Origin of the sequence: Streptomyces sp. NPDC047014 (genome assembly GCF_040644195.1) — a bacterium.
GTDB lineage: Bacteria > Actinomycetota > Actinomycetes > Streptomycetales > Streptomycetaceae > Streptomyces.
In genome coordinates this window covers 1-105,717 of sequence record NZ_JBEYVX010000018.1, presented here as the reverse complement: position 1 = coordinate 105,717, position 105,717 = coordinate 1, and the positions used below count along the sequence as shown (strand labels likewise).

Here is a 105,717-nt window from a genome sequence, read left to right as displayed (position 1 = left end):
GCCTTTCAGCGCCGATGGTACTGCAGGGGGGACCCTGTGGGAGAGTAGGACGCCGCCGAACAATCATTGTGGGAAAGCCCCGCACCAGCCCTTTCCGGGTTCGGTGCGGGGCTTTTCTGCGTTCCGGGCATGCGTGCGGTCTCCTGTAGGGTCAGGGGGCATCGAACGACCATTTCTACCGTCACAGTGGAGGCCCCCGGGTGGAGGTCCAGGAGACTCGGGTTCAGACTGACCGAATTTTCACCATTCCGAACGTCCTGAGCATGGCTCGCCTGGCCGGCGTGCCCCTGTTCCTGTGGCTGATCCTCGCCGAGTACGACGGGTGGGCCCTGGCCGTCCTCATGCTCAGCGGGATCAGCGACTACCTCGACGGGAAGCTCGCGCGGCGCTGGAATCAGATCAGCAAGCTCGGCCGCCTGCTGGATCCCGCCGCGGACCGCCTCTACATCCTGTCGACGCTCTTCGGTCTGACCTATCGCGAGGTGCTGCCGCTGTGGCTCACCGGCGCCCTGCTCGCGCGTGAGCTGATGTTGCTGGTCATGGTGTGGATCCTGCGCCGCCACGGATATCCGCCGCCGCAGGTCAACTTCCTGGGCAAGGCCGCGACCTTCAACCTGATGTACGCCTTCCCATTGCTCCTGCTCAGTGACGGAAGCGGCTGGTTGGCCTGGTTGGCGTCCGTTTTCGGATGGGCGTTCGCAGGATGGGGTACAACCCTCTATTGGTGGGCAGGAACCCTATACGTGGTTCAAGTCCGCCGTCTGGTGAAGGCTGACACCACAGCCGATTGAGCCCGTCGGCGCGCATGACGCGGAGGAGTCGCGAAGTCATCGCTCCGGGACGGGTGAGGGTCGGTAGGACTGTCATCTCTCAAGGAGGACTCTTCCGACATGAAGGCCGTCGTGATGGCCGGTGGCGAAGGTACCCGTCTTCGTCCCATGACCTCGAGCATGCCCAAGCCGCTCCTGCCGGTGGCCAACCGGCCGATCATGGAGCACGTGCTGAGGCTGCTCAAGCGACACGGGCTCAGCGAGACCGTGGTCACCGTGCAGTTCCTGGCGTCACTCGTCAAGAACTACTTCGGGGATGGCGAGGAGCTCGGGATGGAGCTCACCTACGCCAACGAGGAAAAGCCACTCGGGACCGCCGGCAGCGTGAAGAATGCCGAAGACGCCTTGAAGGATGACGCCTTCGTCGTCATTTCCGGGGATGCGCTGACCGACTTCGACCTGACCGACCTCATCCGCTTCCACAAGGAGAAGGGCGCACTGGTCACGGTGTGCCTGACCCGGGTGCCGAACCCGCTCGAATTCGGCATCACCATCGTCGACGAGGAAGGCAAGGTCGAGCGCTTCCTGGAGAAGCCGACCTGGGGCCAGGTGTTCTCGGACACCGTCAACACCGGCATCTACGTGATGGAGCCCGAGGTCTTCGACTACGTCGAGCCGGACGTCTCCGTCGACTGGTCGAGCGATGTCTTCCCGCAGCTCATGAAGGAAGGCCGGCCGATCTACGGCTATGTGGCCGAGGGCTACTGGGAGGACGTCGGCACCCACGAGAGCTACGTCAAGGCGCAGGCCGACGTCCTCGAAGGCAAGGTCGAGGTCGAGATGGACGGCTTCGAGATCTCGCCCGGGGTCTGGGTCGCCGAAGGAGCGGAGGTCAGCCCGGACGCCGTGCTGCGCGGACCGCTCTACATCGGGGACTACGCCAAGGTCGAGGCCGGCGTGGAGATCCGCGAGCACACGGTCGTCGGCTCGAACGTCGTCGTCAAGAGCGGGGCCTTCCTGCACAAGGCCGTCGTGCACGACAACGTCTATCTCGGCCCCCACAGCAATCTCCGGGGCTGTGTCGTCGGCAAGAACACCGACATCATGCGGGCGGCCCGGATCGAGGACGGCGCCGTCATCGGTGACGAGTGCCTGGTGGGCGAGGAGTCGATCGTCCAGGGGAACGTGCGCGTCTACCCCTTCAAGACCATCGAGGCCGGCGCCTTCGTCAACACCTCCGTCATCTGGGAGTCCCGCGGGCAGGCGCATCTGTTCGGTGCGCGCGGTGTCTCCGGGATCCTGAACGTGGAGATCACGCCCGAGCTGGTGGTCCGGCTGGCCGGTGCCTACGCCACCACCCTCAAGAAGGGCGCCATCGTCACCACGGCCCGCGACCACTCCCGCGGCGCCCGCGCCCTGAAACGGGCCGTGATCTCCGCGCTCCAGGCCAGCGCGATCAACGTACGCGACCTGGAGAACGTACCGCTGCCCGTGGCGCGCCAGCAGACCGCGCGCGGCAGTGCCGGCGGGATCGTCCTGCGGACCTCGCCGGGGGTGCCCGACTCGGTGGACATCATGTTCCTCGACGAGCGGGGCGCGGACCTCTCGCTCCAGCAGCAGCGCAAACTCGACCGGGTCTACGCGCGCCAGGAGTACCGGCGGGCCTTCCCGGGCGAGATCGGTGACCTCCAGTTCCCGGGCAGCGTCTTCGACGCGTACACCGGCTCGCTGCTGCGCAGAGTGGACACCACGGGCATCGCCGACGCCGGTCTCAAGGTCGTCGTGGACGCCACCAACGGCAGCGCCGGCCTGGTCATGCCCAGCCTCCTGGGCCGCCTCGGCGTGGATGCCCTGACGATCAACCCCGGGCTGGACGAGTCCCGGCCGACGGAGACCGCGGAGTCCCGGCGGGCCGGGCTGGTCAGGCTGGGCGAGATCGTCGCCTCGGCGCGGGCCGCCTTCGGTGTCCGCTTCGACCCGGTGGGCGAGCGGATCTCCCTGGTCGACGAGCGCGGCCGGATCATCGAGGACGACCGGGCGCTGCTCGTGATGCTCGACCTGGTGGCGGCGGAGAAGCGCAGCGGGAAGGTCGCCCTGCCGGTGACCACCACGCGCGTCGCCGAGCAGGTGGCGGCCTACCACGGCACGCAGGTGGAGTGGACGACGACCTCGCCGGACGACCTGACCCGCGTGGGCCGGGCCGAGAACACCATCTTCGGCGGCGACGGCCGGGGCGGCTTCATCGTCCCGGAGTTCAGCAGCGTCTTCGACGGTTCGGCGGCGTTCGTGCAGCTCCTCGGGCTGGTGGCGCGGACGCAGCTCACCCTGAGCCAGATCGACGCCCGGATCCCCCGGGCGCATGTGCTCAAGCGGGACGTGCCGACGCCGTGGGCCGTGAAGGGGCTCGTCATGCGGCAGGTGGTGGAAGCGGCCGGGGACCGGCAGGTGGACACCACCGACGGCGTGCGGGTGGTCGAGGCGGACGGGCGCTGGGCGCTGGTCCTGCCCGACCCCGCCGAGGCCGTCACGCACCTGTGGGCGGAGGGCCCGGACGACGCCTCCGCGCAGGCGCTGCTCGACGAGTGGGCGGCCGTGGTGGACAGCTCCGGGCGCTGACCGCCGCGCGCGGAGCCGCATAGCGGAGAAGTCCGGTGGGCCGGGTGGCGACAGAGCCGCCCGGCCCACCGGACGGACGCATTGGGTGCGGACGGTGCCGACATGCGACGATGTGCGGCATGTCGCAGCCGCCCCACCATCGGACTCCGGCCCCTCCTGTGCCGGCGCGCCCGGACGCCTCCATGTCGCTGCTGACGCATGTGATGGACCACAGCCTCGACGAGGGGTACGCGCAGGCCGCGGCCCGGCGCGAGGCGGACGGGACGGCGGGTCTGCCCCGCACCCTCAAGGCCAAGCTGGGGCTCGCGGCCGGGCTGGTCCTGGCCGCCATGGTCGTCACGCTCGGGGCCGCCGAGGCGCGCGTGGCCGCGCCGACGCTGGCCAAGGAGCGTCAGGAACTGATCGACCGGGTGGAGCGCGCCGACGACCGGGCGCACGCCCTCGAAGGTGATATCGACCGCCTGCGCACCGATGTCGCCGCACGTCAGCGGGCCGCCCTCAAGCAGCACGGCGGGGGCGAGGGGGAGCTGGTGTCCCTGCTGTCCGGCGCCACCGAGGTCCGCGGGCCCGGGGTGAAGCTGGTGGTGGACGACGCGAAGGGCTCCTCCGCGGCGGGCGGCGGTCCGCGGGAGAGCGCCGGTTTCTCGGACACCGGCCGGCTCCGCGACCGGGACATGCAGAAGATCGTCAACGGGTTGTGGCAGGCGGGCGCCGAGGCGGTGTCGATCAACGGCCAGCGGCTGACGGAGCTCTCGGCGATCCGGGCCGCGGGTGACGCGATACTGGTCGACAACAGGCCGCTGGTGCCGCCGTACGAGGTGCTGGCGGTCGGGGACAAAAAACGGCTCGGGCCGGCCTTCCAGGACTCCGCGGACGGCCAGTACCTGCACGTGCTGCAGGAGAGCTACGGGATCAGGTACACGCTGACCCCCCAGGACGAGGTGCGGGTGCCGGCCGCCTCCAGCCTGACCGTACGGACAGCCACACCGGCAGAGCAGCAGAAGGGTGCATCGTGATCGCGGTACTGGGCCTCTTGGCCGGAGTGGTGGCCGGACTTCTGGTCCGGCCCGAGGTACCGGCCGTGATGGAGCCTTATCTGCCCATTGCCGTCGTGGCGGCGCTGGACGCGGTCTTCGGCGGTCTGCGCGCCATGCTGGACGGGATCTTCGACGACAAGGTCTTCGTGGTGTCGTTCCTGTCGAACGTGGTGGTCGCCGCGCTGATCGTCTTCCTCGGCGACAAGCTGGGCGTCGGCTCGCAGCTGTCCACCGGTGTCGTGGTCGTCCTCGGCATCCGGATCTTCTCCAACGCGGCGGCCATCCGCCGCCATGTGTTCCGGGCGTGACGCCGATGAGTGCGAACCACACCCCGCCCGAGGAACCGAACGTGCCGGAACAGCCTCTTGAAGAGGGAAAGGCACAGGTCGGACCGGCTTCCCAGGAGACCGGCCGACAGCGGCTCGCCGCCGGGCTGTGGCCGCCGCGGGTGAGCCGGGCCCAACTGATCGTGGCGCTGCTGCTGTTCGTCCTGGGGCTGGGGCTGGCCATCCAGGTCCGCTCGAACAGCGAGTCCAGCGCGCTGCGCGGGGCCCGCCAGGAGGACCTCGTACGGATCCTCGACGAGCTCGACGGGCGGACCAAGCGTCTGGAGGAGGAGAAGCAGCAGCTGGACGCTCAGCGCAGGGAGCTGGAGAGCAGTTCCAACCAGGCCGAGGAGGCCCGTCGGCAGACCGTGGAGAAGGAGCGTCAACTGGGCATCCTGGCCGGTACCGTGGCAGCGCAGGGGCCGGGCATCACGCTCAGGATCACCGATCCCACTGGCCAGGTGCAGTCCGACCAGCTGCTGGACACCCTCCAGGAGCTGCGGGCGGCCGGGGCGGAGGCGATCCAGATCAACGGTGTGCGGATCGTGGCCGGCTCGTACTTCTCCGACGAGAACGGCGGGATCGCGATCGACGGTAAGAAGATCACACAGCCGTACGAGTTCAAGGTGATCGGCAAGCCGCAGGATCTGGAACCGGCTCTGAACATCCCCGGCGGTGTCGTCCAGACACTGGAGAAGGAGCAGGCCACCGTCGCCGTCACACGGTCGGCGAAGATCGTTGTGGATGCCTTGCGGGCTGCGAAGCAGCCTGACTACGCTCGGTCGTCACCGGGATGAAGCGGAGTGGAGGGTGGAGGGCCTCACGCGGGCTGATGCCTGCGGGGGGTCGGCGCACCGAAGTCGCGGTGCGTGGTGGAAACTGTCTGGTGGTTACGGACGTTGTGAGAATGTCCGGGTCGGCAGGTGTCTGCATTCGGAGTTCGTCCTGCCCCACGGGCGGGTCTGTTTCGGTCAAGGGGAATCGCCCGTGAAGTTGTTTGAGAAGCTGTTCGGCAAGAAGAAGAACGAGGAGAGCGGCCCGGCGAGGCATCGTGCGGGCGCCGATGCGGAAGGCCAGGGCGACCGCCCGCTGTTCCGTGACGAGGTCTCCGGCGCGGGCGAGGTTCCGGGTGCCCCCGGCGCGTCGGCTGTTGACCCTGCCGGTACCGGACGCATAGGTTTCGGTGACTCATCAACCTCAAGTGCGGGTGGAGGGTTTGCCCCCGACCCGTATGCCACCAACGCCTCCGCGGGGCAGCCGCGGCGCGAGGAGCCGTCCATGTCGGCCGAGCAGGTTTGCAGCAGGTGTGGCCACCGCAGCGATGCGGCCAGCCGTTTCTGCTCCAACTGCGGGGCGCCGCTGCGGCCGGGTCTGACGCCGGAGCGTGCCTCGGAGACCACGTCCACCATCTCGATCTCGGGCCTTGAGGCGTACGAGGCCGAGGTGTCCGGGCAGTCGCATGTGTCGTCCTCGCTGTCCCCCGAGGCCCAGGCCGCGGTGGAAGCGCTTCCCCCCGGTTCCGCCCTGCTCATCGTGCGGCGCGGTCCGAACTCCGGGAGCCGCTTCCTGCTGGACGGAGAGCTGACCACGGCAGGCCGGCACCCGCAGAGCGACATCTTCCTGGACGACGTCACCGTGTCCCGGCGCCATGTCGACTTCCGCCGGGGACCGGACGGCGGCTTCACCGTCGCCGACGTCGGCAGCCTGAACGGCACGTACGTCAACCGCGAGCCCATCGACTCCGTCGCCCTGCAGAACGGCGACGAGGTGCAGATCGGCAAGTACCGGCTGGTCTTCTACGCGAGCCTGCGAGGCGTCTGACCTCCACGGGAAGGTCCCATGCTGCGCAATCCGACAGGCGGCGCCGGGAACGGCACCGCCCGCTCGGCGGAGCGGCTGGTGAGCATCGGAACGGTGCTCACCACGCTGCGCGACGAGTTCCCCGATGTCACGATCTCGAAGATCCGGTTCCTGGAGGCGGAGGGGCTGGTCGAGCCCCGGCGCACACCTTCCGGATACCGCAAGTTCAGCACCGAGGACGTGGAGCGCCTGGCGCGCGTCCTGCGCCTCCAGCGTGATCACTACCTGCCGTTGAAGGTCATCCGGGAGCAGCTGGACGCGCTCGACCGCGGTGAGCAGATCCGTATCCCGTCGCCCACGGCGCAGGGGGACGCGGCCGGTCCCGGTGACACGGTCCCGGAAACGCCCCCCGCGGCCCGTGCGGGCCGCGCGGAGCTGCTGGCGGCCGTCGGGGTGGACGAGCCCCAGTTGGCCGAGTGGGAGTCGTACGGGCTGCTGGCCGAGGCACCCGGGGGCGGATTCGACGCCGACGCGGTCGCGGTGGCCGGGCTCGTCGCCGACCTGGGCCGCTTCGGCCTGGAGCCGCGCCATCTGCGGGCCATGAAGGCGGCCGCGGAGCGCGAGGCGGGCCTGGTGGAGCAGCTGGTGGCACCGCTGCGCAGGCACCGCAATCCACAGACCCGGGCGCATGCCGAGGCGACGATGAAGGAGCTCGCGGGGCTCTCCGTACGGCTGCACGAGGCGCTGGTGCAGGCCGCTCTCGGCGTCCGGTTGCGGTGACGGCGCTGGTCGGCGTCCGGCCGGAGTCGGGCCCCGACTACCCAAACCTGCCGGGCAGGTCCTAGGGTTGCTGTGTGAACGAGCTCGACGTTGTGGGTGTCCGGGTGGAAATGCCCTCCAACCAACCGATCGTGCTCCTGCGTGAAGTGGGAGGCGACCGGTACCTCCCCATCTGGATCGGTCCGGGGGAGGCGACGGCCATTGCCTTCGCGCAGCAGGGCATGGCCCCTGCCCGGCCGCTGACGCACGACCTGTTCAAGGACGTGCTGGAGGCGGTCGGTGAAGAGCTCACCGAGGTCCGCATCACGGATCTGCGGGAGGGCGTCTTCTACGCGGAGCTCGTCTTCGCCAGCGGGGTCGAGGTGAGTGCGCGTCCTTCCGACGCCATAGCCCTCGCGCTGCGGACGGGGACGCCGATCTACGGCAGTGACGGCGTGCTGGACGACGCCGGAATCGCCATTCCGGACGAGCAGGAGGACGAGGTGGAGAAGTTCCGCGAGTTCCTCGACCAGATCTCGCCGGAGGACTTCGGCACCGGGCCGCAATAGGCGCCGGCCGACGCCGTTTCCGGCTCGCCTCAAGCCCATTCGAGTAGCCTTTCCCCGTAAGAGGACACGGGAAACCACTCTCAGGGTGATTATCACTCGGCGTGCCGAGTGTGGCGATCGTTGACGCACCCCGGGTGACTGCCTACCTTCGAGGTGGGCAGGTCAAGGACGGAGGGTCGGCGTGAGGATCACGGGCGACGGTACGACCGGGGGCACCCCCGTACGGAGTGACGCTGGGCCGTACCCGCTGCGCGGCACGGCGGCCGGATCGCCGCGACGCCAGCCGGAGACGACACCGGCCGGGCTCGTGGGCGGGGAGCCCGCGCCCGAGCAGGTCGGCTACCGCGGTCCCACCGCGTGCGCGGCGGCGGGCATCACCTACCGGCAGCTGGACTACTGGGCGCGCACCGGGCTGGTGGAGCCCAGCGTGCGGGCCGCCTACGGATCGGGCACGCAGCGGCTCTACAGCTTCCGCGACGTGGTCGTCCTCAAGATCGTCAAGCGGTTCCTGGACACCGGTGTGGCCCTCCAGAACATCCGGACGGCCGTACAGCACCTCCAGGACCGCGGATTCTCCGACCTGGAGCGGATGACGCTCATGAGCGACGGCGCCTCCGTCTACGAGTGCACCTCCTCGGACCAGGTCGTGAGCCTGCTCCAGGGCGGGCAGGGCGTCTTCGGCATCGCCGTGGGCGTCGTGTGGCGGGACGTGGAGAACGCCCTGTCGCAGCTGCACGGGGAGCGGGTGGACACCGGCGAGACCCTGGTCGGGCACAACCCCACCGACGAGCTCGCCGCCCGCCGCAACCGCGCCGGCTGAACCGCTCCCGTCGATGTCAGTGGCGTAGGCCAGCATTGGTGCCGTGAGAGCCGCGCCGACCATCCTGCACCTGGACATGGACGCCTTCTACGCCTCCGTCGAGCAGGCGTCGAAGCCGAGCCTGCGCGGGAAGGCCGTGATCGTCGGCGGGCTCGGGCCGCGCGGGGTCGTCGCCACTGCCTCGTACGAGGCGCGGCGCTTCGGGGTGCACTCCGCGATGCCGACGGCCCAGGCCCGGCGGCTCTGCCCGAACGGCGCCTACCTGATCCCGCGCTTCACCCTGTACCGGCAGGTCAGCGAGGTGGTGATGGCCCTGCTGCGGGAGCTGTCGCCGCTGGTGGAGCCGCTCAGCCTGGACGAGGCGTTCGTGGACCTGGAGGCCGGCGGGACCGCCTTCGACTCGGCGTCCGCGCGGGCGACGGGCGAGAGGCTGCGGGCGGACATCCGGGCCGCCACGGGGCTCAGCGGCTCCGTGGGGCTCGCGGGGTCGAAGATGCTGGCCAAGGTGGCCTCCGAGGAGGCCAAGCCGGCCGGGCTGCTGCTGATCGAGCCGGGCACCGAGCGGGAGCTGCTGGCGCCCATGCCCGTGCGCACCCTGCCGGGCGTCGGCCCGGCCACCGGTGAGCACCTGCGCCGGGCCGGGATCACCACGGTGGGCGAGCTGGCCGAGGCGGGGGAGGACGAGCTGGTCCGCATGGTCGGGCGCGCGCACGGCACGGGCCTGTACCGGATGGCGCTCGGGCTGGACGACCGGCCGGTGGTGGCCGAGCGGGACGCGAAGTCGGTGTCGGTCGAGGACACCTTCGACGTGGACCTGCACGACCGGGTCCGGATCCGCGGCGAGGTGCAGCGCCTGGCCGACCGGTGCGTCCAGCGGCTACGGGGCTCCGGGCACTCGGGGCGCACGATCGTGCTCAAGGTGCGGCGCTACGACTTCTCCACGCTGACGCGCTCCGAGACGCTGCGCGGGCCCACGGACGACCCGGGGGTGGTCCGGGAGGCGGCGGCCCGGCTGCTGGAGGCGGTGGACACCACGGGCGGGGTGCGCCTGCTGGGGGTCGGGGTGAGCGGCCTGGCCGACTACACCCAGGAGGACCTGTTCGCGCAGTCCCTGGCCGCCGAGCGGGATGCGGAGCCCGGCCCCGGGGCGGAGGCGGAGACCGAGGCGGGCACCGCCGGGCCCGAGGACGGCGCGGCGGCCCCCTCCGGCGCGGGCGATCCGCCCGCCGGACCGCTCGCCGGACCGCAGGAGGCCCCCGCCGAGCGCCGCTGGCCGGCCGGGAGCGATGTCCACCACGCGCTGTACGGCGCGGGCTGGGTGCAGGGCAGCGGGGTCGGGCGGGTGACCGTGCGCTTCGAGCAGCCCGGATCACCGCCCGGACGGGTCCGGACCTTCCGGGTGGACGACCCGGAGCTGGAACCGGCCGATCCGCTGCCGCTGCCGGGGGAGGGAGCCCCGTAGAAGGGCAGGAGCAGGTGCGGGAAGAGGGGCGCCGGCCTCAGCCCTCGTCGCCCGCCAGGTGCCCGAAGTCGCGGTGGAACTCGGACGGGAGGGTCGTGTCCAGGCCGTAGTGGTGGTAGAGCTGGAGCTCCTGCTCGGGGGAGAGGTGGCGGCCCACGCCGAAATCGGGGGCGTCCCTGATGAGGGAGCGTTCGAAGGGCACGCGCAGGGTGTCGTTCACCAGCTCGCTCGGCTCCAGCGGGACGAAGGCGTCGCGGCTGAACAGGCCCGTGCGGACGGCCGCCCATTCCGGGACGCCGGTGGCGTCGTCGAGGTAGACCTCGTCGACGGTGCCGATCTTGGCGCCGTTGCGGTCGAACGCCTTGCGGCCGATCAGGCTGCGCGGATCGATGTCGGTCTGCACGGTCCCTCCACGTGGTCGCAACTGCTCCGTATCACTACAGAAGTGCATAACTGTGAGGGAGGCCACTCGGGGAGCCCCCGGAACCTCGCTGGTAGGCTGGGTAGCGGCTGTCGACCCTGTGCGGGAGAGTCCTCCGAGTGAGCGTGACGGAGGCGCCGAAGGAGCAAATCCTCCCCGGAATCTCTCAGGCATACGTACCGCACGGACGAGGCCACTCTGGAAAGCAGGGGCGGTACCGGGCGCGCAGTGCCGGTCCCACCTCTCACCGACGGTGAAAGCCGGATCACCACGGGAGACCCCCGTGAGTCCGGTGAAACTCTCAGGTTGAGATGACAGAGGGGGAGGCCGTCCGGGTGCCCGCGCCGTGGTGCCCCTCGTAGGTCATACGACCAGGAGGCCCTCCGTCATGACCGCCAACCGCATTCCGCTCTCCCAGCTGGAGCGAGGCATCCCCTTCGAACAGCGCCACATCGGCCCGGATGCCGAGGCGCAGGCGAAGATGCTCGCCCATGTGGGCTACGGCTCCCTGGACGAGCTGACCGCCGCCGCGGTCCCGGATGTGATCAAGACCGCCGACGCGCTCGACCTGCCCGAGGCGCGCACCGAGGCCGAGGTGCTGGCCGAGCTCCGTTCGCTCGCCGACCGCAACCAGGTCCTCACCTCCATGATCGGCCTCGGCTACTACGGGACCTTCACGCCGCCAGTGATCCTGCGCAACGTGATGGAGAACCCGGCCTGGTACACGGCGTACACGCCCTACCAGCCGGAGATCTCCCAGGGCCGCCTGGAGGCGCTGCTCAACTTCCAGACCGTCGTCGCGGAGCTCACCGGCCTGCCGACCTCGGGCGCCTCGCTGCTCGACGAGGGCACCGCGGCCGCCGAGGCCATGACGCTGGCCCGCCGCGTGGGCAAGGCCAAGGGCAATGTCTTCCTGGTCGACGCCGACGCCCTGCCGCAGACCGTCGCGGTCATCGAGACCCGCGCCGAGCCGATCGGCATCGAGGTCGTCGTCGCGGACCTGTCCGGGGGCATCCCCGCCGAGATCGCCGAGCGCGGCGTCTACGGCGTGCTGATCCAGTACCCGGGTGCCTCCGGCGCCGTCCGTGACATCAAGCCGGTCATCGACCAGGCGCACGGGCTCGGTGCCATCGTCACCGTCTCCGCCGACCTGCTCGCCCTGACCCTGCTGACCTCCCCGGGCGCCCTCGGCGCGGACATCGCGGTGGGCACCACCCAGCGCTTCGGTGTCCCGATGGGCTTCGGCGGACCGCACGCCGGCTACATGGCCGTCCAGGACAAGCACGCCCGCTCCCTGCCGGGCCGCCTCGTCGGCGTCTCCGTGGACGCGGACGGCAACAAGGCGTACCGCCTGGCGCTCCAGACCCGCGAGCAGCACATCCGCCGCGAAAAGGCCACCAGCAACATCTGCACCGCGCAGGTCCTGCTGGCCGTCATGGCGGGCATGTACGCCGTCTACCACGGCCCGGACGGCCTGCGTACGATCGCCGGCCGCACCCACCGCTACGCCACGCTCCTCGCGGCCGGTCTGCGGGACGGCGGGGTCGAGACCGTGCACGGCGCCTACTTCGACACGATCACGGTCCGCGTCCCGGGCCGCGCGGCCGAGGTCGTCGCCGCCGCCCGCGAGGGCGGGGTCAACCTGCACCGGGTCGACGCCGACCTGATCTCCATCAGCTGCGACGAGACCACCCTGCGCGCCGACATCGAGGCCGTCTGGGCCGCCTTCGGCGTCACCGCCGACATCGAGGCGCTGGACGCCTCCGCGGCGGACACCCTGCCCGAGGGCCTGCTGCGCGCGGACGACTACCTGACCCACCCGGTCTTCCACCAGCACCGCTCCGAGACCGCCATGCTGCGCTACCTGCGCAAGCTGTCGGACAAGGACTACGCGCTGGACCGCGGCATGATCCCGCTGGGCTCCTGCACCATGAAGCTCAACGCGACCACCGAGATGGAGCCGGTGACCTGGCCCGAGTTCGGCCAGCTGCACCCCTTCGCCCCGGTGGAGCAGGCCGAGGGCTACCTCACGCTCATCCACGAGCTGGAGGAACGTCTCTGCGAGGTCACCGGCTACGACAAGGTCTCCCTCCAGCCGAACGCCGGCTCCCAGGGTGAGCTCGCCGGTCTGCTGGCCGTGCGCGCCTACCACCGCGCGAACGGCGACGAGCAGCGCACCATCTGCCTCATCCCGTCCTCCGCGCACGGCACCAACGCCGCCAGCGCCGTGATGGCCGGTATGAAGGTCGTCGTCGTCAAGACCGCCGACGACGGCGAGGTGGACGCGGCCGACCTGCGCGCCAAGATCGAGCAGTACCGCGACCAGCTCGCCGTGCTGATGATCACCTACCCGTCCACGCACGGTGTGTTCGAGGAGCACGTCGCCGACATCTGCGCCCAGGTGCACGAGGCGGGCGGCCAGGTCTACGTCGACGGCGCCAACCTGAACGCCCTGGTGGGCCTGGCCAAGCCGGGTCACTTCGGCGGCGACGTCTCGCACCTGAACCTGCACAAGACCTTCTGCATCCCGCACGGCGGCGGCGGTCCGGGCGTCGGCCCGGTCGGTGTCCGCGCGCACCTGGCCCCCTACCTGCCGAACCACCCGCTCCAGCCCACCGCGGGCCCGGAGACCGGTGTCGGCCCGATCTCGGCCGCTCCGTGGGGCTCGGCGGGCATCCTGCCGATCTCCTGGTCGTACGTGCGCCTCATGGGCGGCGAGGGCCTCAAGCGGGCCACCCAGGTCGCGGTGCTCGGCGCCAACTACATCGCCAAGCGCCTGGAGCCGCACTACCCGGTGCTTTACACCGGTCCGGGCAACCTGGTCGCGCACGAGTGCATCATCGACCTGCGCCCGCTGTCGAAGGCCACGGGCGTGACCGTGGACGACATCGCCAAGCGCCTGATCGACTACGGCTTCCACGCCCCGACGATGTCCTTCCCGGTCGCCGGCACGCTCATGATCGAGCCGACGGAGTCCGAGGACCTCGCCGAGATCGACCGCTTCTGCGACGCGATGATCGCCATCCGCGCCGAGATCGAGCGGGTCGCGGGCGGCGAGTGGCCGGCCGGGGACAACCCGCTGGCCAACGCCCCGCACACGGCGTCCGCGCTGGGCGGCGAGTGGAACCACGCGTACACGCGCGACGAGGCGGTCTTCCCGGGCGGGGTCGCCCCCGCCGAGAAGTACTGGCCGCCGGTGCGCCGTATCGACGGTGCCTTCGGCGACCGCAACCTGGTCTGCTCCTGCCCGCCGCTGGACGAGTACGACGCCTGATCCGTCCCGGGTGACGTGAGCTGACAGCGGCGAAGGGGCCGGTCCCGGGAGGAGATCCCGGGACCGGCCCCTTCGCGCTGCCCCGCCTAGGCCGCCGCGAGCGGCCGGTGCGGGGCGATGATCTGGCCGTCCGGCAGCAGCTCACCGGTGTCCTCGAAGAGCAGGACGCCGTTGCACAGCAGGCTCCAGCCCTGTTCCGGGTGGTTGGCCACAGGGCGCGCGGCCTCCCTGTCGGCGGATTCGGCTGACGGGCAGGAAGGCTGGTGCTGGCACATGGATGCGTTCTTTCGCTGCGACGTGGTCTGTGTGCTACGGCTCGATACGTGAGTCATCGCCGTCCCCCTGGGTCATCCCCGCAGACGCGGGGAGCTTGTCCTCAGTGTTCCCCCACGACAGCCGCTTCGCAGGGATTTCCCCGCAGCTGTCCTCACGGATTGATGACGCATCACTCGTGCGGGCGGTTCAGGCCAACTCCCCTGTCATTTCGGATGGTTCGCCGGTGGTCCGGCCGGGCTAGGCCGGATGGGTCAATCGGGTCAGGCGGCGGGCGCGGCCAGCGTGGGCGGGGCCGGCGCGGTCGCGGGAGTCAGCCGGTGGGTGAGGACGGGAAGCAGCTCGGAGACCGGATGCGGCCGGTAGGCGGCGATGCCGGGAGGCGCCGGCGCCAGCGGCACCAACAGGTCCTCCCCGGCGGGCAGTCCGGAGGCGGCCGCGGCGCCGACCGCCCCGTGCAGCCACAGGGTGAGCATGTAGAGCTCCGGTACGGACAGCAGGCGCGGCTGATGGGCCGTGCCGAGGGATTCCGCCTGACGCAGGGCGCGTTCGGTGGCGGCGACGTAGGGTCCTTCGAAGAAGTGGGAGAAGGCCCAGCCGTCGGGAGTCAGCCGGGTGTCGGCGGCCGCGACGTACCGGTCCCCGCTGCGGATCAGGAAGCGCCAGCCGACCAGCCGGGTGCGGGGCGGGCGGCCGACGGCCGCGAGGTCGGAGATGTTCAGGCGGTCGAGGACGTGCACCGGGAGGGGGAGCTCGGCGGTCAGCGGCCCCTGGATGGCGCGCAGGGCCGGGGTGTGTGCCTCGTTGACGGCGGTGGGGGAACCGAGTGCCGCGAGGACGCTGCGCAGGGCGGGTGCGGGAGCCGGGTGGACATGCAGCGGCATGGTGGGTCGCCTCTCACTTGGGAGACCGGTGGAACGGGCGGGGGAAGGTGCGGACGGAGCTGTCGCATTCTGGGGCCAGAGGGGGGCCGAGGGGCAATGGCCGCGCGTCAACTCTCTGCCTCGTTTGCGGAGTTTATACGACATGTGTTCACGCAGTGTTTCGGCTAGCTGTCCCGGCTATTGCCGACAAGGTGCTTACCGGACCCGCTGACATGGCATTCATGCCGGATGGACGCGGACGTGCCACGCTGACCTCGGAGGTTACCGGAAGGGGGCTCGGCTGGAAAGCGCCGGTTATCGGAAACGCGCACATTCCATGCGGAATTTGCGCGGGGCGCCTTGCCAGGTGAATGTGCCGAAGCGCCCTTCGGCCAAACCGGCGCGCGCTCCTCGCCAGGCACGCCCCCGCCGCGTTATGGATCATGCTGCCGGGGCATCATCGACCGTGACGTGCGCCCGGGTCGCCGGGACTGGCCAGCTCCAGGAGGGACACTTCGATGGGGGAGAAGATCGTGGCAGGCGGATTCGACCTGTCCGATCGGCAGCGGTATCGAAGGAAGCTCCACGAGTGCCTGGAGGGGCTGGAGCGACTTCTGGCGGAGAAGAGGTTCGATCGCCCGAAGAACATGATGGGGCTGGAGATCGAATTGAATCTCGCGGGTACCGACGGAATGCCGCGCATGGTGAATGCGCAGGTGCTGGAGCGGATAGCGAGCACCGATTTCCAGACCGAACTCGGAATGTTCAACCTGGAGGTGAACGTCCTGCCCCACCGGCTCGGCGGCCGGGTATTCGACCAGCTCGCCGAGGAACTGAGCGCGGGGCTGGGATATGCCCACCGGCAGGCCGCGGAGATCGAGGCGGGCGTGGTGATGATCGGCATCCTGCCCACCCTCGCCCGCGGTGATCTCGTCGCCGGGAACCTCTCGGCGGTCGACCGCTACTCGCTGCTGAACGAGCAGATCCTGATGATGCGCGGGGAGGACTTCACCCTCGACATCGACGGCGTGGAGCGGCTGATCTGGACCTCCGGGTCGATCGTGCCGGAGGCCGCCTGCACCTCCGTACAGCTGCACCTCCAGGTGACGCCCGCGCGGTTCTCGGCGGTGTGGAACGCGGCGCAGGCGGTGACGGCGGCGCAGATAGCCGTCGGCGCCAACTCGCCCTTCCTCTTCGGGCGCGAACTGTGGCGGGAGTCGCGGCCGCCGCTGTTCACGCAGGCCACCGACACCCGCCCGCCCGAGCTCCAGGCGCAAGGGGTGCGGCCGCGCACCTGGTTCGGGGAGCGGTGGGTGGACTCGGCGTACGAGCTGTTCGCGGAGAACGTGCGCTACTTCCCCTCCCTGCTGCCGATCTGCGACGAGGAGGAGCCGCTGCGGGTGCTGGCCGAGGGCGGGGTCCCCTCCTTGCAGGAGCTGGTCCTGCACAACGGCACCGTCTACCGCTGGAACCGGCCCGTCTACGGGGTCGCGGACGGGGTGCCGCACCTGCGGGTGGAGAACCGGGTGCTGCCGGCGGGGCCCACCGTCACCGATGTCGTCGCCAACGCCGCCTTCTACTACGGGCTGGTGCGCACCCTCGCGGACGAGCCGCGCCCGGTGTGGACCCGGCTGCCCTTCGCCGAGGCGGAGGCGAACTTCGACGCCGCCTGCCGGTACGGGATCGACGCGCGGCTGCGGTGGCCGCGCCGGGGCCGGGCGGGCGGACTGGTCAGCGTGCCTGCCGTACGGCTGGTCCTGGACGAGCTGCTGCCGATGGCGGCGGCGGGGCTGGACGCCTGGGGCATCGAGCCCGCCGACCGCGACCACTACCTCGGCATCATCGAGGAGCGCTGCCGACGGCGGGTCAACGGGGCGACCTGGCAGGTGGACACCTACCACCGGGCGCTCGCGGCCGGACTGGAGCGGGAGGAGGCGCTGGCGGCCACCACCCGGCGCTACAGCGAGCTGATGCACCGGGGCGAGCCCGTGCACACCTGGCCCGTGGGGCTCACGGAGGAGGCGGGCGCCGCGCTGCCCGTGGCGCGCTGAGCCCGGGGGGAGGCCGCCGCCCGGCCTCCCTCGGTGATCGCCCGCCCGGCCGAGGAGGCAGTATGGGGTGGTCGCAACGGGATGGCAGGACGGGAGTCGGGCGTGCGGGCGGATCCGGAGCCGGTGTTCATGGAGCTGGACGAGAACGGGCGGCGGGGCCTGCTGCGCACGGAGACGCTGCTCGTCCTCGCGCTCTCGCTGGGCGCGAGCGGTGTGTCGGCGCTGATCAGCTTCATTGGCTCGCTCACCAAGCCGGGCGGCCTCAAGGACCAGGCCGCCACGCTCAACGGCTCCTACGCGCCCGGCCGGCCCTGGCTGGACCTGGCCTGGCAGCTGTTCGGGATCGCGAGCGCGCTGGTTCCCGTACTGCTGGTGGCGCACCTGCTGACCCGGGAGGGGGCGCCGGGGCTGCGGGTCCTGGGCTTCGACCGGACGCGGCCGCTCCAGGACCTGGGGCGGGGGGTGCTCGTCGCGGCGGGCATCGGGAGCGCCGGGCTGGCCTTCTACCTGGGGTCGCGGGCCGCCGGGTTCAACCTCACGGTGGTGCCGGAGGCGCTGCCGGACGTGTGGTGGAAGTTCCCCGTCCTGATCCTCTCGGCGATCCAGAACTCCGTGGTGGAGGAGGTCATCGTCCTGGCCTATCTGCTGCGCAGGCTCGGCCAGCTCGGCTGGTCGCCCATGGCGGCGCTGGCCGCCAGCGCCGTACTGCGCGGCTCCTACCACCTCTACCAGGGCATCGGCGGGTTCATCGGCAACATGGTGATGGGCGTGGTCTTCGTACTGGCCTACCGCCGCTGGGGGCGGGTCGGACCGCTCGTCGTCGCCCACGCGCTGCTCGACATCGTGGCCTTCGGCGGGTACGCGCTGCTCGCGGGCAAGGTGGACTGGCTGCCCACGCCCTGACGCGCCGCGGCCCGGGCACCCGATCGGCCGCGCAGGGCGGGGCCGCGGGGCCGGGGCGGTGCGAGTCTGGAGGGGAGTGAGGAGGCGCGCCCGGTGGCTGTTCTGGACTCCCTGACGTCGTTCGCGCCCTTCTTCGTGCCCGTCATCAGCGGCCTGGTGGGCGGGGCCAGCCTCCTCATCCGGGACCGCCGCGAGGCGCGCAGCGCCGACCACCACTACCGCAGGCGGCTGGAGAAGGCCCAGCTGGAGATCCAGTTCCTCAGCGGCTGGATCCAGGCCAAGCAGCTCGCCCCGACCGACGCCCCGGCCCCGGATCCCGAGCCGGGGCGCTGGCTGGACGAGTGCTACGCCTCGGTGCGCCGCGCCAAGGCGGAATCGGGGGACCACCGCCGGACGGCGCCCGTCAGCCTGCGGCGGCTGCTCCTGCTGGGGGAGCTGAGCGGTCCGGCGCGGAGCGCGCGGGTGGCGTACTGGATCGCGCTCGCCCTCTTCAACCTGGCGCTCGCCTGGTGGGTGAACGCGGTGGTGGTCGGCGTACCCGGCTTCCTGCACGACGAGAACGCCTCCGAGGCCGAGGAGGCCGGCTCCTACCTGGGCGTGGCGGTCCTCCTCTTCGTGGTCTCGGCCGTCCTGTGGGTCTGGACGGTGCACCTGGGGGCCGCCGAGCCGGAGCAGGTCCACCGCAAGCGGATCGACTCGCGGGCGTGGGAGGAGACCGAGCGCCGCAGGCGGGAGGCGGCGGCGCTCAGGCGGCCCCGGGCGGGGAGGTCAGCAGCTCGCCGTCCAGGACGGTGACGGCCCGGCCGGTCAGCAGGGTGCGCTCACCCGCGAGGGTGACCCGTACCAGCCCCTGACGGGCGCCGCCCTGGAGGCCGGTCAGCTCGGTGCGGCCCAGGCGCTGCGCCCAGAAGGGGGCGAGCGCGGTGTGCGCGCTGCCGGTGACGGGGTCCTCGTCGATGCCGAAGGCGGGGAAGAAGCCGCGGGAGACGAAGTCGTAGCCGCGGGAGGGGTCCTCGGCGGCGGCGGTGACGATCACGCCCCGCTTGGCGAAGGCGCGCAGGGCGCCGTGGTCGGGCTCCAGCTCCCGGACGGTCCGCTCGTCGGGCAGCTCGACCACGAGGTCCCCGATGTGCGCGGAGGTGTCGTGCACGGAGAGGATCGGCACCCCGCCGAGCGCGTGGTCGACGGAGCCCGGGGCGGGGACCGGGATCAGCGAGGACGTCGGGAAGTCCAGGGTGATCGTGCCGTCGGCGGCGGTCTCGGCGGTGAGCACCCCGCAGCGCGCGGAGAAGCGGATCAGGCCGGTGGCGAGCCCGGCGGTGGCCAGGACGTGCGCGGTGGCCAGCGTGGCGTGGCCGCACAGGTCGACCTCGCCGGCCGGGGTGAACCAGCGCAGCGCCCAGTCGGCGTCGCCGCCGGGCGGGAGGGGGTGGGCGAAGGCGGTCTCGGAGAGGTTCATCTCGGCCGCGACCTGCTGGAGCCAGGAGTCCGCCGGGAAGCCGCTGTCGAGGAGCAGGACTCCGGCGGGGTTCCCGTGGAAGGGGCGGTCGGTGAAGGCGTCGACGGTTCGGATACGCATGCCCCGACGGTAGGGCGGTTCCTTGATCGTCGACAAAGGCCAATCCGGGCCGACTGGCCTGGACCGAAGGTGTTCGGTAAAAAAGTTTCCGATATATCGTTGACGCATCGCGATCGCTCATCGATAGTGGAGGCATCGGACAACCGATACCTCACTCACGAGAGACCGAAAGACGAAAGGAGCGCAGTCATGCGTTCACACGGACACCACGGACACGGACACCAGGGGCAGCACGTTCACGGCCACGGACCCGAGCACGGCCGGGGCCACGGGCACTGCGGGCCCGATCGTCGGGAGGAGTTCCGCGGCCTGCGCGCCGCCTTCGGCCCCTTCGGGCCGCCCTTCGGCCCGGGCCCCTTCGGCGGCCGGGGCGGGCGCGGCGGACCGCGCGGCCGGGCGCGGCGCGGCGATGTGCGCGCCTCGATCCTGGCGCTGCTGGCCGACCGCCCGATGCACGGCTACGAGATGATCCAGGAGATCGGCGAGCGCAGCGGCGGGGCCTGGAAGCCCAGCCCCGGCTCGGTCTACCCGACCCTGAGCCTGCTGGAGGACGAGGGCCTGATCAGCAGCGAGAGCGAGGGCGGCAAGAAGCTGTTCACGCTCACCGACTCCGGGCGCACCGAGGCCGAGTCGGGCCCGGAGGCCCCCTGGGCCGAGGCCGGGCGCGGGGTCGACTTCGAGGCGATGCACGAGATCCGGCAGGCCGCGACCGGCCTGATGGAGGCGTTCGGGCAGGTCTTCAAGACCGGCTCGCCCGAGCAGCGCGAGAAGGCGCTCGGCGTCATCAACGACGCGCGCAAGAAGCTCTACCTGATCCTGGCCGACGAGCACTGAACGCGGCCGCGGCCGCCGGTCCGCTCCTGCGGGCCGGCGTACGAGGGCGGCGTACGGGGGCGGCGTACGGGGGCGGCGTACGGGGGCGGCGTACGGGGGCGGCGCGCCCCGCGGTACTTACGCCGCGGGGCGTGCCGCCTTTCGCGTACGGGGGAGAGGGGCGTGCAGGGACGGGTGCCTACGGGCCCCGGGCGGCCGGGGTCAGGAGACCAGGCCGGCCAGCTTGCGCAGCGACTCGTTCAGGGCGGCCGTGGCCGAGTCCTTGAGCTTGCCCGCCATGAGGGAGACGGCCGCCCCGGTGAACTCGCCGTCGATGCGGACAGTGGTGGCCCCGCCCTCCGGGATCAGGGTGTAGCGGGTGAGGACGGCCACGCCCATCGGGCCCTTGCCGGTGATGGCGAACAGCCGCTCGGCCTCCAGCTCCGAAACGGTCCAGACCACCTCGGCGGGGAAGCCCATCATCTTCATGTTCTCGGCGAAGGTGGACCCGACCGCGAGGTCCCGCGGGCCGCCCTGGGGGAAGTTGGTGTGGGTCATGCTCCACTGCCCGTAGGCGTCCCAGTCCGTCAGCTGGGACCAGAGCTGCGCGGCGGACGCCTCGATGCGTGACTCCGCGGTGACTTCGGCCATGCGACCGCCCCTTCTCGTCGGGTTCGTGCGGCGGAAGGTAGCCCCGGCGGCGGAAACATTCAATACTGACGACCTGTCAGAAACAGGCGCGGTCCCGGGTGCGATATCAGGTCTGTCTCAACAGGTGTCACGGGAGTGACGGTCCTGACCGGCGCTGTCATGATGACCTGATGCAAGCGTCAGGGAGACATGCCGGCCTGAGCCTCGCGCTCGTCTCGGCATTCGCGTTCGGTGGTTCCGGAGTGGCGGCGAAGCCGCTGATCGAGGCGGGTCTGGACCCCCTCCACATGGTCTGGCTCAGGGTGGCCGGGGCGGCGCTGGTGCTGTCCCCGCTGGCCTGGCGCCACCGCGGCCTGCTGCTGCGCCGGCCCGCCCTGCTCGCGGGCTTCGGCCTGGTCGCCGTCGCGGGGGTGCAGGCGTTCTACTTCGCCTCCCTGTCCCGGATCCCGGTCGGCGTGGCCCTGCTGCTGGAGTACCTGGGCCCCGCCCTGCTGCTCGGCTACATCCGCTTCGTGCAGCGCAAGCCCGTCACGCGCGGCGCCGCCGCGGGCGCGGCCGTGGCCGTCGTCGGGCTGGCCTGCGTGGTCGAGATCTGGGCCGGGCTGCGCCTGGACCCGCTCGGCGTGCTCTTCGGTCTCGCCGCGGCCTGCTGCCAGGCGTGCTACTTCGTCTTCGCCGACCAGGGGGCCGACGGCGAGGACGCGCCCGACCCCCTCGGGGTGATCGCGTACGGGATGCTCATCGGCGCGCTCGTCATGACCGTGATCGCCCGCCCCTGGGAGATGGACTGGGGGGTGCTCGCCGGGGACGCCTCCCTGGGCGGCACCCCGGTGCCCGCGCCGGTGCTGCTCGGCTGGGTGGTGCTGATCGCGACCGTCTTCGCGTACGTCACGGGCGTGGTCTCCGTACGCCGCCTCTCGCCGCAGATCGCGGGCGTGGTCGCCTTCCTGGAGGCGGTCGTGGCGACCGTACTGGCCTGGATCCTGCTCGGCGAGCACCTGTCGACCTGGCAGATCGCCGGAGGCACCCTCGTCCTCGTCGGCGCCTTCATCGCCCAGTCCTCCCGCCCCTCCCTCCCGGCGCCGGTGGAACTGCCCGTCCTGGATCGCGAAACGACGAGGGCCTAGGATGCCGACCATGCGTACGAACGTGCTTCCGCCTCCCGCTGCGTAGCGCGGGCGGCCCTCCGTAGCGAAGACCCGGCCCGGGGAGTTCCCGGGCGGGTCGGTGCTGCCCGCGAAGAGATGACGGTCCTCTCATCCTTCACGCATGCGCGGAGATCTCACGTGTCGAACCATTCGCCCGCCGCAGGGCGCAGTCTGCTGTACCTCGTCATCGCCGGAGCCGCCTGGGGCACCGCCGGGGCGGCCGCCTCCCTCCTCTTCCTCGCCAGTGACCTCGGGCCGCTCGCCCTGTCCTTCTGGCGGTGCGCGGGCGGGCTCGCCGTACTCCTGGCCGTGCTCGCGCTGCGCGGCTCGCGGCCCGGCCGCCGGGCCGTGCGGCCCGCTCCGTCCGCCCGGCCCTCGGTGGGCTCGCTGATCGTGACGGGCCTGCTGTTCACCGTCTTCCAGGCCGCCTACTTCGCCGCCGTGCGCGAGACCGGCCTCGCGGTCGGCACCGTGGTCACCCTCGGCGCCGGGCCCGTGCTCATCGCGCTCGGCGCGCGCCGCTGGATGGCCGAGCGCCTCGGCCGGGGCGGTACGGCCGCCGTCGCCGGGGCGCTCGCCGGCCTGGCCGTGCTGGTGCTCGGCGGGGGCGGGGCCGAGGTGCGCCCGCTCGGCGTCGGCTGGGCGCTGCTGTCCGCCGCCGGGTACGCGGGGATGACCCTGCGGGCCCGGTGGCTCGGGCAGCGCGGGGCGGGCGGGGATCCGCTCGTCACCACCGCCTGGTCGGTGGCCGTCGGAGCCGTCTGCCTGCTGCCGCTCGCCGCGCTGGAGGGGCTGTGGCCGCACACCGCCGATCCGGTGCGGGTGCTGTGGCTGCTGGTGTACGTGGCCACCGTGCCGACGGCCCTGGCCTACGCGCTCTACTTCACCGGGGCGGCGGCCGTGCGGGCCGCGACCGTGTCCGTGATCATGCTGATCGAGCCGGTGAGCGCGGCGGTGATCGCCGTACTGGTCCTCGGGGAGCGGCTGACGGGCGCCGTGGTGCTGGGGACCGTACTGCTGCTGGCGGCGGTGGGCGCGCTCATCGCGGCGGAGTCCCGGCGGCCGCGGGCGCGGCGGGCCGCGGCCGACGCCTCCGAGGGGCCGGGCACCGTACGGAGGGGTGCTCAGAGCGCGGCGAGGTAGTCCGGGACGGCGGTGCCGGGGGCCAGGGCGGCGTCCGGTACGGGGGCTCCGTACGCCGTGGTGACCGGGACCACGCCCGCCCAGTGGGGCAGGGCCAGGTCCTCGGCGTCGTCGTTGACCGGGCCGGTGCGGAGCTTCGCCGACACCTCCTCCAGGTCCACGCGGATCACGGCGGTGGCGGCGAGCTCCCGCTCGTTGGCCGGGCGTACGTCGGCGGAGCGGCCGGGGGCGACGGCGTCGACCATGGCGTCCAGGGCCGTCCGGCGCTCCTCGGGGTCGGTGACCTGGTGGGCGGTGCCGTGCACGACCACCGAGCGGTAATTCAGCGAGTGGTGGAAGGCGGACCGGGCCAGGACCAGGCCGTCGACGTGGGTCACGGTCACGCACACCGGCAGGCCCGGGTCGGTGCGGCGGGCGGCGAGCAGGGGGCGGGAGCCGGTGGAGCCGTGCATGTACAGGGCCTCGCCGACCCGGGCGTAGAGCGTGGGGAGGACCACGGGGGCACCGTCGCGGACGAAGCCGAGGTGGCAGATGTAGGCGCTGTCGAGTATCGCGTGCACGGTTTCGTGGTCGTAGCGGGCGCGCTCGCGGGAGCGGGTGGGGACGGTGCGGGGGGTGGGGTCGTAGGCGGCGTCGTGCTGCTGGGGCTGGGTCGTGGTCATGGTGGCGGACTCCATTGCACTAGTGCATACTTGTGATTGTGCTAGGAGAGTATCGAATCACAGGGCGGCGCGCAGCGGATATCGCGGCCAGCGTGGAAGCGGGCATCGCGGGCGGCGGGCTGCCGCCCGGATCGGCGCTGCCGCCCATGCGGGAGCTGGCGGGCGAGCTCGGGGTGAACCCCAACACCGTGGCCGCCGCCTACCGCACCCTGCGCGAGCGCGGGGTCATCGAGACGGACGGGCGGCGCGGCAGCCGGGTGCGCTCGCGCCCCGCCAGCGCACCCCGGGACGCGCTGCGGACGGCGGTGCCGCCCGGCGTACGGGACATCGCCAAGGGCAATCCGGACGCGGTGCTGCTGCCCGCGCTGGGCCCGGCCCTGGCGGGCGCGGCCCGGCGGTACGCCGAGGCGCCGACCCTCTACGGGGAGGACCCCGTCGCCCCGGAGCTGGCGCGGCTCGCGCGCGCCGGACTCGACGCCGACGGGGTGCCGCCCGGCCCGCTGGCGGTGACCTCGGGCGCCCTGGACGCGATCGAACGGGTCCTGGTCGCCCACCTGCGCCCCGGCGACGCCGTGGCCGTGGAGGACCCGGGCTGGGGCGGGGCGCTCGACCTCGTCCCCGCGCTCGGGATGCGGCTGCTGCCGGTGGCCGTGGACGAGGACGGGCCGCGCCCGGAGGAGGTGGCCCGCGCGCTGGAGTCCGGCGCGCGGGCACTGCTGGTCACCTCCCGCGCGCAGAACCCCACGGGCGCGGCGGTCGGCGCCGGGCGCGCGGCGGAACTGCGGGCGCTGCTGGCCCGGCACCCCGGGGTCCTCACGATCGACGACGACCACGGCCACGGGATCGTGGACCTGCCGCTGCATCCGCTGGGCGGGGTGACCCGGCACTGGGCGCTGATCCGCTCCACGGCGAAGGCGTACGGGCCCGACCTGCGGCTCGCGGTGCTGACGGGCGACGAGGTCACCCTCGACCGGGTGCGGGGACGCCAGCGGCTGGGCCCGGGGTGGGTCAGCCGGCTGCTCCAGCACACGGTGGTGGAGCTGTGGGCCTCGGGGGCGGTGGACCCGGTGGCGGTGTCCCGCGCCTACGCGGAGCGGCGCGACGGGCTCGTCGCGGAGCTGCGGGCCCGGGGTGTGACGGCGTACGGGCGCAGCGGGCTCAACGTGTGGGTGCCGGTGGCCGACGAGACGGTGGCGGTGACGAAGCTGCTGGCCGCGGGCTGGGCTGTGGCCGCGGGGGCCGTCTTCCGCGTCGCGTCGGGGCCGGGGGTGCGGCTGACGGTGTCCGGGCTGGACCCGGCGGAGCTGCCCGCCCTGGCCGACGCCGTGGCGGCGGCGGTCCGGCCGGGGGTGGCGGGGGTGCGGTACGACTGAGGGCGCGGGGCGGTTCTCAGTCGTGGCGGGCGGGCGGGCGAGCGGTCGGCCGGGGCGGGTCCTCGGCCGGGGCGGGTGCTCGGGGGGCGCGGGTCCTCAGGGCGCGGCGCGGGTGCTCAGTCGGTGCGGGCCGGCTTGCGGGCGCCCGGGCGGGTCTGGGTGAGGGCCGCGCCGGCCAGGACGATCGCGGCGCCGACCGGGGTGTTCCAGTGCAGCTGCTCGCCGAGGACCAGTACGCCCGCCGTGGTCGCGATGACGGGGATGAAGTAGGTGACCATCTGCGCGGTGGTCGGGCCGACCTCCGTCACCAGCCCGTACTGCATCTGGAGCGCCATCCCGGTGCCGAGCGCGCCCAGCGCGACCACCGACAGGGTCGGCCAGAGCGGGAAGCCGGCCGGGGCGCTGGTGAACAGGGCGCTGACCAGGGCGAGCTGGAGGGTGGAGACCATCAGCTGGGCGCCCGTCAGGGCCACCGGCGAGCCGGGGACGCCGGCCAGGGTGCGGCGTACGTAGATCCAGCCCACGGGATAGCAGAGCGAGGCCAGCAGGGCGAGCGCGGTGCCCTTGGCGTCGACCCCGGAGAAGCCGTGCCAGGCGCCGAGCACGGTGAGCACCCCGAGGAAGCCCAGGCCCAGCCCCGCGAAGCGGCGGCGCGTCGGGCGGTCCTCGGAGAGCGCGATCATCGACAGCGCCATGCCCCACAGCGGCGAGGTGGCGTTGCAGATCCCGGCCAGACTGGACGGAATGCTCAGCTCCGCGTACGCGAAGAGGGAGAAGGGGGCGGTGTTCAGCAGCAGCGCCGCCACCGTGAGGTGCCCCCAGGTGCGCAGCCCGCGCGGCAGCGGCTCGCGGCGCACCGCCAGCACGGCGAGGAGGGCGAGCGCGCCGAACAGGACCCGGCCGAGGGCGACTTGGAAGGGCGCGTACGCCTCCGTACCGACCTTGATCAGCAGGAAGCTGAAGCCCCAGACGACCGAGAGCACGGCGAAGCGGACCCGCCAGTCGAGCAGACCGCGGCGACGGCGGGGGGCGGGGGAGGTGGGGGAGGTGGGGGAGGTCGGGTCGGTGGTCGGGGAGGCCGGATCGGTGGTCGGGGCGGGGGTGGAGAGGGCCTGCCGCCGGGGGGCTGTGGGTGCGCTCATGGCCCTTACTGTGCTCGTATCAACTTCGTAGGACAAGCGAATGTTTCTCCGAGTGACGGCGTAGCATCGCTTACATGTTGAACCTGGAGCGCCTGCGCACCCTGGACGCCCTCGCCCGCCACGGCTCGGTCAGCGGCGCGGCCGACGGGCTGCATGTCACCACCTCGGCCGTGTCCCAGCAGATGGCCAAGCTGGAGCGCGAGGTCGGCCAGCCGCTGTTGGCCCGCAACGGCCGGGGCGTGCGGCTCACCGACGCCGGCCGGCTGCTCGCCGATCATGCCGCGCGGATCATCTCCCAGGTGGAGCTGGCGCAGGCCGATGTGGAGGCCCAGCGCGGATGCGCCGTGGGGGAGCTCCGCGTCGGCGCCTTCCCCACGGCCATGCGAGGGCTGCTGCCGCAGACCCTGTCCGCGCTGCGCACCGGCCATCCGGAGCTACGGGTCCGGGTGCGCGAGCAGGAGCCCGAGGAGAGCATGGCGGCGGTGGTGCGCGGGGACCTCGACCTGGCGCTCGCGATCGACTGGCACAACAAGCGCATGCCGGTGCCCGCGGAGCTGACCCGTACCCACCTGCTGGACGACTCCGTCGACATCGCCGTCCCGGTCGGGCACCCGCTGGAGGGCCGGGACCGGATCTCCCTGGCCGACTTCGCCGACGACGACTGGATCTCCTGGAACGAGGGCCAGTTCTGCCACGAATGGCTGGTGTTCAGCCTGCGCGGCGCGGGCGTCGAGCCGCGCATCACGCACATCGCGGAGGAGCACCACACCCAGCTGTCCTTCGTGGAGGCCGGACTCGGGGTGTGCGTGGCCCCCCGCCTGGGCCGCGGCCCGGTCCCGGCGGGGGTGCGGCTGCTGCCGGTCTGCGACTCCGTACGCCGCCACGTGTACGCGGTCTGGCGCGCGGACGCCGACCGCCGGCCGTCGATCCGGGCGGCGGTGGAGACGCTGCGGGGGGTGGCGGCGGGTCTGGGGTAGGGGGTGTGGGTGAGGCTGGCCCGTTGAGCCGTTGGCCCAACGGCTCAATGTGCTTCTGGCGCACCGATTTTGCGGAAGTCCCAGGAGACGATCGAGTCCGGTGTGAGCCGGATCCACGCGTGCCGGCCGTCGTGGGGCATCTCGTCGATCCCGAAGTTCTTGATGGGGAAGATCCGCTCCGGCTCGGCCAGTTCGGGGCAGGCTTCGCCCGTGCGTGGGGCCTCGCCCACGAAGACGGCGCTCCCGGAGAGCTCGACCCCGCGGAGCTCGTCGTAGGACTCGCCCGCGTCCACGACCACGGAGATCCGCGGGTCCGCGCGCAGGTCGGACCAGCGGCGGCTGCGCGTGATCGAGTACAGCCACAGCGAGCGGCCGTCCCAGGCGAACCACAGCGCGCCCACGTGCGGGCGGCCGTCCGGGGAGACGGTCGCCACCCGGCACGTCCGCTGCTCCCGCAGGAAGGCGTCCACCTCCGCCGGGCTCATCATGATCCGCCGGCCCCGCCGCTGACCCTCGTCCATCGCTCCCGCACCCCTTCACATCTGACTGTGTGTCAGGAAGCATGAGGGCTCTTACGCCGCCACGCCAGGGGGAGCCATGGCCGATCTCGATCCCGCCACGACCGCGCTGCTCACCGTCGAGTGCCAGAACGGGGTCGTGGGGGAGGAGAGCGCGCTGCCCGAACTGGCCAAGGAGGCACGGGACTCCGGGATGCTGGGGCGGGTGGCCGCGCTGGTCGAGGCGGCGCGCGGGGCCGGCGTACAGGTGCTGCACGCGGTGGCGGAACGGCGTCCCGACGGCCTCGGCGCCAACCGCAACGCCCGGCTGTTCCAGGCCGCGGAGCGGCTGCCCGTACGGCAGCTGACCGGCAGCAGGGCGGTGGAGGTCGCCGCACCGCTCACCGTGGCCGCGCAGGACCTCGTCCTACGCCGCCTGCACGGCCTCTCGCCGATGGCGGGCACCGACCTGGACCCCCTGCTGCGCAACCTCGGCATCCGCACCCTGGTCGTCACCGGGGTCTCGTCCAACATCGCGATCCCGAACACGGTCTTCGACGCGGTGAACCTCGGCTACGACGTGGTGGTCCCGTCGGACGCCATCGCGGGCGTCCCGGCCTCGTGCACGGCGGAGGTGATCCGCAACTCCCTCGCCCTGGTGGCCACGATCACCACGACGAGCGCGCTGCTCGAACGGTGGGGTGGTGCGGGGGAGGGGTGAGCGGCGGGCGGCGGGCGGCGGCGCTTTCGCGCGACAGGGGTCAGTCCAGCGGCAGGGCCTGGTGCGCGGCGACGATGGCGTCGATCCGCGCGGCCAGGTCGAAGTCCGCCGCGGTGAGCCGGTTGCCCGCGTCGTGCGTGGTGAGGGTGGCCCGCAGGTGGTCGATCCTCAGGTCGAGGTCGGCGTGATGCTGAATCCGCCGGGACCGGTCGGCGATCGTCACGATGGCGGCCACGGCCGCGTGGTAGCGGATCGCGTAGGTGCGGGTGATCCGGTCGCCGATCCGTTCCCACCCCGGCAACGCCGCCAGATGTCCGGCGATCTCCTCGTGCGTCAACGGCCTCGGCGCACCCATGTCAGCTCCCCTCGTTCACGGGCCCAGGACCTTGGCGAGGCCCCGGCCAACGGGTGCATCGTGCCACGGGCGCATGGCCCGCTCCAGTGCAGCGAGTTCGCGCAGCATCCGCACCGACCGGGTCTCGCCCGCGACGGCCGCCGCCTCGCGGGCGGTCCCGACGGCGTACGACTACCCAGGCCGGCGCGCCCCCTACTGCCGATTGCCCGTGCGCGCGTTGCGGAAGTGAGCAGGGGTCGCCGAGGCCGAACGCGGCGGGCGTCCCCGGAACAACCCGCTCGCGCAGGGAACAGACGGCGGCACGCCGTTTCGCAGCGCCAATGAGTGGAACACCCCCGCTCGCGCGGGGAACACAGGCGGCGATGGCCGGCCAGGACGACGTACGGCGGAACACCCCCGCTCGCGCGGGGAACACAGACGCCCTACTGACGGCATGCCGTTCTGCCGCGGAACACCCCCGCTCGCGCGGGGAACACGCCGCGGCGCTCCCTCGCGGAGGTCTTCTTGGCGGAACACCCCCGCTCGCGCGGGGAACACTCTTCCTGAGCTGCGCGTTCAGGGTGGCTTGGTGAGTTCTTTACTATCGCGCACCCCATGCGGCATGGGCCCATCCTGGCAGATGGGCTGACGCCCGCGCGCCGGAAAGTCAGCGCGACCCCGTGGGCCTCCTCCACCGCGCCGATCCCGCAGCGGATGACCAGGACCAAGCGCCGACACGAGGCACCAAGCCGGTGCCGGTGCCGGTGCCGGTGCCCAAGCCGTGGGTCGAGGTGATGCTGCAGCCGTTGTCAGTGGTGTGTGGTGGACTTCGCGCTGACCGGGTCTTGTGGAGGTGGCGCTGTGGTGATCGATGCACGGTTAGGTGGCAAGTCCAAGGGGCTGGTCGACCCGTACGCGGTGATCGGGCATCTGGTCGACACCGCCGAGGTCTGCGGGGCCGTCTGGGACGGGGGCCTGAGCCCGGTTCAGCGGGAACGCATCGCCGTAGCCCTTGGGCTGGGCGTGGAGGATGCGCGCAAGACGGTCATGTTCTGGGCCGGGCTGCATGATCTGGGCAAGATCATTCCCCAGTTCCAGGACATGCTGTTCAAGGAGCGGCCGCAGCACAGCACCTTCCTCTCGGAGCCGGAGTACGCCCATGACCGTAGGCGTGACAGCCAGATGTCCCGGGTGCGGCACGAGTACGCCACGCACGCCGCGCTGCCGTCGCTCCTCATCGCTCTTGGGTATCCACGGGCCGGCCGCCCCGCCGGACTGCTTCTGACCCAGATCGCCCAGGTGCTCGGCGGGCACCACGGCCGTTATCCGCGCGACAACGAGCCAGGTCATCTTCGTGATCCGGTCGAGTGCCTGCCCGAGCTCGGGTCCGGAGAGTGGGCGCGGCAGCGTGAAGAGCATGTGCGCGCCCTGTACGAGGTGCTGGGGCGGCCCCCGGTTCCGCAGGGTCGTGCGCTCCCGGTGCCGCTGGCGGTCGTACTCGCCGGCATGGTCATCGTCTCGGACTGGATCGCCAGCCAGGAACATGTCGTCGTCGGACAGCAGCGGGCCGCACGCTCGGGCGCGGGGCTGGGCACCCCGGCAGGGCTCGCAGCACACGCGTCACGGATGGAACGTCTGGCGCCGCGCCTGCTGGAGGACGCGGGAGTGGGACGGGTCGCGTTCAAGGGGGGCGGGTTCCATGATCTGTTCCCCCACATCAAGCGTCCACGTCCGCTGCAGTTGAGCGTGGAGGAGGGCCTGACCGGGGCCCGACTGGCAGGGCCGGGGATTCTCCTCGTCACCGCTCCCACCGGTGAGGGCAAGACCGAGACCGCCCTCTACGCGGCCACCCTGATGGGCAGGGCCAGCGGCGCCGAGGGCATCTTCTTCGCCCTCCCGACCCAGGCCACAGCCAATCAGATGTACGGCCGGCTGGCCGGATTCGCACGGGCGAACCTGCTGCACTCCTCCCAACTGACCCTGCTCCACGGAGCCGCCGACCTCTACGCGCCCTACGCCGAGACGACGGCGCCTGCCTCGAAAGACCTGGACGAGGCGGACCCGCAGATCCTGTCCGACCACGAACCGGGAGCCGGCGACGGCGCTCGGGTGTCGGTCGAAGCGGGGCGGTGGATGCGTGACCGAGGCCGCGGCATTCTCGCCCCTCTGGCCGTCGGCACGATCGATCAGGCGCTGATGGGAGTCCTTCCCCTCAAGCGGAATGCGCTGCGGCATTTCGGGCTCGCCGGCAAGACGGTGATCGTGGACGAGGCGCATGCGTACGATGCCTACACCCACGCCCTGATGCTGCGTCTTCTGCAGTGGCTGGGGGCCATGAGGGTGCCCGTCGTCCTGCTGTCGGCGACTCTGACCGGCGACATCGCCCAGGGGATGGTCCGCGCCTATCTCGGCGGAGCCGCCCCCTCCAGCGGTCTGCCCGAGGTGCCGGCTCCCGCCTATCCCGGATGGATCTACGCCTCGGCCGACGGCGGACCGGTGATCGAGCCCGCGGAACCGCCGGCCAGCGAGCAGGAGCGAGACCTCCACGTCGCGGTCCACCGCGTCCGCCACACCTACGATCCGGCCGTCGCGGACGGTCGGCTGGCCGTCCTGCTGCAGACTCTGGACAGCACGGTGGCCCACGGCGGATGTGCGGCCGTCATCTGTACGACGGTGGCTGAGGCCCAGCAGACCTACGAGGCGCTGCGCGTCCACTACCGGGCCTGCTACGGCGACGACTGTCGCGAAGGGGACGGGGCCGCGCCGGAGGACCAGACAGGCGGCGATGCCGGGGCAGGCCCCCGCTTGCGTCTGCTGCACGCGCGGTTTCCGGCGGGCCGACGGGCGGAGCTCACGGCCGAGGCGGAGTCGTGGTTCGGGCGCACGGACACACCGGGGGTGCGGCGCCCGGCGGGCGCCCGCGGGGCGGTGATCGTGGCCACGCAGGTCATCGAGCAGTCCCTGGATCTCGATTTCGACATCGTCGTATCCGATCTGGCGCCCCTCGCCCTGCTCCTGCAGCGGGCAGGCCGCATCTGGCGTCACCTGGCGCCTGCCCCGCCCCGCCCCGCATGGGCCGAAAAGGCACAGCTCGTCGTACTGGCCCCCGTCGACAAGAAGGACGCTCGCCTGGCCGTGCCACCCCGGTCGTGGGGAGAGGTGTACACCCCGTCTCTCCTGCAGCGGACCCTGGAACTCCTCACCGACCTCGGAGGGGCACCCATCGCGGTGCCGAAGGACGTCCAGCGCCTCGTCGACGCCGTCTACGCGCCCGAGTTCCCCTCGACTGCCCCCGAGAAGCTCATGGAACGCGACTTCGAACGGCTCGCATCGGACATGGCGAGCTCCGGCCTGGCCGAGATGGTCGCCATTCCGCCGCCTCGCAGTGTCACGTCGCTTCACCGGCTCACCACCAGCGACGCGGACGAGGACCTGGTCCGGACCCGCCTGGGAATCGATTCGGTCCAGGTGCTGCCTGTCTACGAGGACGACAGCGGCCGGTGGCTCGACAAGGAACGCACCACGCCGCTACCCGTCCGCGGCAGCGGGCCGGGAGGGCGCTTCACCCGCCGGGAGGTACGCGACCTGCTCGCCCTTGTGGGGCCCGTGGCGTACGGGCCATGGCGGACAGCCTGCGGGGTGGACCACCAGCCGCCGAAGTCCTGGAACGACGAGTCCCGTCTGGCTCGCGTCGTCCTCCTGCCGCATCGCGTGCACGGTGACGGCGAGGTGGAGGGAGCGGTCATCGGCGACGTCCGCATCACCTACGACCGGGCGCTGGGACTGGTCACCGAGCGAACGGAATGAGGGAGAGACACCACCGCTGCTCACCATCTTTTGGATTCGCTCACGCGAGGTACCGGAGCGAGCTACCTTCAGAACACCAACGTTGGTTGCCACAAACGGTGTTGACCCGGCAGTCAGCCGGTTCAACACCCGCGTGACCCCCGCCTGCGCGGGGAAGGTGACGGCCGTACGGCCCCACCGCTGCTGCCCATTGGTGCACCTCCGCTGTCGCGGAGAAGGTCCGCAGTCAGTGCAGCCCTCTCAGGGTAGATCCCAGTAGCCGCTGTTCCTACTCCCGGGTACACCCCTTTCCCATCGAGGTTCCACGTCCCATGTCTGATACCCCGGTCGCGCCTGACGACCGCTACCCGCTCGACCGGATGCCCTGGGTCCCCGTCATGACCGAGGCGGGCACCACCCTGCGAGTAGGACTGAGAGAGCTGTTCCTGAGCGCGCATGAGTTCAGCGGTCTGGCAGTGGCGTCGCCTCCGGCGGCATCCGGGCTGCTGCGGGTGCTGTGCGCCATCACCGCCCGGCTGACGGCGCTCGATCGGATGGACGAGGGACCCGAGGTCTGGCTGGACACCCGGTACGAACTCTTAGAGGCCGGCGGCGGCTTCGAGCCGGGCCGCGTCAGGGAATACTTCGACGGGTGCGCGGACGGTCTGCGGCTCTACGACGAGGAACGGCCCTTCCTCCAGGACGCCCGTCTCGACCGTCAGTGCACGTCCACCTCGGGTATCAACAAGCTGGTCCTCGGGCGCCCTTCGGGCAACAACCAGGTCTTCTTCGGTCATTTCAGCGACGACGTGCCCGTGCCGCTGCCCTCCGAGGAGGCGGTGTTGCACCTCCTCGCGCAGCTCTACTACGGGGCTTCGGGGCAGTGCACTCCGCGTACGGTCGACGGGCAGAAGTTCGGCAACACCATGGCCGGCCCACTGCGGCGGGTGCTGTCCTTCCACCCACTGGGCCGTAACCTCCACGAGACCTTGCTGCTGGGCATCCCGCATCCGGCCGAGTGGCCTTCCGCCGATCACGACCGGGTCGATCTCTGCCCGTGGGAGGAGGCCCGGCCGCTGCCCGCTCTGGAGCCTCCGGAACCCCCGGCCGGCCTGATGGAGATGCTGACCGACCGCCACCAGCATGCCGTGCTGCTCCGGCCGACGGCGGACGGGAAGCACGCGGTGGACGCCGTCATCACGTGGGCGCTCCGCAAGAACAGGCCGGATCTGGCCGACCCGTACGTGATCTGGGACGAGAGCAAGGACGGCACCCTGTACGCACGCCGGGCGGACGCTGAGCGTGCGCTGTGGCGGGACCTGGACGGGCTGGTCCTCCAGGACCGGGGAGGGAAGAACCGCAGGCCGCTCATCTTCGAGGGGCTGACGGGCGCACAACTGCCCGAGGACGTGTTCAGTCACCTGCGGGTGGTCGCCCACGGATTCGATCAGGACGGGCAGACGCGGGACCGCAGCCATTTCACCGCCGTGACGCCGCCGTTGTGTGCCCTGCTCGCCTCGTCGGGGGAGTCCTCTGACAGGGAGCTGGCCCGCGGCGTCAAGGAGGGCCGTCAGGCAGCCGAGCACGCCGCATGGCGGCTGGACAAGGCCCTGCGCGCCACGTGGCGGGCGTACACCATGCCGTTCGGTGACGACAGATCGGCAGGGCGGGGGAAGAAGGAACGCGGTGGCGGACCGTGGCTCGAACGGGCATCGGCCGCCTACTGGTCAGCGGCCGAGGAGCGATTCTGGACGCTGCTCGACACGGAGGACTTCTCCCGTTCCCTGGCGGCCTTCGGCGGTATCGCCCTGAGTGTCTTCGACGACCTGACAGCCGCCATCGCATCCGAGCCTCGTGGCGCGAGAGCCCGGGAGAGCTCCCGTGGCCTGGTACGCAGCCTGCTCGGAACCCCTCGGCCCTGACCCCTGCCGCTCCGCGCCCTTGACGCCGTTCCTCCGCCACGCTGAGAAGGACCGATGACCCTGACAACCGGCGAACCCGACGCCCCGCACACCGGTGGCGAAGCACCTTCCGTGCCCCGCAACGACAAACTCGCGGGCTATGACGCTTTCACCGAACGCGTACGGGAGATGTGTGCTCACCCCGGGACGCAACAGGCCCTACGCGTGGGGCTCGGCCGCACCCTGGACGAGATGCCCGGCCGCACCCACGCGGCGCTGCTGCGCCACGGAATCATCCCCGACCGTACGAGCGGCTTGGACAAGCGGGCGTACTACGCAGTGGCCGCCTTGATCGCTTCCCGGCCGCGTGCCGAACGACGCGCGGACGCCGTCGCACGTCAAGAAGCGGCAGAAAAACTGGAGCCGGACGAGCACGTCCCGGACGCGGGCGATGCCTCGGCTGCAGCAGCCGAGTCCGGGGCCAGGGCCGGGCAGCAGAAGAGCTCATGGGGCAGCAGCTTCGGGGAGAGCCTGGCCGCCCTCGCGGCTCGCCGCGGCCGCACGGCCACCGCGGCCGACAGCACCGCGGCAGCCCCGTCCCGCCAACCGGACAAGATCAGTGGCGTGGAACAGCGGCTTCACCTGCTGGTACGCCAGGACATCGACGGCGTCCACCGCATGCTTCCCCCGCTCGTACGCCAGCTTGGATCCGCCGGCCTTCCCGTGGACTACGGCCGCCTCCTCCACGACCTCGCGCGCTGGCCGTACCGGCGCGACGACGTGGTCCTGCGCTGGCTGGAGGACTACTACCGCACGCTGCGCCGTGCGGAACGGTCCGCCTGAAAGCCCCTCCGCACCTGCCCATCCCATCGAGCGCCCGCTCCAGCGAAACCGTCCCAGGGAACGGGCGCCAGACACCAGGAACCGAGACATGACGACCTCACGCACCCCTGAGCCCCCGTTCTCCGGCCCGCGCTACATCGACGTCCACATCCTTCAGACGCTGCCGTTCAGCAATGTCAATCGCGACGATCTGGGCTCACCCAAGGTCGTGACCTTCGGCGGTACCACGCGTACCCGGGTCTCCAGCCAGGCGTGGAAGCGACCCACCCGCCACGCGGTCGAAGCCCGGATCGGGCAGAAGGCACGCCGCACCCGTCGAGTTCCTCTGCAGGTCGCCAAGATCCTTACCGAGGAGCGGGAATGGCCGGAGGACCTGGCGGAGCTCGCCGGCGTGCAGGTGGTCAAGTCCACCGAATCCAAACTCGACTTGGACGACAACGACACCACCGCGTCTTTGCTGTTCCTCCCCGACGAGGCGGCCGGCCGGCTCGCCGACATCGCCGAGAAGCACCGCGACGCCCTGGAGAAGGCCCTCGGTACCAAGGCCGCAGCCAAGCCCCAGCTCCCGAAGGACGAGATCCACGAGATCCTCCGCTCCCGGAACGGATCCATTGCCCTCTTCGGCCGGATGCTCGCCGAGATTCCCGGCGCCGGCGTCGACGGCGCCGTACAGGTGGCTCACGCCTTCACCACCCACGCCACCTCCGTCCAGGCGGACTTCTTCACCGCCGTGGACGACGTCGACCACTGGGCCTCGGATGCCGGTAGCGCCCATATGAACACCGGCGAGTACAGCTCCGGCGTCTTCTACCGCTATGCCACCGTCGATCTGCAGGACCTGACCCGCAATACGGGGGCACCGGCGATCACCGAGGAACTGGCCGGGGCATTTCTCACCGAATTCATCCAGAGCATGCCCGGGGCGAAGAAGAACTCCACCGCCCCGCACAGCATCCCCGACCTCGTCCACATCGCGGTCCGCTCGGACCGGCCCGTCTCCCTGGCCGCCGCCTTCGAACGGCCCGTGCAGGCCACCCGCCACGGCTGGGCGGAACCCTCCCGCGCCGCCCTCGACGACTACGCGGCGAAGGCCCGCCTCCTCCTGGGGGAAGCCGGCCTCACGCACAGTGCGTACGCCGGGGTGGACGACACCTCCCGCGAGGCCCTGGGCGTCCGCGTCCCCTCCTACGCGGATCTTGTCTCCGGCGCGCTGACCGCGGCATTCGCCGACACCGGAAGCGCGCAGGCGTGACCGGCTTCCTGTTCCAGGCCGGCGGACCGCTGCAGTCCTGGGGTGAACACAGCGCGTTCACCGACCGGGACACCGTCGCCCACCCCACCCGCTCCGGCCTGATCGGCATGATCGCCGCGGCCCTGGGCATTCCGCGCAGTGAGGCCCTGAGCCCGGCGGACGGCCCGCCGACGCTCTTCGGCAGTCTCGGCCATCTTCGGTTCACCGTCCGGCACGACCGCCCCGGTACCCGGCTGCGGGACTTCCACACGGTCGGTGGGGGTCTGCCCGCCCATCGCGCCGTGCCCACCGCCAAGGGAGGCAGGCGCGGCGCGGGCCAGGCCACCATCGTCTCCCACCGGCACTACCTGTCCGACGCCGTCTTCACCATCGCCGTCACAGCCCCCCACGCGCCGGACGCCGGCGAACTGACCGACCGGTGCGCGGCCGCACTCGCCGCGCCGCACTGGCCTCCCTACCTGGGACGCAGATCCTGCCCGCCCGGCGCCGTATTCCTCCTCGGGGCCCAGCGCGAGGACCCTGTGGACGAGCTGTACGCGGGTGTCCCGCTCGCCCGGCCCCGTACCTCCGGCAGCAGCGTCCAGGTGCGGTTCACATCGGACACCCCCTTCACCGGCACGGCCGACGACCGTCGGGTCACGGGCCCCCCTTCCTCCAGGGAGGCGGTCACCTTGCTGAACGACGATCCCGTCAGCCTGGCCCCCCACGACCGCGTCTACCGGGCACGCCCGTCCTACAGCACGAGCCGTACCCTTCCCGCCGACCTGTGCGGCGGTTACGGCCCCGACTACCTCGACGCACTCCTCACCTACCTCCAGCCACCCACCACGCCCCAGGACGAGCCTCGATGACCACCCGTACGTCCGCCGCCGTCCCCGGCAGCAGGACCAGCGCAGGAACCCCTCCGGCAGCCGAAGCCGGGGCCCCCGACACCACTACCGCATGGCTGACGCGGCTGCGCCTCAACCCCCTCAGCAAAGCGGTGCAGCACGATCTCAGGGACGCCGCCGCTCTGCACCGGCGGGTCATGACCCTGGTCCCCGACGGCCTGGGGGACAGCCCCCGTGCCCGCAGCGGTCTGCTCTTCCGTCTGGACCACGACGGAGCCGGAACACCGGTCCTTCTCGTCCAGAGCCGCACTGTTCCGAACGCCCAGCGTCTTCCCGCCGCGTACGCGCAAGTCCAGACCCGGGACATGTCGCCGCTGCTCGGCGCCCTCCGGCCTGGCCTGGCCGTCCATTACCGGCTGCTCGGCAATGCCATCAAACGCTGCGGCCCCCACAGCACCGAAGGCCGCTGGAAGCAGGCCCTCGCGCTGTACGGGCCCGACGCGGAACAGTGGTGGGCCACCCGGGCCCACCAGTCCGGCCTCACCCTCCACAGTCTCCAGGCCGACCGGCCCGACACCCCGAGCGCACGGCACGGCTCCGCCCGGACACCCCGCAGGGACAAGGTGGTCATCCACCACAACGGCACCCGCTTCGAAGGCACCGCCACCATCCACGATGCCGAAGCCCTGCGCCACGCCCTCCTCCACGGCATCGGCCGAGCCAAGTCCTACGGATGCGGACTCCTCAGCCTCGCCCCCGCCCACCTCGACGCCTGAACGCCACCACGCCGATGAACACTTCCGTTCCCAGCCGTGACACCCCGGCCCGCCGGCGTATCGCCGCGCCCACCCTCGCGATGCTGCCCCGCATCGCCGACTCCCTGTCGTTCCTGTACGCCGACATCGTCCGCATCGTCCAGGACGACACCGGCGTGAGCGCGGAGACGACCACCGAGGACGGCCACCTCACCCGCGTCTACCTCCCCACCGCCGCGCTCAGCTGTGTCCTTCTCGGGCCCGGAACCTCCATCACCCAACCCGCACTGGCCACCTTCGCCCGCCACGGCACCACCGTCGTATGCAGCGGATCCGGAGGGGTCCGCTGCTACTCCACCACCACATCCGACGCCCTGACCACCCGCTGGCTCGAAGCCCAGGTGCACCAGTGGAGCGACCCGGAACGACGACTCGCCGTCGCCCAGCGCATGTACCACAAGCGATTCAACATAGCCGTCCCACCGACGACACCCCTCAACACCCTGCGCGGACTCGAAGGCCAGCGCGTCAAAGCGCTCTACAAACTCCTCGCCCAGCAGCACCGCGTCGGACGCTTCCGCCGCGCCTACGATCCGGCGGCGTGGGACGAGCAGGACCCCGTCAACCTGGCCCTCTCCTCCGCCAACACCTGCCTGTACGGCATCGTCCACGCGGCCATCGTCGCCCTCGGCTGCTCACCCGCCCTCGGCTTCGTACACCAAGGCAAACAACATGCCCTCGTCTACGACATCGCCGACCTGTACAAGGCGGAACTCACCATCCCGCTGGCCTTCTCCCTCCACGACGCTGCCCACCCCGAGGCCATGGCGCGGCGCAGCTTCCGGGAAGGGCTCCGCCTCTACAAACTTCTGCCGCGCATCGTCAACGACATCCAGTCGCTCCTCTCACCGGACGACACCCCGGGCTCTACATCGGCAGCCTGTCGGGCCGGGTCCGTGATGAGCTCTGGCGTACCGTCAGCGACTCCATCGGAGCGGGCGCGGCGGTGCTCGCCTACCCGGACGCCACCGAACAGGGCTATACCCTCCTCACGGCAGGCGAACGACGGCGTATCCCGGTCGACTTCGACGGCCTCACCCTTGTCGCCCTCCGTCCCGAGGAGGCGCTGATGTGAGGCGGGTGATCACTCGTGGTTACTATGCTCATTTCGCGGCTGGGATGATTGGTGGCTTGGGAAAGTGATGGAAGAGGTCGTAGCGACCCGTTATGTCACGCCCCTGCGTGAGGGCGGTTCGCTTCCCGGGATTGTCGAGGGTGATGATCTCGGGACCTATGTCATGAAGTTCACCGGCGCCGGGCAAGGGCGGAAGACCCTCGTCGCCGAGGTGATCTGCGGGCGGCTCGCGCAGCGGCTGGGGTTGCGGGTGCCGGAGCTGGTGCGGATGCAGCTCGATCCCGTCATCGGGCTCGGGGAGCCCGATCAGGAGGTGCAGGAGCTGCTCAAGGCCAGTGGCGGGCTCAACCTCGGGATGGACTACCTGCCCGGTTCGCTCGGCTTCGACCCGCTCGCGTACCGGGTGGATCCCGTCGAGGCGGGGCGGGTGGTGTGGTTCGACGCGCTCATCAACAACGTCGACCGCTCCTGGCGCAACCCGAACATGCTGGTCTGGCACGGGGACCTCTGGCTCATCGACCACGGCGCCACCATGATCTGGCACCACAACTGGCCGACGGCGCAGGCCGCGGCGGCCAAGCCGTACAACGCCTCCGACCATGTGCTGGCCCCGGCGGGCCCGGACATCGCCGCCGCGGCGGCCGCGCTCGCGCCGCTGGTCACCGAGGAACTGCTCACGGAGGTCGCCGCCGACGTCCCCGACGAGTGGCTGGTCGACGAGCCCGGGTTCGACTCGACCGACGCGGTGCGCCGGGCCTATGTGGAGGCGCTGCTGCCGCGCGCCGCCACCATCCACGAGAGGATCTCGATGGAGGCGGAGGTGAAGGCCCCGGCCGGACCGCCCGGCTGGCTCACCGATCATCTGCCCGAGTGGCCCCATAAGAACCACAAGAACCACAAGAACGAGCAGAAGAGCGGCGACCAGTGACCCAGCGGGACGTGTTCGAGTACGCGCTGGTGCGCGTGGTGCCCCGGATGGAGCGCGGCGAGTGCTTCAACGCCGGCGTGATCGTCTACTGCCGGGCGCACTCCTACGTCGCCGCCCGCACCCACCTCGACGAGGCGAAGCTCCTCGCGCTGGACCCCGCGGCCGACGTGGCCGGCGTACGGGCGGCCCTGCGCGGGGTCGAGGGGCTGTGCGGCGGCGGTGAGGCCGCGGGGCAGGCGGCGGGCGACGACGCGGGCCGCCGGTTCCGCTGGCTGATCGCCCCGCGCAGCACGGTGGTGCAGCCCGGGCCGGTGCACACCGGGCTCACGGCCGATCCCGCCGCGGAGGTGGAGCGGCTGCTGGACCTGCTCGTCCGCTGACGGGCCGAGGCGCGCGGGGGCCCGCGGGTGGGACCGTACGGGCCCCCCGCGGGCCCCGGCCGCTTCCCGGGCGGGTGGCGTTGACACCGGGTGCCAGGGCTCCTAGCGTCTCCTCAGCTGAAGCTACTAAGCGGTTGCTCACCTCTGGGCGGCCGTCTCTCAAGGGCGAGGAGAACAGCATGTCCACCACCGAGCAGCGCGTCGCGATCGTGACCGGGGCGGCCCGGGGCATCGGCGCGGCCACCGCCGTACGCCTGGCCGCCGAGGGTCGTGCCGTGGCCGTACTCGACCTGGACGAGGCGGCCTGCAAGGACACCGTCGAGGCGATCACGGCCGCCGGCGGGCGGGCCCTGGCGGTCGGCTGCGACGTCTCCGACGGCGCGCAGGTGGACGCGGCCGTCGCCCGCGTCGTGGCCGAGCTCGGCGCCCCCACGATCCTGGTCAACAACGCGGGCGTGCTGCGCGACAACCTCCTGCTCAAGATGAGCGAGACCGACTGGGACACCGTCATGAACGTGCACCTGCGCGGCGCGTTCCTGATGTCGAAGGCGTGTCAGGGCCACATGGTGGAGGCCCGGTTCGGCCGGATCGTGAACCTCTCCAGCAGCTCCGCGCTCGGCAACCGGGGCCAGGTCAACTACTCCGCCGCCAAGGCCGGTCTCCAGGGCTTCACCAAGACCCTCGCCATCGAGCTCGGCAAGTTCGGCGTCACCGCCAACGCCGTCGCGCCCGGCTTCATCGCCACCGAGATGACCGCCCAGACGGCCGCCCGCGTCGGCATGGGCTTCGAGGACTTCCAGGCCGCCGCGGCCACCCAGATCCCCGTCCAGCGCGTCGGCCGCCCGGACGACATCGCCAACGCCATCGCCTTCTTCACGGGCGAGGCGGCCGGCTTCGTCTCCGGCCAGGTCCTGTACGTGGCCGGCGGACCCCTCAACTGACGGCGCGACGAGAGACAGGGCACACCCCATGACGTACAGCGGTACCGACAGCGGCAAGGCCGCGCTGATCACCGGAGCGAGCCGGGGCATCGGCTACGGCATCGCCGAGGCGCTGGTCGCCCGCGGCGACCGGGTCTGCATCACCGGGCGCAACGAGGAGGCCCTGAAAGAGGCCGTGGAACGCCTCGGGGCGGACCGGGTGATCGGCGTGGCGGGCAAGGCGCACGACGAGGAGCACCAGGCCCTCGCGGTCGAGCGCGCGATGGAGGCGTTCGGCCGGGTCGACTTCCTGGTGAACAACGCGGGCACCAATCCGGTCTTCGGCCCGATCGCGGACCTCGACCTCGGGGTCGCCCGGAAGGTCTTCGAGACCAATGTGATCTCGGCGCTCGGCTTCGCCCAGCGCACCTGGCACGCCTGGCAGAAGGACAACGGCGGTGCGATCGTGAACATCGCCTCCATCGCCGGCGTCTCCGCCTCGCCCTTCATCGGCGCCTACGGGATGAGCAAGGCCGCCATGGTCAACCTCACCCTCCAGCTCGCGCACGAGATGGCGCCCGGGGTCCGGGTGAACGCGATCGCCCCGGCGGTGGTCAGGACCAAGTTCGCGCAGGCGCTCTACGAGGGCCGCGAGCAGGAGGCCGCGGCGGCCTATCCGCTGGGCCGGCTCGGCGTCCCGGAGGACATCGGGGGCGCCGCCGCGTTTCTTACATCTGCACAAGCGGAATGGATCACGGGCCAAACTCTGGTCGTGGACGGTGGGATGTTCCTCAATGCCGGGGTCCACTGACCGATAATCGGACGGATTTGCCTCCGAAAGGGAGGTAAATGCGTATCGAATATGCACGGAACCGGTCAAGTGCCCCACGAAACCACCCCATTGGATTCGTGGGGCACTGCGGTAGGGTCTGCCGCACCCCTGGCTGATCGAGGAGCGTGCACGTGTTCAACCGGACCAGATGCCTGCAGATCACTGCAGCCCTTGCGTCCATATCCCTGCTGGCGGGATGCGGCATGCTGTCGAAGGACGACGGCGACGGGGCCAAGCCGATCGTCGTCGGCACCACCAGCGCCCCCAGCACCCTCGATCCCGCCGCCGCGTGGGACGGCTCCTGGGAGCTGTACCGGAACGTCTACCAGACCCTCCTGGCCTTCCCCACGGGCTCCACCAAGCCCCAGCCGGACGCGGCCCAGAACTGCGAGTTCACCGACGGCGCGAGCCAGGCGTACCGCTGCACCCTGCGCAAGGGCCTCAAGTTCTCCAACGGCGAACCGCTCGACGCCAAGGCCGTCAAGCACTCCCTCGACCGTATCCGCACCATCGGCTCCAAGGTCGGCCCCAAGGACCTCTTCGGCAGCCTCGACAAGATCGAGACCCCGGACGCCCTGACCGTCGTCTTCCACCTCAAGACCTCCGACGCCACCTTCCCGTACGTCCTCGGCTCGCCCGCCGCCTCGCTGGTCGCGCCCAAGATGTACCCGGCCGACAAGCTGCGCGACGACGGCAAGATCACCGGATCCGGGCCCTACCTGCTCCAGTCGTACAAGGAGGGCGCCGAAGCCGTCCTCACCGAGAACACCGGCTACGCCGGATTCGCGAACCGGCAGAACAAGGCCGTGACGATCCGGTACTACGCCGACTCGCAGAAGATGGTCGCCTCGCTCAAGGCCAAGGAGCTCGACGCGACCTACCGCGGGCTCTCCGCCGCCCAGGTCACCGACCTGCAGACCCCCGAGTCCCACGGGCTCGGCGTCCAGGTCGTCGAGAACGTCGGCTCCGAGATCCGCTACCTGGTCTTCAACCCGAAGGACCAGGCGGTCAACAAGATCGCGGTCCGCCAGGCCATCGCCCAGATCATCGACCGCGGCACCCTCGTCTCCAAGGTCTACCAGGGCACCGCCGAGCCGCTGTACTCGATGGTCCCCAAGGGCGTCGTCGGCCACAAGACGCCCTACTACGACAAGTACGGCGCCCCCGACGTCAACAAGGCCAGGAAGATCCTCAAGGAGGCGGGCATCAACCAGCCCGTCGACCTGACCTTCTGGTACACCACCGACCGCTACGGCTCCTCGACGGCGGACGAGTTCACCGAGATCAAGCGGCAGCTCGACGAGAGCAACCTCTTCCGGATCACCCTGCGCAGCCAGCCCTGGAAGACCTTCCAGGAGGGCTACAAGGGCCAGGAGTACCCGGTCTTCGGCCGCGGCTGGTTCCCCGACTTCCCGGACCCGGACAACTTCATCGCGCCGTTCGTCGGCAAGGAGAACGCGGTCGGCACCCCGTACGAGCAGAACGAGATCCTGACCGAACTGCTGCCCAAGTCCCGCCGCGACGGCGACCGCTCCTCCGGCGTCGAGCAGTTCGAGAAGGCCCAGCAGATCTTCGCCGACGACGTCCGCCTGCTGCCCCTGTGGCAGGGCAAGCTGTACGTCGCCGCACGCGAGGACATCGCCGGCGGAGAGCGGGCGCTCGACCCGCAGACCGCCATGCAGATGTGGGAGCTGTACCGCAAGACCAGCTGGTAGCCGGGCCCGCCCGGGGCCGATGCCCCGGGCGCCCGACGCGTTGTCAGTGCCCCCCGGTAGGTTCTGATCAGTCGCACGAACTTGTACCGGAGGTTGTCGCCGTGACCCAGATGCTGCCCGAGTCCTGGCTCCCCGTCCTCGGCGGGGAGCTGGACCAGCCCTACTTCAAGGAACTCACCGAGTTCGTCGAGAAGGAGCGGGCGAACGGGCCGGTCTACCCGCCCCGCGAGCAGGTGTTCGCAGCCCTCGACGCCACCCCCTTCGACCAGGTGAAGGTGCTCGTCCTCGGTCAGGACCCCTACCACGGCGCCGGCCAGGGCCACGGCCTGTGCTTCTCCGTGCAGCCGGGCGTGAAGACCCCGCCCTCGCTGCGCAACATCTACAAGGAGATGAAGGAGGAGCTGGGCCTGGAGGTCCCGGACAACGGCTACCTCATGCCGTGGGCCCAGCAGGGCGTCCTGCTGCTGAACGCGGTGCTCACCGTCCGCGAGGCCGAGCCCAACTCGCACAAGGGCAAGGGGTGGGAGAAGTTCACCGACGCCGTGATCCGCGCCGTCTCCGAGCGCCCCGACCCGGCCGTCTTCGTCCTGTGGGGCGCCTACGCCCAGAAGAAGATCCCGCTCATCGACGCCGAGCGGCACGTGATCGTCAAGGGCGCCCACCCCTCCCCGCTGTCGGCGAAGAAGTTCTTCGGCTCCCGGCCCTTCACCCAGATCAACGAGGCCGTCGCCGCCCAGGGCCATGAGCCGATCGACTGGCGGATCCCGGACCTCGGCTGACCCGCCCCCGCGCCTCGGCGCCACAGCCGGTGCCTCCGGTTAGCTTCGTGACGACCGGACCGCAGGAGGTCCGGCAGAGCGAGCCGGAGGCCGCCGTGACCGAGCAGCAGGAGGCGTCGGAGGACGCCGTCATGACCAGGATCGGCCAGGCGGTCATCCTGCTGCACGCCGGGGACCGGGAGGAGGCCCGCAACCGGCTCGGCGCGCTCTGGTCGGAGATCGGCGAGCAGGGGGACTCCCTGCACCGCTGCACCCTCGCCCACTACATGGCCGACGCCCAGGACGATCCCGCCGACGAACTGGCCTGGGACCTGCGCGCCCTGACCGCCGCGGGCACCGCCGCCGACGCGGTGGAAGCCGGCGCCGCGTGGGAGGGACCGCCCGCGCCCCGGGAGCCGCATCCGGCCGTGCGCGGGTTCTACCCCTCCCTGCACCTCAGCCTCGCCGCCGACTACGCGAAGCTCGAGCGGCCCGAAGCCGCCCGGGTCCACCTGGCGCGGGCCCGCGCCGCCGCCGGGGCCCTCTCCGACGACGGCTACGGCAACGGCGTACGGGAGGCCATCGCGCGGCTGGAGCGGCAGCTCGCGCGGCCGCCCGGCGGCGGGCACCGGCCCTTCCCCGAGCAGTCCCTGTAGCGAAGCACCGCGGGGGAGGTCAGCCGCCCTGCACCCCCGCGCAGATCCGGGCCTCCGGGCTGTCGTCGTGCCACGTGCCGTGCCGGCGGCCCAGCGCGCACACATCCGCAGGCCGCACCGGCAGCCTCCGCATCAGCTCCCGTTCCACCGCGGCGTCGGGCCGCCCCTGCCCCCGGCCGCCCTCGTGGCGCCCGGCGGCGGCCTCCGCGGCCCGGCGGGGCTCCGGGATGTCGGGGACCGGCGGCGCCTCCGGTACGGGCGGCCCACCGGGGCCGCCGCGCGCGGCCCGCTCGCCGGCCGGCCGGGAGGGCGATGCGGGCTCGGCCGCCTCGGCGGCGCGCTCCGGGGCGGTGGCCGAGCCCGCCTCCAGCGCCTCCAGGGCGGGCGCCCGGACGGCCACGGGGGCGGTCCCGGGCCCGGAGCGCGGCTCGTGGCGGGGCACCGCCCCGGCGGCGGGGGCGGTCGCGGGCCGCACGGGGCCGGGGCTCACCTGGACGCAGCCGGAGACGGCCGAGACGGCGCAGGCGACTCCGAGGAGCAGCCGTGTCGTGGTTCGGGTTGGATGCACGCGCGCAACTCTGCTGTGCGAGGACCCCGTTGCGGAAACCCGCAGCCCATATTCACCCCGCACGGGTGACCGGCGGCCGGGTGACCGGCCGCGCGCGGGCCGCCCCGGCCCGCCGCCCGGATCACTCGCCGGTGGCGCCGTCGATGTGCTCCCGCAGCAGGTCGGCGTGCCCGTTGTGGCGCGCGTACTCCTCGATCATGTGGGTGTAGACCCAGCGCAGGCTGAACACCTCGCCGCGGTGGTGGCTCGCGGCGTCCGAGCGCGCGTCGAGCGGATGGCCCGCGGCGGCCTCGCGGGCGCGTTCCACCTCTGCCCGCCAGGTGCCCTCGGCCTCCGCCCAGGTGTCGGCCGCGGTGAGGTGGAAGTCGCCGTCCCGGTCCGCGTCCGTGACGTACAGATCGGGCACTTCCTCGCCCCGCATGATCTGCCGGAACCAGTACCTCTCCACCTCCGCCATGTGCCGGACGAGCCCGAGCAGGCTCAGCTCGGAGGGCGCGAGTGGGGTCCGGCGCAGCTCCTCGTCGTTCAGCCCCTCGCACTTCCACATCAGGGTGGCGCGGTGGTAGTCGAGCCAGCCGTCGAGCATCTCGCGCTCGTCGGCGGTGGTGGCGGGCTCGGGGCGGTGTGATCCTGAACTGGTGGTCATACGGCCCATCCTGGGCGACCGGGGCCCCCGGTCACCAGGGATTATCAGGGTTTAAGCTGCGCAGACCCACAAGGACCGAATTTGGAGGCCCCGGTGAAGGTCGGCTGCATCGGACTCGGCGACATCGCGCAGAAGGCGTACCTGCCCGTCCTCACCGCCCGCGCGGACGTGGAGCTGCACCTGCAGACCCGTACGCCCGCCACCCTGCGGCGGGTCGGCGACACCCATCACGTCCCGGACGCGCGCCGTCACGCCGATCTCGACTCCCTGCTCGCCCAGGACCTGGACGCGGCCTTCGTGCACGCCCCGACCGGCGCGCACCCCGAGATCCTGACGCGCCTGCTGGAGGCGGGCGTGCCCACCTACGTGGACAAGCCGCTCGCCTACGAGTTCGCCGCGTCCCGGCGGCTGGTGGAGCTGGCCGAGAAGCGCGAGGTCTCCCTCGCCGTCGGCTTCAACCGCCGCTTCGCGCCCGGCTACGCGCAGTGCGCCGAGCACGCGCGCGATCTGATCGTGATGCAGAAGAACCGGGTGGGCCTGCCCGAGGACCCGCGCACGTTGGTCCTCGACGACTTCATCCACGTCGTGGACACCCTGCGCTTCCTGCTGCCGGGGGAGGCCGACCGCACCGACGTCCGGGCCGTCGTCCGCGACGGGCTGATGCACCAGGTGGTGCTGCACCTGTCCGGCCCCGGATTCAGCGCGCTCGGCATCATGAACCGGCTCTCCGGCTCCAGCGAGGAGATCCTGGAGGTCTCCGGGGCGGACACCAAGCGGCAGGTGGTCAACCTCTCCGAGGTCGTCGACCACAAGGGCCAGCCGACCGTGCGCCGCCGCGGGGACTGGGTGTCCGTCGCCCGCCAGCGCGGCATCGAACAGGTCGTGGACCACTTCCTGGAGGCGGTCGCGGCGGGCCGCGTCCTCAGCGCGCGTGACGCGCTGCTCACCCACGAGCTGTGCGAGACGGTGGTGAACTCGGCTCTGGAGGCTCAGGAGGCTCTGCAGCAGACCTCCTGAGCCGGCGGGCGGCCAGCGCCGCGCCGTAGCCGGCCAGGAGGGCGAGGGAGACGGACACCGGCCAGGCGCCGAAGCGCACGAAGAGGGTCGAGCCCCGGGCGAGCGGCACCTCGTACACCTCGGCGGTCCGCGCCGACGTGGGCAGGGCGGGGCCGATGCGCTCGCCCGAGGGGCCGTGCACCGCGCTGATCCCGGTGAGGGTGGCATGGACCATCGGGCGGCCGTTCTCGGCCGCCCGCAGGGCCGCCAGGGAGGCGTGCTGGGCGGGGGCCCAGCTCTCCTGGAAGGTGGAGGTGGCCGACTGGGCGACGAGCAGGGAGGCCCCGTCGAGGGTGAGCCGCCGGCTCATGTCGGGGAAGGCCGACTCGAAGCAGACCAGCGGCCCCACCCGGAGCCCGGCGCCGCCGTCCGCCCGGCCGGGCAGGTCCATGACCACGGGGGCGTCCCCGCGCATCCGGTCCTCGCCGGCCGCCCGGCCGACGGAGGTGGCCCAGCCGAGGAGCGAACGGGCCGGTACGTACTCACCGAACGGCACCAGCCGCATCTTGTCGTACCGGTCGCCCGTGGGGCCCGCGGGACCGATCAGCACGGCGCTCTTGTAGATGCCCGGCCGGTCCGCCCGCCGCGCGTCCACGTTCACCAGCAGCGGCGCCCCCACCTCCGCCGACAGCGCGGCCAGCCGCCGCGCCAGGTCCGGGCGGGCCGACAGGTCCTCGCCGACACTGCTCTCGCCCCACACCACCAGGTCCACGCCCCGCCCGGCCAGCGGCCGGGTCAGCCGCTCCCCGGCCGCGAACCGCCGCTCCGCGCTGTCCGGCCCGTCCGGCACCGGGCCCGGCTGTACGACGGCCACGCGGACGGCGCCCGCCGGCGCGGGCCGCGGCGCCCCCGCCCACACCGCGCCGGTGAGCAGCGCGCAGCCCGCCAGGCCCGCCACCGCCGGGAGCCGCGCCTCCGGCGCCGTGAGCAGCAGCACCAGCGCGCAGTTCACCGCCACCAGCAGCAGGCTGACCAGCCACACCCCGCCCACCGAAGCCAGCCGCAGGGCCGCGGGCACCTGCCACTGACTGGCCCCGAGCAGCCCCCACGGCCCGCCGAGCCCCTGCCAGGACCGCACCACTTCCGACAGCAGCCACCCCGCCGGTACGAGGACCAGCGCGGCGGCGGCCCGGCCCGCCGGGGGACGCCCGCCGAGCAGGTGCCGCACCAGCAGCGCCCAGGGGATCCAGAGCAGGCCGACCAGCGCCGCCACCGGGAGCAGGAACACGTGGAGGCTGGGCAGCAGCCAGTGGTGCACGGCCAGGATGTAGCCCGCGCCGCCGAGCCAGCCCTCCAGGGCGGCCCGCCGGCCGGTGGGGGCGGACCTCAGCAGCAGCATCCAGGGCACGAGGGCGACGTAGGCGAACCACCAGAGGGCGGGGGCGGGGAAGGCGAGCGCGGGCAGGGCGCCGGCCGCGAGGGCCGCGGGCGCACGCCACCGGCGCACCCACCCGTTGTGCGTGGCGACCATGGCACCTCCGCTTCCAGTGTGGTCAGTGCCGGGCGGACCCGCCCGTCCGGCGGCTTCCGGCGGGCTCCGGCGGCCTCCGCGGCGGGGCGCGGGCAGGGCGCCGAGGGCCGCGCGGCCGGGGTGGGCCGGGCCCGGGCTCAGAGGGCCGTGTGCCGCCATTTTTCGTGCACGGTCACCCGGGTGAGCCGCCAGCCGTCGTCGCGGGTGCGGGCCAGGGCGAAGGTGTAGCGCCCGGCGGCGACAAAATTGGGGGAGGTGACCTCGGCGGCCGACTCCGGACCCGCCAGCCGCATCGGGTTGAGGAAGTCCGCGCGGACCTCGGCGCTGTCGCCGGGCGCCCCGGCCAGGTCCTCCAGCCGGATCCGCCGGTTCACGATCAGGTGCTGGCGCACCGGGAACAGCGTCATCGTCCCGGCGAGCCAGTCCGCGACCTGCGCCACCGGGCCCTCGATCCCGCCCGCCGAGCGGTAGTCGGCCCGCCCCGCCGGGACGAACAGGGCCCGGTACGCCTCCCAGTCGCCGTCGTCGACGGCGACCGCATAGCCCGTGACCACGTCGTCGATCGCCAACCGGTCCATCACCGTCGCGAGGTCCACACGCTGCGTCATCGGGTCAGTCTGGGGCTGCGGGGGCGCGAGGCCAAGAGGCGTGCGCCCACGCGATCCCCCCGCGCGCCCTCAGTGTCCGGAACGCCCCTCCCGTTGCCGGACGACGACGAGGAACGCGTCACTCGCCAGATCCATGACCACCTCGGCCTGCACACCCTCGCGCATGCGCTGCGCCGCATACTCCTCGGCCGGCCAGCTTCCCCGCGGACTTCCGGCCGGAAACCGCTCCAGTACCACGCGACCCATGGAACACCCCCTGCTTCGTGCCTTTCCTTCTCTTCACACACAACGACGCGGAGGCCGCCCGGGAACGTTCCCGAGCGGCCTCCGGTTCACGCGAAGAGGTGGTGCCTGCGCCGTTACGAGCCGGACTCGCCCGCGTGCGGGCTCAGTACGTCCGTGCCAATCAGCACGAACAGCACCACACCCAGCACGATCCGGTAGATCACGAACGGCATGAAGGACTTCGTGGTGATGAACTTCATGAACCACGCGATGACCGCGTAGCCCACGAAGAAGGCGATGGCCGTCGCGAAGAGCGTCGGGCCCCAGGAGATGTGCCCCGGGGTCTCCACCACGTCCTTGATCTCGAAGGCGCCGGAGGCCAGGACGGCCGGGATCGCCAGGAGGAAGGAGTAGCGCGCCGCGGCCTCGCGGGTGAAGCCGAGCAGCAGACCGCCGGAGATCGTCGCGCCGGACCGGGAGACACCCGGGATCAGGGCCATCGCCTGGCAGACACCGAAGATCAGGCCGTCCTTGACGCCCAGCTGCTGGAGCGTCTTGCGCTCGCGGACCGCGCGGTGCCGGCCGCCCTCCTCGTCACGGGCCGCCAGCCGGTCGGCGACGCCCAGCACGATGCCCATGACGATCAGCGTGGTCGCCGTCAGCCGCAGGTCGCGCGCCGGGCCCACGATGGCGTCCTTGAAGACCAGGCCGAGGATGCCGATCGGCAGCGAGCCGATGATGACCAGCCAGCCCATCTTGGCGTCCTGCTCGGAGCGCAGCTCCTTGTTGAACAGCGAGCGGCACCAGGTGGACACGATCCGCGCGATGTCCTTGCGGAAGTAGATCAGCACGGCCGCCTCGGTGCCGATCTGGGTGATCGCGGTGAAGGCCGCGCCCGGATCGTGCCAGCCGGCGAATGCCGCGGTCAGCCGCAGGTGGGCGCTGGAGGAGATCGGGAGGAACTCCGTAAGCCCCTGGACGAGACCGAGGATTAGGGATTCGAACCAGCTCATGTCGGGGTGCGCTCGTCCTTGTGATCGTCGGGCAGTTCGCCCCCGATGCTAGGGCCCGTGCGGAGCGCCGCTGACCACAGGGGGGTACTGGGACGCCGGTTCGTACACCGGAACCGCGCCGCCGGCGGGCGCCAGCCGGTGCCGTTTGCGCCACGCGACGATCCCGGCCCCGAGCACGGAGACCGCGATGAAGCCGAAGGAGAGCAGGAAGGCGGGCGAACCGGGGGTGGAGGCGCTGGCCCCCGCGATCACGTACGCGGTGGTGTTCGGGACGACGCCGACCGCCGTCGCGAGGAGGAAGGGGACCCAGCCGCACCGGGACACCGCGGCCCCGTAGTTGGCCACCACGAAGGGCACCCCGGGGAAGAGCCGGACGGCGAGCATCGAGCGGAAACCGTGCCGGCTGAGCTGCCCGTCGGCCGCCTCCAGCCAGCGCCCGCGCAGGAACGGTCGCAAAGCCTCCTGCCCCATCACCCGGCCCAGACCGAAGGCGACGGCCGCCCCGAGGACCGTGCCGCCGACCGCAGCCACGAGGCCGAACCCGGTCCCGAAGACGGCTCCCGCCGCCAGGTTGAGCAGCGGGCGCGGCACGAACGCCGCCGAGCACACGCCGTACGCGGCTGCGAACAGCAGTACCGCCATGCCCACCGGGAGCCCCGGGGGCCAGCCCTCCGAGAGGATCCGCTGGGGCTCGTAGACCAGGACGCACGCACCGGCCGCCGCGAGCAGCACGGCGAGCAGCGCCAGCCGGGTCCACGGCGCGAGGAGGAGGGACATCCCGGGAGACTAACCGACCCAAGGGACACCGCGCCGTAATCTGGGCCTCATGCTGCCGAACGACGCGCGGCCCCCGGGGGTTCCCCGCAGCGCCCTCGCGGACACCCTCCTGGAGCGGCTGGCCGCCACCTACCCGGCAGCCGCCGATCCCGTGCGGGCCGCGGCCATGAGCGCCTACATGAAGGAGGTCGCGCCCTTCCTCGGCCTCCCCGCGCCGCTGCGCCGCGAGCTGTCCCGGACCGTGACCAAGAACACGCCCCGGCCCACCGAGGCCGACTGCGCGGCGCTCGCGCTGGGCTGCTGGCGGCTCCCGGAGCGGGAGTACCACTACTTCGCGGTGGACTACCTGCGCCGCCATGCCGGCCGCTGCTCCTCCGGACTGCTGCCGGTGGTCCGGCACCTGATCACCACCGTGCCCTGGTGGGACACCGTCGACCTGCTGGCCGCGCACACGGTCGGCCCGCTGGTGGCCGCCGACCCGGAGCTCGCCGGGGTGATGGACGAGTGGATCGGCAGCGAGGACCTGTGGCTCGCCCGGACCGCGCTCCTGCACCAGCTGCGCTTCAAGGAGGCCACCGACAGCGGCCGGCTCTTCGCCTACTGCCGCAGCCGGGCCGCAGACCCCGACTTCTTCCTCCGCAAGGCCATCGGCTGGGCCCTGCGCGAGTACGCCAGGACCGACCCGGGCGCGGTGCGCGCCTTCGTAGCCGCCGAACGCGCCGCCCTGTCCCCGCTGTCCGCGCGCGAGGCCCTCAAGAACCTCTGAGCGCCGCGCACTTCGCGCCCGCGTAAATCGTTCGACGCGAGGCGGGCGGCTCGGGCAGGATCAGCGGCATGTCCCGGTACGCCTTCCCCGCAGCGCCGTCCGCAGTCGCGGACGCGCCGAAGGCTGCCGCGGTCGCGGACGCACCCGTTCTCGCAGCCTTCGACGGCGCACGAAGCTGACCCTTCCCGGATCGTCCGGCGGACCCCGCAGGGGGAGGGTCGGCCCGGCCCAGGGGTCCCGTCCAGGCTTCGAGCAACGGGAAGAGATCATGGCCAAGACGGCCTTCGTGCGGACCAAGCCGCACCTCAACATCGGCACCATGGGTCACGTCGACCACGGCAAGACCACCCTCACCGCCGCCATCACCAAGGTCCTCGCCGAGCGCGGCGGCGCCTCCTTCGTCCCCTTCGACCGCATCGACCGGGCCCCCGAGGAGGCCCGCCGGGGCATCACCATCAACCTCACGCACGTCGAGTACGAGACCGGCACCCGCCACTACGCCCACGTGGACATGCCCGGCCACGCGGACTACATCAAGAACATGGTCACCGGCGCCGCGCAGCTCGACGGGGCGATCCTCGTCGTCTCCGCGCTCGACGGGGTCATGCCGCAGACCGCCGAGCACGTGCTGCTCGCCCGGCAGGTCGGCGTCGACCACATCGTGGTCGCGCTCAACAAGGCCGACGCCGGGGACCCCGAGCTCACCGACCTCGTGGAGCTGGAGGTGCGCGAACTGCTCACCGCCCACGGGTACGGCGGGGACTCCGCGCCCGTCGTACGGGTCTCCGGGCTCGGGGCGCTGGAGGGCGACCCGCGGTGGACGGGGGCGATCGAGGCGCTGCTGGACGCCGTGGACACGTACGTCCCGACGCCGGTGCGCTACACGGACGCGCCGTTCCTGCTGCCGGTGGAGAACGTACTGACCATCACCGGGCGCGGCACCGTCGTCACCGGCGCCGTCGAGCGCGGCACCGTCCGCCTCGGCGACCGCGTCGCCGTCCTGGGCGGTGACGGGGAGCCGGCGGAGACCGTCGTCACCGGACTGGAGACCTTCGGCAAGCCGATGGAGTCCGCCGAGGCGGGGGACAACGTCGCGCTGCTGCTGCGCGGGGTGCCACGCGACGGGGTGCGCCGCGGGCACGTGGTCGCCGCGCCCGGCAGCGTGACCCCGAGGCGGCGCTTCACGGCGCGGGTGTACGTGCTCTCCGGGCGCGAGGGCGGCCGTACCACCCCGCTGGCCAGCGGCTACCGGCCGCAGTTCTACATCCGCACCGCCGATGTGGTGGGAGACGTGGACCTGGGGGCGGAGGGCATCGCCCGGCCCGGGGAGACGGTCACCATGACCGTCGAACTGGGCCGTGAGGTCCCGCTGGAGGCGGGGCTCGGCTTCGCGATCCGCGAGGGCGGGCGGACCGTCGGCGCCGGGACGGTGACGGCCGTCCTGGACTGAACGGCCCGAGCGGGACCCCGCTGTGGTGACGGCGGAACGGCTGCGCGAGACTGCCGTCACCACAGGCACGGGTACAGGCACAGGCACGCGCACGGACACAAGCACGGGCAACCGGCACAGGCACAGGCACCGGCACAGGCGGCGGGAGCGGGCGGACATGGGCGGCGACACGGCACTGGTGCTCGGCGGCGGCGGGCTGACCGGCATCGGCTGGGAATGCGGGATCCTGCACGGACTGGCCCGCTCCGGAGTCGACCTCAGCACCGCCGGCCTGGTCGTCGGCACCTCGGCCGGATCGGTGGTCGGCGCCCAGCTCACCTCCGGCCTGGTCACCCCGCAGGAGCTGTACGAGCGCCAACTCGGGGACGCCTCCGGCGAGCCCGTCGCCAAGCTGGGCGCGGCCACCATCGCCCGCTACGCCCTCGCGATGGCCGGTGCGCGCGGCGACGGCGCCGCCTACCGCCGCCGCGTCGGCGCCATGGCCCTGGCCGCGGACACCGGCCAGGAGGCGGAGCGCCGCGAGGTCCTCGCCGCCCGGCTGGTCTCGCACGAGTGGCCGGCCCGGCGGCTCGTGGTCACCGCCGTCGACGCGCTCACCGGGGAACCGGCCGCCTTCGACCGGGAGAGCGGCGCCGGACTGGTCGACGCGGTCTCCGCGAGCTGCGCGGTGCCCGGCGTATGGCCCCCGGTGACGGTCGGCGGCCGCCGGTTCATCGACGGAGGGATCCGCTCCGCCACCAACGCCGATCTCGCCGCCGGCTACGACCGGGTCGTGATCATCGCCCCGATCACGCTCGGCTCCCGGCTCGTCCCCTCCCCGGCGGCCCAGGCCGCCGCGCTGCGCGCGTCCGGTGCCCGCGTCCTCCTCATCACCCCCTCGGCCACCGCCCGCAAGGTCTTCGGCCGCAACGTCCTGGACCCGTCCCGGCGCGCCCCGGCGGCCCGCGCCGGCCTGTCCCAGGCCACCGAGCACGCGGCGGAGGCGGCGGAGGTCTGGTCGCCCTGAGACCCCGCGGCCTTGAGACCCTGCCGCCCCGCCGCCCCGCCGCCCCGCCGCCCCGCCGCCCCGCGGCTCCGGGGCCCCAGGACCTGCCGGACAATGGTGCGGTGAGTGAGGAACAGATTCCGGTGGTGCGGGCCGTGGGGCAGGGGACCGCCAAGCTGATGCCGGACGTGGACGGTGAGCGCGCCTGGCTGCTGACCGTCGACGGGGCCCCGCAGTCGTATGTGGACCTGGACGATCCGCACCACCTGGAGTTCGAGTACGTACGCCGGCTCGCCCATGTCCTGGACGGCGCGGCCGAGCCGGGGCTTCCGCTCGACCTGCTGCACCTGGGCGGCGGCGCGCTCACCCTGCCGCGCTACGCCGCCGCCACCCGGGCCGGCTCCCGGCAGACCGTGGTCGAGTTCGACGCGGGCCTGGTGGAGCTGGTCGCCGAGCACCTGCCGCTGCCCGCCGGCTCCGGGGTCACCGTGCACACCGCCGACGCCCGCGCCTGGCTGGAGACCGCGCCCGCGGCGAGCGCGGACGTGATCGTGGCCGATGTGTTCGGGGGCTCGCGGGTACCGGCGCAGCTGACCTCGGTGGAGTACGCGCGGCAGGCCGCCCGCGTGCTGCGGCCCGGCGGGCTGTACGCGGCGAACCTGGCGGACGGGGCGCCCTTCGGCTTCCTGCGCGCGCAGCTGGCCACCTTCGGCGCGGTCTTCGCGGAGCTGGCGCTGGTCGCCGAGCCCTCCGTGCTGCGCGGCAGGCGGTTCGGCAACGCGGTGCTGCTCGCCTCGGACGCCGAGCTTCCGGTGGCCGCGCTCTCCCGCCGGTGCGCGGCCGACGCCTTCCCGGCCCGGGTGGAGTACGGGGCTCCGCTCGCGCGGTTCATGCGCGGGGCGGCGCCGGTCCCGGACGCGGAAGCCGCCCCGTCCCCGGCGCCGCCGGAGGGCGCGTTCAGCGTGGGCTGAGCGGGGCCGGCCCCGCGGCGGGCTCGGGGGCGGCGACCGGGAGCGAGACCGCCTTCGGCGCCGGGGCCCGGCGGGTCATCCGCCGCACGTCCGGGACCAGCAGGACCAGCGCCGTGACCAGGACCACCAGCGAGGCGCAGCCCCACAGCGCCTCGGTCCGGCCGAAGGCCGATTCCACGGGGCCCGCCAGCGCGGTGGCCAGCGGCAGCATCGACACCGAGCCGAACCAGTCGTAGGCGGAGACCCGGGAGAACTTCTCCTCCGGGATCTCCTGGTGCATCGTGGTCATCCAGTTCACGCCGAAGACCTCGATCGCGGCCCCGCTGACGAACATCACCGCGCACAGCCCCCACACGGGCAGCGGTACGGCCAGCCCCGCCGAGGGCAGCGCCAGCGGGAACACGCACAGGGTGCCGATCAGCAGCAGCCGCCGCGGTTTCCACAGCATCATCAGGACGGCCCCCGCGATGGTGCCGATCCCGAAGAAGGCCAGGGCCAGCCCCCAGGGGGCCGGGCCGCCCAGCCGGTCCCGGGCGACCAGCGGACCGTAGACCGCCTCCGCCGCGCCGACCACGGCGACGACGACGGAGAACTGGAGCACGATGCTCCACAGCCAGGGGCGGGTACGGAACTCCACCCAGCCCTCGCGCAGATCGGCCAGCAGCCCCCCGCCCGGCGCCCGGTCCGGGACCGTGCGGACGTCGAGGAAGGCGCGCAGGGCGCCCGCGACCGCGAAGGCCAGCGCGTCCACGGCCAGGACCCAGCCCGGCCCCATGGCGGCGATCATCGCCCCGCCGAGGGCGGCGCCGCCGATGCCGGCGCCGTTCATGGCCATGCGGAAGAGCGCGAAGGCCCGGTTGGCGTGCTCGCCGGAGACGGTGGAGAGCAGCATGCCCTCGGCCGCGGGGTTGAAGAAGGCGGTGCCGGTGCCGCACAGCGCGGTCAGCAGCATCATCTGCCACAGCTGGGGGTCGCCCGCGAGGACGAGCACGGCGAAGAGGGCCTGCGAGACGCAGTTGAGGGCATTGGCCGCCACCATCACGTGGTGGCGGGGGAGCCGGTCGGCGATGGCGCCGCCGATGAGCAGGAACAGCACCAGCGGCACCGTGCGCGCGGCCGCGACCAGGCCCACGTCACCGCCGGAGCCGCCGGCCTCCAGGACGGCGAAGGCCGAGGCGATGAGCGCGCCGTGGCTGCCGAGGTTGGTGACGACCGCCGCGCCCGTGAGGAGGGTGTAGTTCCGGCCGGCCCAGGCGGGACGGCGCCGGGGGCGGGACACGGGCGTACGGGGCGGTGCGTCGGGAGGAAGGCTCACCCGTGGACTATCCCCGCCCCGGGCCGATAATCCAAACGGATTGCCGGCCCGGGGCGGGGCCCACGCGGGGCTGCCGCGCGGGGCGTCAGCTGGTGAGGCGGACGGAGCTGAGGACCTTGTCGGAGACGTCCGTCCCGACCTCCTCCTTGACTCCCGCCGCGCTGATCAGCGCGAAGCTGGCGAAGTCACCGACCGCGTTCTTGAAGGCGAAGCCGACGGCCTTGCCGTCGGTGGCGCACTTGTGCTCCTTCTTCACGTTCGCGGCGGTCGCCACCACCATGTGGCCCTTGAGGCCGGAGGAGGTCGTGTACTCCTTGGGCTCGGTCACCTTGACCGTGCCCTTGGGCTCCTTCTGCGCGAAGCCCGCCCAGACCCAGGTGCCGGTGTTGTCGTGGGCGGCCTGGCCGGTGTCCTTGGCGCCCTGGGCGCCCTTGACGCCGGCGTCGGCGATGGAGAACTTCTCCAGGCTGCCGTCGGCGTTCTTGTCGACGGTGCACCACTCGCGCTTGAGGGTGGCGGTGCCGGTCATGGTGATGACGGGCTTGCCGTCGTTCTTGATCTCGTCGTCGTAGAAGAGGATCGCGCCCGACTCGTTGACGTTCCACTCGGGCGGCACGTCGTAGGCCACGCCGTACTTGGTGTTGACGACGACCTTCCAGCCCGGGATGACCGGCTTCATCTCGCCGCCGGCCCGCGGGTTGGGGCTGCTGCCCGCCGGGGCGGGGGTCTCCGGGGCCGGAGCCGAGGCGCTGGCCTGCGGCTTGTCGTTCGCCTCGGTCTTCTTGTCGTCCCGGGTCAGCACATATGCGCTCATCGCGGCGGCCACGACGACGACCGCGGAGACGGCCACGATGGCCACGGTCTTCGTCGTGTACGGGCTGCCGCCGGATCCCTGCGCCGGCTGGGGCGGCTGAGGCTGCTGGGGCTGGCCCCACGGCTGCCCGGGCATGGCGCCGGGCTGCTGGTAGCCCGGCTGCTGCGGGTATCCGTAACCGGGCTGCTGCTGGTACGGGTTCGGCTGCCCCGGCTGTCCCGGAGGCTGCGCGTACGGGTTCTGTTGCGCGTCCTGAGGGTTCTGTTCGCCCCCTGGCGGCTGCTGCTGTCCTGGCCACATGGCCGGTAACGATAGTGGGAGGGGTCCCCGGGAGCCACGGCCGCCCCCCGGAGAGCACTGGCCAATCGGCTCTACTCGCGGGTAACATCGCGGCCCATGAGCGCAGACCAGATGAACGTGGGCGAACTGCTCGCGGCGACCGTGCCGATGGCCCGGACCCTGAACCTCCAGTTCCTGGAGACCACCCCCGAGCGCGCCGTCGTCCGGCTCCCGGACCAGCCCGACTACCACAACCACGTCGGCGGCCCGCACGCCGGCGCCATGTTCACCCTCGCCGAGTCCGCGAGCGGCGCGATCGTCCTGGCCGCCTTCGGCGACCAGCTCTCGCGCGCCGTCCCCCTCGCCGTCAAGGCCGAGATCGGCTACAAGAAGCTGGCCAAGGGCGTCGTCACCGCCACCGCCACCCTCGGCCGCCCGGCCGCGGAGGTCGTGGCCGAGCTCGACGCGGGCGGCCGTCCCGAGTTCCCCGTCACCGTCGCCATCCAGCGCGAGGACGAGGCCGTGACCGGCGAGATGACCGTCGTCTGGACCCTGCGCCCCAACGCCTGAGCACCGGTGCCCCACGTGCCCGCCGCCCCCCGGGGCCGGCGGGCACGTGCTGTTTCCGGCCCCGGCCTCCACCCCCGGCGCTACAGTCCTCGCACGACGACGCAGGGGGTACCCATGGCCAAGGTCAACATCAGTCTCGACGCCGAGCTCGTGGTGGAGGTGATGGTGCTCGCCGGGGTCGGCTCCCCGCAGGACGCGGTGGAGGCGGTCGTACGGGACTACATCGCGCGCGGCCACCGCACCGAGGCGCGGGTCCAGCTCCAGGACGAGCCCGGCCGCAAGAGCGAGAGCCTGCCCCCGCCGCTGCCGGAGGGCTGAACGGGACCCCCGGCGGGGCGCGTCTGCGCCCGCCCCGCCGGGGCGCGGCGCACAGTGGCCCCGGGAGCGGTCCGGCGCGGGCCGCTCCCGCCGCACCGGGCCCCAGGGAGACGCCATGAGCGAGGCCGTGTCCAGACGTTCGGCGCTGCGCCTCGCCGTGGCGGCGGGCGTGGCCCTCGGGGCGGCCGCCTGCGCCCCCGCCGTGCCGCCCGGCGCCGCCACCGGCCCCGGCGCGCGGCCGCACGCGGCACCGCCCGCGCCCGCCGCCGCCGAACCGGGCAGCGCCGCCCGGATCGAGACCCTGGTGCAGCGGCTCACCCTGGACGAGAAGACGGCCCTGCTGCACGGCGCCGCCGACCCCGCGCCCCTCGGCCAGGCCGGATACGTGCCCGGCGTACGGCGCCTGGGCATCCCCCCGCTGCGCCTCGCCGACGGGCCCGCCGGGGTCCGCGTCGCGCGGCGGGCCACCGCACTGCCCGCGCCCGTGATGCTGGCCTCCGCCTTCGATCCCGCGCTGGCCCGCGCGTACGGGCGGCTCCTCGGCCGGGAGGGCCGGGCGCTCGGCCAGGACGTTCTCCTCGCCCCGATGGTCAACCTGATCCGCACCCCGTACGCCGGCCGGAACTTCGAGACCTTCTCCGAGGACCCGCGGCTGACCGCCGACCTCGCGGGCGAGACGGTGCGCGGGATCCAGGACGAAGGGCTCATCGCCGCCGTCAAGCACTTCGCCCTCCACCACCAGGAGCAGGGCCGCGACACCGTCGACGCGATCGTCTCCGAACAGACCCTGTACGAGACCGAGCTACGGGGCTTCGAGGCCGCCGTGGCCGCCGGCGCGGGCGCCGTCGCCGCCGCCTCCCACAAGGTCAACGGGGTGCACGCCGGGGAGAGCCGCCCGCTGCTGGAGGAACTGCTGCGGGGCCGCTGGGGATTCGACGGCTGGGTGCTCTCCGGCCCCGGAGCCGTCCACGGCACCGTCGCCGCCGTCCGCGCCGGCCTCGACATGGAGATGCCCGGCGGCACCCACTTCGGCGCGCCGCTGCGCCAGGCCGTGCACGGCGGCGCCGTACAGGAGGAGGCCCTGGACCTGGCCGTCCACCGCATCCTCACCACCATGGACCGCTTCGGCCTGCTCACGGCCCGCCCCCCGGCCCGGCCCCCGCGCGACGCCCGTGCCGGGGCCCGCCTCGCCCGTACGGTGGCCACCGCCGGGGCGGTGCTGCTGCGCAACGAGCACGGCACGCTGCCGCTGGCCGGGGCCGCGGCCCGCTCCCTCGCGGTGATCGGGCCCACCGGCCAGGTGCCGTTCGTGGGCGGCGGCGGCAGCGCGCACGTGGTCCCCGACGGTGCGGAGGCCCCGCTCACCGCGATCCGGCGGCGGGCCGGGAAGGGCGCGACCGTGCGCCACGCCCTCGGCGAGGACCTGTACGGCAGACCGCTGCCCGCGGGACTGCTGACCCCGGACACCGGACTCGACGGGCGCGGCGTCGGCGCCGGGCAGGTGTGGCGCCACGAGGCCGCCTTCCGGCTCGCGGCGGCCGACGAGTGGACCCTGCTCGTCCACTACACCGGCAAGCGGCCCGTGGTCCGCCTCGACGGGCAGGACCTCTTCCCCGTCCGGCCCGGCGCCGCCGAGCACCAGGAGGGCGGACTGCTCGGCTCCGCCCCCGACGGCATGGCCGTCCGCCGCCGCACCCTCGCCCTCACCGCGGGCGTCCACCGGCTCTCGGTGACCGCCGAGGGAGGGGACCGGGGCCAGCGCTTCCGGCTGCGGCACATCACCGGGGCGACCCGGGCTGCGGACCTCGCGGAGGCGGTGAGGACGGCCCAGGCGGCCCGCAGCGTGGTCCTGTTCGCCTACGCGGACTCCACCGAGGGCAGGGACCGTACCTCCCTCGCCCTCCCCGGCGGCCAGGAGAAGCTGATCGAAGCGGTGGCCGCGGCCAACCCCCGTACCACCGTGGTGCTCAACACCCCGTCCGCGACGACCATGCCATGGCTCTCCCGTACCGGCGCGGTCCTCCAGATGTACTACCCGGGGCAGGAGGGCGCGGCGGCCACCGCCGACCTCCTCTTCGGGGACGTGGACCCGGGCGGCCGCCTCACGCAGACCTTCCCGGCCGACGAGCGCCGGACACCGACCGGCGAGGACCCGCTGCGCTACCCGGGCGTGGGCGGCCGGCAGGAGTACGCCGAGGGGGTCCACACCGGCCACCGCTGGTACGACGCCCGGCACGTGGCCCCGCTGTTCCCCTTCGGGCACGGGCTCTCGTACACGACATGGCAGTACGACAAGCTCACCGTACGGCCGGAACGCGGCGGGCTCCGCGCGGAGTTCACCGTCCGCAACACCGGCCGCCGCAAGGGCACCGAGGTGGCCCAGGTGTACGTGGGGCCGTCCCCCGCCCTGCGCCTGGACCAGCCGGTACGGGCACTGGCCGGCTACCGGCGGCTCACCCTCGCCCCCGGCGAGGCCCGGCGGGTCACCGTGGACATCGACGCGCGGGCCCTGTCCTCCTGGGACGCGGAACAGCACGCCTGGGTCCTCGGCACCGGCCGGCGGGAGGTGTTCGCCGGGCGTTCCTCCGGGGATCTGCCGCTGAGGTCAAAGGTCGTGGTGGGGAGCGGATAGGCTGCCCGTTCGGCGTGTCACAGGGGTCGCGCCGGCGAGGACTCGGGAGGACGCACCGGTGCACATCCAGGAATGGCTGGAGACGATTCCCGCGGTCAGCATCTATCTCCTGGTCGGTCTGGTCATCGGGCTGGAGAGCCTGGGCATCCCCCTGCCGGGGGAGATCATCCTGGTCAGCTCGGCCCTGCTGGCCTCCCAGCACGGCGAGATCGACCCCGTCGTCCTCGGCCTGTGCGCGATCGCCGGCGCCATCGTCGGGGACTCGATCGGCTACGCGATCGGCCGCCGCGGCGGGAAGCCGCTGCTGGAGCGGCTGGGCCGGCGCTTCCCGAAGCACTTCGGGCCGCAGCAGGTGGCGGTCGCGGAGCGGTCCTTCGAGAAGTGGGGCATGTGGGCCGTCTTCTTCGGACGCTTCGTGGCCCTGCTGCGGATCTTCGCCGGGCCGCTGGCGGGCGTCCTGCACATGCCGTACTGGCGCTTCCTCGTCGCCAACGTGCTCGGCGGCATCCTCTGGGCGGGCGGCACCACCGCCGTCATCTACTCGGTCGGCATCGTCGCGGAGCCCTGGCTCAAGCGGTTCTCCTGGCTGGCGCTGGCCCTCGCGGTGGCCTTCGGGCTCGCGGTGACGCTGGTGATGCGCAGCCGCATGAAGAAGGCCGCGGCGGCCGCCGGGGACGCGGAGATCCCGGCCCAGCAGTCGGCCGCGCGCGCCACCGTGGGCGAATGACCGAGCCGCCGCGCGCGGGGTCCGACTGGTCCTCGCGGGGCCGCGCGGGCCGGTACCTCCCGCTGGCGAACGGCCTGGGACGGGCCGCCGAGCGCGGCGACACGGCCCTGGTACGGAGCCTGCTCGCCGGGGGAGCCGAGGCGGACGCCTGGGTTCCCGACGGCCGCAGGGCGCTGGACCTGGCCGTGTGCGCGGGCCACGCGGAGGTGGTCCGGCTGCTCCTCGCGGCGGGCGCCGACCCGCTGCGGGCCGCCGGCCCCTATGACGAGTCGACGCCGCTCGCGCTCGCGGCGATGAACGGGTACGCGGCCGTGGCCCGGGCCCTCCTCGACGCGGGTGCCCCGCCGGGCGGCCCCGCCGGCCGGCTGCGCCAGGTACCGCTGGTGCTGGCGGCCACCTCGGCGGGGGAGGGGTGCCCGGAGCTGGTGGACCTCCTGCTGGACCGGGGCGCCGACGTCGAGGAGCGCAAGCGGGACCGCACCGCGCTCGACTGGGCCGTCCGCCTCGACTTCCCCGCCACGGTGGAGCGGCTGCTCACGCGCGGCGCGGCCGTCACGGAAGCGACCCTGCGGGAGGCGGGCCAGTGGCGGCGGTCCGACGCGGCGACCCCCGGCCACCGGGCCGTCCGGGCGCTGCTGACGGCGGCCGGGCCGCCTACGCCCCGGGGGTGACCGAGGCGCGGTGCTGCCCGGCCAGGTCCACGTACATCGCGGCGTTGACCTTGAGCCCCTCGCGCTCCTCCTCGGTCAGCTCGCGGCGGACCTTGGCGGGCACGCCCGCGACCAGGGAGCCGGGCGGGACCACCATGCCCTGCGGGACCAGCGCCTGCGCGGCGACGAGGGAACCGGCGCCGATCACCGCGCCGTTCAGCACGGTCGCGCCCATGCCGATCAGACAGTCGTCCTCGACCGTGCAGCCGTGCACGACGGCGTTGTGGCCGATGGAGACCCGCTCGCCGATCGAGACCGGGAAGCCCGGGTCCACATGCAGCGTGCAGTTGTCCTGCACGTTGCTGTCGGCGCCCACCGTGATCGGGCCGCAGTCCGCGCGCAGCACCGCCGAGTACCAGACGCTCGCCCCGGCGGCGAGGGTGACCTCGCCGATCACCACCGAGGTGGGCGCCGTGAAGGCCGTCGGGTCGATCTCCGGGTGCTTGCCGCCGACACCCGCCACGAGTGCCCGGGCCGCCTGGTGCGTCATCTTGTCGTTCCTCCGTCGTCGCTCGTCCGCTGCCGCGCCAAGAGCACGGTAGGCCACGCGGGCCGCCCTTCCGGCGATGGGGTGAAGATCACAGGACCGCGGTCCCGACGCGCGGCGCGGCGCGCACTACCGTGGCCGGGTGCCGAAGAAAAAGAACACGTTCTCATCCGTGGCGGTGCTGCGCCGTCGGCTGGCGAGCCGCGTGGTCCACAGCGGCTGGCGCTGGATGCAGCAGGCCGGCGCGGTCACCGCGCAGACCCCGGGCCGGCTGCGCTTCGGCGCCATCGGGGACGGCACCCGGCTCGCCTTCCCGCAGGGAACGGTCTTCGGCGAGCGGTGGATCCGCCTCGGCGGCCACTGCATCATCGGCGAGCAGGTCACCCTGACCGCCGGCATGATGCCGGACCTCGACCTCGGTACGGAGCCGATGCTCGTGCTCGGCGACGGGGTGGTCCTCGGCCGCGGCAGCCATGTCATCGCGGACGCCCGCATCACCATCGGCTCGAACACCTTCTGCGGCCCCGGCGTCTACATCACCTCCACCAACCACAGCTACGACGACCCGCACGAGCCCGTCGGCCGGCAGTGGCCGCGCAACGCGCCCGTCGAGATCGGCCCCGGCTGCTGGCTCGGCACCGGCGCGGTGATCCTCCCGGGTGCCCGGCTCGGCCGCAATGTCGTGGTGGCCGCGGGGGCCGTCGTACGGGGCGAGGTACCGGACCACGCCGTGGTCGCCGGGGCCCCGGCCCGGATCGTGCGGCGCTGGCGGCCGGAGACGGGCTGGCAGCCGCCGCTGCGCACACCCGCCCCGGTGCCGATCCCGGACGGGACCACCCCGGAGCAGCTGCGCGGGCTGGCCGAGCTGACGGAGGCGGAACTCGCCGCGCTGGAACGCGCGGCGGCGGAACCGGCCCCCGCCGAGTCGGCCTAGCCCCTGGCCCCTGGCCCCCAGGCCGGGAGGCTCCCCGTCACAGCGCCGGGATCTCTATGGCCGGGCAGCGGTTCATGACCATGTCCAGGCCGGCCGTGCGGGCGCGCTCGTAGGCGGCCTCGTCGACCACACCCAGCTGGAACCAGACGGCCTCGGCCCCGATCGCCGCCGCCTCGTCGGCCACCGGCCCGGCCAGCGCGCTGTTCACGAAGACGTCCACCACGTCCACCTTGAAGGGGATGTCCCGCAGCGAGGCGTAGCCCGGCTCGCCGTGCACCGTCTCCGCCTTGGGGTGTACGGGGACCACCCGCTTGCCGAACCGCTGGAGCACGCGGGCCACCCCGTAGGCCGCCCGGTCCTGGTTGTTCGAGAGGCCCACCACGGCCCAGGTGTCACCGCGCTCGGTGAGGATCCTGCGAATGGTCTCCGGGTCGCCGTACACGTCTGCCGCCTCCTGCTGTCCGCTGCCGTCCACTGCCACGTAACACTGCCAGGTCACTGCCCCATCCCTGCCCTCAACCGAAGGGACACATGTCCGATTCCCCGTAGGGTGGAGCGGTGAAGGCAGACCAGTACGTGACCGTGGCCCGCGAGGGCGTGCACGAGGCGGAGATCAACCGCTCGCGCTTCCTGTGCTCGCTCGCCCCCGCCGCGACCGAGCGGGAGGCCCAGGACTTCGTCGCGCGCGTCCGCAAGGAGCACCCCACCGCCACCCACAACTGCTTCGCCTACGTCGTCGGCGCCGACGCCTCCGTCCAGAAGGCCAGCGACGACGGCGAGCCCGGCGGCACCGCCGGGGTCCCCATGCTCCAGATGCTCATGCGCCGCGACGTCCGCTACGCCGTCGCCGTCGTCACCCGCTACTACGGCGGCGTGAAGCTCGGCGCCGGCGGGCTCATCCGGGCCTACGGAGGGGTCGTCGGCGAAGCCCTCGACGCGCTCGGCACCGTCACCCGGCGCCGCTACCGGCTCGCCACCGTCACCGTCGACCACCAGCGGGCCGGAAAGACCCAGAACGACCTGCGCTCCACCGGCCGGACCGTGGTCGACCTCCGCTACGGGGCCGCCGTCGAGATCGAGGTGGCCCTGCCCGAGGCCGACCTGCCCGCCTTCGAGGCATGGCTCGCGGACACCACCGCCGGTACGGCCGCCCTCACCCTCGGCGGGGAGACGTACGCGCCCTGAGCGCCCCCGGGGACGGGTTAGCGTAGAGGGGACCGGTGAGCGGGACACGACCAGGGGAGACGGCATGCGCGGCGGGGCCGGCGAGTGAAGTTCCTGCACACCTCCGACTGGCACCTCGGCCGGGCCTTCCACCGCGTGAACCTGCTCGGCGCCCAGGCCGTCTTCATCGACCACCTCGTCGAGACCGTCCGCGAGCACGAGGTGGACGCCGTCCTCGTCGCCGGTGACGTCTACGACCGGGCCGTGCCCCCGCTGCCGGCTGTCGAGCTGTACGACCGGGCCCTGCACCGGCTCGCGGAGCTCGGCGTGCCCACCGTCATGATCTCCGGCAACCACGACTCCGCCCGGCGGCTCGGCGTCGGCGCCGGGCTCATCGGCCGCGCCGGGATCCACCTGCGCACCGACCCGGCGGGCTGCGCCGAGCCCGTCGTCCTCGGCGACGCGCACGGCGACGTGGCCCTCTATGGGCTGCCCTACCTGGAGCCCGCCCTGGTCAAGGACCAGCTCGGCGCCCGGCAGGTCAGCCACGAGGCGGTCCTGGGCGCGGCCATGGACCGGATCCGGGCCGACCTGGCCGCCCGCCCGCCCGGCACCCGCTCCGTGGTCCTGGCACACGCCTTCGTCACCGGCGGGCAGGCCAGCGACAGCGAGCGCGACATCACCGTCGGCGGGGTCGAGGCCGTGCCCGCCTCCGTCTTCGACGGGGTGGACTACGCCGCCCTCGGCCACCTCCACGGCTGCCAGTCCGTCAACGAACGGGTCCGCTACTCCGGTTCCCCGCTCGCCTACTCCTTCTCCGAGGCCGACCACCGCAAGACCATGTGGCTGGTCGAACTCGGCGCGCGGGGCGAGATCGCCCGCGCCGAGCGGGTGGCGACGCCCGTCCCGCGCGCCCTCGCCCGGCTGCGCGGCACCCTCGACGACCTGCTGGCGGACCCGGCCCACACCCGCCACGAGGACGCCTGGATCGAGGCCACCCTCACCGACCCGGTCCGCCCCGACGACCCCATGGCCCGCCTCACCGCCCGCTTCCCGCACACCCTCGCCCTCGCCTTCGACCCGCAGGGCCGCGAGGAGGACACCGGGGCCTCCTACGCCCAGCGGCTGCGCGGCCGCACCGACCAGGAGATCGCCGAGGACTTCGTCGCCCACGTGCGCGGCGGCGGACAGCCCGACGAGGCCGAACGGGCCGTGCTCCGGGGCGCCTTCGACGACGTACGCACCGACGACAGCCGCCGGGAGGTCCACCGATGAGGCTGCACCGGCTCGCCGTCACCGCCTTCGGACCCTTCGCCGGGTCCCAGGAGATCGACTTCGACGCCCTCGCGGCCGCCGGGATCTTCCTGCTCCACGGACCCACCGGAGCGGGCAAGACCTCCGTGCTCGACGCCGTCTGCTACGCCCTCTACGGCTCCGTCCCCGGCCCCCGCCAGGCTCCTGGCACCAGCCTGCGCAGCGACCACGCCGCCCCCGGCACCGCCACCGAGGTGACCCTCGAACTCACCGCGGGCGGCCGCCGCCTGGAGATCGCCCGCCGCCCGGAGCAGGAGCGGCCCAAGAAGCGCGGCACGGGCACGACCAAGGACAAGGCCCAGAGCCGGCTGCGCGAGCACACCGCCGAGGGCTGGACGCCGCTCAGCAAGTCCCACCAGGAGATCGGCGAGGAGATCGAGCAGCTGCTCGGCATGAGCCGTGAGCAGTTCTGCCAGGTCGTCCTGCTGCCCCAGGGCGAGTTCGCGCGCTTCCTGCGGGCCGACGAGGCCGCCCGCGGCCGGCTGCTCGGCCGGCTCTTCGACACCCGGCGCTTCGCCGCCGTCGAGACCCTGCTCGCGGAGCGCCGCCGCGCCGCCGAGGCCGAGGTCCGCGCCGGGGACGAGAAGGTGCTGCACACCGCCCAGCGGCTCGCCCAGGCCGCCGGGGACAGCGCCGACCTGCGCGCCTGGCCGCTGCCCGCCCACCAGCCCGGCGATCCCGGGCTCGCCCCGGCCGTCCGCGCCTGGGCCGCCGTCGCCCGCTGCTCGGCCCGCGAACGCCTCGACGTCGCCGCGTACGCCCTCGCCGCCGTCGAGAGCCGGCACGCCGCCGCCCGCCGGGCCGCCGAGGACGCCCGCGAACTCGACCGGCTCCAGCGTCGCCACGCCGAGACCCTGCGCCGCTCCGCCCTGCTCACGGAGGCCGGACCCGAACGGGAACGCGTCCGCGCCCTGCTGGACCGCGCCCGGCGCGGCGCCCTGGTGGCCCCCGCCCTGGAGCTGCGCGGAGCCGCCTGCGCCGCACACCTGACCGCCGCGCACGCCGAGGCGGCCGCCCGGGCTGAACTCCCGCCCACGCTGCGCGAGGCCGGCGCCGAACAGCTCGCCGCCGTCGAACAGCGGCTGCGCGAGGAACTGGGCGCCCTCGGGGCCGCCCACCGCGCCGAGCAGCGCAGCGCCGGGATCGGCCGCGAACGGGCCGACCTGGAACGGGAGTCCCGCGCCGCCGAGGAGCAGCACCAGGAATCCGCCGACTGGCTGGCCCGCTGGGACGAGACCCGGGCCGCCCTCCAGGAGCGCGTGGACACCGCCCAGCAGGCCGCGACTCTCGCCGAGCAGCTGGCGGGCCGCCTGGAACCCGCCCGCATCCACCTGGGCGCCGCCCGCCGCCGGGACGCCTTCGCCGCCGACGCCGAGCACGCCGAGGGCGAACTGCGCACCCTGCGCGAGGAGTCGGCCGCCGCCCGGGAGCGCTGGCTGGACCTCAAGGAGGCCCGGCTGCGCGGTATCGCCGCCGAGCTGGCCGAGGCCCTGGTGGCGGGGGAGGCGTGTACGGTGTGCGGGTCCGCGGAGCACCCCGCTCCGGCCCGCCCCGCCCCCGGCCATGTGGACCGCGCCGCCGAGGACGCCGCCCACGCCGCCTTCGAGGGGGCCGAGCGGGCCCGTGCCGACGCCGAGCGCCGGCTCGCCGTCGCCCTGGAGGGCCGCACCGAGGCCGCCACCGCCGTCGGGGACTCCACCACCGCCGAACTCCTCGCGCTGACCTCGGACCTGACGGCCCGGCACGCCGCCGCCCACGCCGCCGCCGCGGGGCTGCATACCGCCCGCGAGCGGCTGGCCCGCGCCGAGCGGGAGCACGCCACGCGCAGCGCGGACCGGCTCGACGCCGAGACCCGCGCCGCCGCCCGCGCCTCCCGCCGCGAGGCCCTGGACCGCGAACAGGCCGCGCTGGAGGCGGAACTCACCCTCGTACGGGGCGACGCGCCCACCGTGGCGGCCCGCGCCCGCACCCTGGAGGACCGGGTCCGGATGGTGTCCGGCGCGGCCGGCTGCCTGCGCCGCGCCGAGACCGCCACCGCCCGGCTCAAGGAGGCCGACGACCAGCTGGCCGACGCCGCCTTCAAGGCCGGGTTCGACACCGTCGAGGCCGCCGCCGACGCGGTGCTCCCGGACTACGAGCGCACCGCCCTCCAGCACCGGCTGGACGCCTGGCAGACGGAGGAGGCCCTGCTCGCGGACCGCCTCGCCGAGACCGGCACCGCCGAGGCGGCAGCCCTGCCCCCGGCCGAGCCGGAGACGGCCGAGGAGCACGCCGTCCGGGCCGCGGCGAAGCTTCGTACGGCAGGCTCCGCCTGTGACGCCGCCCGGGTCCGCTGCGAGGAGCTGGACCGGCTCTCCCGGCAGGCCGAACGGGAACTGCGCGCGCTCGGCCCGCTGCGCGAGGCGTACGACCGGGTGGCGCGGCTGGCCGGGCTCACCGCGGGCACCTCCGCCGACAACGGGCGCAAGATGCGGCTGGAGGCGTACGTCCTGGCCGCGCGCCTGGAGCAGGTGGCCGCCGCCGCGACCGTACGGCTGCTGCGCATGTCCGGCGGCCGGTACACCCTGGTCCACTCCGACGCCCGCGCGGGCGGCCGGGGGCGCTCCGGGCTCGGGCTGCACGTGGTCGACGCCTGGACCGGCAGCGAGCGGGACACCGCCACCCTGTCGGGCGGCGAGACCTTCTTCGCCTCGCTCGCGCTCGCGCTGGGCCTCGCGGACGTGGTCACCGACGAGGCGGGCGGCACCCGCCTGGACACCCTCTTCATCGACGAGGGTTTCGGCAGCCTGGACGACCAGGCGCTGGACGAGGTGCTGGACGTCCTGGACTCGCTGCGCGAACGGGACCGCAGCGTCGGCATCGTCAGCCATGTCGCGGACCTGCGGACCCGGGTCCAGGCCCAGCTGGAGATCGTCAAGCAGCGCGGCGGCTCGGTTGTCCGCCACCGCACGGCGGCGCTCACGGACTGAGCGCCCGGCGGGGCAGCGGCGAGGAGTAGACGACGCTCGTCGTCACCGAGCCGAGCCCGGCGATCCGGCCCGTGACCTCCTCCAGATGCCGCATCGAGCGGGCGGCCACCTTGAGGACGAAGCAGTCGTCGCCGGTCACGTGGTGGGCCTCCAGGATCTCCGGGGTGGCCTCCAGGAAGTCGTGGAAGGGCTTGTAGTTGCCGTGCGGATAGCGCAGCCGCACCAGCGCGAGGATCGACTTGCCCAGCTTCTCCGGATCCACCACCGCCGTGTAGCCGGTGATGATCCCGGCCTCCTCCAGCCGCCGCACGCGCTCGGTGACGGCGCTCGCGGACATGGAGACGGTGCGCGCCAGCTCCGTGAAGCTGGCCCGGCCGTCCTGCTGGAGGGCGGCCAGGATGCGCCAGTCGGTGGCATCAGGGGAATAGTCGGTCATACGGCAGGTCTAGCAGGGGATTCCCCGGCAGTTCAAGGAAAGGGCCGGGGAAACTCACTTCTGCACATGATCCGCCGCTCATAGGTTTCTGGGCATGACGAACACGACGACCCAGACGAACACGACGACCCAGACGAACACGACGACACCGGACGCCATCGCCGCTCCCGCCGCTCCCGTCGCCCACCCCGTGCTCCGCGTGCCCCCGGCCTCCCCGGCCGCGGCCGCCGCCTACTTCGCCGCGAGCCTGGCCTTCCACGCGGACGTCTCCGACGTCGCGAGCGCCTTCCGGGCCCACCGCGAGCAGGGCGCCGAGCTCGGCTTCCAGCTCGTCGACTCCCGCTCCACGCCGTCCTGGGACCAGGCCCACGTACCGGGCGCCGTCCACCTGCCCACCGCCCTCATCCCCGAGCAGGCCGAGAGGCTGCTGGACAAGGACCTGCCCGTGGTCACCTACTGCTGGGGCCCCGGCTGCAACGGAGGCGCCCGCTCCGCGCTCGCCCTCGCCGAACTGGGCTTCCGCGTCAAGGAGATGCTCGGCGGCATCGAGTACTGGATCCGCGAGGGCTTCGAGGTCGAGACCCGGCAGGGCGGCCGGCGGCGCGCCGGGGCCGACCCGCTGACCGCCCCGACGGACGCGGCCGACTGCGGCTGCTGAGGGCCGCCGCCCGCGGGGGTACGGGCCGCTCGGCACCCGGTGGGGGCGAGCGGGCCCGTACCGCCCGCATCAGAGCTTCGACAGCTCGTCCACCAGGTCGTCCAGCCCCAGCGAGCCCTGCGACAGCGCCGCCATGTGCCACGCCTTGAGGTCGAAGGACTCGCCGCGCGCGGCCCGCGCGTTGTCCCGGCCCAGCAGCCACGCCCGCTCGCCCAGCTTGTAGCCGATGGCCTGGCCGGGCATCGACAGGTAGCGGGTCAGCTCGCTCTCCACGAAGTCCGCCGGGCGGCCGCTGTGCAGGCCGAAGAACTCCTGCGCCAGGTCCACCGTCCAGGTCTCGCCCGGGTGGAAGGGGGAGTCCGCCGGGATCTCCAGGCCCAGGTGCATGCCGATGTCCACGATGACCCGCGCCGCGCGCATCATCTGGCAGTCCAGGTAGCCCAGGCGCTGTTCGGCGTCCTTGAGGTAGCCCAGCTCGTCCATGAGCCGTTCCGCGTACAGCGCCCAGCCCTCGGCGTTCGCGCTGACCATGCCGACCGTGGCCTGGTAGCGGGAGAGCCGGTCCGCCACATGTGTCCACTGCGCGAGCTGGAGGTGGTGGCCCGGTACGCCCTCGTGGTACCAGGTGGACACCAGGTCGTACACGGGGAAGCGGGTCTGGCCCATGGTGGGCAGCCAGGTGCGGCCCGGACGGGAGAAGTCCTCCGAGGGCGAGGTGTAGTACGGCGCGGCGGGGCCGCCGGGCGGGGCGATCCGGGACTCCACCTTGCGGACCCGGTCGGCCAGCTCGAAGTGGGTGCCGTCGAGGTTGTCCATGGCCTCGTCCATCAGGCCCTGGAGCCAGGCGCGGACCTCGTCCACGCCCTCGATGTGCGTGCCGTGCTCGTCCAGGTGCTTGAGCGCCTCCCAGGGGCCCGCGCCCGGGAGGATCTTGGCCGCCTCGGTCTTCATCTCGGCGAGCAGCCGGTGGTATTCGGACCAGCCGTACGCGTAAGCCTCGTCCAGGTCCAGGTCCGTGCCGTTGAAGAAGCGGGACCAGCGGGCGTACCGCTCGCGGCCCACGGTGTCCGGGCGGCCCGCGACGGCCGGGGCGTACACCGAGGTCATCCAGTCGCGCAGCTCCACGACGGAGGCGGTCGCGGCGGCGGCCGCCTCGTCCAGGCCGGTGCGCAGGGCCTCTGGGCCTCCGGCCACGAACTCCTCGAAGAAGGCGGGCGCGGAGCCGTCCTGGCCGGCCCAGGTGGTCAGCTGGCCGATCATGGTGGTGGTCGCGCGCGGGCTCCCGTACAGACCGCGGTCCAGGCCGAGCCGCAGGCTCTCCCGGTAGCCGGTGAGGGCGGTCGGGACGGCGCGGAGGCGTTCGGTGATCGCCGCCCAGTCGGCCTCGGTCTCGGAGGGCGTCAGGGAGAAGACCTCGCGGACGGAGTGCGCGGGGCTGTGGATGTTGCTGACCGCGCGCAGGTGCTCGTCGGCCTCGTGGACCGCCAGCTCGGCGGTCAGCCGCTCGCGCAGCAGCCGGCCGCAGCGGCGCTCGGCGTCGCTGTCGGCGCCGGGCAGGGCCTCGGCGGCGTCGAGGCGCGCCAGGGTCTCGCGGGCGAGGGCGGCGAGGGCGTCGGAGCCGGCCGGGGAGAAGTCCGGGAGCCTGGCGGAGCTCTCGGCGACACCCAGGTAGGTGCCCGTGATGGGGTCGAGGGCGATGAGGTCGTCGACGTAGGCGTCGGCCACCTGGCGGGGCAGCCGGGGTGCACTGCCGGTGTGGAGGGTCTCTGACATGCGGCCATCTTCGTACGGGAGGTGGACTCCCGTCATCACCGCTCGTCCCGGGCCCGCCCGCGCGGGGCGCGGAGACGGCGCTGGAAGGCGGTGCGGATGATCAACTTCCGCTGTCCTGGGGCCATTTCACGGTGCCGGGGTGCTACGGGCCGGTAGGGGCGGCTCCGGACTTTGGCCGGATCCGGTCGGGGCCGGGGCCCGGGGCAGTGCCCGCGGGCCCCGGCCGTCCGCTCAGCGGGACGGGCGGGGGGTGGCGGCCCGCTGCTCGTGCGCGACCTCGTGCGAGAGCTCGTACGGGGCCTCGTACGGGGCCTCGTACGGGACACGCGCGGCGGCCGGGGCGGCGGCCAGCCGGGCCGTGATCACCAGGGTGCCCTCCTCGATCTGGTAGTCGAGCGGGAGGCCGAGGCCGCGCATGGCGGCGACCATGCCGGTGTTGGCGGCCTGGGTGACGGCGTACACGCTGTCGCAGCCCGCCTCGGAGGCCATCGCGATGAGCCGGCGCAGCAGCTCGGAGCCGATGCCGCGGCGCTGCCACTCGTCCTCGATGAGCAGGGCCACCTCGGTCTCGTCCCCGTCCCACAGCAGGTGCCCGAGGGCGACGAGCTTGCCGGAGGCGGTGGTGGCGGCGAGGGTGCGGCCGAAGCGGGGGCTCAGCAGGTGCCCGAGGTAGCGGTCGGCGTCGGAGACGGGGCCGTGGTAGCGCAGGCCGAGGGTGCGCTCGGAGCAGCGGTCGTGCATGGCGCGGGCGGCGACCTGGTCGGAGCCGTCGGCCCGGCGCACGGTGATCTCGTTGCCCTCGGGCAGGGTCAGCACGTCCTGGCTGCGCGGGACGCGCGGGCCGAGCCGGGCGTCGAGCTCGACCAGGGCGCGGGCCCGCGCGAACTCGGTCGGGGTGAACGGCAGATAGGGGCGCTCCACGGTGATGGCCCCGCCGGAGGGGTCGCGCAGCCGCATGACCGTGGACTCCAGGACCCCTTCGACGGGGGCGTCCGCACCGGCGTGGGGGCGGCCGGAGAGGGTGGTCGCGGGGATCGAGTGGATCGTGCAGCGGCCGAGCAGCTGGCGCAGGGCGAGCGGCAGCTCGGCGGCGTCCAGGGCGGTGCGGGTGGCCAGGCCCAGCATGCGGGTCGGGGTGTCGACGAGGTCGTGGGCGTCGGCGCGCTCGATCCAGGTGCTGTGGCCGCCGGCGCGGGAGACGGCGCGGGTGAGGTCGGCGGAGGGCAGCCGCTGGGGGGCGCGCAGCAGGAACTCGTCCACGGTGCCGCCGTCGGGCAGGGGGTGCGTCTGGAGGGTGAGGATGTCGACCTCGTTGCGGGCCAGGGCGGTGCAGAGGGCGGCGAGGGCGCCGGGCTGGTCACGTACGGTCGTGCGCATCCGCCAGAGGGCGGTGGCGGTGCCCGCGGTGGCGGCGGGCGCGGGGGCCGGGTCCTGGGCGCCGGGAGGGGCCGACGGATCGCCGGGCGGTGCGCTGTGCGGGGGCGCATGGCTGTGCCTGCGCGCCCACCAGGTGTGGAACGCGGCCGTCACGAGCAGGGCGATGGCCGAGGCCACCAGCAGGACGGGGCCCCTGGGGCCGTGTACGACAAGATTCGCGATGCCGTCGGCGACCGCGACGGCGCAGAACAGCGCGGCCAGTTCGACGACGTCGCGGCGCCAGTGGTGGCGGTGGGGACGGTGGGCGGAGGCGGGGTTACGGTCAGTCATGCACACCACTGTGGCCCAGGGGTGTTGCGTGATCACGAACGATCTGTGACCGACTGGTTAAGTGTCCGCTTGGTCGATTTCCTCCAGTTTTCCGGGACCGGCGCGGCTGCCCGCCCTTTCCTACTGGCCCACGCGCCCCGGCTGGAGGGTCCGGGTGAACAGCACGCCGCCGCCCTGGCGCCGCAGCCGGACGGTGAGTTCACCGCTCCCGCCGTCGATGTCGACCTCCCCGTAGTACGGGGGGTTCTCCGACGGGGACATATTGGCGAAGGGCGCCGACTGCACGAAGGCCGTCCGCGGCCCGAAGGTGGCGTCGAGCCGCCCGGCCGGGAAGCCGCCCGCGCCGATGGGCCCGGACACGAACTCCCAGAACGGCGCGAAGTCCGTGAAGGCGGCCCGCTCGGGCGCGTAGTGGTTCGCGGCGGTGTAGTGCACGTCGGCGGTGAGCCAGAGGGTGCCGGTGATGCGCCGGTGCTTGATGTGGCGCAGCAGCTCCGCGATCTGGAGCTCGCGGCCCAGCGGGGCGCCCGGATCGCCCTGGGCGACGGCCTCGAAGTCCGTGGCCCCGTCGGGGACGACGATGCCCAGCGGCATATCGGCGGCGATGACCTTCCAGGTGGCCCGGGAGCGGGACAGCTCGCGCTTGATCCAGGCCAGCTGCTCGGGGCCGAGGATGCCCACGGGGTCCTGGGCCTGTGTGTTCGGGGAGTTGGGGTCGCGGTAGGTCCGCATGTCGAGCACGAACACGTCGAGCAGCGGCCCGTAGCGCATCACCCGGTACATCCGCCCCTCGGCGCGGCCGCCGCGCAGGTCGGTGACCGGGAAGTACTCCCCGAAGGCGCGGCGGGCGCGGGCCGCGAGGACGTCGGCCTCCTTGACGGTGTAGCGGGGGTCGTCGATCAGCTGGCCCGGGTACCAGTTGTTGCGCACCTCGTGGTCGTCCCACTGGGCGAGGACGGGGACCTGGGCGTTGAAGGCGCGGAGGTTGCCGTCGAGGAGGTTGTAGCGGAAGTTGCCGCGGAACTCGGCCAGGGTCTCCGCGACCTTGGACTTCTCCTCGGTGGTCACATTGAGCCAGACCCCGCCGTCGCGCAGCGGCACCGAGGGCCTGATCGGCCCGTCGGCGTAGATCGTGTCCCCGCTGAACAGGAAGAAGTCGGGATCGCGCAGCCGCATCTCCTCGAAGACCCGGTAGCCCCCGAGATCGGGGTTGATGCCCCAGCCCTGGCCCGCGAGGTCCCCGGACCAGAGGAAGCGCACGTCGCGGCGGCGGGAGACGGGCGTGGTCCGGAAGCTGCCGCGGACGGGCTCGGAGGCGCGGCGGGGGTCGTCGGGGTCGGTGAGGACGACCCGGTAGTGGATCTGCTGGCCGGGAGGCAGGTCGCGCAGGACGGTGGTCCCCGTGTAGTCGCCCGAGGGGCCGAGCAGCGGGCCGCGGTGGCGGCGTACGGCGTAGCGGAACGCCTCGCTCGGGGAGGTCTCCACGTACATCCGCGCCACCCGGTCCGCGCGCGTCCAGACTGTGGCCGAGTGCGCGGTGATCTCGCCGGACTGGACGCCCCAGAGCGCGGCCGGCCGCCCGGAGCGGGCGAAGGCGGGGGCGGCGAACGCCGGAGCGGCGAACAGCGCCGAGGACAGGGCGAGGGAACCGCCGATGAGGGACCGTCGGGTGTGCGGGGTCGAAGCCATCGGTGCTACTCCAGGGGGCGGCGAGGACGGGTCGGACCAGAGTGCCGTCGCACCCCGGCCCGGCCGCGTCCCCCACGCGAACCCCGGATGAACAGCCGCCTGCCGCTCATCCGCGCGGGATCGGGCCCCCGCTCGCGCCGCGCGCGGTGTCGAGCACGACCCGGGCGACCAGCGCCGGATCGTCGTGCATCGGGACATGGCCGCAGCCCGGGAGCCGGACCAGCCGGGCGCCGGGGATGGTCTGCTTGGCGCGCACGCCCTGCCGGCGCAGCAGCAGCCGGTCCCGCGTGCCCCAGGCGACGGTGACGGGCACGTCCGGAACGTCGTGGGTGAACCGTACGGATCCCCCCGCGGCCAAGGTGGCCTCGAAGCCCGTGGCATGGCGCAGGGCCAGGGTCTCGGCGACCACGTCCTCCGGCGAACGCCGGGACGGGCGGGCGTAGATGCTGCCGGTGAGCGCGGCGCGGCCGGCGGCGCTGCGCGCGAGGCGGCGGACGGCCGGGACGGGCAGCGAGCGGGCGCCGGCGCGCATGGCGAGCAGCGTGCCGAAGGCGTAGCGGCGCTCGGCCTCGGTCCAGAAACCGGCGGGGGAGAGGGCGGTGATCGACCGGACGAGGTTCCTGCGGCCCATCTCCAGGGCGAGGAGACCGCCGAGGGAGTTCCCGGCGACGTGCGGGCGCTCGATGCCGAGGGCGGCGCAGAGGGCGCCGAGCGCCGGTGCGATGGAGTCGAGGGTGTAGGGGACGCCCGGGGGCAGCGGGGCCGAGGCGCCGAAACCGGGCAGGTCGACGGCTATCACGTCATGGTCGGCGGCCAGGATGCCGGTCACCGGGTGCCATGCCTGGAGGTGGTGGCCGATGCCGTGCAGCAGGAGGAGGGGTTCGCCCGCGCCCTTGCGCTCGTAGGCGACGGTGGTGGGGAGGGGGCCGAGCGGCGAGTCGATCGTGAAGGAGACGGTGGCGGTCATGCTGCTCCTCGTCGGTGGCGCGTGCGAGACAGGTTGTCAGTAGTGCCCACCGCCATGATTACCGTCCGGTAGCCCTTGACTACAAGGCTTGCGGTGAAACGAGAACATCCCATGAACGCCTTGCTGCGTATGTCCGATCTGCCCGGACAAGGGATGAGCATTGGTCTTGACCAAGTAGGTGCACCGTCCTATCGTCGCAGGGATAGTGCAGGAACCTTTAATAAACAAAGGCGCGGAACTGCCGCTGGAACACACGGCGAGTGCAGCGACGGCAGGAGGAGTCAGGGTGGGGACCACGCAGCTCGACACGGTGCCGGAACCGAAGTACTGGCACCTCAAGACCGTGCTCAGCGAGGCACTCGACCAGGACTTCGCGGTAGGCGAGGTGCTGCCCAACGAGCGTGAGCTGGCAGCCCGGTTCGGCGTCGCGCGGGCGACGCTGCGTCAGGCGCTGGAGCAGCTGGAGCTCGAAGGACGGCTGCAGCGCCGCCGCGGGGTGGGCACGACGGTCGCCCCGCCGCGCGTCGGTGTGGCCGTGGGCAGCGCGCAGCACAGCTGGCCGGGGGAGGCCGCGGACGGCTGGGAGCCGGTGGACGCGGTGGAGACCCTGCCGACGGCGGCGGTGCTGAGGCTGCTGGGGGCGGGTGCTGCTGGTTCCGCCGGTTCTGCTGGTGCCTCCGGTGCTTCCGGGGTCTTCGCGGAGGACCAGCCCGTGCACACGGTGCGCCGGACCCGCGTCACCAACGGCCAGGCCGTCGCCGCCGAACTGCTCTACGTCCCGGCCGCGTCGGTGCCCGGACTGCCCGCCATCGAGGCCCCGTCCGGGCCGGCCCGCGCCCGCGCCGTGCTGCGCGAGCTGCAGCGGCTGACGCTGGACGGCCAGGACCGCTCGGTGGAGCTGGGCTCCGCGCGCGCCGACGAGGCCAAGGAGCTGGACCGGCTGCCCGGGGCTCCGGTGCTGCTGGTGACCACCCGCTACTTCACCGCCGCGGGCACCGCCGCCGTGTCGGTGGCCACGTACCGCGCGGACACCTGCCGCCTGACCTTCGGGGACTCGGGCGGCGTGGAGATCACCCACGAGCCGCGCGTCGCGTCCTGACCCCTGCTCCGGACTCCGGCTCCTGAGTCCGGCTCCCGAAGCGTTGCCACGGCCCGCCCGCGTCAGCGGCTGCGGGCCGTGACCGTCTTCTCCACGGCGAAGAGCTCTTCCTCCACGTGGTCCAGCGCGAGCCGGAGCGCCCCGGTGGCCACCGCGGCCTCCCCGAGCATCGACAGGGTCACGCGCGGCGGCCGCAGGCAGTAGCGCTCCAGCTCCCGGCGCAGCGGCTCCAGGATCCCGTCCAGCCCGGCCGCCCAGCCGCCGACGACCACCAGCTCCGGGTCCATGGCCAGGACCAGCGCGGCCACGTCGTGCACCAGGCGTTGCAGGAAGCGCTCGACGGCCGCGACCGCCCGCTCGTCCCCCCGCTTGGCCATGGCGAAGACCTCGGCCACGGCCGGCTCGTCCAGCGGGTGCAGCGGCTCACTCGTGGTCGACAGCAGCCGCTCCGGCGTGGCCTCGCGGCCCAGCAGGTGCAGGGCGCCGATCTCGCCGGCGGCCCCGCCGAAGCCCCGGTGCAGCCGCCCGCCGATGAGCGAGCCCGCACCCGGGCTGAGCCCGGCCATCACGAACACCATGTCGCCGGTGTCCCGCGCGGCACCCTTCCAGTGCTCGGCGACCGCCGCCGCGTTGGCGTCGTTCTCCACCTGCACCGGGCAGCGGAAGGACCGCTGGAGCCGTTCCCCGAGCGGCAGCCCGGTCCAGCCGGGCAGCGCCGTCCCGAGGCGGACGGTGCCGTCCGCCTCCACGATCCCGGGGCTGCCGACCCCGACCGCGCGCAGCGAGCCCCGGGGTACCCCGGCCCGGCGCAGCAGCTCGGCGACGGCCGCGCGGACCCGCTCCAGCCGCTCGTCCGCGGTGGCCGACTCGGCCACCTCCTTGGTGCCGGCGCCGATGATGCGCCCGTCCAGCCCGGACAGCAGTACCGCCACCCGGTGCGCGCCGATCTCTATGCCGAGCAGATGTCCCGCCTCGGCCCGGAACCGGAACCGCCTCGCCGGGCGTCCTTGCCTGCGTGCCCCCTCCTCGGCCTCGGCCTCGACGACGAGCCCGGTGCCGATCAGGCCCTCCACGACCCCCTCGACGGTCGGCCGGGACAGCCCGGTCAGCCGTGTGAGGTCGGTGAGGGTCGGAGATCCGGCCGTGCGCAGTGCCCGCAGCACCACCGCGGAATTGATCCTCCGGAGCAGAGAGGGATCCCCGCCGGTCAGCTGCCCCAACGTGTGTCCTCCCAGCTAGCGAGCCTTCTCAGCCGGATCGTACTGCGCCGCAGGTCCGGCGGCGAGAACCAGCCCCCCATCGGCCGGGCAGGGCCCGCCCCGCTCCGGCACCGTACGGGCCTGCCGGCCGGTGCGGGGGACGTGTGACGGGGGGCCAGTTGTCAGTGCTGGTCGGGATACTGACGGTATGACCACGGCAGAGCACCTCGACACGATCGACCGGCTCCTGGCGAGGGAGTTCCCGGCGGAGCCGGTCCGGACCGGCGACGGCAGCGGCGGTCCGGGATTCCATCTGGTCCCGCTCTCACGGACCCGGGACTTCTGGGAGGACGACGGTTCGGGGCGGCCGGAGGCGGTCGAGCAGATCAGTGCCGAGTACGGGGCGGTCGTGCAGGCGGTGACCGACCGGTGGGGGGAGCCCCAGGTGTTCGGCCTGGGCACGGTGCTGGAGCGCGCGTTCGAGGGGGAGGGGATAGCGGAGCCGTGGAACGAGCTGTGCGACGGTACCGACCACGTGCACCTGTGGCGGGTGGGGGAGCGGTGGCTCGTGGTGTGTGTGACGCAGTGGCACGGTGAGGGCCCCTACCTGCTGACGGCAGGGGCCACCGTGATCGATCCGCCCTGAGGCCGCCCGGCCTGGGACCCGGGGGGGCGGGGTCTCAGTCCTCCGCGGCCAGGCGGAGGCGGGCGTACTCCTGGGCCATGGTCTCGGCGGTCCAGTGGGCGTTGAGGCCGCTGGGGTTGGGCAGGGCCCAGACGCGGGTGGAGCCGATGGTGCGCTCCTGCGGGCCGATCTTCGCCTTCGGTTCGCCGAAGGCGGTCCGGTACGCCGTCACGCCGACCACGGCCAGCCACTGCGGGCGCAGCGTTTCGACCTTGGCGGTCAGGATGCGGCCGCCCTCGCGGAATTCCTCGGCGCTCAGTTCGTCGGCGCGGGCCGTGGCCCGGGCGACGACGTTGGTGATGCCGAGGCGGTAGGTCAGCAGCTCCTCCTGCTCGGCGGGGGCCAGCCGGCGCGGGGTGAAGCCCGAGAGGTGCAGGACGGGCCAGAAGCGGTTGCCGGGGCGGGCGAAGTGGTGCCCGGTCGCGGCGGAGAGCAGACCGGGGTTGATGCCGCAGAACAGCACCCGCAGACCGCCCGCGACCACGTCGGGGATGACGCGGTCGCGGGCGGCGTTCAGCTCGTCGGGGGTCAGAGGATCGACCCCGGGGTGTAGCCGGCGGCCTCCGGGTGCTGCTTGGCGATGGTCTCGATGCGGGCGAGGACCGCCGAGACCTGGTCGCCCGCGGCGCCGGTGAAGGACAGCTTGTCGGCCATCAGGGCGTCCAGCTCGGCCCGGTCCAGCGGCATCCGCTCGTCGGCGGCGAGCTTGTCCAGCAGCTCGTTGCGCTCGGCACCCTGCTCGCGCATGGCGAGCGCGGAGGCCACCGCGTGCTCCTTGATGACCTCGTGGGCGGACTCGCGGCCCACGCCCGCCCGGACCGCGCCCATCAGGACCTTGGTGGTCGCGAGGAAGGGCAGGTAGCGGTCCAGCTCGCGGGCCACGACCGCCGGGAAGGCGCCGAACTCGTCGAGGACGGTCAGGAAGGTCTCCATCAGGCCGTCGAAGGCGAAGAACGCGTCCGGGAGGGCCACACGGCGGACCACGGAGCAGGAGACGTCGCCCTCGTTCCACTGGTCGCCGGCCAGCTCGCCGGTCATCGAGGCGTAGCCGCGCAGGATGACCATCAGGCCGTTCACGCGCTCGCAGGAGCGGGTGTTCATCTTGTGCGGCATCGCCGAGGAGCCGACCTGGCCGGGCTTGAAGCCCTCGGTGACCAGCTCGTGGCCGGCCATCAGGCGGATCGTCTTGGCGATCGAGGACGGGGCGGCGGCCAGCTGCACCAGCGCGGTCACCACGTCGTAGTCGAGGGAGCGCGGGTAGACCTGGCCCACCGAGGTGAACGCCTGGGCGAAGCCGAGGTGGGTGGCGATGCGCTGCTCCAGGTCGGCCAGCTTGGCGGCGTCCCCGCCGAGCAGGTCGAGCATGTCCTGGGCGGTGCCGACGGGGCCCTTGATGCCGCGCAGCGGGTAGCGGCCGAGCAGGTTCTCCAGGCGGTCGTAGGCCACGAGCAGTTCGTCGGCCGCGGTGGCGAAGCGCTTGCCCAGGGTGGTGGCCTGCGCGGCCACGTTGTGGGAGCGGCCGGCCATGACCAGCTCGGCGTGCTCGCCGGCCAGCTTGCCGAGGCGGGCCAGGACGGCGACCGTGCGGTCGCGGGCCAGCTCCAGCGAGAGCCGGATCTGGAGCTGCTCGACGTTCTCGGTCAGGTCGCGGGAGGTCATGCCCTTGTGGACGTGCTCGTGGCCGGCGAGGGCGTTGAACTCCTCGATGCGGGCCTTCACGTCGTGCCGGGTGACCTTCTCGCGCTCGGAGATGGAGGCGAGGTCGACGGTCTCCAGGACGCGCTCGTAGTCGGCCAGGGCTTCGTCGGGGACCTCGATGCCGAGGTCCTTCTGGGCGCGCAGCACGGCGAGCCACAGCCGCCGCTCCAGCGTCACCTTGTACTCGGGGGACCACAGGACGGCGAGCTCCGCGGAGGCGTAGCGGCCGGCCAGGACATTGGGGATGCGGGGCTTGGCAGTCACGTGGAGGAATTCTACTTGGGCGCGGGCTGTGCGTTTACGCAGGTCGGGCCCCCGCTCCCGATTGTGGGTTGCTACGAGAGGGGGGCGTCCCCGTACGGCGACAGCTCCGGGCGCTTGGCCGGGCGGCCGTCGCCCGAGGAGCGGCCCGTCAGGCGGCGGCCGATCCAGGGCAGCAGGTGCTGCCGGGCGAAGCTCAGGTCCTGGGCCCGGCGGACCGCCCAGCCCGCGGGCGCCGCGTCCGGCAGCGCGGTGCGCCAGTCCTCTTCGGCGGGCAGCCCCAGTGTCTGCCACACCGCCTCCGCCACCCGGCGGTGGCCCTCGGCCGTCAGGTGCAGGCGGTCTACGTCCCACATCCGCGGGTCCGCGAGCGCGGGGGCCCCGTAGAGGTCCACGACCAGGGCGCCGTGCCGGGCGGCGAGCTCGTCGATGGTGGCGAAGAGCTGCTCCATGCGCGGCCGGAAGCGCTCCATCACCGGCCCGTTGCGGCCGGGGGAGCGCATCAGGACGAGCTGCTTGCAGGAGGGTGCCAGGAGCTCCACCGACGACTCCAGGTGCTCGCGCACCCGGCCCATGTCCACCTTGGGGCGCAGGGTGTCGTTCAGGCCGCCCACCAGGGTGACCACGTCCGCGCGCATCGCGGCGGCCACCGGGACCTGCTCCTGGGCGATCTGTGCGATCAGCTTGCCGCGGACGGCGAGGTTCGCGTAGCCGAAGCCGGGCTGCCGGGCCGCGAGGCGGGCGGCCAGCAGGTCCGCCCAGCCCCGGTAGGAGCCGTCGGGCAGCAGGTCGGACATCCCCTCGGTGAAGGAGTCGCCGACCGCGACGAAACTGGTGTAAGACGCATTCATCTCCATGGCGGAGCAAGGTTACCGCGTGGTACGCCCGCCCCGCCCAGCGCCCGCCCAGCGCCCGCCCCGCCCAGCGCCCGCCGTGCCCAGCGCCCGCCCCGCCCCCTACGCCGACGCCGGCCGCCCGAACAGCTCCCGCAGCACGTCCTCCATCGTCACCAGCCCCGTCATCGCCCCCTCCGCCCCCAGCACCGCCGCCAGATGCGTCCGGCTGCGCCGCATCGCCGTCAGCACGTCGTCCAGCGGGGTCTCCGCCCGCACCTGCGCGATCGCCCGCAGCTCCGACACCGGGAACGGCTTCTCCCGCGCCTCCCCGTCCGCGTCCAGCGCGTCCTTCACGTGCAGGTACCCGAGGATCCGGTGCTCGGAGTCCACCACCGGGAAACGGGAGTAGCCGCTGCGCGCCGACAGCCGCTCCAGCCCGTCCGGCGTGATGCCCTGCCGGGCCGAGATCACCCGGTCCACCGGCAGCACCACGTCCTTCACGGGCCGCCGCCCCAGCTCCAGTGCGTCGTGCAGCCGCTCGCTCGCCCGGTCGTCCAGCAGCCCCGCGTCACTGGAGTCCTTCACCATCCGCGCCAGCTCGTCGTCCGAGAACGTCGCCGACACCTCGTCCTTCGTCTCCACCCGCAGCAGTTTCAGCAGCACATTGGCGAAGGCGTTGATCGCGAAGATCACCGGCCGCAGCGCCCGCGTGAGCGCCACCAGCGGCGGCCCCAGCAGCAGCGCCGTGCGCACCGGTTCGGACAGCGCCACGTTCTTCGGCAGCATCTCCCCGAACAGCATGTGCAGATACGTCGCCAGGGTCAGCGCCACCACGAAGGAGATCGCGTGCGTCAGCCCCGACGGCACCCCGGCCAGTTCCAGCAGCGGGCTCAGCAGGTGCGCGATCGCCGGCTCGGCCACCACGCCCAGCACCAGCGTGCACAGGGTGATGCCCAGCTGGGCGGCCGCCATCAGCGCCGACACGTGCCGCAGCCCCCACAGCACCGCGTGGGCCCGCCGGTCGCCCTGCTCGGCGTACGGATCGATCTGACTGCGCCGTACGGAGATCAGCGCGAACTCCGCCCCCACGAAGAAGCCGTTCACCACCAGGGTCGCCAGCCCGATCAGCAGCTGGATCGCGGTCATCGGGCGTCCTCCCCGGCCTCGGCGGAATCGGCGGGATCGGCGGGGGCGTGCAGGAGCACGCGCGAGGCCCGGCGGCCGACGTCGTCCACCACGTCCAGCCGCCAGCCGTCCATCTCCATGCTGTCCCCGACCACCGGGATCCGGCCCAGCTCGGTCGCTATCAGGCCGGCCAGCGTCTCGTACGGCCCGTCCGGCACCCGCAGGCCGACCCGCCGCAGCTGGTCGGTACGGGCGGCGCCGTCGGCGGAGTACAACTGCCGTCCGGAGGCGTCCGTGCCGGCCGGGGCCAGATCGGGGGTCTCGTGCGGGTCGTGCTCGTCGCGGACCTCGCCCACGACCTCCTCGACAATGTCCTCCAGCGTGGCCACCCCGGCCGTACCGCCGTACTCGTCGATGACCACGGCCATCGTCTGCTTCCCCGACAGCCGGTCCAGCAGCCGGTCCACCGTCAGCGACTCCGGTACGAACAGGGGCTCGCGCAGCAGCTGCGCCACGGAACGGCGGCGGCGCTCCTCGGCGGGCAGCGCCAGCACGTCCTTGATGTGCACGGTGCCCACCACCATGTCCAGGCCGCCCCGGTAGACGGGGAAGCGGGACAGGCCGGTGGCCATCGTCGCGTTCGCCACGTCCTCGGCGGTGGCCTGCACCTCCAGGGCGGTGACCTGCACCCGCGGGGTCATCACGTTCTCCGCGGTCAGATCGGCCAGGTTCAGGGTCCGGACGAACAGCTCGGCCGTGTCCTTCTCCAGCGCCCCCTCCTTCGCGGAGTGCCGGGCCAGCGCGACCAGCTCCTGCGGGCTGCGCGCCGAGGCCAGCTCCTCCGTCGGCTCCATGCCGAAGCGGCGCACCAGATGGTTCGCGGTGGTGTTGAGATGGCTGATCAGAGGCTTGAAGGCCCGGCTGAACACGCGTTGCAGGGTCGCCACCCGTTTGGCGATCGCCAGCGGGGAGGAGATCGCCCAGTTCTTCGGCACCAGCTCGCCGACCACCATCAGCACCACCGTCGACACGGCCGTGCCCAGCACCAGGGCGGTGGAGGACGCCGCCCCCGCCGACAGGCCCATCGCCTCGAACGGCCCCTGGAGCAGGGCCGCGATCGAGGGCTCGGAGAGCATGCCGATGACCAGGCCCGTCACGGTGATGCCGAGCTGCGCCCCGGACAGCTGGAAGGTCAGCGTCCGTACGGCGGCCAGGGCGCTCTCCGCCCCGCGCTCGCCCCGCTCCACGGCCTCTTCCAGCTCGCTGCGCTCCACGGTCGTCAGCGAGAACTCGGCCGCGACGAAGACCCCGCAGGCCACGCAGAGCAGGAACGCCACGACGAGCAGGAGCACTTCCGTCATCCGTCGATCACCTCCGTCCCATGATCGGCCAGGAGGACGGGGGCCGCGCGGTGTCCTACGGCGAAAGGCCCGGGGCGCCGCGGCGGTCGCTCATGTCGTCTGCGGGGGGTGCGGAGAGGCTCGCCCATCGGCGGAGGCTCACACCTTTCGCTCGGAAGGGGCAGGGTCCACGGGGGACGGTGCCCCCATGCTAGAGGAGGGACAACGGAGCCGGCGGATGCCAAGTGGTCAGGAAGGACTCCGCCGACCAGGTACCCGAAAGCGAGGCGTCCAACCAGGTGGGAGCCGCCGCCCGGAAGCGCTCCGGCGGCAGGGCCCCGGCCCGCTCCGGCACCGCGCCCAGCAGCGGCAGGCCCGAGGAGGCGGTGAGGTCCGCGAGGTTGCAGCGGGAGGCGAGGTCCGGCTCCTCCGGCCAGCTGCCCACCACCACGCCCGGCGCCGACAGGCCGCGGGCGCGCAGGGCTTCGGCCGTCAGGGTCGTCGCGTTGAGCGTGCCGAGCCCCGCCGTCGCGACGATCAGCACCGGGGCGTCCAGCAGCCGCGCCGCGTCGGCCAGGGTGTGCCCGGCCTCGTCGAAGCGCACGAGCAGCCCGCCCGCGCCCTCCACCAGCACCAGGTCATGGTCGGCGGACAGCCGCCGCGCGGCCTCCGCGATCTCCGCCGGGGCCAGCGTCGGCAGCCCCGAGCGCCGGGCCGCCGTGTCCGGGGCCAGCGGCTCCGGATAGCGGGCCAGCTCCGCCGCCGTCACGGAGGGCCCGGCCAGCCGTACCACCTCGGCGGCGTCCCCCGGCTCCCGCGGGCCCACCCCGGTCTGCGCGGGCTTGAGCACCGCCACCGAGCGGCCGGCCGCCACCGCGGCGGCGGCCAGCGCGGAGGTGACCACGGTCTTGCCGATCTCCGTGCCCGTCCCGGACACCATCACTACGGCCATCGGGGCCCCTCAGCCTTCCTGTGCGGCCGCGCGCACCGCACGGCAGATACGGGCCACGTCCGCGTCGTCCGTCACGAACGGCGGCATGACGTAGACCAGGTCCCGGAACGGGCGCACCCATACGCCCTCGCGTACCGCCGCCCGGGTGGCGGCCGCCACGTCCACCTCGTGGTCCAGCTGGACCACGCCGATGGCGCCGAGCACGCGGACGTCCCGTACCCCGGGGATCGCGGACGCCCCGGCCAGCCCCTCGCGCAGCCCCGCCTCGATCCGCTTGACCTCCGTCGCCCAGTCCTGGCCGAGCAGCAGCTCGACGGAGGCCAGGGCCACCGCCGTCGCCAGCGGGTTCGCCATGAAGGTCGGCCCGTGCGCGAGGACCGGGACCTCGCCCCGCGAGATGCCCTCCGCCACGCGCGTCGTGCACAGGGTCGCCGCGAGCGTGAGGTAGCCGCCCGTCAGGGACTTGCCCAGGCACAGCACGTCCGGGGTGATCCCCGCGTGGTCCGCCGCGAAGAGGGCGCCCGTACGGCCGAAGCCCGTGGCGATCTCGTCGAGGATCAGCAGGACCCCGTACTCGTCGCACAGCTCGCGCAGCACCCGCAGGTGGCCGGGGTGGTGGAAGCGCATACCGCCCGCGCCCTGCACCACCGGCTCCACGATCACGGCCGCCAGCTCGTCGGCGTGCGCGGCCATCGTCGCCCGCAGATGGTCCGCGTACGCCGGATCCACGGGCGTGTCGAAACCGCCGGGCGGGGCGTCCGCGAAGACCTGCCGGGGCAGATGGCCCTGCCACAGCTCGTGCATACCGCCGTCCGGGTCGCAGACGGCCATCGGCTGCCAGGTGTCCCCGTGGTAGCCGCCGCGCCAGGTCATCAGCCGGGTCTTGCCGACCCGGCCCACCGAACGCCAGTACTGCAGGCACATCTTGACCGCGACCTCGACGGAGACCGAGCCCGAGTCTGCGAGGAAGACGTGCTCCAGGCCATCCGGGGTGATCTCCACCAGCTTCGCGGCCAGCCGCACGGCGGGCTCATGGGTGAGCCCGCCGAACATCACGTGCGACATCCGGCCCAGCTGGGCCGTCGCCGCCTCGTTCAGCACCGGGTGGTTGTAGCCGTGGATCGCCGACCACCAGGAGGACATGCCGTCGACCAGCTCCTCGTGGCCGTACCCCTGCGCCGGGTTGGCGAGCCGCAGCCGCACCCCCGAGGCGGAGGCGACGAGCAGCGGCTCCTGCCGCCCGGGCATGGGGCCGTACGGGTGCCAGACGTGCTGCCGGTCCAGTGCGAGCAGTTCCGCCGGATCCGGCAGCGGGCCGGGCTGATCAGGCATTGGGCGCGATGTCCGTCCCCGCGCCGCGGCGGCGTACGGCCACCAGGTCCGAGCGGACCGCGCCGGGCTCCGCCTGCACCGGCGCCGCCGACGCCGCCGCGGGCGCGTGCCCGGAGCAGCCGCCGCAGGCCGAACCGCAGCCCGCGGCCTCGCCGGCCTCGGCCCCGGCGCCCGCGCCCGGACCGCAGAGCGAGGCACCGCCGCCGGAGCCGCAGCCGCCCGTGGCCGCGGCGGCCGCCGCCGCGGCGTCGGCGCGGTGCGCGGGGAGGGTCGTCGTACCGGCGCCCTCCACCTCGAAACCGGCGTCCGCGATCATGTCCAGGTCGACCTGCCCGGCCTGGCCCTCGCTGGTGAGGTAGTCCCCGAGGAAGATCGAGTTCACGATGTGCAGGGCCAGCGGCTGCATCGAGCGCAGGTGCACCTCGCGGCCGCCGGCGAGGCGGACCTCGACGTCGGGGCAGACGAAGCGGACCATCGCGAGGATGCGCAGACAGCGCTGCGGGGTGAGGTTCCACTCCTTGGCGAGCGGGGTGCCCTCGAACGGGATCAGGAAGTTGACCGGCACCGAGTCCGAGTCCAGCTCGCGCAGCGAGTAGACGACGTCGACCAGGTCCTCGTCGCTCTCGCCCATGCCCGCGATCAGACCGGAGCAGGCGGACATACCGGCCGCGTGGGCCTTCTGCACGGTGTCGACGCGGTCCGCGTAGGTGTGCGTCTTGGTGATCTGCCCGTACGTGGCCTCGGAGGTGTTGAGGTTGTGGTTGTAGGCGTCGGCGCCCGCGTCGCGCAGCTTCTCCGCCTGGCCGTCCGAGAGCAGGCCGAGGCACGCGCACACCTCGATGCCCTCGTTCCCCTCCTTGATGGCCTCGATGGTCCGGCCGACGCGCTCCACGTCGCGGTCCGTCGGACCGCGCCCGCTCGCCACGAGGCAGACCCGCTTCGCGCCGCCCGCGACCCCCGCGGCGGCCGCCCGGGACGCCTCCTCGGGCTTCAGCCACGTGTACTTGAGGATCTCGGCCTTCGACCCCAGGCGCTGGGAGCAGTAGGAGCAGTCCTCCGGGCACAGCCCCGACTTGAGGTTGACCAGGTAGTTCAGCTTGACCCGGCGCCCGAACCACTGGCGGCGCACCTTGCCGGCCGCGGCCACCACGTCGAGCAGTTCGTCGTCAGAAGTCGCCAGTACGGCGAGAGCTTCTTCGCGGGTCGGCAGCTCGCGCCGCAGCCCCTTGTCCACGAGGGTGTTCAGCAGGTCCATGCCCCTGATCCTGGACCACTCGACCGCTCCCGGCCAAGGAGAGATCGGACAACATGGCCGGATGGGTGTGTGTGTATCACCACACCTGGCGTGGCGGTCGCGGCGGCTAGGGTCGGGCAGGTCTGTGGACTGCCGACAAAACACGCCGACAAAGCACGAGGACACGCCGATGCCCCAGCACCACCCCGCCCCCGTGGACGTCTTCGCCTGGATCGACGACGCGGAGAGCGTCCGGCGGGAGGCCGGGCTGGTGCGTACGCTGCGCCCCCGGCCGGCGGTCTCCCCGCTGCTGGACCTCGCCGGCAACGACTACCTCGGCCTGACCCGCCATCCGGAGACCGTACGGGGCGCGCGCGAGGCCGCCGAGCGCTGGGGCGCGGGGGCCACCGGCTCCCGCCTGGTCACGGGCACCACCGAGCTGCACGCCGAGCTGGAGCGGGAACTCGCCGCCTTCTGCGGCTTCGAGGCCGCGCTCGTCTTCTCCTCCGGCTACGCGGCCAACCTCGCCGCCGTCACCGCGCTGGGCGACCGGGACGCGCTGGTCGTCTCCGACGCCGGGAACCACGCCTCGATCGTGGACGGCTGCCGGCTCGCCCGCGCCGCGACCGCCGTGATCCCGCACGCCGACCCGGAGGCCGCGCGCAAGGCGCTGGCCGCGCACGAGGGCCGGGCGCTGCTGGTCACCGATTCGGTGTTCTCCGTGGACGGGGACGCCGCCCCGCTCGCCGGGTACGCCGCCGTCTGCCGGGAGGCGGGCGCCGCCCTGCTGGTCGACGACGCGCACGGGCTGGGCGTCCTGGGCGAGGGCGGCCGGGGCGCGCTGCACGAGGCCGGGCTCGCGGGTGCCCCGTACGTGGTGGCCACCCTGACCCTGTCGAAGTCCCTGGGCAGCCAGGGCGGGGCCGTGCTCGGCCCGGCCAAGGTGATCCGCCATCTGGTGAACGCGGCCCGCACCTTCATCTTCGACACCGGGCTGGCCCCGGCCGCCGCGGGCGCGGCGCTGGCGAGCCTGCGGCTGCTGCGCCGGGAGCCGGAGCGGGCCGGCCGGGCCCGCGAGGTGGCCGGCCGGCTGTACGGGGCGCTCACCGCGTCCGGCCTGACCGCGGCCCGGCCGGACGCGGCCGTGGTGTCGGTACGGGCCCCTTCGGCCTCGGCGGCACTGCGCTGGGCCGCCGACTGCCGTGAGGCGGGGCTGTCCGTGGGGTGCTTCCGTCCGCCGTCGGTGCCGGACGGCATCTCCCGGCTGCGGCTGACCGCTCGTGCCGATCTCACGGGGGAGGAGATCGACCGGGCGGTGGCGGTGATCCTCGCGACCGCCCCCGCCGGGGCCACGGACCGTTAGACCCGCGCGGTGCGTGGTGCGCTGTGCGCGGTGCGGGTTATCCGCGCCCGTCCGACCGGACGGAGGCGAGGAAGCCGTTCCAGGCTGGCCCGGTGAAGAGCACGGCCGGGCCCTCCGTCCGCTTGGAGTCGCGGACGGCCAGCAGACCGTCACCGAGGACGGCCGCCTCCACGCAGTTGTTCATCCCGGTGCTGCGACTGCTCCGCCGCCACCGGGCCGCTCTGATCAGAAGTCCGCTGGTCGTTAAGGGGGTTGCGGACACGGGGGTGCCTCCTTCTACGCGTCCTCAGCGAGGGTGCCGATGAGCTCGCGGGAATCCTGGGGCGTGAGGGCGTGCGCCTGGATGGTGCGGAACGCGGCGCCGTACGCCTCAAGGTCTTCCTTCCGCTCCAGATAGAGGCTACTCGTCAAATGGTCGAGTACCACCACATCCAGATCGGCAATGTTCGTAAATGAGAAAATGACAAACGGTCCGGTGAGGCCGAGATGCCCGCCCACGCTGAACGGCAGTACCTGGAGCCGGACTTGGGGCAGTTCCGTGATCTCTGCCAGATGCCGCAGCTGCTCCGCCATCACCCCGGGCCCGCCGATCTGCCGCCGCAGCACCGCCTCGTCCAGTACGGCGCTCAGCTCCAGCGGGGGATCGGCCCGCAGCACCGCCTGCCGCGCCAGCCGTACGTCGACCAGCGCGTCCACCTTCGGCTCCGGGAGCCCGCCCAGCGCGGCCCGGGTCACGGCCCGTGCGTACTGCGGGGTCTGCAACAGCCCCGGAACCACGGACAGTTCAACGGTACGGGCCGAACGGGCCCCGGCCTCCAGGCTGATGAAGTCGCGGTACTCCTGCGGCAGCAGCCCCCGGTAGTCGTGCCACCACTGGCGCCGCCCGCTGCCGTGGCCGCCGGAGGTGGGGCCGGCGGCGGAGACCGACAGGGCTTCCAGCAGGGCGCGTTGCTGCGGGCCGACCAGGTCGCCGTAGGCGTCCAGGAGCAGCCGGATGTCCTCCGGTTTCACGCCACTGCGGCCCGTCTCGATACGGCTGATCTTCGACTGGTGCCATCCCACGATCCGGGCCGCCTCACCGCTGGTGAGCCCGGACCGGTCACGCAGGGCACGCAGTTCCTCGCCCAGCTTGCGCCGGCGCACCGCGGGACCGTGCTGCACACCCGCCTCCTTCCACCGGCACAGGTCGCACCAGTCTGCCGCCCGAATACGTTCCTCCGTAGCAGGGTTCACCGCATTGGGCGACAGATATATGCATATCTTGGGGAAACACCTGATGCAGTGGAACCAGGAGTGGCACTCTGGCGTCCAGCACAGATCCGGGGACTCGCCGCCCCGGTGGGAAAGGGCGTCGCCATGGCAGACCACCAGGAAGCATCCGTCACTCTGCCGAGCGAGCCCGCCTCGGTCGCCGCCGCCCGGCGCTTCGTCGCGGACGTGCTGACCGGATGGGGACTGCCGCCCGAGGGAACGGGAGCCGGCGCCGACACCGTCGACACCGCCGACAGCGTCCGCCTGATCGTCTCGGAGCTGGCCACCAACGCCGTGCAGCACACCTTCGGCCTGTCGCCCACCTTCACCGTCGAGGTCCGGCTGGAACGGGACGAATGGCTGCGCGTCGGCGTCACTGACAGCCACCCCCGCTGGCCCCGGCGGCTCCCGGCGGCGGTGCAGCAGGACAACGGGCGCGGGATGGTGATCATCCGCTGGCTCGCGGCGGAGGCGGGCGGCCGGCTGTCGGTCGTCCCGACGGAGGAGGGCGGCAAGACGGTGTGGATCGCGCTGCCCTGGACCGCGGGCGCGGCGGCGACCACCGGCGGCTGCTGACCCCGGACCGGATGACCCCGGACCGGCTGACCCCGGACCGGCCGACCCCGGACCGGATGGCCCCGGGCCCTAAGACTCCGGACCGTATACGGAACCGCTCCGGGCGCGCCGCCCGGCCGAAGCTCGTCCCTGCCCGAAACCTGGGTTAACTCCGCCGAAAAGAGCCGCCCTTAACGTGGCGGTCGGATCCGACCACCAATGATCACCCATGGGGCGGTAAAGCCGCGGTGGTCGGAACGGAAAGCCTTTCCCCGCGTTGGGCAAGAGAAGCTTGGCTCGGATATGCACAGGTCAACAGAGTGTTGAAGGCCGTTAGGGTCACCTCGGCGCGAAGACGATCTTGTCCCGGAAACTTGGTGATTGATGTGCAACTGACACCGCACGAGCAGGAGAGACTGCTCCTCCACGTGGCCGCCGACGTGGCGGAGAAGCGGAGGGCGCGCGGCGTCCTCCTCAACCACCCGGAGGCGATCGCGCTCATCACGTCCCACATCCTCGAAGGCGCCCGCGACGGCCGCACCGTGGCCGAGCTGATGGCCTCCGGCCGCACCGTCCTCGGCCGCGCCGAGGTCATGACGGGCATCCCCGAGATGATCCACGACGTCCAGGTCGAGGCGACCTTCCCCGACGGCACCAAGCTCGTCACCGTCCACGACCCCATCGTCTGAGAAGGAGTACCCGCGCATGATCCCCGGCGAGATCGCCTACGGGGACGGCCCGGTGCTCCTCAACGAGGGACGCCCCGTCACCCGCCTCACCGTGCTCAACGCCGCCGACCGTCCCGTGCAGGTCGGCTCCCACTACCACTTCGCCGAGGCCAACCCCGGCCTGGACTTCGACCGCTCCGCCGCCCGCGGGCTACGGCTCAACATCGCCGCCGGCACGGCCGTCCGCTTCGAGCCCGGGATCCCCGTCGCGGTGGAACTCGTACCGCTCGCGGGCCTGCGCACCGTACCGGGACTGCGCGGGGAGACCGGGGGGCCGCTCGATGGCTGAGCTCTCCCGCCAGGTGTACGCCGACCTCCTCGGGCCGACCGCCGGAGACCGGATCCGCCTCGCCGACACCGACCTCTTCGTGGAGATCGAGGAGGACCGCAGCGGCGGCCCCGGCCGGGCCGGGGACGAGGCCGTCTTCGGCGGCGGCAAGGTGATCCGCGAATCGATGGGACAGGCCCGGACCACCCGGGCCGAGGGCGCCCCCGACACCGTGATCACCGGAGTCGTCGTCCTCGACCACTGGGGCATCGTCAAGGCCGACGTCGGCATTCGCGACGGCCGGATCTGCGGCATCGGCAAGGCCGGCAACCCCGACACCATGGACGGGGTCGACCGAGCCCTGGTCATCGGCCCCGAGACCGAGATCGTCGCGGGCAACGGCAAGATCCTCACCGCCGGGGCCATCGACGCCCACGTGCACTTCATCTCCCCGACCGTCGTGGACGAGGCCCTCGCCTCCGGGATCACCACCCTGGTCGGCGGCGGCACCGGCCCGGCCGAGGGCACCAAGGCCACCACCGTCACCCCCGGGCCCTGGCACCTGGCCCGGATGTTCGCGGCCCTGGAGGCCCACCCCGTCAACATCGGGCTCCTCGGCAAGGGCAACACCATGTCCCGCGAGGCCATGTACTCCCAGCTGCGCGGCGGCGCGCTCGGGTTCAAGCTCCACGAGGACTGGGGCTCCACCCCCGCCGTCATCGACGCCTGTCTCGGCGTCTGCGAGGAGACCGGCGCCCAGGTCGCCATCCACACCGACACCCTCAACGAGGCCGGCTTCGTCGGGGACACCCTCGCGGCCATCGCCGGGCGGACCATCCACTCGTACCACACCGAGGGCGCGGGCGGCGGGCACGCTCCCGACATCATCACCGTGGTCTCCGAGCCGAACATCCTGCCCAGCTCCACCAACCCCACCCGGCCGCACACCCTCAACACCGTCGAGGAACACCTCGACATGCTGATGGTCTGCCACCACCTCAACCCGGCCGTCCCCGAGGACCTGGCCTTCGCGGAATCCCGCATCCGGCCCTCGACCATCGCCGCCGAGGACGTGCTGCACGACCTCGGCGCCATCTCCATCATCTCCTCCGACTCCCAGGCCATGGGCCGCGTCGGCGAGGTCGTGCTGCGCACCTGGCAGACCGCCCACGTGATGAAGAAGCGGCGCGGCTTCCTCCCCGGCGACGGCCCCGCCGACAACCACCGGGCCCGCCGCTACGTCGCCAAGTACACGATCAACCCGGCCGTCGCCCAGGGGCTCGCGCGCGAGGTCGGCTCCGTCGAGACCGGCAAGCTCGCGGACCTGGTGCTCTGGAACCCGGCCTTCTTCGGGGTCAAGCCCGAACTGGTCATCAAGGGCGGCCAGATCGCCTACGCCCAGATGGGCGACGCCAACGCCTCCATCCCCACCCCGCAGCCCGTCCTGCCCCGCCCCATGTTCGGCAGCCACGGGCGCGCACCCGCCCTGAACTCGCTGAACTTCACGGCGCAGGCCGCCCTCGACGACGGACTCCCCGAACGGCTCGGACTGGCCAAGACCTTCACGGCCATCGAGAGCACCCGCAAGGTGAGCAAGGCCGACATGCGCAACAACGACGCCATGCCCCGGGTCGAGGTCGACGCCGACACCTTCACCGTCACCATCGACGGCGAGGCGATCGAACCGGCGCCCGCCGCCGAACTGCCCATGGCCCAGCGCTACTTCCTGTTCTGAGGGGCCGGACCACATGAGCCTCGCCGCACTGCTCGTCCTCGCCGACGGCCGCTTCCCCGCCGGGGGCCACGCCCACTCCGGCGGGGCCGAGGCCGCCTGCAAGGCGGGCCGGATCCATGACGCGGCCACCCTGGAGGACTTCTGCCGGGGCCGGCTGCACACCGCCGGGCTCACCGCCGCCGCCCTCGCCGGGGCGGCGGCCCTCGGCCTGGACCCGGCCGCGCTCGACGAAGCCGCCGACGCGCGCACCCCGTCACCCGCCCTGCGCACCGCCGCACGCCGGCTCGGCCGGCAGCTGCTGCGGGCCGCCCGCGCCGCCTGGCCCGACCCGGCCCTGGAGGCGCTGGCCGCCGCCTTCCCGCGCGGGGCGCACCAGCCCGTGGTGCTCGGCGTCACCGCGCGGGTGGCCGGGCTCGGGCCGCTCGACGCCGCGCACGTGGCGGCGTACGAGAGCATCGGCGGCCCGGCCACCGCCACCGTGCGGCTGCTGGGCCTCGACCCCTTCGAGGCCAGCGGGGTCCTCGCCCGGCTCGCCCCCGAGGCCGACGCCGTGGCCGCCCGCGCCGCCGAGGCCGCGCACCGGGCCCTGCGGGAGGGCACCGGCGCCCTGCCCGCGGCCTCCTCGCCCCTGCTGGAGATCGCGGCCGAGGCCCACGCCGGCTGGCCGGTACGACTCTTCGCCTCCTGAACCCCCTTCGCCCTCACTGGAGTTCCCATGCACCTCGACCACGCCGTGGCCCAGCCGCACCGGCACACCCACAGCGCCGCCCCGCTCCGCGCCGACGGCACCCGGCGCGCCCTGCGCATCGGACTCGGCGGACCCGTAGGCTCCGGCAAGACCGCCACCGTCGCCGCCCTGTGCCGCGCCCTGCGCACCGAGCTGTCGATGGCGGTGGTCACCAACGACATCTACACCCGCGAGGACGCCGAGTTCCTGCTGCGCGAGGCCGTGCTGCCCCCGGAGCGGATCACCGCCGTCGAGACCGGCGCCTGCCCGCACACCGCCATCCGCGACGACATCTCCGCCAACCTGGAGGCGGTGGAGGAACTGGAGGACTCCTTCCGGGAGGTCGCCCCGCTCGACCTGATCCTCGTCGAGTCCGGCGGCGACAACCTCACCGCCACCTTCTCCCGGGGACTCGCCGACGCGCAGATCTTCGTCATCGACGTGGCCGGCGGGGACGACATCCCGCGCAAGGGCGGGCCCGGGGTCACCACCGCCGACCTGCTCGTGGTCAACAAGACCGACCTCGCCCCCTACGTCGGCTCCGACCTGGACCGGATGGCCCGGGACGCGGCGGAGCAGCGCGGCGCACTGCCCGTCGCCTTCCAGTCGCTGCGCGGGCCCGAGGGGGTGGGGCCGGTCGCCGCCTGGGTGCGCGAGCGGATCACCGCCTGGACCGCGACGTGACCACCGCACCGCCGGCCCCCGCGCCCGAGGCCGCACCCGCCGCCTCCGCGCCGCCCGCCGCCCTGCCGGTAGTGCCGCCCGTCGTGCCCGCCGCCGCGCCGGTCCCGCCCGGCGCCGTCCCCGCGACCGGGCTGCGGGCCACCGCCCGGATCCACGCCACCGCCGACGGCCGCGGCGGAACCGCCCTGCCCGTCCTCGCGGGGGAGGGCCCGCTCGCCCTGCGCCGGACCCGGGGCGCGGCGGACGAGGCCGCGGTGGTCCTCGTCGGCGCCATGAGCGCCCCGCTGGGCGGGGACCACCTCACCGTCGAGGCCACCGCCGGGCCCGGGGCGCGCCTCTCCCTCGCCTCGGCGGCGGCCACCCTGGCCCTGCCCGGCCGGGGCGGCGCACCCGCCCGCTACGACGTGGAACTGGCCGTGGAGGACGGGGCGTCGGTGCGCTGGCTGCCCGAGCCGCTGGTCTCCGTACGCGGCAGCGACCTGCGCGTGCGCACCCGGATCCGGCTGGCCCCCACGGCCCGGCTGGTGCTGCGCGAGGAGCAGGTGCTCGGGCGGGCGGGGGAGGAGCCGGGCCTGCTGCGCAGCCGCCTCGCCGTCACCCGGGAGGGCCGGCCGCTGCTCGACCAGGAACTGTCCTGCGGGCCCGGCGCCCCCGGCGGCTGGGACGGCCCGGCGGGCCTGGCCGGCCACCGGGCGCTCGGGCAGCTCCTCGTGGTCGACCCCGCCTTCGCGGCGCGGCCGCCGCGGGCCGCCGTGCTCGGGGAGTTCGCCGCCGCGACACCGCTCGCGGGGCCCGCCGTACTCGTCACCGTCCTGGCGCCGGACGCGCTGCGGCTGCGCGAGCTGCTGGAGGAGGCCCGGCGCCTCTACTGCCCCTGAACGGGGGCGAATCGGTCACCGCTCAGCGGTACCCGCTCATCCGGTTATCGGGTTGGCAAAGAACTCCACCCCACCCTGTCGCCGGTGGCGGGCCAGAGGAAAGGATCCCCCTGCACGCCGACGACCTGGGCGGCCAACCAGGCCGCCCACGGCGGAACCTGACGCAGGGGGAACCACCACGTGATACGCAACGCGACGCTGGGGAGCGCCGCCACACTGATCACCGGCGCACTGGCAGCGGGCCTGCTGCTGGCACCGCAGGCCACGGCCGCGCCGGCCGCGCCGGCGGAGGCGTCCGCCTCGTACGGCCCGGACGTCCGGCTCCCGGTGGAGCTGGGCGTGCGGATCGCCGCCGCCCGGGCCGCCCGCACCGGGATCGAGTGGAAGGACTGCCCCGCCGACTGGGGCCTGGAGAAGCCCATCCAGTGCGGCTGGGTGAAGGTCCCGCTCGACTACGCGAAGCCGTACGGCAAGACCATCGACATCGCCGTGGACCGCATCGGCAGCACCGGCACCCCGCAGGAGCGCCAGGGCGCCCTCGTCTACAACCCGGGCGGCCCCGGCGGCTCCGGCATGCGCTTCCCGCGCCGGGTCACCACCAAGAGCCCGCTGTGGGTCAACGCCGCGAAGGCGTACGACTTCGTCGGCTTCGACCCGCGCGGTGTCGGCCACTCCGCGCCCATCTCCTGCATCGACCCGCAGGAGTTCGTCAAGGCCCCCAAGGCCGACCCGGTCCCGGACTCCGAGGCCGACAAGCGCGCCCAGCGCAAGCTCGCCGCCGAGTACGCGGACGGCTGCAAGGAGCGCAGCGGCGAGATGCTGCCGCACATGACCACGCCGAACAGCGCGCGGGACATGGACATCATCCGGGCGGCCCTCGGCGAGCAGAAGCTGAACTTCCTCGGCGTCTCCTACGGCACCTACCTGGGCGGGGTCTACGCGACCCTCTTCCCGACCCACGTACGCCGCATGATCGTCGACAGCGTGGTCGACCCCTCCCAGGACAACATCTGGTACGAGGCCAACCTCGGCCAGGACGTCGCCTTCCAGACCCGCTGGAACGACTGGCAGGACTGGGTCGCCAAGAACGACGCCTCCTTCCACCTGGGCACCACGCGCGCCCAGGTCGAGGCCCGCTACCAGAAGCTGCGCGCCAAGGCCAAGGCCAGCCCGCTCGGCGGGGTCGTCGGACCGGCCGAGCTCATCGGCTTCTTCCAGGGCGCCCCGTACTACGACTCCTCCTGGGTGCCCGTCGCCAAGACCTGGGCCGCCTACGAGGCGGGTGACGAGCAGGCCCTCGTCGACGCCATCGCCCCGGACATGTCGGACACCGCCGGGAACGCCTCCGCCGAGAACGGCAACGCCGTCTACACGGCCGTGGAGTGCGCCGACGCGAAGTGGCCCACCAGCTGGGCCAAGTGGGACCGCGACAACACCGCGCTGCACCGCAAGTACCCCTTCCTGACCTGGTCCAACGCGTGGATGAACCTGCCCTGCGCGACCTGGAAGGCCAAGCAGAGCACCCCCATCCAGGTCGGCGCCAGGCACGGCCTGCCGCCGGTGCTGATCGTGCAGTCGGAGCGCGACGCGGCCACCCCCTACAAGGGCGCCGTCGAGCTGCACCGCCGGCTCGCCGGCTCGCGCCTGATCACCGAGCAGAACGCCGGCTCGCACGGCGTGACCGGCCTGGTGAACCCCTGCATCAACACGCGGGTCGACACCTACCTGCTCACCGGCAAGGTCGACACCAAGAACGTGACGTGCGCCCCGCACGCCACCCCCGTCGCCCCCGCCCCGGCCGCCGCCCGTTCCTCGGCCGCCGCCGGGGCCCCGGCCGCCGAGCTGCCCTCCCGCGAGGAGCTGCCCGCCGTCCGCTAGCCGGACCGCGAGCCCGTCCGTACCGCGCCCCGGCTCGTCCGGGGAACCCGCCCGCCCCCGCGTACCCGCGCGGGGGCGGGCGGCCCCGTGTCCGGGGCGCGGGCGGGGCGGGGGGCTCAGCGCGGGCCGCGCCGGGTCCGCTTGCGCCCGGCCTCCTCCTCGGCCTTGACCTCGGCCGCGTACCGGTCGACGTACTCCTGGCCCGACAGCCCGAGGATCGCGTACATGATCTCGTCGGTGACGGCCCGCAGCACGGCCCGCTCGTTCTCCATCCCGGCGTACCGGGAGAAGTCCATCGGGGCGCCGAAGCGGATGGTGACCCGGCGGATCTTCGGGATCTTCTTCCCCGGCGGCTGGATCTCGAAGGTGCCCACCATCGCGCAGGGCACCACGGGGACCCCCGCGCCGAGGGCCATCGCGGCCACGCCCACCTTGCCCTTGTAGAGCCGGCCGTCGTGCGAGCGGGTGCCCTCCGGATAGATGCCCAGCAGCTCGCCCTTGGCCAGTACGCCCAGCCCCTCCCGCAGCGCCGCCTGGCCCGCGTCCTTGCCGGAGCGGTCCACGGGGATCTGCCCTGCGCTGCGGAAGAAGAAGGCGGTGAGCCGGCCCTTCACCCCGGGGCCGGTGAAGTACTCGGCCTTCGCGAGGAAGGTGATGCGCCGGGCCAGGATGGCGGGCATCAGGAAATGGTCGGAGAAGGACAGGTGGTTGCCCGCGACGATCGCGGCACCCTCCGCCGGGACGTTCTCCAGGCCCTCGATCCGCGGCCGGAAGAGCAGCCGCAGCAGAGGTCCCAGGAACACGTGCTTGAGCAAGAGGTAGAACACCGGGCCGCTCCTGTCGTCATCCCGTCGTCACCGCCAGTTTACGGACGGTGAGCCGCGGGCCGGAGGGGCCGGTGGGAAGCAATTCCGCTCAGGCACCGCGCGAGGCGGCCATCCCCGCGGTCAGCAGGCCCAGCATCACCCAGCCGAACCACAGCCAGCCGTTGCTGCCCAGGACCACGGAGTACCCGGCGACTGCCACCAGCGCGGCGAAGGTCATGACGGCCATCGTCTTCACGGATCCGGTCATGCCCCATGGTGGCGCGCGAAGGCGGGGATCCGCTACTGGCCACGCGCTTGCAGTGAGGCGAGATAGGCGTTGTACGCCTCCAGCTCCCGGTCGCCGTTGCGGTCGGCGGCCCGGTCGGAGCGCTTCGCGGCCCGCTGCTCGGAGTGGTACCACTGGTAGATCAGGGCGATCAGGACGAGCACCGAGGGGATCTCGCTGAACGCCCAGGCGATGCCGCCGCCCCACTGCTGGTCGAGCAGCGGATCGATGCCGAGGGAGGCGGGCGGGTTCGCGTACGTCTTGATCATCGGCTCGCTCGCCATCATCAGGGCGATACCGAAGAAGGCGTGGAAGGGCATGCCCGCGAAGAGCTCCAGCATCCGCATCACATAGCCGGGGCGGTGCGGACCCGGGTCGATGCCCATGATCGGCCAGAAGAAGATCAGGCCGACGGCCAGGAAGTGCACCATCATCGCGATGTGCCCGGTGCGGCTCTCCATCAGGAAGTCGAAGAGCGGGGTGAAGTACAGCGCGTAGAGGCTTGCGATGAACATCGGGATCGTGAAGGCGGGGTGCGTGACCACCCGCATGTACCGGCTGTGCAGCAGGGCCAGCAGCAGCTCGCGCGGCCCCTTGCGGCCCCGGCCGGCGGGCGGCAGCGCGCGCAGCGCCAGGGTGACCGGGGCGCCCAGCAGCACCAGGATCGGCGTGATCATGCTGATCACCATGTGCTGGACCATGTGGACGCTGAACATCACCATGCCGTAGTCGTTCAGCTTGGTGCACATCACCAGGACCACGGTCAGCACGCCGAGGGTGAAGGCGATCGTCCGGCCCGCGGGCCAGGCGTCCCCGCGCCGCCGCAGCCGCAGCACGCCCCACCCGTACAGGGCGAGCGCGAGCAGCGAGCCGAACAGGAAGAACGCGTCGAAGGAGAACTCCAGACCGCGCCCGAGAGTGAACGGTGGCAGGTCCATGTTCATGTCCATGCCGTGCCCGCTGTGGTCCATCTGTTCACTCCCTCGACTGTGGCGCCCCACCACAGTAGTGCCGCCCCCGAACGCTTCCGCGCGCGGGGGCGGCCTGTCACAAAAGGGACGTCACAGAACGGTCTGGGCCTCGTCGTAGCGCTCGGCCGGGACGGTCTTGAGGGAGGAGGTCGCCTCGGCCAGCGGCACCATCACGATGTCCGTGCCGCGCAGCGCGGTCAGCATGCCGAACTCGCCGCGGTGGGCGGCCTCCACCGCGTGCCAGCCGAAGCGGGTGGCGAGGACGCGGTCGTAGGCGGTGGGGGTGCCGCCGCGCTGGACGTGGCCGAGGATGACCGGGCGGGCCTCCTTGCCGAGGCGGTTCTCCAGCTCGACGGCCAGCAGGTTGCCGATGCCGGCGAAGCGCTCGTGGCCGTAGATGTCCGTGCCGCGCTCCTCGAAGGCCATCGAGCCGGGCTTCGGCTTGGCGCCCTCCGCGACCACGACGATCGCGAACCGCTTGCCCGCCGAGAAGCGCTCGCCGACGATCGCCGTCAGCTCGTCTATGTCGAAGGGGCGCTCCGGGACGACGATGGCGTGCGCGCCCGCCGCCATGCCCGAGTGCAGGGCGATCCAGCCCGTGTGCCGGCCCATGACCTCGACGACCATCACGCGCTGGTGGGACTCGGCGGTGGTCTTGAGCCGGTCCAGCGCCTCCGTGGCCACGCCCACGGCCGTGTCGAAGCCGAAGGTCACATCGGTGGAGGCGATGTCGTTGTCGATGGTCTTCGGGACGCCGACGATCGGCAGACCCCCCTGCGCGAGCAGGTTCGCCGCCTTGAGGGTGCCCTCGCCGCCGATCGGGATGATCGCGTCGAGCCCGAGGTCCGCCACGTGCCCGCGGGCCCGCTCCACGCCGTCGCGCAGGTGCGCGGGCTGGACCCGGGAGGAGCCGAGGATGGTGCCGCCGCGGGCCAGGATGCCGCCGACGGCGTCGAGGTCGAGCTTGCGGTAGTCCGCCTCCAGCAGGCCCTTCCAGCCGTCCAGGAAACCGATCACCTCGTCGCCGTGGTCGACGACGGCACGGTGCACGACGGAGCGGATGACGGCATTGAGGCCGGGGCAGTCGCCACCGGAAGTGAGCACACCAATGCGCATGGCAGAAGAGACCTTTGCAACGTGGGCGGGCGACCGGACCACGTCGTCCGGTGGGATCTGATGCCACCCTACAAGCGGAACCGGGGTGGCCCGAACCATCCTCCACCCCCTCCCCGCGACCTTCGTAGGAAACGACGTCGGCCCGGTTCCCCCTAGGGAAAACCGGGCCGAACACATGATGGAGGGGCCGCCCCGATGAGCGGTCCGCGGGGCCGTTACGCGGGCTGCGTGGCGGCCGCGATGCGCTCCGCGCGCAGCGCCTCGTACCACCGGTCGTCTATGGCCGGCAGCGCGTTCACGTCGAGGGCCAGCTTGAGCAGCAGGTCCGCGATGTGCGGGTTGCGGGCCATCACGGGGCCGTGCATGTACGTGCCGAACACCGTGTCGTTGTACGCGCCTTCGGTGCCGTCGCCGGTGCCGTTGCCGCGGCCCATGCTCACCCGGGCGAACGGCCGCGCCGTCGGCCCGAGGTGGGTCACGCCCTGGTGGTTCTCGAAGCCCGTCAGCTGCGGCAGGTTCAGCCGGGGGTCGATGTCGCCGAGGACGTCGCCCACGCAGCGCTCGCCCTCACCGCGCACGGTGACCACGTCCAGCAGGCCGAGGCCCTCCTGGCGCTGGCCCATGTCGTTGACGAACTCCTGGCCCAGGATCTGGTAGCCGGCGCAGACGGAGAAGACGATCGCCCCGTTCGAGACGGCCCGCTCCAGACCGCCGTCGCGCAGCAGGCGCTCCGCGGCGAGGCGCTGCGGCCGGTCCTCGCCGCCGCCGATCAGGTAGATGTCGCCCGAGGTGGGGATGGGCTGGTCGCTGCGCACGTCCACGCGCTGGACGTCCAGGCCGCGCTGGCGGGCCCGGCGCTCCACGACGAGGGCGTTGCCCTGGTCTCCGTACGTGCTGAGCAGGTCGGGGTAGACCCACACCAGACGCAGGCTGTTGTCGCTCATGCTCGTGTGTCCTCTGGAGGTATGAGTACTAGTTGCCGACGCGGCGGCGCACGTCCTGGAAGGCGGTGTAGTTGGCGATCAGCTCGATCTGTCCGGGCGGCGCCAGCTGCACGGCCTCGTCGAGGCTCTCGCACACCCGGAAGTCCAGGCCCGCGACCTCCAGGCGGACCGCGAGGTCCAGCTTGCGGTCGCCGATCACGAAGATCGGGTGGCCCGACAGGCGCGGGTAGTCCACGTCCCACAGCCAGGAGGTGTCGGTGCCGTCGGCGCCGCGCGCGTTCACCGAGAGGATCACCGGGGTCGGCGGCGGGTCGATCAGCGAGAAGGTCTCCAGCCAGCCGGCCGGGTTCTTCGCGAGCAGCAGCCGCAGTTCGCGGTTCTGGAAGCGGACCACGTCGTAGCGGCCGGCGACGGCCTGCACCTGGTACATCCGCTCCAGGGCCACCTGCGGCGGGACGCCGAAGACGGCGGCCACGGCGGCCGAGGTGGCGGCGTTGGCCTTGTTGGCGCGGCCGGGCAGCTGGAGGTGGATCGGCCAGGCCGAGCCGTGCGGGTCCAGCACGTGGTCGCCGGAGAGCACCCAGGTCGGGGTGGGGCGGCGGAAGCCGCACTCGCCGCAGAACCAGTCGTCGCCGGGGCGCTGCATGACACCGCCGCAGGAGGGGCAGGACCAGGCGTCGTCCTTCCACTCCTGGCCGGCCGCGACCCACACGACGTTCTGCGAGGAGGAGGCGGACCACACGATCAGCGGGTCGTCGCAGTTGGCGACGATGACCGCCTTGGAGCCCTGGAGGCCCTCGCGCCACTTCTCCGCGAGCATGCGGGTCTCGGCGGCGCGGTCCAGCTGGTCGCGGGAGAGGTTGAGCAGGGCGATCACCTTGGGGGTGACGTCCCGGGCCACCCCGGCCAGGTACTTCTCGTCGACCTCGATGACGCCGTACTTGGCGTCCGAGCCGCCGGCCAGCGCGGAGGTGATGCCCGCCGGCATATTGGCGCCGAGGGCGTTGGAGACGACCGGACCGCTGGCCCGCAGGGCCTCCGCGATCAGCCGGGTCGTCGTGGTTTTGCCGTTCGTCGCGGAGACGAGGACGACGTCGAGGTGTTGCGCCAGCGCGCCGAGAAGATCGGGGTCGAGTTTGAGTGCGACCTTCCCACCGATCACCGATCCGCTTCCGCGTCCCGCGGCCCGCGACACCGCCGCCGCGGCCTTGCCCGCCGTCACGGCCAGCTTGGCCCGCGGCGAAAGCGGCTCCGTGTTGCCTGCCATCGTCCCTTGTCCTCCTAGCGTCGGTCGCCCCCAGCCTATCCAGTACCTGCCGGAGCCTTGACCGCGGCGCCCCGTCGTAGGCTTACGGCCATGCGACAGCGCACCATCCCCGGTACCACCGGCATCGTCCGCACCATGAGCCTGCTGGGTGATCCGGTGCTCCACTCGCCCTGCGAGGAAGTCACCGCGTTCGGCCCGGAGCTGGACCGGCTCATCGAGGACATGTTCGCGACGATGTACGCGGCGGAGGGCGTCGGGCTGGCCGCGAACCAGATCGGCGTGGCGCGGCGGGTGTTCGTGTACGACTGCCCGGACGACGAGGAGGTCCGGCACGTCGGGCATGTCGTCAACCCGCGGCTGGTGGCGGCGGACGGGGAGGAGTTCCTCGGGCCCGAGGGGTGCCTGTCCCTGCCGGGGCTGGAGGCGGGGACGGTGCGGTTCGACCGGGCGGTGGTGGAGGGTGTGACGTCGGCGGGGGTGCCTGTGCGGGTGGAGGGGGCGGGGTTCTTCGCGCGCTGCCTGCAGCACGAGTGCGACCACCTCGACGGGACGGTCTACGCGGACCGCGTGACGGGCCGCCGAGCCCGCCGCCTCCGCCGCGCGATCGCGAAGACCCCTTGGGGCGCCACGCCCCAACTCCCCTAACGGGTACCACCCCTTCGGGCGCGCCCGGCCCCCGGCTGCGCCGCGGTGCCCTCTTTTCCTCGGTGGGGGCCACATCCAGCCTCGCCGGGGGCCAATCCAGCCCCGCCGGCGTTTGAGGCGCGGGTCCGGGCAGAGCCCGGTGCCCGGCGGAGCCGGGATCCTGGGGCTCCGCCCCAGACC

At 73.0% G+C, this 105,717-nt stretch carries 103 protein-coding genes, 1 pseudogene, 1 CRISPR repeat array and 1 riboswitch; of the genes and pseudogenes, 62 read left to right on the top strand and 42 right to left on the bottom strand.

Features of this window, described 5'->3' with window-relative positions; genetic code table 11:
- Positions 1-200: 200 nt before the first annotated feature.
- From ABZ873_RS14060 to ABZ873_RS14015, 10 genes are all read left to right on the top strand, one after another.
- Positions 201-791: a CDP-alcohol phosphatidyltransferase family protein gene (locus ABZ873_RS14060; RefSeq protein WP_360870158.1), complete on the top strand. Its 591-nt coding sequence runs from the start codon at positions 201-203 to the stop codon at positions 789-791.
- Positions 792-890: 99 nt separating this feature from the next.
- Entirely contained in the window at positions 891-3,386 is a 2,496-nt protein-coding gene (locus ABZ873_RS14055; RefSeq protein ID WP_360870155.1) for a mannose-1-phosphate guanyltransferase, read from the top strand.
- A 110-nt stretch (positions 3,387-3,496) separates the two neighbouring features.
- On the top strand, positions 3,497-4,402 hold the full coding sequence (locus ABZ873_RS14050) for a DUF881 domain-containing protein (RefSeq protein ID WP_360870152.1): 906 nt from the start codon (positions 3,497-3,499) through the stop codon (positions 4,400-4,402).
- Complete coding sequence (locus ABZ873_RS14045) at positions 4,399-4,731, top strand: small basic family protein (protein ID WP_360870149.1); 333 nt, start codon at positions 4,399-4,401, stop codon at positions 4,729-4,731. Before ABZ873_RS14050 ends, ABZ873_RS14045 begins: the two co-directional genes overlap by 4 nt.
- Positions 4,728-5,546, top strand: a complete 819-nt coding sequence (locus ABZ873_RS14040) for a DUF881 domain-containing protein (protein WP_360870146.1) — start codon at positions 4,728-4,730, stop codon at positions 5,544-5,546. The genes ABZ873_RS14045 and ABZ873_RS14040 overlap by 4 nt, the downstream gene beginning before the upstream one ends.
- A gap of 82 nt (positions 5,547-5,628) precedes the next feature.
- Positions 5,629-6,570, top strand: coding sequence for an FHA domain-containing protein (locus ABZ873_RS14035; RefSeq protein ID WP_360870190.1), 942 nt, complete (start codon positions 5,629-5,631; stop codon positions 6,568-6,570).
- 18 nt (positions 6,571-6,588) lie between these two features.
- Positions 6,589-7,329 (top strand): MerR family transcriptional regulator, encoded by a 741-nt coding sequence (locus ABZ873_RS14030; RefSeq protein WP_360870143.1) that lies wholly within the window; start codon positions 6,589-6,591, stop codon positions 7,327-7,329.
- Positions 7,330-7,403: 74 nt separating this feature from the next.
- On the top strand, positions 7,404-7,877 hold the full coding sequence (locus ABZ873_RS14025; protein WP_007262890.1) for a bifunctional nuclease family protein: 474 nt from the start codon (positions 7,404-7,406) through the stop codon (positions 7,875-7,877).
- A gap of 181 nt (positions 7,878-8,058) precedes the next feature.
- Positions 8,059-8,697, top strand: coding sequence for a MerR family transcriptional regulator (locus ABZ873_RS14020; protein ID WP_360870140.1), 639 nt, complete (start codon positions 8,059-8,061; stop codon positions 8,695-8,697).
- Positions 8,698-8,740: 43 nt separating this feature from the next.
- The gene (locus ABZ873_RS14015; protein WP_360870137.1) at positions 8,741-10,159 is read left to right on the top strand and encodes a DNA polymerase IV; all 1,419 of its coding nucleotides are present in this window, start codon (positions 8,741-8,743) and stop codon (positions 10,157-10,159) included.
- A 37-nt stretch (positions 10,160-10,196) separates the two neighbouring features.
- Here the strand turns inward: ABZ873_RS14015 and ABZ873_RS14010 are convergent, their stop codons facing one another.
- A complete protein-coding gene (locus ABZ873_RS14010; protein WP_360870134.1) occupies positions 10,197-10,610 on the bottom strand; it encodes a PRC-barrel domain-containing protein in 414 nt (137 codons plus the stop codon).
- Between the two features lie 63 nt (positions 10,611-10,673).
- Positions 10,674-10,772, top strand: a riboswitch (glycine riboswitch).
- A gap of 196 nt (positions 10,773-10,968) precedes the next feature.
- Between ABZ873_RS14010 and gcvP the strand changes: the two genes are divergently transcribed.
- On the top strand, positions 10,969-13,854 hold the full coding sequence (gcvP, locus tag ABZ873_RS14005; RefSeq protein ID WP_360870131.1) for an aminomethyl-transferring glycine dehydrogenase: 2,886 nt from the start codon (positions 10,969-10,971) through the stop codon (positions 13,852-13,854).
- 86 nt (positions 13,855-13,940) lie between these two features.
- Here the strand turns inward: gcvP and ABZ873_RS14000 are convergent, their stop codons facing one another.
- Together ABZ873_RS14000 and ABZ873_RS13995 are read right to left on the bottom strand one after the other, a co-directional pair.
- Complete coding sequence (locus ABZ873_RS14000) at positions 13,941-14,129, bottom strand: DUF5999 family protein (RefSeq protein WP_360870128.1); 189 nt, start codon at positions 14,127-14,129, stop codon at positions 13,941-13,943.
- 261 nt (positions 14,130-14,390) lie between these two features.
- Positions 14,391-15,011, bottom strand: a complete 621-nt coding sequence (locus ABZ873_RS13995; protein ID WP_360870125.1) for a hypothetical protein — start codon at positions 15,009-15,011, stop codon at positions 14,391-14,393.
- A gap of 497 nt (positions 15,012-15,508) precedes the next feature.
- Here ABZ873_RS13995 and ABZ873_RS13990 point away from each other — a divergent pair, with 497 nt between their 5' ends.
- The 3 genes from ABZ873_RS13990 (at position 15,509) to ABZ873_RS13980 (ending at position 18,739) form a co-directional block, all read left to right on the top strand.
- Complete coding sequence (locus ABZ873_RS13990; protein WP_360870122.1) at positions 15,509-17,041, top strand: glutamate-cysteine ligase family protein; 1,533 nt, start codon at positions 15,509-15,511, stop codon at positions 17,039-17,041.
- A 129-nt stretch (positions 17,042-17,170) separates the two neighbouring features.
- Positions 17,171-17,944: a type II CAAX endopeptidase family protein gene (locus ABZ873_RS13985; protein WP_360870187.1), complete on the top strand. Its 774-nt coding sequence runs from the start codon at positions 17,171-17,173 to the stop codon at positions 17,942-17,944.
- A 93-nt stretch (positions 17,945-18,037) separates the two neighbouring features.
- Positions 18,038-18,739, top strand: coding sequence for a hypothetical protein (locus ABZ873_RS13980; RefSeq protein ID WP_360870119.1), 702 nt, complete (start codon positions 18,038-18,040; stop codon positions 18,737-18,739).
- On the opposite strand, the gene ABZ873_RS13975 is transcribed toward ABZ873_RS13980, so the two are convergent.
- Entirely contained in the window at positions 18,690-19,523 is an 834-nt protein-coding gene (locus tag ABZ873_RS13975) for a PhzF family phenazine biosynthesis protein (RefSeq protein WP_360870116.1), read from the bottom strand. The two genes, ABZ873_RS13980 and ABZ873_RS13975, sit on opposite strands and share 50 nt — an antisense overlap.
- A 189-nt stretch (positions 19,524-19,712) precedes the next feature.
- Here ABZ873_RS13975 and ABZ873_RS13970 point away from each other — a divergent pair, with 189 nt between their 5' ends.
- Entirely contained in the window at positions 19,713-20,357 is a 645-nt protein-coding gene (locus ABZ873_RS13970; RefSeq protein WP_360870113.1) for a PadR family transcriptional regulator, read from the top strand.
- 201 nt (positions 20,358-20,558) lie between these two features.
- Here ABZ873_RS13970 and ABZ873_RS13965 read toward each other — a convergent pair whose 3' ends face one another.
- Entirely contained in the window at positions 20,559-20,987 is a 429-nt protein-coding gene (locus ABZ873_RS13965; RefSeq protein ID WP_360870110.1) for an SRPBCC family protein, read from the bottom strand.
- A 170-nt stretch (positions 20,988-21,157) separates the two neighbouring features.
- Here ABZ873_RS13965 and ABZ873_RS13960 point away from each other — a divergent pair, with 170 nt between their 5' ends.
- Together ABZ873_RS13960 and ABZ873_RS13955 are read left to right on the top strand one after the other, a co-directional pair.
- Positions 21,158-22,114, top strand: a complete 957-nt coding sequence (locus ABZ873_RS13960; RefSeq protein ID WP_360870107.1) for an EamA family transporter — start codon at positions 21,158-21,160, stop codon at positions 22,112-22,114.
- Between the two features lie 159 nt (positions 22,115-22,273).
- Complete coding sequence (locus ABZ873_RS13955; RefSeq protein ID WP_360870104.1) at positions 22,274-23,278, top strand: DMT family transporter; 1,005 nt, start codon at positions 22,274-22,276, stop codon at positions 23,276-23,278.
- Here the strand turns inward: ABZ873_RS13955 and ABZ873_RS13950 are convergent.
- On the bottom strand, positions 23,260-23,940 hold the full coding sequence (locus ABZ873_RS13950) for a pyridoxamine 5'-phosphate oxidase family protein (protein WP_360870101.1): 681 nt from the start codon (positions 23,938-23,940) through the stop codon (positions 23,260-23,262). The two genes, ABZ873_RS13955 and ABZ873_RS13950, sit on opposite strands and share 19 nt — an antisense overlap.
- 38 nt (positions 23,941-23,978) lie before the next feature.
- Here ABZ873_RS13950 and ABZ873_RS13945 point away from each other — a divergent pair, with 38 nt between their 5' ends.
- Complete coding sequence (locus ABZ873_RS13945; protein WP_360870098.1) at positions 23,979-25,313, top strand: aminotransferase class I/II-fold pyridoxal phosphate-dependent enzyme; 1,335 nt, start codon at positions 23,979-23,981, stop codon at positions 25,311-25,313.
- A 116-nt stretch (positions 25,314-25,429) separates the two neighbouring features.
- Here the strand turns inward: ABZ873_RS13945 and ABZ873_RS13940 are convergent, their stop codons facing one another.
- Entirely contained in the window at positions 25,430-26,455 is a 1,026-nt protein-coding gene (locus ABZ873_RS13940) for a DMT family transporter (protein WP_360870095.1), read from the bottom strand.
- A gap of 74 nt (positions 26,456-26,529) precedes the next feature.
- Here ABZ873_RS13940 and ABZ873_RS13935 point away from each other — a divergent pair, with 74 nt between their 5' ends.
- A complete protein-coding gene (locus ABZ873_RS13935; protein WP_360870092.1) occupies positions 26,530-27,432 on the top strand; it encodes a LysR family transcriptional regulator in 903 nt (300 codons plus the stop codon).
- A 44-nt stretch (positions 27,433-27,476) separates the two neighbouring features.
- Here the strand turns inward: ABZ873_RS13935 and ABZ873_RS13930 are convergent, their stop codons facing one another.
- Positions 27,477-27,953, bottom strand: a complete 477-nt coding sequence (locus ABZ873_RS13930; RefSeq protein ID WP_360870089.1) for a pyridoxamine 5'-phosphate oxidase family protein — start codon at positions 27,951-27,953, stop codon at positions 27,477-27,479.
- 76 nt (positions 27,954-28,029) lie between these two features.
- Here ABZ873_RS13930 and ABZ873_RS13925 point away from each other — a divergent pair, with 76 nt between their 5' ends.
- Positions 28,030-28,650, top strand: coding sequence for a cysteine hydrolase (locus ABZ873_RS13925; protein WP_360870086.1), 621 nt, complete (start codon positions 28,030-28,032; stop codon positions 28,648-28,650).
- 40 nt (positions 28,651-28,690) lie between these two features.
- Here ABZ873_RS13925 and ABZ873_RS13920 read toward each other — a convergent pair whose 3' ends face one another.
- Positions 28,691-29,005, bottom strand: coding sequence for a 4a-hydroxytetrahydrobiopterin dehydratase (locus ABZ873_RS13920; protein WP_360870083.1), 315 nt, complete (start codon positions 29,003-29,005; stop codon positions 28,691-28,693).
- A 263-nt stretch (positions 29,006-29,268) separates the two neighbouring features.
- Positions 29,269-29,542: a CRISPR direct-repeat array (repeat unit 30 nt; unit sequence GCGGAACACCCCCGCTCGCGCGGGGAACAC).
- Positions 29,543-29,845: 303 nt separating this feature from the next.
- Here ABZ873_RS13920 and ABZ873_RS13915 point away from each other — a divergent pair.
- The 15 genes and pseudogenes from ABZ873_RS13915 to ABZ873_RS13845 all read left to right on the top strand — a co-directional run bounded on the left by ABZ873_RS13915 (position 29,846) and on the right by ABZ873_RS13845 (position 45,675).
- The gene (locus ABZ873_RS13915; RefSeq protein ID WP_360870080.1) at positions 29,846-32,791 is read left to right on the top strand and encodes a CRISPR-associated endonuclease Cas3''; all 2,946 of its coding nucleotides are present in this window, start codon (positions 29,846-29,848) and stop codon (positions 32,789-32,791) included.
- 311 nt (positions 32,792-33,102) lie between these two features.
- Positions 33,103-34,692, top strand: coding sequence for a type I-E CRISPR-associated protein Cse1/CasA (gene casA / locus ABZ873_RS13910; RefSeq protein ID WP_360870077.1), 1,590 nt, complete (start codon positions 33,103-33,105; stop codon positions 34,690-34,692).
- 54 nt (positions 34,693-34,746) lie between these two features.
- On the top strand, positions 34,747-35,514 hold the full coding sequence (gene casB, locus ABZ873_RS13905; RefSeq protein WP_360870074.1) for a type I-E CRISPR-associated protein Cse2/CasB: 768 nt from the start codon (positions 34,747-34,749) through the stop codon (positions 35,512-35,514).
- Between the two features lie 88 nt (positions 35,515-35,602).
- A complete protein-coding gene (gene cas7e / locus ABZ873_RS13900) occupies positions 35,603-36,766 on the top strand; it encodes a type I-E CRISPR-associated protein Cas7/Cse4/CasC (protein ID WP_360870071.1) in 1,164 nt (387 codons plus the stop codon).
- Positions 36,763-37,617, top strand: a complete 855-nt coding sequence (gene cas5e, locus ABZ873_RS13895) for a type I-E CRISPR-associated protein Cas5/CasD (protein WP_360870068.1) — start codon at positions 36,763-36,765, stop codon at positions 37,615-37,617. Before cas7e ends, cas5e begins: the two co-directional genes overlap by 4 nt.
- The gene (cas6e, locus tag ABZ873_RS13890; RefSeq protein ID WP_360870065.1) at positions 37,614-38,372 is read left to right on the top strand and encodes a type I-E CRISPR-associated protein Cas6/Cse3/CasE; all 759 of its coding nucleotides are present in this window, start codon (positions 37,614-37,616) and stop codon (positions 38,370-38,372) included. The genes cas5e and cas6e overlap by 4 nt, the downstream gene beginning before the upstream one ends.
- A 14-nt stretch (positions 38,373-38,386) precedes the next feature.
- A pseudogene (cas1e, locus tag ABZ873_RS13885) lies at positions 38,387-39,259 on the top strand (type I-E CRISPR-associated endonuclease Cas1e); the annotation flags it as partial.
- A gap of 23 nt (positions 39,260-39,282) precedes the next feature.
- Positions 39,283-39,486 carry a type I-E CRISPR-associated endoribonuclease Cas2e gene (cas2e, locus tag ABZ873_RS13880; RefSeq protein ID WP_360870184.1) on the top strand — a complete coding sequence of 68 codons (204 nt, stop codon included), beginning with the start codon at positions 39,283-39,285 and terminating at the stop codon, positions 39,484-39,486.
- A 64-nt stretch (positions 39,487-39,550) separates the two neighbouring features.
- A complete protein-coding gene (locus tag ABZ873_RS13875) occupies positions 39,551-40,414 on the top strand; it encodes a HipA family kinase (RefSeq protein WP_360870062.1) in 864 nt (287 codons plus the stop codon).
- Positions 40,411-40,794, top strand: a complete 384-nt coding sequence (locus ABZ873_RS13870; RefSeq protein WP_360870059.1) for a DUF3037 domain-containing protein — start codon at positions 40,411-40,413, stop codon at positions 40,792-40,794. Before ABZ873_RS13875 ends, ABZ873_RS13870 begins: the two co-directional genes overlap by 4 nt.
- 179 nt (positions 40,795-40,973) lie before the next feature.
- Complete coding sequence (gene fabG, locus ABZ873_RS13865) at positions 40,974-41,735, top strand: 3-oxoacyl-ACP reductase FabG (RefSeq protein WP_360870056.1); 762 nt, start codon at positions 40,974-40,976, stop codon at positions 41,733-41,735.
- A 28-nt stretch (positions 41,736-41,763) separates the two neighbouring features.
- Positions 41,764-42,525 (top strand): SDR family oxidoreductase, encoded by a 762-nt coding sequence (locus tag ABZ873_RS13860; protein ID WP_360870054.1) that lies wholly within the window; start codon positions 41,764-41,766, stop codon positions 42,523-42,525.
- A gap of 152 nt (positions 42,526-42,677) precedes the next feature.
- On the top strand, positions 42,678-44,261 hold the full coding sequence (locus ABZ873_RS13855) for an ABC transporter substrate-binding protein (protein WP_360870051.1): 1,584 nt from the start codon (positions 42,678-42,680) through the stop codon (positions 44,259-44,261).
- A 110-nt stretch (positions 44,262-44,371) separates the two neighbouring features.
- A complete protein-coding gene (locus tag ABZ873_RS13850) occupies positions 44,372-45,040 on the top strand; it encodes a uracil-DNA glycosylase (RefSeq protein ID WP_360870181.1) in 669 nt (222 codons plus the stop codon).
- A gap of 95 nt (positions 45,041-45,135) precedes the next feature.
- A complete protein-coding gene (locus ABZ873_RS13845; RefSeq protein WP_360870178.1) occupies positions 45,136-45,675 on the top strand; it encodes a hypothetical protein in 540 nt (179 codons plus the stop codon).
- Positions 45,676-45,694: 19 nt separating this feature from the next.
- On the opposite strand, the gene ABZ873_RS13840 is transcribed toward ABZ873_RS13845, so the two are convergent.
- Positions 45,695-46,243 carry a hypothetical protein gene (locus ABZ873_RS13840; protein ID WP_360870048.1) on the bottom strand — a complete coding sequence of 183 codons (549 nt, stop codon included), beginning with the start codon at positions 46,241-46,243 and terminating at the stop codon, positions 45,695-45,697.
- Positions 46,244-46,364: 121 nt separating this feature from the next.
- Positions 46,365-46,889 (bottom strand): DinB family protein, encoded by a 525-nt coding sequence (locus tag ABZ873_RS13835; protein WP_360870045.1) that lies wholly within the window; start codon positions 46,887-46,889, stop codon positions 46,365-46,367.
- A gap of 93 nt (positions 46,890-46,982) precedes the next feature.
- On the opposite strand from ABZ873_RS13835, the gene ABZ873_RS13830 reads away from it, so the two are divergent.
- Positions 46,983-47,906: a Gfo/Idh/MocA family oxidoreductase gene (locus ABZ873_RS13830; RefSeq protein ID WP_360870175.1), complete on the top strand. Its 924-nt coding sequence runs from the start codon at positions 46,983-46,985 to the stop codon at positions 47,904-47,906.
- On the opposite strand, the gene lnt is transcribed toward ABZ873_RS13830, so the two are convergent.
- The 5 genes from lnt to ABZ873_RS13805 form a co-directional block, all read right to left on the bottom strand.
- The gene (lnt, locus tag ABZ873_RS13825; protein ID WP_360870042.1) at positions 47,833-49,416 is read right to left on the bottom strand and encodes an apolipoprotein N-acyltransferase; all 1,584 of its coding nucleotides are present in this window, start codon (positions 49,414-49,416) and stop codon (positions 47,833-47,835) included. The genes ABZ873_RS13830 and lnt overlap by 74 nt on opposite strands.
- A 137-nt stretch (positions 49,417-49,553) precedes the next feature.
- Entirely contained in the window at positions 49,554-50,024 is a 471-nt protein-coding gene (locus ABZ873_RS13820) for a nuclear transport factor 2 family protein (RefSeq protein ID WP_360870039.1), read from the bottom strand.
- Between the two features lie 69 nt (positions 50,025-50,093).
- On the bottom strand, positions 50,094-50,270 hold the full coding sequence (locus ABZ873_RS13815) for a hypothetical protein (protein ID WP_360870036.1): 177 nt from the start codon (positions 50,268-50,270) through the stop codon (positions 50,094-50,096).
- Positions 50,271-50,383: 113 nt separating this feature from the next.
- A complete protein-coding gene (locus ABZ873_RS13810; RefSeq protein ID WP_360870033.1) occupies positions 50,384-51,262 on the bottom strand; it encodes an undecaprenyl-diphosphate phosphatase in 879 nt (292 codons plus the stop codon).
- A 48-nt stretch (positions 51,263-51,310) separates the two neighbouring features.
- A complete protein-coding gene (locus ABZ873_RS13805; protein ID WP_360870030.1) occupies positions 51,311-52,039 on the bottom strand; it encodes a VTT domain-containing protein in 729 nt (242 codons plus the stop codon).
- Positions 52,040-52,088: 49 nt separating this feature from the next.
- On the opposite strand from ABZ873_RS13805, the gene ABZ873_RS13800 reads away from it, so the two are divergent.
- The 4 genes from ABZ873_RS13800 to ABZ873_RS13785 all read left to right on the top strand — a co-directional run bounded on the left by ABZ873_RS13800 (position 52,089) and on the right by ABZ873_RS13785 (position 56,211).
- Positions 52,089-52,805 carry a DNA alkylation repair protein gene (locus ABZ873_RS13800; protein WP_360870027.1) on the top strand — a complete coding sequence of 239 codons (717 nt, stop codon included), beginning with the start codon at positions 52,089-52,091 and terminating at the stop codon, positions 52,803-52,805.
- Positions 52,806-53,073: 268 nt separating this feature from the next.
- Complete coding sequence (gene tuf / locus ABZ873_RS13795; protein WP_360870024.1) at positions 53,074-54,255, top strand: elongation factor Tu; 1,182 nt, start codon at positions 53,074-53,076, stop codon at positions 54,253-54,255.
- 157 nt (positions 54,256-54,412) lie between these two features.
- Positions 54,413-55,261 carry a patatin-like phospholipase family protein gene (locus ABZ873_RS13790; RefSeq protein ID WP_360870021.1) on the top strand — a complete coding sequence of 283 codons (849 nt, stop codon included), beginning with the start codon at positions 54,413-54,415 and terminating at the stop codon, positions 55,259-55,261.
- Positions 55,262-55,419: 158 nt separating this feature from the next.
- Positions 55,420-56,211, top strand: a complete 792-nt coding sequence (locus tag ABZ873_RS13785; RefSeq protein ID WP_360870172.1) for a fused MFS/spermidine synthase — start codon at positions 55,420-55,422, stop codon at positions 56,209-56,211.
- On the opposite strand, the gene ABZ873_RS13780 is transcribed toward ABZ873_RS13785, so the two are convergent.
- Together ABZ873_RS13780 and ABZ873_RS13775 are read right to left on the bottom strand one after the other, a co-directional pair.
- Positions 56,198-57,490: an MFS transporter gene (locus tag ABZ873_RS13780; RefSeq protein WP_360870169.1), complete on the bottom strand. Its 1,293-nt coding sequence runs from the start codon at positions 57,488-57,490 to the stop codon at positions 56,198-56,200. The genes ABZ873_RS13785 and ABZ873_RS13780 overlap by 14 nt on opposite strands.
- Positions 57,491-57,611: 121 nt before the next feature.
- Positions 57,612-58,640, bottom strand: a complete 1,029-nt coding sequence (locus ABZ873_RS13775) for a hypothetical protein (RefSeq protein ID WP_360870019.1) — start codon at positions 58,638-58,640, stop codon at positions 57,612-57,614.
- A 96-nt stretch (positions 58,641-58,736) separates the two neighbouring features.
- Between ABZ873_RS13775 and ABZ873_RS13770 the strand changes: the two genes are divergently transcribed.
- From ABZ873_RS13770 to ABZ873_RS13750, 5 genes are all read left to right on the top strand, one after another.
- Positions 58,737-59,189 (top strand): DUF4442 domain-containing protein, encoded by a 453-nt coding sequence (locus ABZ873_RS13770; protein ID WP_360870016.1) that lies wholly within the window; start codon positions 58,737-58,739, stop codon positions 59,187-59,189.
- A gap of 114 nt (positions 59,190-59,303) precedes the next feature.
- Entirely contained in the window at positions 59,304-59,507 is a 204-nt protein-coding gene (locus tag ABZ873_RS13765; RefSeq protein ID WP_360870013.1) for a type II toxin-antitoxin system VapB family antitoxin, read from the top strand.
- Between the two features lie 115 nt (positions 59,508-59,622).
- Positions 59,623-62,139: a glycoside hydrolase family 3 C-terminal domain-containing protein gene (locus ABZ873_RS13760; protein ID WP_360870010.1), complete on the top strand. Its 2,517-nt coding sequence runs from the start codon at positions 59,623-59,625 to the stop codon at positions 62,137-62,139.
- A gap of 58 nt (positions 62,140-62,197) precedes the next feature.
- Entirely contained in the window at positions 62,198-62,866 is a 669-nt protein-coding gene (locus tag ABZ873_RS13755; protein WP_360870007.1) for a DedA family protein, read from the top strand.
- Positions 62,863-63,537 (top strand): ankyrin repeat domain-containing protein, encoded by a 675-nt coding sequence (locus ABZ873_RS13750; RefSeq protein WP_360870004.1) that lies wholly within the window; start codon positions 62,863-62,865, stop codon positions 63,535-63,537. The genes ABZ873_RS13755 and ABZ873_RS13750 overlap by 4 nt, the downstream gene beginning before the upstream one ends.
- Here ABZ873_RS13750 and ABZ873_RS13745 read toward each other — a convergent pair.
- The gene (locus ABZ873_RS13745) at positions 63,521-64,066 is read right to left on the bottom strand and encodes a gamma carbonic anhydrase family protein (RefSeq protein WP_360870002.1); all 546 of its coding nucleotides are present in this window, start codon (positions 64,064-64,066) and stop codon (positions 63,521-63,523) included. The genes ABZ873_RS13750 and ABZ873_RS13745 overlap by 17 nt on opposite strands.
- A 139-nt stretch (positions 64,067-64,205) precedes the next feature.
- On the opposite strand from ABZ873_RS13745, the gene ABZ873_RS13740 reads away from it, so the two are divergent.
- Entirely contained in the window at positions 64,206-64,997 is a 792-nt protein-coding gene (locus ABZ873_RS13740) for an acyltransferase (RefSeq protein WP_360869999.1), read from the top strand.
- Positions 64,998-65,034: 37 nt separating this feature from the next.
- Here ABZ873_RS13740 and ABZ873_RS13735 read toward each other — a convergent pair whose 3' ends face one another.
- A complete protein-coding gene (locus ABZ873_RS13735) occupies positions 65,035-65,439 on the bottom strand; it encodes a CoA-binding protein (RefSeq protein WP_360870166.1) in 405 nt (134 codons plus the stop codon).
- A gap of 116 nt (positions 65,440-65,555) precedes the next feature.
- Between ABZ873_RS13735 and ABZ873_RS13730 the strand changes: the two genes are divergently transcribed.
- The 3 genes from ABZ873_RS13730 (at position 65,556) to ABZ873_RS13720 (ending at position 70,444) form a co-directional block, all read left to right on the top strand.
- Positions 65,556-66,182 (top strand): YigZ family protein, encoded by a 627-nt coding sequence (locus ABZ873_RS13730; protein ID WP_360869996.1) that lies wholly within the window; start codon positions 65,556-65,558, stop codon positions 66,180-66,182.
- An 84-nt stretch (positions 66,183-66,266) separates the two neighbouring features.
- Positions 66,267-67,436, top strand: a complete 1,170-nt coding sequence (locus ABZ873_RS13725; protein WP_360869993.1) for an exonuclease SbcCD subunit D — start codon at positions 66,267-66,269, stop codon at positions 67,434-67,436.
- Positions 67,433-70,444, top strand: coding sequence for an SMC family ATPase (locus ABZ873_RS13720; protein ID WP_360869990.1), 3,012 nt, complete (start codon positions 67,433-67,435; stop codon positions 70,442-70,444). Before ABZ873_RS13725 ends, ABZ873_RS13720 begins: the two co-directional genes overlap by 4 nt.
- Here the strand turns inward: ABZ873_RS13720 and ABZ873_RS13715 are convergent.
- The gene (locus ABZ873_RS13715; protein ID WP_360869987.1) at positions 70,434-70,880 is read right to left on the bottom strand and encodes an Lrp/AsnC family transcriptional regulator; all 447 of its coding nucleotides are present in this window, start codon (positions 70,878-70,880) and stop codon (positions 70,434-70,436) included. The genes ABZ873_RS13720 and ABZ873_RS13715 overlap by 11 nt on opposite strands.
- A 94-nt stretch (positions 70,881-70,974) precedes the next feature.
- Here ABZ873_RS13715 and ABZ873_RS13710 point away from each other — a divergent pair, with 94 nt between their 5' ends.
- Positions 70,975-71,538 carry a rhodanese-like domain-containing protein gene (locus tag ABZ873_RS13710; RefSeq protein ID WP_360869984.1) on the top strand — a complete coding sequence of 188 codons (564 nt, stop codon included), beginning with the start codon at positions 70,975-70,977 and terminating at the stop codon, positions 71,536-71,538.
- A gap of 69 nt (positions 71,539-71,607) precedes the next feature.
- Here ABZ873_RS13710 and ABZ873_RS13705 read toward each other — a convergent pair whose 3' ends face one another.
- The 4 genes from ABZ873_RS13705 to ABZ873_RS13690 form a co-directional block, all read right to left on the bottom strand.
- Entirely contained in the window at positions 71,608-73,311 is a 1,704-nt protein-coding gene (locus ABZ873_RS13705) for a DUF885 domain-containing protein (RefSeq protein ID WP_360869981.1), read from the bottom strand.
- Between the two features lie 231 nt (positions 73,312-73,542).
- Positions 73,543-75,018 carry a GNAT family N-acetyltransferase gene (locus ABZ873_RS13700; protein ID WP_360869978.1) on the bottom strand — a complete coding sequence of 492 codons (1,476 nt, stop codon included), beginning with the start codon at positions 75,016-75,018 and terminating at the stop codon, positions 73,543-73,545.
- Between the two features lie 120 nt (positions 75,019-75,138).
- A complete protein-coding gene (locus ABZ873_RS13695) occupies positions 75,139-76,707 on the bottom strand; it encodes an alkaline phosphatase D family protein (protein ID WP_360869975.1) in 1,569 nt (522 codons plus the stop codon).
- 106 nt (positions 76,708-76,813) lie between these two features.
- Positions 76,814-77,674: an alpha/beta fold hydrolase gene (locus tag ABZ873_RS13690; RefSeq protein WP_360869972.1), complete on the bottom strand. Its 861-nt coding sequence runs from the start codon at positions 77,672-77,674 to the stop codon at positions 76,814-76,816.
- Positions 77,675-77,960: 286 nt separating this feature from the next.
- Between ABZ873_RS13690 and ABZ873_RS13685 the strand changes: the two genes are divergently transcribed.
- A complete protein-coding gene (locus ABZ873_RS13685) occupies positions 77,961-78,773 on the top strand; it encodes a GntR family transcriptional regulator (RefSeq protein WP_360869969.1) in 813 nt (270 codons plus the stop codon).
- A 62-nt stretch (positions 78,774-78,835) separates the two neighbouring features.
- Here the strand turns inward: ABZ873_RS13685 and ABZ873_RS13680 are convergent, their stop codons facing one another.
- On the bottom strand, positions 78,836-79,993 hold the full coding sequence (locus ABZ873_RS13680) for an ROK family transcriptional regulator (RefSeq protein WP_360869967.1): 1,158 nt from the start codon (positions 79,991-79,993) through the stop codon (positions 78,836-78,838).
- A gap of 187 nt (positions 79,994-80,180) precedes the next feature.
- Between ABZ873_RS13680 and ABZ873_RS13675 the strand changes: the two genes are divergently transcribed.
- Positions 80,181-80,618 carry a hypothetical protein gene (locus ABZ873_RS13675; RefSeq protein WP_360869964.1) on the top strand — a complete coding sequence of 146 codons (438 nt, stop codon included), beginning with the start codon at positions 80,181-80,183 and terminating at the stop codon, positions 80,616-80,618.
- A 34-nt stretch (positions 80,619-80,652) separates the two neighbouring features.
- Here ABZ873_RS13675 and mug read toward each other — a convergent pair whose 3' ends face one another.
- The 8 genes from mug to bioB form a co-directional block, all read right to left on the bottom strand.
- A complete protein-coding gene (mug, locus tag ABZ873_RS13670; protein WP_360870164.1) occupies positions 80,653-81,189 on the bottom strand; it encodes a G/U mismatch-specific DNA glycosylase in 537 nt (178 codons plus the stop codon).
- On the bottom strand, positions 81,186-82,619 hold the full coding sequence (gene purB, locus ABZ873_RS13665; protein ID WP_360869961.1) for an adenylosuccinate lyase: 1,434 nt from the start codon (positions 82,617-82,619) through the stop codon (positions 81,186-81,188). Before purB ends, mug begins: the two co-directional genes overlap by 4 nt.
- 71 nt (positions 82,620-82,690) lie before the next feature.
- Entirely contained in the window at positions 82,691-83,473 is a 783-nt protein-coding gene (locus ABZ873_RS13660) for an SGNH/GDSL hydrolase family protein (protein WP_360869959.1), read from the bottom strand.
- A 99-nt stretch (positions 83,474-83,572) separates the two neighbouring features.
- A complete protein-coding gene (locus tag ABZ873_RS13655; RefSeq protein WP_360869956.1) occupies positions 83,573-84,598 on the bottom strand; it encodes a hemolysin family protein in 1,026 nt (341 codons plus the stop codon).
- The gene (locus ABZ873_RS13650; RefSeq protein ID WP_360869953.1) at positions 84,595-85,938 is read right to left on the bottom strand and encodes a hemolysin family protein; all 1,344 of its coding nucleotides are present in this window, start codon (positions 85,936-85,938) and stop codon (positions 84,595-84,597) included. Before ABZ873_RS13650 ends, ABZ873_RS13655 begins: the two co-directional genes overlap by 4 nt.
- 190 nt (positions 85,939-86,128) lie before the next feature.
- Positions 86,129-86,869, bottom strand: coding sequence for a dethiobiotin synthase (gene bioD, locus ABZ873_RS13645; protein ID WP_360869950.1), 741 nt, complete (start codon positions 86,867-86,869; stop codon positions 86,129-86,131).
- A 9-nt stretch (positions 86,870-86,878) separates the two neighbouring features.
- The gene (locus ABZ873_RS13640; RefSeq protein ID WP_360869947.1) at positions 86,879-88,201 is read right to left on the bottom strand and encodes an adenosylmethionine--8-amino-7-oxononanoate transaminase; all 1,323 of its coding nucleotides are present in this window, start codon (positions 88,199-88,201) and stop codon (positions 86,879-86,881) included.
- On the bottom strand, positions 88,194-89,456 hold the full coding sequence (gene bioB, locus ABZ873_RS13635) for a biotin synthase BioB (protein WP_360869944.1): 1,263 nt from the start codon (positions 89,454-89,456) through the stop codon (positions 88,194-88,196). The genes ABZ873_RS13640 and bioB overlap by 8 nt, the downstream gene beginning before the upstream one ends.
- Before the next feature lie 169 nt (positions 89,457-89,625).
- Here bioB and ABZ873_RS13630 point away from each other — a divergent pair, with 169 nt between their 5' ends.
- Positions 89,626-90,798, top strand: coding sequence for an 8-amino-7-oxononanoate synthase (locus ABZ873_RS13630; protein ID WP_360869941.1), 1,173 nt, complete (start codon positions 89,626-89,628; stop codon positions 90,796-90,798).
- 37 nt (positions 90,799-90,835) lie between these two features.
- Here ABZ873_RS13630 and ABZ873_RS13625 read toward each other — a convergent pair whose 3' ends face one another.
- Positions 90,836-91,060: a DUF397 domain-containing protein gene (locus tag ABZ873_RS13625; RefSeq protein ID WP_360869938.1), complete on the bottom strand. Its 225-nt coding sequence runs from the start codon at positions 91,058-91,060 to the stop codon at positions 90,836-90,838.
- A gap of 14 nt (positions 91,061-91,074) precedes the next feature.
- Positions 91,075-91,959: a helix-turn-helix transcriptional regulator gene (locus tag ABZ873_RS13620; protein WP_360869935.1), complete on the bottom strand. Its 885-nt coding sequence runs from the start codon at positions 91,957-91,959 to the stop codon at positions 91,075-91,077.
- 195 nt (positions 91,960-92,154) lie between these two features.
- Here ABZ873_RS13620 and ABZ873_RS13615 point away from each other — a divergent pair, with 195 nt between their 5' ends.
- The 8 genes from ABZ873_RS13615 (at position 92,155) to ABZ873_RS13580 (ending at position 99,502) form a co-directional block, all read left to right on the top strand.
- Complete coding sequence (locus ABZ873_RS13615) at positions 92,155-92,625, top strand: ATP-binding protein (protein WP_360869932.1); 471 nt, start codon at positions 92,155-92,157, stop codon at positions 92,623-92,625.
- A 365-nt stretch (positions 92,626-92,990) separates the two neighbouring features.
- Positions 92,991-93,293 (top strand): urease subunit gamma, encoded by a 303-nt coding sequence (locus tag ABZ873_RS13610; RefSeq protein WP_360869929.1) that lies wholly within the window; start codon positions 92,991-92,993, stop codon positions 93,291-93,293.
- A gap of 16 nt (positions 93,294-93,309) precedes the next feature.
- Positions 93,310-93,621, top strand: a complete 312-nt coding sequence (locus tag ABZ873_RS13605) for an urease subunit beta (RefSeq protein WP_360869926.1) — start codon at positions 93,310-93,312, stop codon at positions 93,619-93,621.
- Positions 93,614-95,335: an urease subunit alpha gene (locus ABZ873_RS13600; RefSeq protein ID WP_360869922.1), complete on the top strand. Its 1,722-nt coding sequence runs from the start codon at positions 93,614-93,616 to the stop codon at positions 95,333-95,335. The genes ABZ873_RS13605 and ABZ873_RS13600 overlap by 8 nt, the downstream gene beginning before the upstream one ends.
- Before the next feature lie 13 nt (positions 95,336-95,348).
- Positions 95,349-96,023 (top strand): urease accessory UreF family protein, encoded by a 675-nt coding sequence (locus ABZ873_RS13595; protein ID WP_360869919.1) that lies wholly within the window; start codon positions 95,349-95,351, stop codon positions 96,021-96,023.
- Positions 96,024-96,050: 27 nt separating this feature from the next.
- Positions 96,051-96,746, top strand: coding sequence for an urease accessory protein UreG (gene ureG, locus ABZ873_RS13590; RefSeq protein ID WP_360869916.1), 696 nt, complete (start codon positions 96,051-96,053; stop codon positions 96,744-96,746).
- A gap of 71 nt (positions 96,747-96,817) precedes the next feature.
- A complete protein-coding gene (locus ABZ873_RS13585; protein WP_360870161.1) occupies positions 96,818-97,624 on the top strand; it encodes an urease accessory protein UreD in 807 nt (268 codons plus the stop codon).
- 180 nt (positions 97,625-97,804) lie between these two features.
- A complete protein-coding gene (locus ABZ873_RS13580; RefSeq protein WP_360869913.1) occupies positions 97,805-99,502 on the top strand; it encodes an alpha/beta hydrolase in 1,698 nt (565 codons plus the stop codon).
- A 116-nt stretch (positions 99,503-99,618) separates the two neighbouring features.
- Here the strand turns inward: ABZ873_RS13580 and ABZ873_RS13575 are convergent, their stop codons facing one another.
- From ABZ873_RS13575 to ABZ873_RS13550, 6 genes are all read right to left on the bottom strand, one after another.
- Positions 99,619-100,329 carry a lysophospholipid acyltransferase family protein gene (locus ABZ873_RS13575; protein WP_360869910.1) on the bottom strand — a complete coding sequence of 237 codons (711 nt, stop codon included), beginning with the start codon at positions 100,327-100,329 and terminating at the stop codon, positions 99,619-99,621.
- Positions 100,330-100,417: 88 nt separating this feature from the next.
- Positions 100,418-100,576, bottom strand: coding sequence for a hypothetical protein (locus ABZ873_RS13570; RefSeq protein WP_360869907.1), 159 nt, complete (start codon positions 100,574-100,576; stop codon positions 100,418-100,420).
- A gap of 32 nt (positions 100,577-100,608) precedes the next feature.
- Positions 100,609-101,565 (bottom strand): cytochrome c oxidase assembly protein, encoded by a 957-nt coding sequence (locus tag ABZ873_RS13565; RefSeq protein ID WP_360869904.1) that lies wholly within the window; start codon positions 101,563-101,565, stop codon positions 100,609-100,611.
- A 90-nt stretch (positions 101,566-101,655) separates the two neighbouring features.
- Entirely contained in the window at positions 101,656-102,681 is a 1,026-nt protein-coding gene (locus tag ABZ873_RS13560; protein WP_360869901.1) for a 6-phosphofructokinase, read from the bottom strand.
- Positions 102,682-102,896: 215 nt separating this feature from the next.
- Positions 102,897-103,625 (bottom strand): glutamine amidotransferase, encoded by a 729-nt coding sequence (locus tag ABZ873_RS13555; protein ID WP_360869899.1) that lies wholly within the window; start codon positions 103,623-103,625, stop codon positions 102,897-102,899.
- A gap of 28 nt (positions 103,626-103,653) precedes the next feature.
- Positions 103,654-104,892 carry a MurT ligase domain-containing protein gene (locus ABZ873_RS13550; protein ID WP_360869896.1) on the bottom strand — a complete coding sequence of 413 codons (1,239 nt, stop codon included), beginning with the start codon at positions 104,890-104,892 and terminating at the stop codon, positions 103,654-103,656.
- A 90-nt stretch (positions 104,893-104,982) separates the two neighbouring features.
- On the opposite strand from ABZ873_RS13550, the gene def reads away from it, so the two are divergent.
- Positions 104,983-105,537 (top strand): peptide deformylase, encoded by a 555-nt coding sequence (gene def / locus ABZ873_RS13545; RefSeq protein WP_360869893.1) that lies wholly within the window; start codon positions 104,983-104,985, stop codon positions 105,535-105,537.
- Positions 105,538-105,717 lie beyond the last annotated feature (180 nt).

What these genes read in the sequence shown, in the direction of transcription:
- casA (WP_360870077.1), top strand. Translation starts at nt 33,103, where the DNA reads ATGTCTGATACCCCGGTCGCGCCTGACGACCGCTACCCGCTCGACCGG.
- ureG (WP_360869916.1), top strand. Translation starts at nt 96,051, where the DNA reads ATGCACCTCGACCACGCCGTGGCCCAGCCGCACCGGCACACCCACAGC.
- ABZ873_RS13835 (WP_360870045.1), bottom strand. Translation starts at nt 46,889, where the DNA reads ATGACCACCAGTTCAGGATCACACCGCCCCGAGCCCGCCACCACCGCC.
- ABZ873_RS13815 (WP_360870036.1), bottom strand. Translation starts at nt 50,270, where the DNA reads ATGGGTCGCGTGGTACTGGAGCGGTTTCCGGCCGGAAGTCCGCGGGGA.
- ABZ873_RS13800 (WP_360870027.1), top strand. Translation starts at nt 52,089, where the DNA reads ATGCTGCCGAACGACGCGCGGCCCCCGGGGGTTCCCCGCAGCGCCCTC.
- ABZ873_RS13810 (WP_360870033.1), bottom strand. Translation starts at nt 51,262, where the DNA reads ATGAGCTGGTTCGAATCCCTAATCCTCGGTCTCGTCCAGGGGCTTACG.
- ABZ873_RS13605 (WP_360869926.1), top strand. Translation starts at nt 93,310, where the DNA reads ATGATCCCCGGCGAGATCGCCTACGGGGACGGCCCGGTGCTCCTCAAC.
- ABZ873_RS14030 (WP_360870143.1), top strand. Translation starts at nt 6,589, where the DNA reads ATGCTGCGCAATCCGACAGGCGGCGCCGGGAACGGCACCGCCCGCTCG.
- ABZ873_RS13790 (WP_360870021.1), top strand. Translation starts at nt 54,413, where the DNA reads ATGGGCGGCGACACGGCACTGGTGCTCGGCGGCGGCGGGCTGACCGGC.
- ABZ873_RS13640 (WP_360869947.1), bottom strand. Translation starts at nt 88,201, where the DNA reads ATGCCTGATCAGCCCGGCCCGCTGCCGGATCCGGCGGAACTGCTCGCA.
- ABZ873_RS13975 (WP_360870116.1), bottom strand. Translation starts at nt 19,523, where the DNA reads ATGCGTATCCGAACCGTCGACGCCTTCACCGACCGCCCCTTCCACGGG.
- ABZ873_RS13705 (WP_360869981.1), bottom strand. Translation starts at nt 73,311, where the DNA reads ATGTCAGAGACCCTCCACACCGGCAGTGCACCCCGGCTGCCCCGCCAG.
- ABZ873_RS13990 (WP_360870122.1), top strand. Translation starts at nt 15,509, where the DNA reads ATGGGGGAGAAGATCGTGGCAGGCGGATTCGACCTGTCCGATCGGCAG.
- ABZ873_RS13675 (WP_360869964.1), top strand. Translation starts at nt 80,181, where the DNA reads ATGACCACGGCAGAGCACCTCGACACGATCGACCGGCTCCTGGCGAGG.
- ABZ873_RS13650 (WP_360869953.1), bottom strand. Translation starts at nt 85,938, where the DNA reads ATGACGGAAGTGCTCCTGCTCGTCGTGGCGTTCCTGCTCTGCGTGGCC.
- ABZ873_RS13600 (WP_360869922.1), top strand. Translation starts at nt 93,614, where the DNA reads ATGGCTGAGCTCTCCCGCCAGGTGTACGCCGACCTCCTCGGGCCGACC.
- ABZ873_RS13805 (WP_360870030.1), bottom strand. Translation starts at nt 52,039, where the DNA reads ATGTCCCTCCTCCTCGCGCCGTGGACCCGGCTGGCGCTGCTCGCCGTG.
- ABZ873_RS13655 (WP_360869956.1), bottom strand. Translation starts at nt 84,598, where the DNA reads ATGACCGCGATCCAGCTGCTGATCGGGCTGGCGACCCTGGTGGTGAAC.
- ABZ873_RS13820 (WP_360870039.1), bottom strand. Translation starts at nt 50,024, where the DNA reads ATGACGCAGCGTGTGGACCTCGCGACGGTGATGGACCGGTTGGCGATC.
- ABZ873_RS13715 (WP_360869987.1), bottom strand. Translation starts at nt 70,880, where the DNA reads ATGACCGACTATTCCCCTGATGCCACCGACTGGCGCATCCTGGCCGCC.
- ABZ873_RS13925 (WP_360870086.1), top strand. Translation starts at nt 28,030, where the DNA reads ATGGCCGATCTCGATCCCGCCACGACCGCGCTGCTCACCGTCGAGTGC.
- ABZ873_RS13935 (WP_360870092.1), top strand. Translation starts at nt 26,530, where the DNA reads ATGTTGAACCTGGAGCGCCTGCGCACCCTGGACGCCCTCGCCCGCCAC.
- bioD (WP_360869950.1), bottom strand. Translation starts at nt 86,869, where the DNA reads ATGGCCGTAGTGATGGTGTCCGGGACGGGCACGGAGATCGGCAAGACC.
- ABZ873_RS13745 (WP_360870002.1), bottom strand. Translation starts at nt 64,066, where the DNA reads ATGACGCACCAGGCGGCCCGGGCACTCGTGGCGGGTGTCGGCGGCAAG.
- ABZ873_RS14010 (WP_360870134.1), bottom strand. Translation starts at nt 10,610, where the DNA reads ATGCACTTCTGTAGTGATACGGAGCAGTTGCGACCACGTGGAGGGACC.
- ABZ873_RS13985 (WP_360870187.1), top strand. Translation starts at nt 17,171, where the DNA reads ATGGAGCTGGACGAGAACGGGCGGCGGGGCCTGCTGCGCACGGAGACG.
- ABZ873_RS13760 (WP_360870010.1), top strand. Translation starts at nt 59,623, where the DNA reads ATGAGCGAGGCCGTGTCCAGACGTTCGGCGCTGCGCCTCGCCGTGGCG.
- ABZ873_RS13690 (WP_360869972.1), bottom strand. Translation starts at nt 77,674, where the DNA reads ATGACCGCCACCGTCTCCTTCACGATCGACTCGCCGCTCGGCCCCCTC.
- ABZ873_RS13940 (WP_360870095.1), bottom strand. Translation starts at nt 26,455, where the DNA reads ATGAGCGCACCCACAGCCCCCCGGCGGCAGGCCCTCTCCACCCCCGCC.
- ABZ873_RS13710 (WP_360869984.1), top strand. Translation starts at nt 70,975, where the DNA reads ATGACGAACACGACGACCCAGACGAACACGACGACCCAGACGAACACG.
- ABZ873_RS13630 (WP_360869941.1), top strand. Translation starts at nt 89,626, where the DNA reads ATGCCCCAGCACCACCCCGCCCCCGTGGACGTCTTCGCCTGGATCGAC.
- ABZ873_RS13720 (WP_360869990.1), top strand. Translation starts at nt 67,433, where the DNA reads ATGAGGCTGCACCGGCTCGCCGTCACCGCCTTCGGACCCTTCGCCGGG.
- ABZ873_RS13570 (WP_360869907.1), bottom strand. Translation starts at nt 100,576, where the DNA reads ATGACCGGATCCGTGAAGACGATGGCCGTCATGACCTTCGCCGCGCTG.
- ABZ873_RS14000 (WP_360870128.1), bottom strand. Translation starts at nt 14,129, where the DNA reads ATGTGCCAGCACCAGCCTTCCTGCCCGTCAGCCGAATCCGCCGACAGG.
- ABZ873_RS13850 (WP_360870181.1), top strand. Translation starts at nt 44,372, where the DNA reads ATGCTGCCCGAGTCCTGGCTCCCCGTCCTCGGCGGGGAGCTGGACCAG.
- ABZ873_RS13930 (WP_360870089.1), bottom strand. Translation starts at nt 27,953, where the DNA reads ATGGACGAGGGTCAGCGGCGGGGCCGGCGGATCATGATGAGCCCGGCG.
- gcvP (WP_360870131.1), top strand. Translation starts at nt 10,969, where the DNA reads ATGACCGCCAACCGCATTCCGCTCTCCCAGCTGGAGCGAGGCATCCCC.
- cas7e (WP_360870071.1), top strand. Translation starts at nt 35,603, where the DNA reads ATGACGACCTCACGCACCCCTGAGCCCCCGTTCTCCGGCCCGCGCTAC.
- ABZ873_RS14050 (WP_360870152.1), top strand. Translation starts at nt 3,497, where the DNA reads ATGTGCGGCATGTCGCAGCCGCCCCACCATCGGACTCCGGCCCCTCCT.
- ABZ873_RS13920 (WP_360870083.1), bottom strand. Translation starts at nt 29,005, where the DNA reads ATGGGTGCGCCGAGGCCGTTGACGCACGAGGAGATCGCCGGACATCTG.
- ABZ873_RS13970 (WP_360870113.1), top strand. Translation starts at nt 19,713, where the DNA reads ATGCGTTCACACGGACACCACGGACACGGACACCAGGGGCAGCACGTT.
- ABZ873_RS13860 (WP_360870054.1), top strand. Translation starts at nt 41,764, where the DNA reads ATGACGTACAGCGGTACCGACAGCGGCAAGGCCGCGCTGATCACCGGA.
- tuf (WP_360870024.1), top strand. Translation starts at nt 53,074, where the DNA reads ATGGCCAAGACGGCCTTCGTGCGGACCAAGCCGCACCTCAACATCGGC.
- casB (WP_360870074.1), top strand. Translation starts at nt 34,747, where the DNA reads ATGACCCTGACAACCGGCGAACCCGACGCCCCGCACACCGGTGGCGAA.
- ABZ873_RS13550 (WP_360869896.1), bottom strand. Translation starts at nt 104,892, where the DNA reads ATGGCAGGCAACACGGAGCCGCTTTCGCCGCGGGCCAAGCTGGCCGTG.
- ABZ873_RS13775 (WP_360870019.1), bottom strand. Translation starts at nt 58,640, where the DNA reads ATGTGGCCAGGACAGCAGCAGCCGCCAGGGGGCGAACAGAACCCTCAG.
- ABZ873_RS13595 (WP_360869919.1), top strand. Translation starts at nt 95,349, where the DNA reads ATGAGCCTCGCCGCACTGCTCGTCCTCGCCGACGGCCGCTTCCCCGCC.
- ABZ873_RS13560 (WP_360869901.1), bottom strand. Translation starts at nt 102,681, where the DNA reads ATGCGCATTGGTGTGCTCACTTCCGGTGGCGACTGCCCCGGCCTCAAT.
- ABZ873_RS13960 (WP_360870107.1), top strand. Translation starts at nt 21,158, where the DNA reads ATGCAAGCGTCAGGGAGACATGCCGGCCTGAGCCTCGCGCTCGTCTCG.
- cas6e (WP_360870065.1), top strand. Translation starts at nt 37,614, where the DNA reads ATGACCACCCGTACGTCCGCCGCCGTCCCCGGCAGCAGGACCAGCGCA.
- bioB (WP_360869944.1), bottom strand. Translation starts at nt 89,456, where the DNA reads ATGGACCTGCTGAACACCCTCGTGGACAAGGGGCTGCGGCGCGAGCTG.
- ABZ873_RS13785 (WP_360870172.1), top strand. Translation starts at nt 55,420, where the DNA reads ATGCCGGACGTGGACGGTGAGCGCGCCTGGCTGCTGACCGTCGACGGG.
- ABZ873_RS13750 (WP_360870004.1), top strand. Translation starts at nt 62,863, where the DNA reads ATGACCGAGCCGCCGCGCGCGGGGTCCGACTGGTCCTCGCGGGGCCGC.
- ABZ873_RS13555 (WP_360869899.1), bottom strand. Translation starts at nt 103,625, where the DNA reads ATGAGCGACAACAGCCTGCGTCTGGTGTGGGTCTACCCCGACCTGCTC.
- ABZ873_RS13770 (WP_360870016.1), top strand. Translation starts at nt 58,737, where the DNA reads ATGAGCGCAGACCAGATGAACGTGGGCGAACTGCTCGCGGCGACCGTG.
- ABZ873_RS14055 (WP_360870155.1), top strand. Translation starts at nt 891, where the DNA reads ATGAAGGCCGTCGTGATGGCCGGTGGCGAAGGTACCCGTCTTCGTCCC.
- lnt (WP_360870042.1), bottom strand. Translation starts at nt 49,416, where the DNA reads ATGGTCGCCACGCACAACGGGTGGGTGCGCCGGTGGCGTGCGCCCGCG.
- ABZ873_RS13765 (WP_360870013.1), top strand. Translation starts at nt 59,304, where the DNA reads ATGGCCAAGGTCAACATCAGTCTCGACGCCGAGCTCGTGGTGGAGGTG.
- ABZ873_RS13695 (WP_360869975.1), bottom strand. Translation starts at nt 76,707, where the DNA reads ATGGCTTCGACCCCGCACACCCGACGGTCCCTCATCGGCGGTTCCCTC.
- ABZ873_RS13995 (WP_360870125.1), bottom strand. Translation starts at nt 15,011, where the DNA reads ATGCCGCTGCATGTCCACCCGGCTCCCGCACCCGCCCTGCGCAGCGTC.
- ABZ873_RS13700 (WP_360869978.1), bottom strand. Translation starts at nt 75,018, where the DNA reads ATGACTGACCGTAACCCCGCCTCCGCCCACCGTCCCCACCGCCACCAC.
- fabG (WP_360870056.1), top strand. Translation starts at nt 40,974, where the DNA reads ATGTCCACCACCGAGCAGCGCGTCGCGATCGTGACCGGGGCGGCCCGG.
- def (WP_360869893.1), top strand. Translation starts at nt 104,983, where the DNA reads ATGCGACAGCGCACCATCCCCGGTACCACCGGCATCGTCCGCACCATG.
- ABZ873_RS13615 (WP_360869932.1), top strand. Translation starts at nt 92,155, where the DNA reads ATGGCAGACCACCAGGAAGCATCCGTCACTCTGCCGAGCGAGCCCGCC.
- ABZ873_RS13660 (WP_360869959.1), bottom strand. Translation starts at nt 83,473, where the DNA reads ATGGAGATGAATGCGTCTTACACCAGTTTCGTCGCGGTCGGCGACTCC.
- ABZ873_RS13565 (WP_360869904.1), bottom strand. Translation starts at nt 101,565, where the DNA reads ATGGACCACAGCGGGCACGGCATGGACATGAACATGGACCTGCCACCG.
- ABZ873_RS13965 (WP_360870110.1), bottom strand. Translation starts at nt 20,987, where the DNA reads ATGGCCGAAGTCACCGCGGAGTCACGCATCGAGGCGTCCGCCGCGCAG.
- ABZ873_RS13950 (WP_360870101.1), bottom strand. Translation starts at nt 23,940, where the DNA reads ATGACCACGACCCAGCCCCAGCAGCACGACGCCGCCTACGACCCCACC.